The sequence below is a fragment of the Rhizobium sp. M1 genome (assembly GCF_002531805.1).
GTDB lineage: Bacteria > Pseudomonadota > Alphaproteobacteria > Rhizobiales > Rhizobiaceae > Rhizobium > Rhizobium etli_C.
In genome coordinates this window covers 1-113,704 of record NZ_NWSW01000002.1, presented here as the reverse complement: position 1 = coordinate 113,704, position 113,704 = coordinate 1, and the positions used below count along the sequence as shown (strand labels likewise).

The 113,704-nt window shown below is 62.9% G+C and carries 107 protein-coding genes, 1 tRNA gene and 1 pseudogene (1 of these 109 cut by a window edge); 44 read left to right on the top strand and 65 right to left on the bottom strand.

The window, feature by feature from the left end:
- A protein-coding gene (gene glyS, locus CO655_RS02700) for a glycine--tRNA ligase subunit beta (RefSeq protein WP_097663701.1) crosses the window boundary here: on the top strand, positions 1-452 show its 3' end. It extends 1,663 nt beyond the left edge of the window; the window shows 452 of its 2,115 coding nt (coding positions 1,664-2,115); the start codon falls outside the window, past its left edge; the stop codon is at positions 450-452.
- Positions 453-665: 213 nt separating this feature from the next.
- Positions 666-1,160, top strand: a complete 495-nt coding sequence (locus CO655_RS02695; RefSeq protein WP_097605488.1) for a DUF523 domain-containing protein — start codon at positions 666-668, stop codon at positions 1,158-1,160.
- Between the two features lie 173 nt (positions 1,161-1,333).
- Here the strand turns inward: CO655_RS02695 and CO655_RS02690 are convergent, their stop codons facing one another.
- The 11 genes from CO655_RS02690 to CO655_RS02640 all read right to left on the bottom strand — a co-directional run bounded on the left by CO655_RS02690 (position 1,334) and on the right by CO655_RS02640 (position 13,428).
- Positions 1,334-1,798: a plant virulence effector HPE1-like domain-containing protein gene (locus tag CO655_RS02690; protein ID WP_097605489.1), complete on the bottom strand. Its 465-nt coding sequence runs from the start codon at positions 1,796-1,798 to the stop codon at positions 1,334-1,336.
- Between the two features lie 104 nt (positions 1,799-1,902).
- Positions 1,903-3,174, bottom strand: a complete 1,272-nt coding sequence (purD, locus tag CO655_RS02685; protein WP_010028680.1) for a phosphoribosylamine--glycine ligase — start codon at positions 3,172-3,174, stop codon at positions 1,903-1,905.
- 65 nt (positions 3,175-3,239) lie between these two features.
- Positions 3,240-5,174, bottom strand: a complete 1,935-nt coding sequence (locus tag CO655_RS02680) for a DUF2207 domain-containing protein (RefSeq protein WP_097663700.1) — start codon at positions 5,172-5,174, stop codon at positions 3,240-3,242.
- A gap of 38 nt (positions 5,175-5,212) precedes the next feature.
- On the bottom strand, positions 5,213-6,475 hold the full coding sequence (locus CO655_RS02675) for a 3-phosphoshikimate 1-carboxyvinyltransferase (protein WP_010032415.1): 1,263 nt from the start codon (positions 6,473-6,475) through the stop codon (positions 5,213-5,215).
- A gap of 86 nt (positions 6,476-6,561) precedes the next feature.
- Positions 6,562-7,113 carry a LemA family protein gene (locus CO655_RS02670; protein ID WP_097605493.1) on the bottom strand — a complete coding sequence of 184 codons (552 nt, stop codon included), beginning with the start codon at positions 7,111-7,113 and terminating at the stop codon, positions 6,562-6,564.
- Positions 7,114-7,228: 115 nt separating this feature from the next.
- Entirely contained in the window at positions 7,229-8,977 is a 1,749-nt protein-coding gene (locus CO655_RS02665; protein ID WP_097663699.1) for a DUF2207 domain-containing protein, read from the bottom strand.
- A 226-nt stretch (positions 8,978-9,203) separates the two neighbouring features.
- A complete protein-coding gene (locus CO655_RS02660; RefSeq protein ID WP_010031208.1) occupies positions 9,204-9,755 on the bottom strand; it encodes an AAA family ATPase in 552 nt (183 codons plus the stop codon).
- Positions 9,752-10,708 carry a glycine--tRNA ligase subunit alpha gene (locus tag CO655_RS02655; RefSeq protein ID WP_010069596.1) on the bottom strand — a complete coding sequence of 319 codons (957 nt, stop codon included), beginning with the start codon at positions 10,706-10,708 and terminating at the stop codon, positions 9,752-9,754. The genes CO655_RS02660 and CO655_RS02655 overlap by 4 nt, the downstream gene beginning before the upstream one ends.
- 136 nt (positions 10,709-10,844) lie before the next feature.
- Positions 10,845-12,023 (bottom strand): integrase core domain-containing protein, encoded by a 1,179-nt coding sequence (locus CO655_RS02650; RefSeq protein ID WP_245423745.1) that lies wholly within the window; start codon positions 12,021-12,023, stop codon positions 10,845-10,847.
- Positions 12,024-12,357: 334 nt separating this feature from the next.
- Positions 12,358-12,549 (bottom strand): hypothetical protein, encoded by a 192-nt coding sequence (locus CO655_RS02645; RefSeq protein ID WP_097663697.1) that lies wholly within the window; start codon positions 12,547-12,549, stop codon positions 12,358-12,360.
- An 18-nt stretch (positions 12,550-12,567) separates the two neighbouring features.
- Complete coding sequence (locus tag CO655_RS02640; protein ID WP_097663696.1) at positions 12,568-13,428, bottom strand: S49 family peptidase; 861 nt, start codon at positions 13,426-13,428, stop codon at positions 12,568-12,570.
- Positions 13,429-13,611: 183 nt separating this feature from the next.
- Here CO655_RS02640 and CO655_RS02635 point away from each other — a divergent pair, with 183 nt between their 5' ends.
- On the top strand, positions 13,612-14,952 hold the full coding sequence (locus CO655_RS02635; RefSeq protein WP_097663695.1) for an Nramp family divalent metal transporter: 1,341 nt from the start codon (positions 13,612-13,614) through the stop codon (positions 14,950-14,952).
- 39 nt (positions 14,953-14,991) lie between these two features.
- Here CO655_RS02635 and CO655_RS02630 read toward each other — a convergent pair whose 3' ends face one another.
- Positions 14,992-15,789, bottom strand: a complete 798-nt coding sequence (locus tag CO655_RS02630) for a methyltransferase (protein WP_097663694.1) — start codon at positions 15,787-15,789, stop codon at positions 14,992-14,994.
- Positions 15,790-15,796: 7 nt separating this feature from the next.
- Entirely contained in the window at positions 15,797-16,024 is a 228-nt protein-coding gene (locus CO655_RS02625) for a DUF2007 domain-containing protein (protein WP_097663693.1), read from the bottom strand.
- Positions 16,025-16,132: 108 nt separating this feature from the next.
- Here CO655_RS02625 and CO655_RS02620 point away from each other — a divergent pair, with 108 nt between their 5' ends.
- The 4 genes from CO655_RS02620 to moaB all read left to right on the top strand — a co-directional run bounded on the left by CO655_RS02620 (position 16,133) and on the right by moaB (position 20,636).
- Entirely contained in the window at positions 16,133-17,149 is a 1,017-nt protein-coding gene (locus CO655_RS02620; protein ID WP_097605500.1) for a polyprenyl synthetase family protein, read from the top strand.
- Between the two features lie 131 nt (positions 17,150-17,280).
- Positions 17,281-19,116, top strand: coding sequence for a tetratricopeptide repeat protein (locus CO655_RS02615; protein WP_097663692.1), 1,836 nt, complete (start codon positions 17,281-17,283; stop codon positions 19,114-19,116).
- Positions 19,117-19,173: 57 nt separating this feature from the next.
- Positions 19,174-20,085, top strand: coding sequence for a 4-(cytidine 5'-diphospho)-2-C-methyl-D-erythritol kinase (locus CO655_RS02610; protein ID WP_097663691.1), 912 nt, complete (start codon positions 19,174-19,176; stop codon positions 20,083-20,085).
- Complete coding sequence (gene moaB / locus CO655_RS02605; protein ID WP_097605503.1) at positions 20,085-20,636, top strand: molybdenum cofactor biosynthesis protein B; 552 nt, start codon at positions 20,085-20,087, stop codon at positions 20,634-20,636. Before CO655_RS02610 ends, moaB begins: the two co-directional genes overlap by 1 nt.
- Positions 20,637-20,739: 103 nt before the next feature.
- Here the strand turns inward: moaB and CO655_RS02600 are convergent, their stop codons facing one another.
- The gene (locus CO655_RS02600) at positions 20,740-21,060 is read right to left on the bottom strand and encodes a hypothetical protein (protein ID WP_010030327.1); all 321 of its coding nucleotides are present in this window, start codon (positions 21,058-21,060) and stop codon (positions 20,740-20,742) included.
- A 440-nt stretch (positions 21,061-21,500) separates the two neighbouring features.
- Positions 21,501-22,019, bottom strand: a complete 519-nt coding sequence (locus CO655_RS02595) for a glycosyl transferase (protein ID WP_097663690.1) — start codon at positions 22,017-22,019, stop codon at positions 21,501-21,503.
- Positions 22,020-22,158: 139 nt separating this feature from the next.
- Here CO655_RS02595 and CO655_RS02590 point away from each other — a divergent pair, with 139 nt between their 5' ends.
- The gene (locus CO655_RS02590; protein ID WP_097663689.1) at positions 22,159-23,316 is read left to right on the top strand and encodes a PA0069 family radical SAM protein; all 1,158 of its coding nucleotides are present in this window, start codon (positions 22,159-22,161) and stop codon (positions 23,314-23,316) included.
- A gap of 165 nt (positions 23,317-23,481) precedes the next feature.
- Positions 23,482-24,171 (top strand): ribonuclease HII, encoded by a 690-nt coding sequence (locus tag CO655_RS02585; RefSeq protein WP_097605505.1) that lies wholly within the window; start codon positions 23,482-23,484, stop codon positions 24,169-24,171.
- Positions 24,172-24,450: 279 nt separating this feature from the next.
- On the opposite strand, the gene CO655_RS02580 is transcribed toward CO655_RS02585, so the two are convergent.
- The 9 genes from CO655_RS02580 to CO655_RS02535 all read right to left on the bottom strand — a co-directional run bounded on the left by CO655_RS02580 (position 24,451) and on the right by CO655_RS02535 (position 33,367).
- Positions 24,451-24,942, bottom strand: a complete 492-nt coding sequence (locus tag CO655_RS02580) for a F0F1 ATP synthase subunit B (RefSeq protein ID WP_097605506.1) — start codon at positions 24,940-24,942, stop codon at positions 24,451-24,453.
- A 3-nt stretch (positions 24,943-24,945) separates the two neighbouring features.
- Positions 24,946-25,569 carry a F0F1 ATP synthase subunit B gene (locus CO655_RS02575; RefSeq protein WP_064686135.1) on the bottom strand — a complete coding sequence of 208 codons (624 nt, stop codon included), beginning with the start codon at positions 25,567-25,569 and terminating at the stop codon, positions 24,946-24,948.
- 77 nt (positions 25,570-25,646) lie between these two features.
- On the bottom strand, positions 25,647-25,874 hold the full coding sequence (locus tag CO655_RS02570) for a F0F1 ATP synthase subunit C (protein WP_010026583.1): 228 nt from the start codon (positions 25,872-25,874) through the stop codon (positions 25,647-25,649).
- Between the two features lie 67 nt (positions 25,875-25,941).
- Entirely contained in the window at positions 25,942-26,694 is a 753-nt protein-coding gene (locus CO655_RS02565) for a F0F1 ATP synthase subunit A (protein ID WP_064686134.1), read from the bottom strand.
- Positions 26,695-26,756: 62 nt separating this feature from the next.
- A complete protein-coding gene (locus tag CO655_RS02560) occupies positions 26,757-27,095 on the bottom strand; it encodes an AtpZ/AtpI family protein (protein WP_097605507.1) in 339 nt (112 codons plus the stop codon).
- A 272-nt stretch (positions 27,096-27,367) separates the two neighbouring features.
- Entirely contained in the window at positions 27,368-28,597 is a 1,230-nt protein-coding gene (locus CO655_RS02555) for a cell wall hydrolase (protein WP_097605508.1), read from the bottom strand.
- Positions 28,598-28,860: 263 nt separating this feature from the next.
- A complete protein-coding gene (locus CO655_RS02550) occupies positions 28,861-30,759 on the bottom strand; it encodes a potassium transporter Kup (RefSeq protein WP_097663688.1) in 1,899 nt (632 codons plus the stop codon).
- 18 nt (positions 30,760-30,777) lie between these two features.
- On the bottom strand, positions 30,778-31,752 hold the full coding sequence (locus CO655_RS02545; protein ID WP_097605510.1) for a magnesium transporter CorA family protein: 975 nt from the start codon (positions 31,750-31,752) through the stop codon (positions 30,778-30,780).
- 430 nt (positions 31,753-32,182) lie between these two features.
- Complete coding sequence (locus CO655_RS02535; protein ID WP_097605511.1) at positions 32,183-33,367, bottom strand: Mrp/NBP35 family ATP-binding protein; 1,185 nt, start codon at positions 33,365-33,367, stop codon at positions 32,183-32,185.
- Positions 33,368-33,401: 34 nt separating this feature from the next.
- Between CO655_RS02535 and CO655_RS33260 the strand changes: the two genes are divergently transcribed.
- Positions 33,402-33,629 (top strand): hypothetical protein, encoded by a 228-nt coding sequence (locus tag CO655_RS33260; RefSeq protein ID WP_141514278.1) that lies wholly within the window; start codon positions 33,402-33,404, stop codon positions 33,627-33,629.
- A gap of 269 nt (positions 33,630-33,898) precedes the next feature.
- Here CO655_RS33260 and CO655_RS02530 read toward each other — a convergent pair whose 3' ends face one another.
- On the bottom strand, positions 33,899-34,630 hold the full coding sequence (locus CO655_RS02530) for an autoinducer binding domain-containing protein (RefSeq protein WP_097663687.1): 732 nt from the start codon (positions 34,628-34,630) through the stop codon (positions 33,899-33,901).
- 226 nt (positions 34,631-34,856) lie between these two features.
- Entirely contained in the window at positions 34,857-35,657 is an 801-nt protein-coding gene (locus CO655_RS02525) for an IclR family transcriptional regulator (RefSeq protein WP_097605731.1), read from the bottom strand.
- A gap of 101 nt (positions 35,658-35,758) precedes the next feature.
- Between CO655_RS02525 and CO655_RS02520 the strand changes: the two genes are divergently transcribed.
- From CO655_RS02520 to CO655_RS02500, 5 genes are all read left to right on the top strand, one after another.
- Positions 35,759-36,529 carry an SDR family oxidoreductase gene (locus tag CO655_RS02520; protein WP_097663686.1) on the top strand — a complete coding sequence of 257 codons (771 nt, stop codon included), beginning with the start codon at positions 35,759-35,761 and terminating at the stop codon, positions 36,527-36,529.
- Positions 36,529-37,443, top strand: a complete 915-nt coding sequence (locus tag CO655_RS02515; RefSeq protein WP_097663684.1) for a 2-dehydro-3-deoxygalactonokinase — start codon at positions 36,529-36,531, stop codon at positions 37,441-37,443. Before CO655_RS02520 ends, CO655_RS02515 begins: the two co-directional genes overlap by 1 nt.
- 13 nt (positions 37,444-37,456) lie before the next feature.
- The gene (locus CO655_RS02510; protein WP_097605514.1) at positions 37,457-38,089 is read left to right on the top strand and encodes a 2-dehydro-3-deoxy-6-phosphogalactonate aldolase; all 633 of its coding nucleotides are present in this window, start codon (positions 37,457-37,459) and stop codon (positions 38,087-38,089) included.
- Positions 38,090-38,093: 4 nt separating this feature from the next.
- Positions 38,094-38,981 carry an SMP-30/gluconolactonase/LRE family protein gene (locus tag CO655_RS02505; protein ID WP_097605515.1) on the top strand — a complete coding sequence of 296 codons (888 nt, stop codon included), beginning with the start codon at positions 38,094-38,096 and terminating at the stop codon, positions 38,979-38,981.
- 221 nt (positions 38,982-39,202) lie between these two features.
- Complete coding sequence (locus CO655_RS02500) at positions 39,203-39,811, top strand: PRC-barrel domain-containing protein (RefSeq protein WP_010033432.1); 609 nt, start codon at positions 39,203-39,205, stop codon at positions 39,809-39,811.
- 93 nt (positions 39,812-39,904) lie between these two features.
- Here the strand turns inward: CO655_RS02500 and CO655_RS02495 are convergent, their stop codons facing one another.
- Complete coding sequence (locus CO655_RS02495; RefSeq protein ID WP_097663683.1) at positions 39,905-41,269, bottom strand: EAL domain-containing protein; 1,365 nt, start codon at positions 41,267-41,269, stop codon at positions 39,905-39,907.
- A 167-nt stretch (positions 41,270-41,436) separates the two neighbouring features.
- A complete protein-coding gene (locus CO655_RS02490; RefSeq protein WP_097663682.1) occupies positions 41,437-43,167 on the bottom strand; it encodes a response regulator in 1,731 nt (576 codons plus the stop codon).
- A 183-nt stretch (positions 43,168-43,350) separates the two neighbouring features.
- On the opposite strand from CO655_RS02490, the gene mutL reads away from it, so the two are divergent.
- From mutL to CO655_RS02475, 3 genes are all read left to right on the top strand, one after another.
- Positions 43,351-45,168 (top strand): DNA mismatch repair endonuclease MutL, encoded by a 1,818-nt coding sequence (gene mutL, locus CO655_RS02485; protein WP_097663681.1) that lies wholly within the window; start codon positions 43,351-43,353, stop codon positions 45,166-45,168.
- Between the two features lie 67 nt (positions 45,169-45,235).
- A complete protein-coding gene (locus CO655_RS02480; protein WP_003588271.1) occupies positions 45,236-45,466 on the top strand; it encodes a DUF2093 domain-containing protein in 231 nt (76 codons plus the stop codon).
- A 141-nt stretch (positions 45,467-45,607) separates the two neighbouring features.
- Positions 45,608-46,489, top strand: a complete 882-nt coding sequence (locus CO655_RS02475; protein WP_097663853.1) for an AraC family transcriptional regulator — start codon at positions 45,608-45,610, stop codon at positions 46,487-46,489.
- A gap of 174 nt (positions 46,490-46,663) precedes the next feature.
- Here the strand turns inward: CO655_RS02475 and lpxK are convergent, their stop codons facing one another.
- The 6 genes from lpxK to CO655_RS02445 all read right to left on the bottom strand — a co-directional run bounded on the left by lpxK (position 46,664) and on the right by CO655_RS02445 (position 52,558).
- Positions 46,664-47,710 (bottom strand): tetraacyldisaccharide 4'-kinase, encoded by a 1,047-nt coding sequence (gene lpxK, locus CO655_RS02470; RefSeq protein WP_097663680.1) that lies wholly within the window; start codon positions 47,708-47,710, stop codon positions 46,664-46,666.
- Between the two features lie 115 nt (positions 47,711-47,825).
- Positions 47,826-48,548, bottom strand: coding sequence for an HAD family hydrolase (locus CO655_RS02465; protein WP_097605520.1), 723 nt, complete (start codon positions 48,546-48,548; stop codon positions 47,826-47,828).
- Positions 48,549-48,557: 9 nt separating this feature from the next.
- A complete protein-coding gene (gene waaA / locus CO655_RS02460; RefSeq protein ID WP_097605521.1) occupies positions 48,558-49,877 on the bottom strand; it encodes a lipid IV(A) 3-deoxy-D-manno-octulosonic acid transferase in 1,320 nt (439 codons plus the stop codon).
- A gap of 183 nt (positions 49,878-50,060) precedes the next feature.
- Positions 50,061-50,309 carry a DUF4170 domain-containing protein gene (locus tag CO655_RS02455; protein WP_010031177.1) on the bottom strand — a complete coding sequence of 83 codons (249 nt, stop codon included), beginning with the start codon at positions 50,307-50,309 and terminating at the stop codon, positions 50,061-50,063.
- Between the two features lie 63 nt (positions 50,310-50,372).
- A complete protein-coding gene (locus tag CO655_RS02450; RefSeq protein ID WP_097663679.1) occupies positions 50,373-51,182 on the bottom strand; it encodes a 3'(2'),5'-bisphosphate nucleotidase CysQ in 810 nt (269 codons plus the stop codon).
- 29 nt (positions 51,183-51,211) lie between these two features.
- Complete coding sequence (locus tag CO655_RS02445; protein WP_097663678.1) at positions 51,212-52,558, bottom strand: TldD/PmbA family protein; 1,347 nt, start codon at positions 52,556-52,558, stop codon at positions 51,212-51,214.
- Positions 52,559-52,677: 119 nt separating this feature from the next.
- Here CO655_RS02445 and CO655_RS02440 point away from each other — a divergent pair, with 119 nt between their 5' ends.
- From CO655_RS02440 to CO655_RS02425, 4 genes are all read left to right on the top strand, one after another.
- Positions 52,678-54,492, top strand: coding sequence for a monovalent cation:proton antiporter-2 (CPA2) family protein (locus tag CO655_RS02440; protein WP_097663677.1), 1,815 nt, complete (start codon positions 52,678-52,680; stop codon positions 54,490-54,492).
- Positions 54,493-54,583: 91 nt separating this feature from the next.
- Complete coding sequence (locus tag CO655_RS02435) at positions 54,584-54,991, top strand: DUF2946 family protein (RefSeq protein ID WP_097663676.1); 408 nt, start codon at positions 54,584-54,586, stop codon at positions 54,989-54,991.
- 88 nt (positions 54,992-55,079) lie between these two features.
- Positions 55,080-56,453, top strand: a complete 1,374-nt coding sequence (locus CO655_RS02430) for a PepSY domain-containing protein (protein ID WP_097663675.1) — start codon at positions 55,080-55,082, stop codon at positions 56,451-56,453.
- Positions 56,454-56,466: 13 nt separating this feature from the next.
- Positions 56,467-56,907, top strand: coding sequence for a copper uptake system-associated protein (locus tag CO655_RS02425; protein ID WP_245423744.1), 441 nt, complete (start codon positions 56,467-56,469; stop codon positions 56,905-56,907).
- Positions 56,908-56,927: 20 nt separating this feature from the next.
- On the opposite strand, the gene CO655_RS02420 is transcribed toward CO655_RS02425, so the two are convergent.
- Genes CO655_RS02420 through CO655_RS02410 form a run of 3 tightly spaced genes read right to left on the bottom strand, consistent with a single transcriptional unit; the run spans position 56,928 to position 60,402 of the window.
- A complete protein-coding gene (locus tag CO655_RS02420; RefSeq protein ID WP_097605528.1) occupies positions 56,928-57,809 on the bottom strand; it encodes a patatin-like phospholipase family protein in 882 nt (293 codons plus the stop codon).
- Between the two features lie 12 nt (positions 57,810-57,821).
- Entirely contained in the window at positions 57,822-58,382 is a 561-nt protein-coding gene (gene rsmD, locus CO655_RS02415; protein WP_064686105.1) for a 16S rRNA (guanine(966)-N(2))-methyltransferase RsmD, read from the bottom strand.
- A complete protein-coding gene (locus tag CO655_RS02410; RefSeq protein ID WP_097663674.1) occupies positions 58,363-60,402 on the bottom strand; it encodes a pseudouridine synthase in 2,040 nt (679 codons plus the stop codon). The genes rsmD and CO655_RS02410 overlap by 20 nt, the downstream gene beginning before the upstream one ends.
- A 90-nt stretch (positions 60,403-60,492) precedes the next feature.
- Between CO655_RS02410 and CO655_RS02405 the strand changes: the two genes are divergently transcribed.
- On the top strand, positions 60,493-60,930 hold the full coding sequence (locus CO655_RS02405) for a nucleoside deaminase (protein WP_064686103.1): 438 nt from the start codon (positions 60,493-60,495) through the stop codon (positions 60,928-60,930).
- Positions 60,931-61,087: 157 nt separating this feature from the next.
- Here the strand turns inward: CO655_RS02405 and CO655_RS02400 are convergent, their stop codons facing one another.
- From CO655_RS02400 to CO655_RS02380, 4 genes are all read right to left on the bottom strand, one after another.
- Positions 61,088-61,717 carry a hypothetical protein gene (locus tag CO655_RS02400; RefSeq protein WP_097663673.1) on the bottom strand — a complete coding sequence of 210 codons (630 nt, stop codon included), beginning with the start codon at positions 61,715-61,717 and terminating at the stop codon, positions 61,088-61,090.
- A gap of 131 nt (positions 61,718-61,848) precedes the next feature.
- Entirely contained in the window at positions 61,849-64,794 is a 2,946-nt protein-coding gene (gene ileS / locus CO655_RS02395) for an isoleucine--tRNA ligase (RefSeq protein WP_097663672.1), read from the bottom strand.
- A gap of 282 nt (positions 64,795-65,076) precedes the next feature.
- Positions 65,077-66,060, bottom strand: coding sequence for a bifunctional riboflavin kinase/FAD synthetase (locus tag CO655_RS02385; RefSeq protein WP_010030873.1), 984 nt, complete (start codon positions 66,058-66,060; stop codon positions 65,077-65,079).
- Between the two features lie 14 nt (positions 66,061-66,074).
- Positions 66,075-66,923 (bottom strand): TIGR01459 family HAD-type hydrolase, encoded by an 849-nt coding sequence (locus tag CO655_RS02380; protein ID WP_010030871.1) that lies wholly within the window; start codon positions 66,921-66,923, stop codon positions 66,075-66,077.
- A gap of 317 nt (positions 66,924-67,240) precedes the next feature.
- Here CO655_RS02380 and groES point away from each other — a divergent pair, with 317 nt between their 5' ends.
- The 3 genes from groES to CO655_RS02365 all read left to right on the top strand — a co-directional run bounded on the left by groES (position 67,241) and on the right by CO655_RS02365 (position 70,396).
- Positions 67,241-67,537: a co-chaperone GroES gene (groES, locus tag CO655_RS02375; RefSeq protein WP_004675403.1), complete on the top strand. Its 297-nt coding sequence runs from the start codon at positions 67,241-67,243 to the stop codon at positions 67,535-67,537.
- A gap of 71 nt (positions 67,538-67,608) precedes the next feature.
- Positions 67,609-69,246, top strand: a complete 1,638-nt coding sequence (gene groL / locus CO655_RS02370; RefSeq protein WP_038687103.1) for a chaperonin GroEL — start codon at positions 67,609-67,611, stop codon at positions 69,244-69,246.
- Positions 69,247-69,949: 703 nt separating this feature from the next.
- A complete protein-coding gene (locus CO655_RS02365; RefSeq protein ID WP_097663671.1) occupies positions 69,950-70,396 on the top strand; it encodes a hypothetical protein in 447 nt (148 codons plus the stop codon).
- Positions 70,397-70,628: 232 nt separating this feature from the next.
- Here CO655_RS02365 and CO655_RS02360 read toward each other — a convergent pair whose 3' ends face one another.
- Entirely contained in the window at positions 70,629-71,339 is a 711-nt protein-coding gene (locus tag CO655_RS02360) for a glutathione binding-like protein (RefSeq protein WP_097663670.1), read from the bottom strand.
- 201 nt (positions 71,340-71,540) lie between these two features.
- On the opposite strand from CO655_RS02360, the gene CO655_RS02355 reads away from it, so the two are divergent.
- Complete coding sequence (locus tag CO655_RS02355; RefSeq protein WP_064686098.1) at positions 71,541-71,954, top strand: DoxX family protein; 414 nt, start codon at positions 71,541-71,543, stop codon at positions 71,952-71,954.
- Positions 71,955-72,035: 81 nt separating this feature from the next.
- Here CO655_RS02355 and hisG read toward each other — a convergent pair whose 3' ends face one another.
- The 3 genes from hisG to hisS all read right to left on the bottom strand — a co-directional run bounded on the left by hisG (position 72,036) and on the right by hisS (position 75,547).
- Complete coding sequence (gene hisG / locus CO655_RS02350; protein ID WP_097663669.1) at positions 72,036-72,731, bottom strand: ATP phosphoribosyltransferase; 696 nt, start codon at positions 72,729-72,731, stop codon at positions 72,036-72,038.
- A complete protein-coding gene (locus CO655_RS02345; protein WP_097663668.1) occupies positions 72,728-73,849 on the bottom strand; it encodes an ATP phosphoribosyltransferase regulatory subunit in 1,122 nt (373 codons plus the stop codon). The genes hisG and CO655_RS02345 overlap by 4 nt, the downstream gene beginning before the upstream one ends.
- Before the next feature lie 174 nt (positions 73,850-74,023).
- Positions 74,024-75,547: a histidine--tRNA ligase gene (hisS, locus tag CO655_RS02340; protein ID WP_097663667.1), complete on the bottom strand. Its 1,524-nt coding sequence runs from the start codon at positions 75,545-75,547 to the stop codon at positions 74,024-74,026.
- Between the two features lie 240 nt (positions 75,548-75,787).
- Here hisS and CO655_RS02335 point away from each other — a divergent pair, with 240 nt between their 5' ends.
- From CO655_RS02335 to CO655_RS02325, 3 genes are all read left to right on the top strand, one after another.
- A complete protein-coding gene (locus CO655_RS02335) occupies positions 75,788-76,537 on the top strand; it encodes a hypothetical protein (protein WP_097663666.1) in 750 nt (249 codons plus the stop codon).
- A 78-nt stretch (positions 76,538-76,615) separates the two neighbouring features.
- On the top strand, positions 76,616-76,999 hold the full coding sequence (locus CO655_RS02330) for a hypothetical protein (RefSeq protein ID WP_097663665.1): 384 nt from the start codon (positions 76,616-76,618) through the stop codon (positions 76,997-76,999).
- A gap of 76 nt (positions 77,000-77,075) precedes the next feature.
- Complete coding sequence (locus tag CO655_RS02325; RefSeq protein ID WP_097663664.1) at positions 77,076-77,435, top strand: DUF305 domain-containing protein; 360 nt, start codon at positions 77,076-77,078, stop codon at positions 77,433-77,435.
- Positions 77,436-77,649: 214 nt separating this feature from the next.
- Here the strand turns inward: CO655_RS02325 and CO655_RS02320 are convergent, their stop codons facing one another.
- A complete protein-coding gene (locus CO655_RS02320) occupies positions 77,650-78,699 on the bottom strand; it encodes an aldo/keto reductase (protein ID WP_097663852.1) in 1,050 nt (349 codons plus the stop codon).
- Positions 78,700-78,937: 238 nt separating this feature from the next.
- On the opposite strand from CO655_RS02320, the gene CO655_RS02315 reads away from it, so the two are divergent.
- On the top strand, positions 78,938-79,642 hold the full coding sequence (locus tag CO655_RS02315; RefSeq protein ID WP_064681010.1) for an HAD family hydrolase: 705 nt from the start codon (positions 78,938-78,940) through the stop codon (positions 79,640-79,642).
- A gap of 126 nt (positions 79,643-79,768) precedes the next feature.
- On the opposite strand, the gene CO655_RS02310 is transcribed toward CO655_RS02315, so the two are convergent.
- Both CO655_RS02310 and CO655_RS02305 read right to left on the bottom strand, forming a co-directional pair.
- Complete coding sequence (locus CO655_RS02310) at positions 79,769-80,275, bottom strand: hypothetical protein (protein WP_010031408.1); 507 nt, start codon at positions 80,273-80,275, stop codon at positions 79,769-79,771.
- Positions 80,272-80,901, bottom strand: coding sequence for a DNA-3-methyladenine glycosylase I (locus tag CO655_RS02305; protein ID WP_097663663.1), 630 nt, complete (start codon positions 80,899-80,901; stop codon positions 80,272-80,274). Before CO655_RS02305 ends, CO655_RS02310 begins: the two co-directional genes overlap by 4 nt.
- A 227-nt stretch (positions 80,902-81,128) precedes the next feature.
- Between CO655_RS02305 and CO655_RS02300 the strand changes: the two genes are divergently transcribed.
- From CO655_RS02300 to CO655_RS02290, 3 genes are all read left to right on the top strand, one after another.
- Positions 81,129-81,875 carry a L,D-transpeptidase gene (locus CO655_RS02300; protein WP_097663662.1) on the top strand — a complete coding sequence of 249 codons (747 nt, stop codon included), beginning with the start codon at positions 81,129-81,131 and terminating at the stop codon, positions 81,873-81,875.
- 135 nt (positions 81,876-82,010) lie between these two features.
- Positions 82,011-82,697 carry a L,D-transpeptidase gene (locus CO655_RS02295; protein WP_097605546.1) on the top strand — a complete coding sequence of 229 codons (687 nt, stop codon included), beginning with the start codon at positions 82,011-82,013 and terminating at the stop codon, positions 82,695-82,697.
- Positions 82,698-82,820: 123 nt separating this feature from the next.
- Positions 82,821-83,495: an outer membrane beta-barrel protein gene (locus CO655_RS02290; protein ID WP_097663851.1), complete on the top strand. Its 675-nt coding sequence runs from the start codon at positions 82,821-82,823 to the stop codon at positions 83,493-83,495.
- A gap of 27 nt (positions 83,496-83,522) precedes the next feature.
- Here CO655_RS02290 and CO655_RS02285 read toward each other — a convergent pair whose 3' ends face one another.
- The 4 genes from CO655_RS02285 to CO655_RS02270 all read right to left on the bottom strand — a co-directional run bounded on the left by CO655_RS02285 (position 83,523) and on the right by CO655_RS02270 (position 88,215).
- A complete protein-coding gene (locus CO655_RS02285) occupies positions 83,523-83,963 on the bottom strand; it encodes a hypothetical protein (protein ID WP_097663661.1) in 441 nt (146 codons plus the stop codon).
- A gap of 46 nt (positions 83,964-84,009) precedes the next feature.
- Positions 84,010-85,320, bottom strand: a complete 1,311-nt coding sequence (glcF, locus tag CO655_RS02280; protein ID WP_097663660.1) for a glycolate oxidase subunit GlcF — start codon at positions 85,318-85,320, stop codon at positions 84,010-84,012.
- 259 nt (positions 85,321-85,579) lie between these two features.
- Positions 85,580-86,779 (bottom strand): FAD-binding protein, encoded by a 1,200-nt coding sequence (locus CO655_RS02275; protein WP_097605549.1) that lies wholly within the window; start codon positions 86,777-86,779, stop codon positions 85,580-85,582.
- The gene (locus CO655_RS02270; protein ID WP_097605550.1) at positions 86,776-88,215 is read right to left on the bottom strand and encodes an FAD-linked oxidase C-terminal domain-containing protein; all 1,440 of its coding nucleotides are present in this window, start codon (positions 88,213-88,215) and stop codon (positions 86,776-86,778) included. The genes CO655_RS02275 and CO655_RS02270 overlap by 4 nt, the downstream gene beginning before the upstream one ends.
- 160 nt (positions 88,216-88,375) lie before the next feature.
- Here CO655_RS02270 and CO655_RS02265 point away from each other — a divergent pair, with 160 nt between their 5' ends.
- From CO655_RS02265 to CO655_RS02245, 5 genes are all read left to right on the top strand, one after another.
- Positions 88,376-89,272, top strand: coding sequence for a LysR family transcriptional regulator (locus CO655_RS02265; RefSeq protein WP_097605551.1), 897 nt, complete (start codon positions 88,376-88,378; stop codon positions 89,270-89,272).
- Positions 89,273-89,647: 375 nt separating this feature from the next.
- Positions 89,648-90,178, top strand: a complete 531-nt coding sequence (locus CO655_RS02260; protein WP_097605552.1) for an NUDIX hydrolase — start codon at positions 89,648-89,650, stop codon at positions 90,176-90,178.
- Between the two features lie 174 nt (positions 90,179-90,352).
- On the top strand, positions 90,353-91,852 hold the full coding sequence (locus CO655_RS02255; RefSeq protein WP_097605553.1) for an inorganic phosphate transporter: 1,500 nt from the start codon (positions 90,353-90,355) through the stop codon (positions 91,850-91,852).
- A 120-nt stretch (positions 91,853-91,972) separates the two neighbouring features.
- Positions 91,973-92,710: a 16S rRNA (uracil(1498)-N(3))-methyltransferase gene (locus CO655_RS02250; protein ID WP_097605554.1), complete on the top strand. Its 738-nt coding sequence runs from the start codon at positions 91,973-91,975 to the stop codon at positions 92,708-92,710.
- Positions 92,711-92,857: 147 nt separating this feature from the next.
- Positions 92,858-94,231 carry a glutamate--cysteine ligase gene (locus CO655_RS02245; protein ID WP_097605555.1) on the top strand — a complete coding sequence of 458 codons (1,374 nt, stop codon included), beginning with the start codon at positions 92,858-92,860 and terminating at the stop codon, positions 94,229-94,231.
- Positions 94,232-94,235: 4 nt separating this feature from the next.
- On the opposite strand, the gene CO655_RS02240 is transcribed toward CO655_RS02245, so the two are convergent.
- The gene (locus CO655_RS02240) at positions 94,236-95,111 is read right to left on the bottom strand and encodes an arginase family protein (protein ID WP_097605556.1); all 876 of its coding nucleotides are present in this window, start codon (positions 95,109-95,111) and stop codon (positions 94,236-94,238) included.
- Between the two features lie 158 nt (positions 95,112-95,269).
- Here CO655_RS02240 and CO655_RS02235 point away from each other — a divergent pair, with 158 nt between their 5' ends.
- A complete protein-coding gene (locus CO655_RS02235) occupies positions 95,270-96,163 on the top strand; it encodes a DUF937 domain-containing protein (protein WP_097663659.1) in 894 nt (297 codons plus the stop codon).
- Positions 96,164-96,252: 89 nt separating this feature from the next.
- Here the strand turns inward: CO655_RS02235 and CO655_RS02230 are convergent, their stop codons facing one another.
- The gene (locus CO655_RS02230) at positions 96,253-96,552 is read right to left on the bottom strand and encodes a DUF1127 domain-containing protein (RefSeq protein WP_010032235.1); all 300 of its coding nucleotides are present in this window, start codon (positions 96,550-96,552) and stop codon (positions 96,253-96,255) included.
- Positions 96,553-96,754: 202 nt separating this feature from the next.
- Between CO655_RS02230 and CO655_RS02225 the strand changes: the two genes are divergently transcribed.
- Complete coding sequence (locus CO655_RS02225) at positions 96,755-97,711, top strand: LysR substrate-binding domain-containing protein (protein WP_012482798.1); 957 nt, start codon at positions 96,755-96,757, stop codon at positions 97,709-97,711.
- 6 nt (positions 97,712-97,717) lie between these two features.
- Here CO655_RS02225 and CO655_RS02220 read toward each other — a convergent pair whose 3' ends face one another.
- From CO655_RS02220 to CO655_RS02195, 6 genes are all read right to left on the bottom strand, one after another.
- Positions 97,718-98,359 carry a TetR family transcriptional regulator gene (locus CO655_RS02220; RefSeq protein ID WP_097663850.1) on the bottom strand — a complete coding sequence of 214 codons (642 nt, stop codon included), beginning with the start codon at positions 98,357-98,359 and terminating at the stop codon, positions 97,718-97,720.
- A gap of 259 nt (positions 98,360-98,618) precedes the next feature.
- A complete protein-coding gene (locus tag CO655_RS02215) occupies positions 98,619-101,717 on the bottom strand; it encodes an autotransporter domain-containing protein (protein ID WP_097663658.1) in 3,099 nt (1,032 codons plus the stop codon).
- A gap of 213 nt (positions 101,718-101,930) precedes the next feature.
- A complete protein-coding gene (locus CO655_RS02210) occupies positions 101,931-102,347 on the bottom strand; it encodes an MAPEG family protein (RefSeq protein ID WP_097605559.1) in 417 nt (138 codons plus the stop codon).
- Between the two features lie 86 nt (positions 102,348-102,433).
- Positions 102,434-102,988, bottom strand: coding sequence for a hypothetical protein (locus CO655_RS02205; RefSeq protein WP_097663657.1), 555 nt, complete (start codon positions 102,986-102,988; stop codon positions 102,434-102,436).
- Between the two features lie 2 nt (positions 102,989-102,990).
- The gene (gene guaB / locus CO655_RS02200; protein ID WP_097605561.1) at positions 102,991-104,475 is read right to left on the bottom strand and encodes an IMP dehydrogenase; all 1,485 of its coding nucleotides are present in this window, start codon (positions 104,473-104,475) and stop codon (positions 102,991-102,993) included.
- Positions 104,476-104,684: 209 nt separating this feature from the next.
- The gene (locus tag CO655_RS02195) at positions 104,685-105,677 is read right to left on the bottom strand and encodes an MBL fold metallo-hydrolase (RefSeq protein WP_097663656.1); all 993 of its coding nucleotides are present in this window, start codon (positions 105,675-105,677) and stop codon (positions 104,685-104,687) included.
- A gap of 243 nt (positions 105,678-105,920) precedes the next feature.
- On the opposite strand from CO655_RS02195, the gene CO655_RS02190 reads away from it, so the two are divergent.
- Entirely contained in the window at positions 105,921-107,342 is a 1,422-nt protein-coding gene (locus CO655_RS02190; RefSeq protein ID WP_097663655.1) for a DHA2 family efflux MFS transporter permease subunit, read from the top strand.
- Between the two features lie 5 nt (positions 107,343-107,347).
- On the opposite strand, the gene CO655_RS02185 is transcribed toward CO655_RS02190, so the two are convergent.
- The 3 genes from CO655_RS02185 to CO655_RS02175 are packed head-to-tail and all read right to left on the bottom strand — an operon-like array spanning position 107,348 to position 110,049.
- On the bottom strand, positions 107,348-107,731 hold the full coding sequence (locus tag CO655_RS02185) for a VOC family protein (RefSeq protein WP_097663654.1): 384 nt from the start codon (positions 107,729-107,731) through the stop codon (positions 107,348-107,350).
- 34 nt (positions 107,732-107,765) lie between these two features.
- Positions 107,766-108,485 carry an RlmE family RNA methyltransferase gene (locus tag CO655_RS02180; RefSeq protein WP_097663653.1) on the bottom strand — a complete coding sequence of 240 codons (720 nt, stop codon included), beginning with the start codon at positions 108,483-108,485 and terminating at the stop codon, positions 107,766-107,768.
- 10 nt (positions 108,486-108,495) lie between these two features.
- Positions 108,496-110,049 (bottom strand): Ppx/GppA phosphatase family protein, encoded by a 1,554-nt coding sequence (locus CO655_RS02175; RefSeq protein ID WP_097663652.1) that lies wholly within the window; start codon positions 110,047-110,049, stop codon positions 108,496-108,498.
- A gap of 246 nt (positions 110,050-110,295) precedes the next feature.
- Here CO655_RS02175 and CO655_RS02170 point away from each other — a divergent pair.
- Positions 110,296-110,369, top strand: a tRNA-Gln gene (locus CO655_RS02170).
- 229 nt (positions 110,370-110,598) lie between these two features.
- On the opposite strand, the gene CO655_RS02165 is transcribed toward CO655_RS02170, so the two are convergent.
- Both CO655_RS02165 and gmd read right to left on the bottom strand, forming a co-directional pair.
- Positions 110,599-111,552 carry a GDP-L-fucose synthase gene (locus CO655_RS02165; protein WP_097663651.1) on the bottom strand — a complete coding sequence of 318 codons (954 nt, stop codon included), beginning with the start codon at positions 111,550-111,552 and terminating at the stop codon, positions 110,599-110,601.
- The gene (gmd, locus tag CO655_RS02160) at positions 111,553-112,614 is read right to left on the bottom strand and encodes a GDP-mannose 4,6-dehydratase (protein WP_097663650.1); all 1,062 of its coding nucleotides are present in this window, start codon (positions 112,612-112,614) and stop codon (positions 111,553-111,555) included.
- A 567-nt stretch (positions 112,615-113,181) separates the two neighbouring features.
- Between gmd and CO655_RS02155 the strand changes: the two are divergent.
- A pseudogene (locus tag CO655_RS02155) lies at positions 113,182-113,704 on the top strand (glutamine--fructose-6-phosphate aminotransferase); the annotation flags it as partial.

Sequence of the window (113,704 nt, the reverse complement as noted above, 5' to 3'; positions counted from 1 at the left end):
ATCTCATCGACGCCGTGCTGACGCCCGATGCCGACGACTTGCTGATGGTGGCGCGCCGCGTCGAAGCGCTGACGGCCTTCATCACCTCGGAAGACGGCAAGAACCTGCTTGCCGGCACCAAGCGCGCGACGCAGCTGCTCGCCGCCGAGGAAAAGAAGGGCACCGTCATTGCCGACGGCGTATCCCCGGCACTCCTGAAACTCGACGCCGAGAAGGAGCTGTTTGCCGCCATATCAGCTGCCTCGAAGGATGCGGCGGATGCCGTGGCCGGGGAAGATTTCCGTTCGGCGATGGAAGCTCTCTCCAAGCTGCGCGGCCCGGTCGACCGCTTCTTCGAAGAGGTGCTGGTCAACGACGAGGACGCCGCCATCCGCGCCAACCGCCTCGCCCTCTTGCGGCTGATCCGCGAAGCGACGGGAACGGTTGCGGATTTCTCGAAGATTTCGGGCTGAAAGCCGGGTTTCGGCTGGGCGTTTTAACTTAAACGCAATACATGCGGCCATGGGTCCTCGGGTCAAGCCCGAGGACGACGGAGGAGAGGTGTGCCGTCCTATCGTAAGTGCCAATCGAGGCGCAGGATCTTCGAGCCACCGCCGAGGAATGATCACGCAATACGAGGTCATCCAACACTGGCATTGTCGCCGCCGTGGCGCTATCAAACAGGCATGCAAGACAAGATTCTCGTCAGCGCCTGTCTTATGGGCTACGCCGTCCGCTATGACGGGCGGGCGAAGCCGTTGGTGCATCCGGCGATAGAGCGCTGGCGCGCCGAGGGGCGGCTGGTGACGATCTGTCCGGAAATGTCGGCGGGCATGCCGGTGCCGCGGCCGCCGGCGGAGATCGCCGGCGCGGCAACGGGCGAAGAGGTGCTGGGCGGCACGGCGCGGGTTGTCGAGATCACCGGTGGCGATGTGACGGAAGACTTCCTGCAGGCGGCGGAGAACGCCGTGGCGCTCGCAAGGCAGGCCGACTGCCGCTATGCGCTGCTCATCGACGGCAGCCCGTCCTGCGGCTCGGCTTTCATCTATGATGGCAGCTTTTCCGGCCGCAGGCAGGCCGGCAACGGCGTGACGGCGGCGGCGCTGAAAGCGGCCGGTATCGAAGTGTTTTCCGATCGCGAGATCGAGCGGCTGATCGAACGCGTGGCGCACGCGACGTGAAAGCGGCGTATCTGCCGGCGCTGTCTCTAGGTCAAAACAGAATGCACCCCCGCTTCTCTTCGAGGGTGCATCCGGTCCACCTGACGTGGAACCCCAACGATCGAAACCTTGATCGGGCAGGGGCAGGGAACTTTTTCTTCACGCAAATCAGGACGGAAGAAGCTGGAAAGTTTTTAGAACCGCAGCTTGAATTCGGACACGTTCAGCGGCGCCGGCTGTTCGGCCATGCCGGCGGCAACCGGCCGGGCATCGCTGCCGATGACGGCGGCGGTGGTGGCGTTCATATCGATGCCATCTGCGGCCGGGGCTGAAGGCGCGGCGGCAATCATCGCTTCCGGGGTCGCTTTGCTGACGAAGACCACGGGCGAACCGCCCATCCAGGCTTCGGTGCGATAGATCTTCTTTTCGCCGCCGACATCACGGACCTCGGTCGCCTGCACGGCGCCGGGCTTCAGTTCCGGCACCGTATAATCCTTCTTGGTGATCTCGGCCTGCAGCGGCGGGCAATCGGCGCAGCTTTCGGTGACGATGCTGCCCTCGGCAGCGCGCGGCGCGGCCTTGCCGATCACCTCGATCGAGGAGGCCATTGCCGAACCCGCCATCAGCAGGATTGCCGCACCGAGGAAAATCTGACGCATGAAGCCGCTCCGTCTCACTATGAGAGTGTTTTAACGCAGCTTTGTTTCCATCCCGTCAGGGGAAAGGGTAAAAATTTAACGAAGGCGCCGGTTTACACCTGATATCAGGCTTTTTCGCGCTCGATCGCCCGCCAGCCGATGTCGCGGCGGCAGAAGCCGTTATCCCAGCGGACCTTGTCGAGCAGGGCGTAGGCGCGGTCGCTCGCCTCGGCGACCGTGCCGCCGGTCGCGGTGACGTTCAGCACGCGGCCGCCGGTCGCAACCAGCGCGCCGTCCTTCAGACCCGTGCCGGCATGAAACACTTTCTCGCCGTCGCCCACCTCCGGCAGGGAGAGGATCGGCGTGTTCTTTTCATAGGCGCCGGGATAGCCCTTCGAGGCCATGACGACAGTCAGTGCCGGATCGTCGCTCCAGTCGGCGCTCACCTGATCGAGCGTGCCGTTGGCGGTAGCCAAAAGCAGCGGCAGCAGATCGCTCTTCAGCCGCATCAGCAGCACCTGGCATTCGGGATCGCCGAAGCGGACATTGTATTCGATGAGTTCCGGACCCTTCTCGGTGATCATCAATCCGGCAAAAAATACGCCGGAGAAGGGATGGCCGCTTTCGGCCATGCCGCGGATCGTCGGCTCGATGATCTCCTTCATGGTGCGCTCGACCATTTCGGCGGTCATCACGGGCGCCGGCGAATAGGCGCCCATGCCGCCGGTATTGACGCCGGTATCGCCCTCGCCCACCCGCTTGTGGTCTTGGGCGGTTGCCAGCGGCAGCGCATGTCTGCCATCGCAGAGGCAGAAGAAGCTCGCCTCCTCGCCATCGAGATAGGCTTCGACGACGACTTCGGCGCCGGCCGCGCCAAAGGCGCCCTCGAAGCAGTCGTCGACGGCGGCCAAGGCTTCATCCAGCGTCATCGCCACCGTCACGCCCTTGCCGGCGGCCAGGCCGTCGGCCTTGACGACGATCGGCGCGCCCTGAGCGCGAATATAGGCCTTGGCCTTCGGCGCGTTGTTGAAGCGCTGATAGGCGCCTGTGGGAATGCCGTAGCGGGCGCAGATATCCTTGGTGAAACCCTTGGAGCCCTCGAGCTGGGCGGCAGCGGCGGAGGGACCGAAGACGGCCAGGCCATCGGCGCGCAAGCGGTCGGCAAGGCCGGCAACGAGCGGCGCTTCCGGGCCGACGACGACGAAATCGATCGCCTTCTCCCGGCAGAAAGCGGCGACCGCTTCATGATCGTCGATATTCACGGGTATGAGGATGGCGTGTTCGGCAATGCCGGGATTGCCGGGTGCGGCATAGAATTCGCTCAGCAACGGCGATTGCGCCAGCTTCCAGGCGAGTGCGTGCTCGCGTCCGCCCGATCCGATCAACAGAACCTTCATGCGCCACCCTTTCCTTTTGTCCCTGGCGGTTAAGGGCCAAGCGCCGAAAGGTCAAGCGGGAAAGCTTACCAGCCCCCGCCTCCGCCACCGCCGCCGCCCCCACCGGAGGAGCCGCCGCCGGAAAAGCCGGATGACGAGCTCGACGGCGGTGGCGAAGGGATCGTCGAGGCGATGGTTGAGGCCATCGACGAGGAGAACCCGCCGACGCGGTCGGAAAAGCGGCCGCTGTCGAAATCGCCGGAATACCAGGAGGGGTCGTAGGCCACGGCCGTGCCGGCGGCGGCAGCCGCAAACCAGGTCTCGAAGGTGCGCGACCAGGGTTTTTCGACACCGAGCGCCACCGCATAAGGCAGCAGCGTCTCGAAATGCTGCGGCGACATTTCGGGCGCGCCGGCCATGTTCATGCGGTCCTTCTCGGCCAGCGTCAGATATTGCCGCAGGCCATCAACGCCGTCCATCATCCTGGCACCGAGCGGGGTCGGCGCGCCCATGATGAAGAAATAGAGGATGTTGAGCAGCACGATGCCGCCGATCGCAAAGAGCATCGGCGTCTCGTGCAGTTCCACGAGCGAAGAGGCGAAGGCCAGAACGCTGAGCAGAAGGATGCTCACCCCGACGAAAACAACGATTGATGTGACCACGAGTGCGATGATCTTGCCGAACAGCGATCTGCCGCGATAAAGCGGCCGGGTGAACCTGGCGACCAAGACGGCAATGAAGACCGAGATGGCGATCGGCATCAGCATCAGCACGACCGTATCGGGCTCGAGCGACCCGACAACGAACGGCGCCGCCAGGAAGACGGCACTGAGCGCGACGCCGCCTATGGTATAGCCGATATTGGAATTGTAATATTTGCCGCGGTGCTCCTTCTCGATCGCCGAGCGGAAGGCTTGACCCACCGATTTCACATGCTCGCCATTGGCTTTGTCGATCGTCAGCGTCCTGCCGGCGCCGCCGGCGGCTTTCAGGAGCTCGGTCTCGCCGGCCTGCAGTTTTTGCCTGTCGAGCGGCCTGCCGGTGCCGCGTATGGTGATCGAATTCTTGAGATCTTCGAGCTTGACGTAACCGCGGACGGCCAGATCGAGGGCGGTTGCGGCAAGCGCGGTCCAGCCACCGCCGGAGAAGCCCTTATTGTCGATATAGTTGACCAAAGCCGGCGAGATGCCCTCCGGCGCATCCCAGCGCGGCACGACGACACCGCGGGCGGGATCGCGGCCGACCTTCCACCAAGATCTCCCATAATAGGCGAACACCAGGATCAGGCCGCCGAAGCCGATGAAATAATCGCGGTTATCCTTCAGCCACCATGTGCTCTCCATATCCTTGCTCGGCGGGTCGATCGACCCTTTCGGCATGCGGATCGCGAAGGTCAGCCCATCCATGGGATTGAGCGGCGCGGTGGTGGAAAAGACGAGGCCGGCTGCGGTTTGGCTGACGCGGGCATTCTTCTCCGTCGCGCCCTTCGGGCCGGTGAAAAAGGTCGTCCCCGTGGCAGCGACACCGGGCGGCAGCTGCACCGTCGCGGTGGCCGAGCGGATCGGGAAGAGCCAGCCATTGCCGGTGGCGTTCCAGTAGAGTTCGTCATGATCGTCGAAATAGCGGATCTGGCGGTTGGTCCTGTAGGTGAAGACGTAGCGGTGACGGCCCGGCGCCACGGTCAGCTCGGCCAATCCCGTATAGATGCGGATGCCGCCTGATATCTGTTCCGTGTGCCAGGGCTCATCCTCGCCATCGCGCTTCACCGAGACGATGTCGAAGTCGACGCTGCGGCGACGGCCGCCGGCATCGGTGAAATAGAGCGGGAAGTCCCGGAAGATGCCGTGCTTGATCCGATCGCGCTCGGCATTGACGGTGACGGTTTCCGTCACCGTCATCGCACCGCTCTTTTCGAGCGCAATGTCGGAGACGAAACTGTCGATCAGCTCCGTGGCAAAGGCCGCCGGGGCGACCACCAACAAGATGAGCGCCAAGCAAAAACCGAAAAACCGACGCCCCATCCCTGTCTCCCCGCCGGCAGCCTCGACTGCGCTTTCCGTCAATCCTTGTCCCGATATGTCACGCCGAGTGCGGCGAGCGTGCGCCAGTAAGCCGGGAAGGTCTTGCCGACGCAATCGGGATCGAGAATGGTGATGCCGTCGATCTTCAGTCCGGCGAGCGCAAAGCTCATGGCGATACGGTGATCGGCGAAGGTGTCGATCGCGGCCGGCAGCGTCTGACCGGCGAGAGCAGGATCGGAATGGACGATCAGATCGTCACCCTCCTCGACGGCCAGGCCTTGGCGGATATTGTTGAGCCCGGTGGACAGGGCGCGGATACGGTCGCATTCCTTGACGCGCAGGTTGGCGATGCCGACGAAGCGGACCGGCGTCTCGTTGAAGGCGGCAAGCACGGCGATCGTCGGAACGGCATCCTGCATCTGCGAGCCATCGATTTCGGCCGGCAGATGCGGGAACTTGGCGATTATCTCGTAGGCCTTGGCATCCGGCTGGGTGAAGGCATCGTTCGGCACGCCGAGATCGATCTTGCCGTCGCTCAGCACCTCGGCCGCCCAGAGATAGGTGGCGGCGGACGCATCCGGCTCGATGACGAAATCGGCGGCGCGGTAGCCGGTCGGCTCGACGCGCCAGGTGACGGGGCTGGTCTTTTCGACCTTGGCGCCGAAGGCCTTCATCGCCGCCGTGGTGAGATCGATATAGCCGAGCGCGCCGATATCCTCGCCGACGAGTTCGATGTCAACAGGACGGTCGCCGCCGGCCGCCATCATCAGCAGCGCCGAGACATATTGGCTGGACAACCCGCCATCGATCAGGATCCGGTCGGCCTCGAAGCGGCCGGTACCCCTGACGGTGACCGGCGGGCAGCCGGTCTCGGCGCTCACGTCGATGCCGAGCGTGCGCATCGCCTCGACCAGCGGGCCGATCGGGCGCTTGCGCATGTGCTCGTCGCCGTCGACGATGACGGTGCCGTCGACGAGCGCGGCCGCCGCCGTCAGGAAGCGTGTGGCCGTACCGGCATTGCCGAGGAAGAGCGGCGCCTTCGGCGGCAGGAGCCGGCCGCTGCCTGTTACAACGAAGGTGGTCTCGTCGGGCTCGTCGATCGCAACGCCCATGGCGCGCAGCGCATCGGCCATATAACGCGTATCGTCGCTCTTCAGCGCGCCGGTCAGCCGGCTCGTGCCCTTGGCAAGGCCGGCGAGCAGCAGTGCCCGATTGGTGATCGACTTCGAACCCGGCGGCATGGCGCGGCCCGAAAGCGGCCCGGCAGGCGGGATGATCGTGAGTTTGGCTGTGCGTGTCATGTTGTTTCTTCCATGGAGCGACCATTGCCGGCCGCAATCTGCCCTTGCTCTTAATCGCTTTCTGGCAAAGGCAAAATGCCGGACCATCAGAATTTCACGCTGGGGACGGCACGATCGGCCTCATTGGTGATTTCGAAATATTCCCGCTTGGCAAAACCGAACTGGCCGGCGACGAGATTGGAGGGGAAGCTTTCGACCTTGACGTTGAGATCGCGGGCCGCACCATTGTAATAACGCCGCGACATCTGCAGCTCGCCCTCCATGGTTTCCAGCGAATCCTGCAGCTCGGCAAAATTCTGGTTGGCCTTGAGATCCGGATAGGCCTCGGCGAGCGCGATGACCCGCCCGAGCGCCTGGCCGAGCAGCCCTTCCACCTGCGCCCTGCCGGCGACATCGCCTGATGGCACGGCCTGCGCCTTGTTCCGGAGCGCAACCACCTCCTCGAGCGTCGACTTCTCATGGGCGGCATAACCCTTGACGGTCTCGATCAGGTTCGGGATCAGATCGGCGCGGCGCTTCAGCTGCACATCGATGCCCGACCAGGCCTCTTGCGCCATCTGCCGGGAGCGAACAAGGCCGTTATAGATGAAGACGATGTAAAGCGCGATGACAGCGACAATAGCGAGTATGACAAACATGCAGATGGGCTCCCCGATTCGATGATCGCACGTTAGTGATTCGGCCATGGAAAGTCATCGTGGCGAAACAATTCTTCAGCCGGTTTCGATGAGACTTTGATGGATACTCTGCTGACTAAGAGGTTATCAGCCAATCCGGAGCATAGGCATCCATCTTCTGGCTCTCTCGCCACAGATTGAAGCGTTCGGTCCAGCGCTGCTCGACGTTGAGCGCGACTGCGAATGGCAGATTGTGCTCGTAGCATTCGACCGACATTGTCGGGCCGTTTATCTCGCCGCTGATATAACGATTCAAATTGAGGATATTATTGCGGATCTGCCGCTGCTTCGGCGTTGGCATGCGCAGCATCGCGAAAACCGCGATAATGCCGGCGATGTGCAGCAAGATCGCCGTCAGATATGGCCACTGTTCGCTGATCACCTTGGTCGTGCCGATATAGGAAAGCGCAGCAATCACAATCGCCGGAAGCCCCACAAACAAAAAAGTCGCCTGTGCGAACTGCTCGGAGGTGCCGGTGGCCACGGGAAACCGCTCCGGATGGCGAAACATCGTTGCAACGATCAAAAGAACCAACAATATCCCGCAGATGGCCGCGGAAAAAATCAAAAGGCCCGAGAATGAGGCGACGACAATGCCAAGAACCAGAACGGTCGCAGCAGTCGCCAAGCTCCATCGATCTGTGCCTCTGATCTTCTGATATTCCTCGGTGACTGTTCTGTGCAATTCATCCCTCACATCAGGCCGGGCATTTTTAACTCTGCGCCGATCGCCGGCAGGCCGCTCTCCTTCAATTTGGCCGAATACCAAGCGCGTCGCAGCCGGAAGAGCATACCACCTGGAACGACCCGGTTTGCCCTTCTTGCGCTCTTGCTTTGTGATTAAGTTCGAAGCCTCCGCATCCTCATCCAGGCTGGAAATGCGAAGCATTCGCTTTACTGCGAGTTGGCAGACGGACGCCAGGAAGGCCGCTTTTGCCGCATCTGCCTTCCAATTCCGGAACAGATAGGCCGCAAGAGCGGGGGATATGTTTTGCGTTATTTTGGTGTCGACAGTTATCAATGGTGCAGGCACAAGCCAGGACGGTCGAAATTTGAGGATAGCGACCAGAGCGACGATCAGCGGCCCTAAAATGCTTATGAAGGGGAGAAAGTGATCGGAAAGCCACCACTGTATCCGCTTCCCGCTTGTTACAATCACAAAGGTCCCTGCGGGATATTCGATCTCGATATCAGGCAGGACTCTATCCCCCTTGCCTGCTGGAATCGACACCAAGAGCTCATTCGGCGCGCTGCGCGTGACGTCATAGGCCGCCGCCCGATCCTGTTGCGAAGGGCGTAACGTTCCGCCCGGCGGCAGCTTCAGGGTCAGCGTTTTTTTCGCTCCCTGGCCGTGCACGCGACCCATATAGGCTGGCAGGAAGAGAACCTCGCGGTTGCCTTCCTGACGAACCAGGCGTCCGAGCCAGTAAGCGATCTGGATCTTTGTAGGAACCTTGGGCAGATCTGCGGAGCAACTTTTGCAGTGCTCCATTCCTATATAAATCGAATAGCCCGGCACATTGTTTTCTATGGAAAAATATTCATCGAGTCCGCCGCGCCGAGCTGCGGCCAGTTGGAAATCGCGCCAGTGAACACCACCTGACGCATCCGTGAAACGTTGAGGGATATCAACGTAAACGCCGCCGTAATTTTCCGCCATTTTGACCTCGAGGTCGAAGAACTCCGACACAAAGGCAGTGCCGTCGGTGTAGACCTCAACCGTACTGTTTGCCGATTGGACGGTGAAATCTCGGTCGAAATTGCTGCACGAGGTCAGCGCGAGCAGCATGGCGCATAAGATCGGCCATGATAAAAGGCGCAACATACTGACGACGGAATTTTCATATGAAATTTTAAAGTAAAAAATATCGCTCTTCAAAAGAGATACCGAAGCTTACGTTGTCGCAACACCAGATGATAACGTAGCGATGGTTTGCGCAATACAAAAGAAGCCTGTCCCTGGAGCGCAGGACTTTTTTTGGATGTGCCTCGTCAGATTGACGCCGACGGCATCACGAAGACAATATGGAGTGCAGGATTCCCGGCTGTCGTCAAACACCGATATGCGCGAGAATCCGGCCCGCCGTCCCTTCCGGTGAAAGCTCCGTCGTATCAATTTCGACTGTGTGTTCAGCCAGCCCGCGCAACAGTTTATAGTTTGCCCGGAGCCGTTGCAGCTTCGCCGTATCCGTCAGCTTGAGCGCCTCGGACCGGCCCGGCGAGATGAGGCGCCTGGCATTCTCCTCCGGCGCGCAGTCGAGGAGAACCGCGACCAGATCCGCGCCTCTGGCGGCAGCCAGATCGAGATACCAGGAGAACATCGCACTATCATCCGCGTCGTCCGAAAGGGCATCGGTAAAGACGAAGCTTTCAGCCGGATCGGCGCGCGCAGCGTGGTCGAAAACCGCTCGGCGAATCTGCTCGCGCAGCGATGCATGCAGAGGGTTTCCGCGAGCGAAAAGAGCCTCTGCTGGATTGAGCAGCATGTGATTGTCGATGAGCCGCGCGCCAAGCCTTTTCGCCAGCAAGCGACCGACCGTCAGCTTGCCGGTGCCTGGCCAGCCGTTGATATGGACGATGCGGCTGGCAGGCTTTTGCGTCACGCCGCCTCTTTGCCCAGGTTGACGCCGCCGGCGTCGGTCAGCAGGAAGGCTTCGCCGCAAGCCTTGGCGAGCGTGCGCACCCGCAGGATATAGCTCTGGCGCTCGGTGACCGAGATGACGCCGCGAGCATCGAGCAGGTTGAAGACGTGGCTGGCCTTGATGCACTGGTCATAGGCCGGGAAGACGCATTTGTGCAGGCGCTGGTTGGCGTTGTCGCCGGGAGCGCCGGCATCGAGGAGGGCCCGGCATTCCTTCTCGGCATCGACGAAGTGACGATGCAGCATCTCGGTATTGGCGAATTCGAAATTGTGACGCGAATATTCCTGCTCGGCCTGCAGGAAGACGTCGCCATAGCTGATCTTCTCGTCGCCCTCGCGGCCGTTGAAGTTCAGGTCGTAGACATTGTCGACGCCCTGGACATACATGGCGAGTCGCTCGAGACCGTAGGTCAGTTCACCGGCGACGGGCGCGCATTCGATGCCGCAGACCTGCTGGAAATAGGTGAACTGCGAGACCTCCATGCCGTCGCACCAGCACTCCCAGCCGAGGCCCCAGGCGCCGAGCGTCGGGCTTTCCCAATCGTCCTCGACGAAGCGGATGTCGTGCAGCAGCGGATCGAGGCCGATCGCCGCCAGCGAGCCGAGGTAGAGTTCCTGCAGGTTCGGCGGGTTCGGCTTCAGGATGACCTGGTACTGGTAATAATGCTGCAGGCGGTTCGGGTTTTCGCCATAGCGGCCGTCCGACGGGCGGCGGGAGGGCTGGACGTAAGCCGCCTTCCAAGGTTTCGGCCCGAGGGCGCGCAGCGTGGTGGCCGGGTGGAAGGTGCCGGCGCCGACCTCCATGTCGTAAGGCTGCAGCACCGCGCAACCCTTGTCCGCCCAGTAGCTATGCAGGGTCAGGATCAGCGCCTGGAAGGAGCGCTTCGGGTTCATGTGGTCTGGGATAGCTGACATGGGATGGCACCGCTGGCTTGATAGATCGGCGCGACAGGTGCCATGGAGGGCGGCAGGGGTCAAGGGTTTTGCGGCATCGGATTGAACGACCGGGTTGATGGTCGACACTTTGGACCGGGATGATACCTGACAGTTTTCATTCTGTCGTGTGTGCTGCTTGGTGCCTCATCGGCCTGGGCGGGCGCGGCGGAGCGAAGCGACGGAAGCGGCCGTCCGGGCCGATGAGGCCGATGTCGCGGTTGCAGAAGCGCACGACGTGATCGCCGTTTTCCAGCTCGCTCAGTCCGACGAGTTCGCCGGCAAGGGCTTCGCTGACGAACAGCCGGCTTCCCTTCCATTTGATCTCGCCGTTGTCACGTACACGGCGCACCTGGTGGTCGGCATCATACCAGGGATCGTCGAGACGCTCAGGCATCGCACGCGGCTGGCAGGGCCGATAGAGGTCGGCGGGCGGGCGTTGGCCCAGCGCTTCATGCGGGCGCTCCTCGTTGTAGTGCTGGCGGAAGGCATCGAAACGGACCTGCTGCTGGCCGGCATTGTCGGCCGGCGGTTTGGATGTCTGGGCCTTCAGAGTGCGATGCATGCGTTCGTGCCTGCCGTTCTCCTGGGGCGATGCCGGCGCGATGAAGTGCGCCTCGATGCCGAGCTTGATCCACCAGGTCGACAATCGGGTCAGGCCGCCGGCTCCATGGCTGCCGAAGGGCGAACCATTGTCACAGCGGATCGCAACCGGCAGGCCATGGGTGCGGAAGGCCTCTTCGAACACCGGCCGCACGCCCTCGATGGTCTGCGGAGCAATGCGCACATCGATCAGAAACCGGCTGTAGCTGTCGCTGATCGTCAGCGGATCGATGCGCTGCTGGTCGCGGGTGCGGAACCAGCCCTTGAAGTCCACGCTCCATTCATCATTGGCTTGCCTTGCCTCGCTGAACGGGCGACCCTGATCCAGGGCCCTGCGCCGCCGCCTGGAAGCCTCCACAAGACCTGCTCGTTTGAGGATGTCGCCGATCGTCGAGGCTGCCGGCCAAGATGTCTGCGCCGATTGGCGCTGCAACAAAGCCAAAAGCTTGCGCGGCCCCATATGTGGAAACCGCTGACGCAGCGCAATCACCTGATCGACAAGGGCTGCCGGCGTGCGATGCGGGCACGAAACCGTACCGTGCGAGCGGTCGACAAACCAGTCTTCCGCACCGCTCATCTGCCGCTTGCGCCAGGCGTAAAATGTCTCCCGGCTCACACCGTAACGACGGCAAAGATCACTCACACTCCAATGCCCCGAAACATAGTCCGACAGCATCCGAACACGTTCTTCCATGCGACAAGTCTCCACAAATGGCATCGGAAGCCCTCCCTCCGACGCACTATGACTTGTCAACCATCAACCCGGTTCATTCTGTCAGGGGTCTGCCCGGGCTGTACCGATCCAAGACCCCTCCCCAACCCCTCCCCACATAGCGGGAGGGGCTAACGTGTCGCACCGCTTCACGTAGCCCTCTATGGTACCAATCCGCCAAACGTTAACAGCCAGCAAGACCTCTGCTTTTGGTCACCGCCATAGACCGGGCGTTAGTCCCTCCCCCTTGTGGGGAGGGGTTTTAGATGCTTGATGGGGAAGAGTGCCGACGCACCTTGAATTCCCGCTCTTAATTTTACTCTTCATCCCGCTTCAGCCGGTATTCCCCGGTCACGGGATCCTTGACCAGCGTGCCGATCGCGCCGGTCTGGCGCTCCTTCTCGGCGCGGCGTGACTTTTCAGTGAGCTTGCGGGCATCGGAGACGAAGCGGCGGTAGAGCCACCAGGCCGAAAAGACCAGGACCAGGATGGTGATAAGCTGTGCCATGCCCCTCTCTTGCTCCTCTCAAAGCCCGAAGCGGCTCCACAATGCTCTCTCTTCCGCGGCTTCGACAAGCCCCGTCGCGAGTCCCGATGCGGCGCCCTCGAGCGAGACCGGCGACACGCCGGGGATGCGGCGGCCGAACAGGCCGCGACCGGCGGTGACGAGCTCAAGCTTCGTCTTCTGGCCGTAGCGCCGCTTCAGCTCCTGGCGCATGTCGCCGAGGCCGTCGACGAGGCCGAGTTCGAGGCCGCGGGTGCCGCTCCAGAACAGGCCCGAGAAGACCGTTGTGTCGTCCTTCAGCTTGCCGGCGCGGCGCTCGCGCACCATCGATATGAAGACCTGGTGGATCTCGAGCTGCAGGCTCTTCAGATATTCGATGTCCTTTTCCTTTTCCGGCTGGAACGGATCGAGGATCACCTTGTTTTCGCCCGCCGTATAGACACGCCGCTCGACGCCGATCTTCTTCAGGAGTTCGGGAAAGCCGAAACCGCCGGAGACGACGCCGATCGAGCCGACGATCGAAGTGGCGTCGGCGATGATCTCATCACCGGCAAGCGCGATCATATAGCCGCCGGAGGCGGCGACGTCCTCGACGAAGACCAGAACCTTCTTCTGCTTCTCGCGGGCAAGCTCGCGGATGCGGGTGAAGATCAGCCGGGACTGGACGGGCGAGCCGCCCGGCGAGTTGATGGCGATCGCAACCGCCGGCGAGCCCTTCATGGCGAAGGCCTTTTCCAGGACCGGCGCGACATTGGCGAGATTGAGCGTCGGCCGGAATTGGCCGCCGCCGCTGATGATCGCGCCCTGCAATCTGACGACCGGGATGGTGACGCCCTCCTTGCGGAACCGTTTCGGCAGCAATTTTTTCCAGAATCCGGCCATTTCCCATCCTTCGCTTCGGGTCGCCCGATCGTCAATCTGCGATCGGCATCCATGTATGCGCTGGAACGACAAACGCAATGGCCGCGTTTGCAAAACATCGAGAATGGTCTTTCTTGTTGCGAATGACTTGCATTATCATTCTAACTCGTCATAGTGCGCTCACGATAAACAGGTGGAAATGGCATGGACGCCCTCAACCCCAAGGTAACAAGCGGCTGGCGGCACGAACGCGGCGAGGCGTCGCTGTCGGATGTCTACCGCACCGTCGGAACCGGGCGTCACAGCTCGCGGTGGCGCAGGGCGGCGGCCTTTGCCGGGCCGGGCTATATGGTCGCCGTCGGCTATATGGACCCCGGCAATTGGGCGACCTCGCTCGCCGGCGGCTCGAAATTCGGCTATGCGCTGCTCACCGTCGCACTGCTTTCCAACCTGATGGCGATCGTCCTGCAATCGCTCTGCGCCCGCTTGGCGATCGCCTCGGGTCGCGACCTTGCGCAGGCCTGCCGCGACGCCTATCCGAAATGGGTTTCGGTGCCGCTTTGGGCCTTTGCCGAAATTGCCATCATCGCCACCGACATCGCCGAGGTGATCGGCACGGCGATCGGCCTCAACCTGTTGATGGGCATTCCGCTCGAACTCGGCGTGCTGATCACCGCGCTCGACGTCTTCGTGATCCTCTTCCTGCAGAAACTCGGCTTCCGCTGGGTGGAAGCCTTCATCATCGCGCTGCTCGGCGTCATCGCGCTCTGCTTCGGCGTGCAGATCCTGCTTGCCGACCCGCAATGGGGCTCGGTCATCACCGGCTTCTTCCCGACCACCGAGATCGTCACCAATCCGGAGATGCTTTATCTCGCGCTCGGCATTCTCGGCGCGACCGTCATGCCGCACAATCTCTACCTCCACTCCGGCATCGTGCAGACGCGGGCGTACGGCCATACGGTTCCCGAAAAGAAGGAGGCGCTGACCTATGCGACGATCGACTCGACGGTCGCGCTCTGTTTCGCGCTGCTGATCAACGCCTCGATCCTGATCCTGGCCGCTGCCGCCTTCAATGCGCATGGCAGGACCGACATCGTCGAGCTCGGCGAGGCGCATTCGCTGCTGTCGCCGCTGCTCGGTCTCGCCATCGCGCCGACGCTGTTCGGCATCGCGCTGCTCTGCTGCGGCCTCAACTCGACGGTGACGGCGACGCTTGCCGGCCAGATTGTCATGGAAGGCTTCCTGAAGATCCGGCTGCAGCCGTGGATGCGCCGGCTGATCACCCGCGCCATCGCCATCGTGCCGGCGGCGATCGTCACCATCTGGTATGGCGACCAGGGCACGGCGGAGCTTTTGATCCTGACACAGGTGGTGCTCAGCCTGCAGCTTTCCTTCGCCGTCTTCCCGCTCGTGATGTTCACCGCCAGCAAGGCCAAGATGGGCGAACTTGTGGCGCCCCGCTGGCTGAGCGGCATCGCCTATGTGATCGCCGTCGTCATCGCCGGGCTGAACGTCAAGCTGCTCATTGACTTCGTCACCGGCTAGAACAGGATGTCGTCCGAAAACCGCTCACACTTTTCGGCATCATGCTCTGGCCGCTGAGGATCGAAGCCGGGCATAGGCCGCCCGGCCATTGTTGAAATCGTCGACGAGAGGGGAGAACTTGTGGCTCCCCTCTTCGTGCATGAAGAGCGGCGCGCGCAGCGACAGCCGCGCCCGCGATCCCTTGATCGCAGTCACCAGAATGCGCACGGCGTTTTCACGCTCGCGCGGATGGATGGCTGTCATTTCGATGCCGCCGAAGCGCCGGCCGCAGGCATCGATGATCTCGGCGATCGACTGGGGCCTGGCGATCAGCGACAATTGTCCGCCCGGGATCATGATGGCGCCGGCCGTGCGGATCCAGCTTTCGAACAGGCCGTCGGTCATCGCATGGGCTTCGGCCTTCAGCGCATCGGGCGTGCGCCGGTCGCCGGCATCGTTGAAGGGCGGGTTCATGATGACGTGGTGGAAGCTCTCATCGATGAGGCCGGCATCGTTGCGCGCCTTGGCGGTCAGCGCCACATCCGCCTCGACGACGCTGACGCGGCCGGCGAGATGGGCATTTTCGGGCAGGAGGATGCTGCGACGGGCATAATCGGCCATCTCGGCCGACCGCTCGAACAGCACCACGTGCGCATTGGTGAGGCGCGAGGCAACGGCAAGCCCGGCCGCACCGGCGCCGGCGCCGAGATCGGCCACCCTGACCGGGCGGTCGTCGGCAACGAGGGCGGCAAGCAGCATCGCATCCATGCCGGCGCGATGGCCCCTGCCCTTCGGCTGCACCAGATGAAAGGCGCCGCGATGGAAGGCATCGATGGTTTGGGCAGGCTCCCCGGTCATCCCACCCTCACCTCCTGTCGCGCAATTCGCCGCCGAGACCGGCGTCGATGAGGATGCGGCGGGCCTGGTCGGCCATCTCCTCGTCCACCAGCAGCCGGCGCGGCAGCATGCCGAGCGAGCCTTCCAGCACGCTCATGCCCTGATCGGCGATGAAGCAATGAATGCCCGCATCCTTCATCAGGCTCTCGGCATAGGAGAGCAGAACGGGGTCGTTGGCGCGGATAAGTTCATGCATTTGCCGTCATTTTCCTTCCAATTTCGCCGTGCGCGACAATTCACCTCTTGCCGCGTCCATCGCCCCTTTCTATTGTCAGCTGCAATGAATGAACAGGAGTCCGGGTCGTTGGGCGTGGTCATACCGCTTGAAGAAAGCAAAAACAAACTGGCATCCATAAAGCCGTTGGTCGATCTCACCAGGGCGGATATGGAGCGGGTGAACCAGCTCATTCTGTCCAAGGCCGGCTCCGACGTGCAGATGATCCCCGAAGTGGCGAACCATCTGATCTCGTCCGGCGGCAAGCGGCTGCGGCCGATGCTGACGCTGGCGGCCGCTTCGCTGTTCGATTACAGGGGCGAAAATCACGTCAAGCTCGCCACATCGGTCGAATTCATGCACACGGCGACGCTGCTGCATGACGACGTCGTCGACGAAAGCGACCTGCGCCGCGGCAAATCGACGGCGCGGATGATCTGGGGCAACCAGGCCAGCGTGCTGGTCGGCGACTTTCTGCTCGGCCAGGCCTTCCGCATGATGGTCGATGTCGGCTCGCTCGATGCGCTCGACGTTCTGTCTTCCGCCGCCTGCATCATCGCCGAAGGCGAGGTGCTGCAGCTTTCCGTCGCCAAGAACATGGAGACGACCGAGGATGATTACCTCGCCGTTATCCGCGCCAAGACGGCCGCTCTCTTTGCCGCCGCCGCCGAAGTCGGGCCGATCGTCGCCGAGGCCGGCCGGTCCGGCCGCAACGCGCTGAAATCCTACGGCATGAATCTGGGGCTCGCCTTCCAGCTCGTCGACGACGCGCTGGATTACGGCGGCAAGGCCGCCGATCTCGGCAAGAATGTCGGTGACGATTTCCGCGAAGGCAAGATCACGCTTCCCGTCATCCTCGCCTATCGCCGCGGCACGCAGGACGAACGCGCCTTCTGGCGCGATGCGATCGAGGCCGGCAACAGCAGCGACGCCAATCTGGAAAAGGCCCTCGGGCTGATCACCAAATACGGCACGCTCAGCGACACGATCGGCCGGGCGGTCCATTATGGCACGATCGCCCGCGACGCTCTGGCGCCGCTTCCCGATACGGTATGGAAATCCGCCCTGATGGAAGTGATCGATTTCTGCATCGAGCGCGTCAACTGACCAAACGTTCTCGATTGCAGGCTGATTTTCTTGCGGCGCCGCTTCAAAAAAGCCATCCTGTTATGAATCAGTGATCACAACTGATTTGCGACCGGCATCATGGCCGGGCGCTCTCGAAGAAAGGTTTCCTCATGCGGCAGAGAATTGCCATCCGTCTTCTTACGAGCGCAGCATTGGCGGCTGTTCTTTCGCTCGGCGTCGTCGCCGGCGTGAACGCCGAGGATGCGGCCAAGACGGCGGGCGATGCCGGCAAAACCGAGACCTTCGATGCCGATAGCGTCACCACCTTCTCCGGCGCCTTCCTCGCCGCACGCACGGCCGATGTCGATCATGATTATGAAACCGCGATCGCGCTCTACAAGAAGGCGCTGCTGATCGAGCCCGGCAATCCGGAGATCCGCCAGCGGCTGATGATTTCGCTGCTGCTCAACGGCGACATCAAAGAAGGCGTCAAATATGCCAACGACCTGAAGGGCGATCCCTCCGTCGAGCGCATCACCACGATCGTGCGCGGCATGGATGCCGTGCGCCGCGACGACTACAAGACCGCCGAATCCATCCTGAAGTACAAGGGCCCGAACGATCTCGACCGGATGATGAACGACCTGCTGCTTGCCTGGGCCCGCGTCGGCGCCGGCCGCGGCAAGGAAGCGCTTTCCATGGTTCAGAAGATGAAGGGACCGGACTGGTTCCGCATCTTCCAGAATTACAATGCCGGCGCGATCGCTGTCGTCACCGGCGACGTGAAATCCGCCCGCCAGCACCTGAACGACGCCGTGCTCGACAAGGAAGGCGGTGCGACGGCGCCCGACACCTTCATGCGCGCGGTGATGGCGCTTGCCCGCCTCGAAGCGACACAGGGCAACAAGCAGAAGGCGCTCGACGCCGTGTCGGTCGGCGACAACCTGCTGCCGAACTACGCGCCGCTGAACGCGCTGCGCGACAGCATCGAAAAGGGCGAGAAGCAGGAGCAGCAGGTCAAGACCGCTGAAGAAGGGGCTGCCGGCGTGCTGTTTTCGGTCGGCGGCGCGCTGAACCGCGACGGCGCCGAGGACATCGTCTCGCTCTACCTGCAGACGGCCAAAGCACTCGACCCGAACAGCGCCGATACGCTGGTGCTTCTCGGCGGCATCGCCGAGAAGCAGAACCAGATGGACCGCGCCATTGCGCTCTACAAGAAGGTGCCGGAAAATTCGCCGATGCGGCGCATCTCCGAGCTGCAGCTCGGCCTTGCCCTTGCCCAGGGCGGCAAGGTGGACGAAGCGCGCAAGCACCTGCAGGCGCTGATCGCCTCCGATCCGAAGGACATCCGCAGCTACCTCGCCTATGGCAGCGTGCTCTCCGATGCCAAGGACTATGAGGCGATGGCCGCCAATTACGACAAGGCGGTCGAAGCGATCGGCCCCATTGCCGGCCGCGCCAACTGGAGCGTCTTCTTCCAGCGCGGCATCGCCTATGAGCGGCTGAAGAAGTGGGACCAGGCCGAACCGAACTTCCGCAAGGCCCTGGAGCTTAATCCCGACCAGCCGCAGGTGCTGAACTATCTCGGCTATTCCTGGATCGACATGAACCGGAACCTCGACGAAGGCCTCGGCATGATCAAGAAGGCCGTCGAGCTTCGCCCTGACGACGGCTACATCATCGATTCGCTCGGCTGGGCCTATTTCCGCCTCAACCGCTTCGACGATGCCGTCGACGAACTGGAGCGGGCCGCACAAATCAAGGCCGGCGACGCGACGATCAACGACCATCTGGGCGACGCCTATTGGCGCGTCGGCCGCAAGCTCGAGGCCGTCTATCAGTGGAACCGGGCGCTCGCCTCCGAGCCGGAAGCCGCCGAAATTCCGAAGATCAAGGACAAGGTCGCCAACGGCCTGCCTCCTGCAAGCGACGATGCCAAGGCGGCCGACAAGAAGCAGCCGGATCCGGCGCCCGTCACCCCGCCGCCGGTCGACAAGAAATCCTGACGGGCGGCAAACATGCCTGAAGAGGGCCTGGCCGAGGGTGAATCAAAGAAATAGAGCATGATGTCGTCCGAAAACCGCTCACACTTTTCGGCATCATGCTCGGGCGTCACCGAAGAGGCGCGCGCGAAGATCAACCTCGCCTTGCATGTGACCGGCCAGCGGGCGGACGGCTACCATCTGCTCGACATGCTGGTGACCTTCGCCGATTGCGGCGACCGGCTGGGCTTTCTGCCTGCACAGGCCGACGCTTTCACGCTGTCTGGCCCTTTCGGCAAGACGCTTGCCGGCGACGGTGGCACCAACCTGGTGTTGCGGGCCCGCGATCTCCTGCGCGAACAGCTCGGCGCCCTCGCCTTCCCTGTGCATATCCACCTGCAAAAGAACCTGCCGATCGCCTCCGGCATCGGCGGCGGCTCGGCCGATGCGGCCGCGACACTGCGCGGACTGATGCGGCTCTGGGGCATGGACTTGCCGGTAGAGGCGCTTGCCGGCCTCGCGCTGAAGCTCGGCGCCGATGTGCCGATGTGCCTTGAAAGCCGGCCGCTGATTGCCCGCGGCATCGGCGAAAGGATCGAAGCCGTGCCTGAGCTGCCGGCCTTTGCCATGGTGCTCGCCAATCCGCTGAAGGGCGTTTCGACGCCCGAGGTCTTCCGCCGGCTGGCGGCAAAGGACAATTCGGCCCTCAGCCTTGCTGCCGGCCTGTCCGGGACTTCCGGCTGGCTGACGGCGATCGGCTCGGCCCGCAACGATCTGGAGGCGCCGGCGCGCGAGCTGGTGCCGGAGATTACAATGATCTCGCAGATGCTGCAGGCCCATGGCGCGCTCATCACCCGCATGTCCGGCTCCGGCGCCACCTGCTTCGGCATTTTTACGAGCATGGCGGCGGCGCGCGAGGCGGCGTCAGCTCTTCACGGCGAGCGGCCCGACTGGTATGTCCAGGCGACGGAAACGGTTTCGGGAGGCATGTAATGGCAGGTCTGGACGAAAAGCGGCCGTTTATCGCCGTCGGCATCGCTGTCCTCACCGTCTCGGATACCCGCACGCCGGAAACCGACAAATCCGGCGATACGCTGGCGGCGCGGATCACCGAAGCGGGTCACCGGCTGGTCGAGCGGGCGATCGTGCCTGACGACCGCGACAAAATCGCCGCGCAGGTCAAGGCCTGGACCGAGCGGGGCGACATCGATGTCGTCATCACGTCAGGCGGCACCGGCTTTACCGGCCGCGATGTGACGCCGGAAGCGCTGGAGCCCTTGTTCGAAAAGCGCATGGACGGCTTTTCCGCCGTCTTTCACCGCATCTCCTACGAGAAGATCGGCACGGCGACGATCCAGTCGCGCGCCACGGCAGGTGTCGCCAATGCCACCTTCATCTTCGCCCTGCCGGGCTCGCCCGGCGCCTGCCGGGATGCCTGGGACGGCATCCTGAAGGGGCAGCTCGACTACCGCAGCACGCCGTGCAACTTCGTCGAGATCATGCCGCGTCTCGACGAGCATCTGAAACGCGGCGCACAGAAATAGAATTTCGCGAGAAGCCAATCCGAACGATCGCGGCGCGCTTTAGCCCTTTGTTTTTATGCATGTCGTTGTCGCTGAACCGCTGCACACTTCCGGGCGACATGCATTAGTTAGAGGTCGTAAGGCCCGGCAGAGACGGCATCGTTTCCCAGCTGTCACCCGACAGCAGGATGCAGCTGATGCCGTGAACATCCGTGACGACGAGCGTCCAGGTGCCGCTTTCGGCGGCGTAGACCTCCAGCACGGCGTTCTGGTTGACCAGCCCGACCGCCGTCAGCTTCTCAGCGAAATTCTTGTCCAGGAATTTGACGACGTCGGACCGGCCTGCGCAACTGAGCATCGCCTGCGATGCTGCCGAATGCGGATGCGCGATCATCAACGTCGCCGATATGACGGCCACAAGACCGTAAAGCATATGGCGGATCATGACGCACCTCCTTTCGCCGGAACCCGGCAGAAGAGGAGATTTTCGCCGACCTGTTCTGCCGTCCACCGGCATTCATGGCCATCCGTTGCGAAGCGCGGCGCTTCGGCGGCGCCATGAGCGAATTATAGCGCGAAATCTGATTGGGCGCCATTTTTTGCGTGATCTGGGGATGCTTCTGCGAAGGCGCTCCGCCTCTTAGAGAAAACCCCTCCCCAACCCCTCCCCACAAGGGGGAGGGACTAAGCTGTAGCGCCCGACGGCAACCAAAAGGAGAAGTCTTGCTGGCTGTTACCGTTCGCCGGATGGTTACGATGGAGGGTAACGTGAAGCGGTGCGGCAGTTAGCCCCTCCCCCTTGTGGGGAGGGGTTGGGGAGGGGTTTAGGGCGGGTCCCAACCGGACAGTCATGAACCAAGCCCAGACATAGTGAAGCGTAGAACCCTACCGCGCCGAGCGCGCCACCCAGGAAGGAATCAATTCGCTTGCGAGTTTACGCAGCTTCCGGCCCTTGGCGAAATCGGCAAGGCGCATGCCGCTCCGGGCGGCGGCCAGCGCTTGGCTCTTCGGCATCAGCAGGCCAAGTTCCAGCGGCGGCGCAGCGCGGCCGATGCGCTCGAAAAACGGGCGCCGGTAGCCGCGCGAGGCGGTGAAGCGCGCCGGCAGTTTGTTGAGCGCGATATATTCGGCAATCTCGTCGATCCAGCCCGACTGCGGGCGTGCACCCGGCTCGACGAAAAGCAGCCAGTCGCCGCGGGCGGACGCGACGATGTCCTTGATATCCCAATGCGAATGAAACCGGCAGCCGGCCGCGTCGGCGACCCGCGAGGTGCCGTCGCGCGAGCCGTGATCGAGGACGACCACATCGCCGACGAGACCCTCCACTGCGCCTGCCACCAGGACCGATAGGGTCTGGGCCAGCTCGGATTCCTGATCCTGACATTCGAGAACAACCGTCAACATTGCCTAGTCATAATGCGCCGCACAAATTTTTGCCAGCGGCGTTTTCCGTATTTTGTTCTTGCATTGTTCTCATTTTGCCGATAGGAATTTAATCATCAAAACGGGCGGAGGCGATCGCCTCCCGCCGCGGGAGAATCCGATGAGAGAGCAGTCCCTGGCAGGGCAGGCCGCATTCGCGCCTGCCAATACGGCAGATATTGCCGATGCGATGATCGTCTCCTCCGGGCTGAGGGTCGAGGTCGACCGGCGGCGCGGGCGCGGCGCTGGACTGAACCCGACCGGCCGCTTCGAGGCGCTGCAGCGGGAGACCTTTGATGACGGCTGGCAGACGCTGGAAGAGCTTCCGCCGTTCAAGACCGAGGTGCAGATCGAAAAGCCGCGCACGGCCATCACCCGCAACGAATCGCCCGACATCGGCTTCGACCGCTCGATCAATCCCTATCGCGGCTGCGAGCATGGCTGCATTTATTGTTTCGCCCGGCCGACACACGCCTATATGGGGCTTTCGGCGGGGCTCGATTTCGAGACGAAGCTGTTCGCCAAGCCGGATGCGGCCAAGCTGCTGGAGCGGGAGCTCGCCAAGCCCGGCTACAAGGTGCGGGCGATCGCGATCGGCACCAATACCGACCCCTATCAGCCGGTCGAGAAGGAATGGCGCATCATGCGCGGCATTCTCGAGGTTTTGAACAAGGCGAACCATCCGGTCTCGATTGTCACCAAGTCGGCGATGATCCTGCGGGATCTCGACATTCTGCAGGAGATGGCGGTGAAGAACCTGGTGCGCGTCGGCATCTCGGTGACCACGCTCGACCGCAAGCTTGCCCGGACGATGGAGCCGCGCGCCGCCACGCCGCCGCGTCGGCTGGAGACCATTCACACGCTGTCGGAAGCAGGGATCCAAACGGCCGTGATGGCCGCGCCGCTGATCCCGGCGCTGAACGATCACGAGCTGGAGCGCATCCTCGAATCGGCCAAGGCGGCCGGCGCCGTCGAGGCGAGCTATGTCATCCTGCGGCTGCCGCTTGAGGTCAGCCCGCTCTTCCGCGACTGGCTGTTGCAGCATTATCCCGATCGTTACCGGCATGTGATGTCGCTGGTGCGCTCGATGCGCGGCGGCAAGGATTACGACGCTGAATTCGGCAAGCGCATGAAGGGCGCCGGTCCCTATGCGTGGCAGATCGCCCGGCGCTTCGAAATGGCGGCAAGGCGTTTCGGCCTGACGCGGCGCGGTCTGCCGCTGCGCGACGATCTGTTCGTGCCGCCTGATGGCAGCGGCGTCCAGCTGTCGCTGCTCTGATTTATAGAATTTGCGCATCGGCCGATCGAGAAACCGCCCTGTTTTCGAGCCCGAGCGCAATTCCCGCGGATGGCCCTGACCGCCACCATCCGCCGGACCGTCCCCGGCCGCCGCCCTGATCCGGGGACTTGCGGGAAATCGGGTTGGCGTGCGAGGTTCAGCCGCATGAAACCTCGCACGCCACCCGATTCTCCCCTGCTTTTCGACACGGCTCCGCTCGTGCCGGATTTCCGCCTGGAACTCAAAGCCCGCAAGGCCGGCCACTGGCCGGTCGCCGGCGCCGACGAGGCCGGCCGCGGGCCGCTCGCCGGGCCGGTCGTCGCCGCCGCCGTCATCCTCGACCCGAAGCGCATCCCCGAGGGCCTCAACGATTCCAAGCAGCTTTCGGCGCAGCGGCGCGAGGAGCTGTTCGTGCAGATTCTCGCGACCGCGACCGTCTCGATCGCCTCTTCCAGCTCGACGCGCATCGACGAGACGGATATCCGCAAGGCAAGCCTCGACGCCATGCGCCGCGCCATCTGCAGTCTTGCCGTCCCGGCAAGCTACGTCCTGACGGACGGGCTCGACGTGCCGCCCGGCCTCGATTGCCCCGGCCAGGCCGTGGTCAAGGGCGACGCCCGCTCGGTCTCGATCGCCGCGGCCTCGATCGTCGCCAAGGTGACGCGCGACCGGATGATGGCCCGCGCCCACAATGTCTTTCCGGATTACGGCTTTGCCGCGCATGCCGGCTACGGCACGGCACAGCACCGCGCCGGCATCGAGAAACACGGCCCCTGCTCCCTGCACCGGATGAGTTTTCGGCCGTTGCGCAAGGGCGAGGACGGGCCTGAGACGGATGAGTTGATACCGGAATAGGACTTGGCTTCAGACTGCCGAGGGCCTGCCCCTCATCCGCCTGCCGGCACCTTCTCCCCGCTCGCGGGGCGAAGGGACAAGCCGCGCCCGCTTCCTCAAACCTCAACGCCGCGTTTGGCACGTCCCCTCGCCCCGTTTACGGGGCGAGGGTTAGGGTGAGGGGCAGTCTTTGGCGCCAGGCCACAGCCGCTGCGCGCACACCTCGGACCAAATAAAACGACTACCAACAACAAAAAGGCCGGGACATGCCCGGCCTTTCTTCATTCCATTCGATACCGCTCAGTTGAGCCGTGTCTTGACCTGGCCGACGGCATTGCCGAAGAGTTCGGACTGGACCTTGCCATCCGCCTTCTTGGCGAGCACCGTTTCGGCGGCCGCGATCGCCAGATCGACGGCGGCGGAACGGACCGCCTTCATCGCTTCGGCCTCGGCCTGCAGGATCTTCTGCTCGGAGAGCGCCGTGCGATTGGCGACGAATTCTTCCGTCTTCTTCTTCGCTTCGGCAGTCAGCATCTCGGCTTCGCGCTCGGCGGCGGCAACGATGTGCGCCGCCTCGGCTTCCGCTTCCTTGCGCTTGCGCTGGTATTCGGCGAGCAGGTGCTGGGCCTCCTCGCGCAGGCGCTTGGCTTCGGCCAGCTCGTTGCGGATCTGGTCGGCGCGGTCGTCGAGCGACCGTGCCATCATGCCGGGGACCTTCAGGTAGACAACCAGCGCCAGGAAGAGAACGAGGCCGACAAAGGCGAAGAAAGTCGCGTCAAAAGCAAATTCCATCGATCAAGCCTCCTTCTTGGCGGCCGCGACGGCAGCGGCGACATCAGCCTGGGCGGCATTGCCGCCAATCAGCTGTTCGACGACGGCAGCCGCCGTTTCTTCGGCAATAGTGCCGACATCGGCGAAAGCCTTCGCCTTGATGTCGGCGATGCGGACTTCGGCAGCCTTGATCTTTTCCGACAGGCTCGTCTCGACGGCGCGACGTTCCTCTTCGGCCTTGGCCTTGGCGGCGTCGCGGGCGGCGGAGCCGATCGCATTCGACTTGGCGCGGGCAGCAGCCAGTTCGCCTTCATAGGTCTGGACGGCAGCGTCAGCTTCCGCCTTCAGGCGGCCTGCTTCTTCCAGGTCCTGGGAGATGCGCGTGTGGCGCTGATCGAGAATGGCCCCGATGCGCGGCGCGATGACCTTTTGCATAAGGAGGTAGAAGACGCCGAACGTAATCACCAGCCAGAGCAGCTGGGACGAGAAGGTCGTCGAATCGAAGGGCGGGAACGGGCCACGGGCGTGTTCGCCTTCGGCTACGCCGGTCTCGGTATGGACCTCGCCTGCGGCCGGAGCGCCATGCGCATCCGTGCCGGTCGCTGCCGCCGGTGCTTCCTCAGCGTAAGCCGGGGTCACAAAAAACATGCTCACCTCCAGGTGGACTGCAAATGCAAAGGATCACGGCTTGCGGTCGCAGGCCGTGATCCATCTATCCGCCGATATCAGACGGCGAAGAGGAGGAGGAGAGCGACGAGCAGCGAGAAGATGCCCAGAGCTTCCGTAACGGCGAAGCCGAATACCAGACGGCCGAACTGGCTGTCAGCGGCAGACGGATTGCGCAGAGCGCCGGAGAGGTAGTTGCCGAAGATGTTGCCGAGGCCGAGAGCCGTACCGGCCATACCAAAGCAAGCCAGACCTGCACCGATGAACTTTGCTGCTTCCGCTTCCATGTTGAACTCCTTTGAAATGGTTGTTGCGGCGAATGACTGACGCCCTTTGACGTCGATGTCGTTATCCTTAGTGCCCGCCCGGATGGATCGCGTCGTTGAGGTACATGCAAGTCAGCACCGCAAAGACGTAAGCCTGGAGGAAGGCAACGAGGAACTCGAGACCGGTCAGGGCGACGGTCATGATGAGGGGAAGAACGGCTCCGCCGATACCGACTGCACCGAGGGCTCCAAGCGAGGCAACGAAGCCTGCGAACACCTTCAGCGTGATGTGACCGGCGAGCATGTTTGCGAAAAGACGCACGGAGAGCGAAATCGGACGGGACAGGAAGGAAATGATTTCGATCAGGACGACCAGCGGCAGCAGAAGGCCCGGCACGCCCGAGGGCACGAAGACGTTCAGGAAGTGAAAGCCGTGCTTATAGAAGCCGTAGACCAGGACCGTGCCGATGACGAGGATCGCCAGCGCGAAGGTCACGATGATCTGGCTCGTCACCGTGAAGAAATAGGGGAACATGCCGAGCAGGTTCGCCGTCAGGACGAACATGAACAGCGAGAAGACCAGCGGGAAGAACTTCATTCCCTGCTTGCCCGCGCCTTCCTTCAGCATATTGGCGATGAATTCATAGGACATTTCCGCGACCGACTGCGAACGGCCCGGCACGATGGCGCGGTTCGAGGTCGCGAAATAGAGGAAGCCTGCGGCAACGGCAGCCGAAGCGGCCATGAACAGCGATGCATTGGTGAACGAAAAATCAATTCCGCCGATTTCGATCGGGACAATCTTCTGGATCAGGAACTGATGAGTCGGATCGTTAGACACCGCTTGTTCTCTCTCTTTGGCCCGCAGGACGCGGGGTCATTGCACTGGACCGGGACCGGTCCTTATTTCTTGTCGTCCTTGTCGTCCAGGGGATGGGCCACCACCCCCGCAGAACGCAACACGTTCAGAACGCCGGCACAGAATCCGAGAAGCAGAAGAACAATCAACCCCCAAGGCGCCGTGCCAACAAAACGGTCGAGGAGATAGCCAAGGACGGCACCGACGACGATGGCGGAAATGAACTCGCTGGAAAGCTTCATCGCCTGGGCATAACCTTTGCGGCTTACCTCGGCGCGGGCTTCGCTTGCCTCGTCCACTTTCGCCTCGACGCGCTTGGTCGCGAGTTCCGCTTCCAGCTGCGCACGGCGCTTATCAAGACTTTCCTCGCGGTCGTCCGCCATGGATCTCTCCTCGCCTGCCCGTCGCCCGCACTCCCGCTACCCCGGTCATTCGGACCCCGGACGCGAAGGTTGAGACCCTTCCGGCCCGTTCTGAAGTCGCGCGCAACATAGTTTTAGGGATTGGTATAGTCAAGGCGTAGACAGCTTCTGTCCAGCGAGAAAATAACCCCGTCGAATCAAAGGGATAAAGCGATCATGGGTCGATCGTGCAAATTCGACGGAAAGAATCCGCTTTTCGGGGCCGGAAATCGGCCGGACCCGGACGATTTATCTCAGCTCCAGCCGCCGCCATAGGTGCGGTAGAAGACGTGGAGACCGATGCGGCCGACCTTTTCCATGGTCTTTGCCCATTTCGGGCGGACGTAGACGGCGTGGTAGTGCGTCGCCGAGCCCACCTGCGGCAGCCAGATCTTGCCTGATGTCACCGCCATCGCCACGTCGCGGGCGACCCGCCAGTGATATTCCGAATTCACCCTGTCCTTGATGGCGTCGCAGGCGAAGGAAAACTGGCAGCGGTTGCGCCAATCCTCGTTCTGATAGACGACGCCGCAGATGCTCTTCGGATAGGCGGGATTGCGGACGCGGTTGAGGATGACCTGGGCGACAGCGGCCTGGCCCTTCGCCGATTCTCCGCGCGCCTCGAAATAGATGCCGGAGGCAAGACATTGCTGCTCGCGGGCGGAAAAGACGCTCGGCGGCAGCACGCTTGCGGCCCAGGCGTGATCACGCGGGCCGATCTCCGGGACGAAGCGGCCGCTGTCCGGTTCGGCCAGGATCGAATCGAACGGCGACTGGCGGAAATAGTCGGGTGCTGCCGGCGCGTAAGCCGTGGCCAGCACATCGGCCTTGTTGCTGGTGATCAGGCTTGCGAGCATCGCCGGCACGCCGCTCTCCTCGATCACCGGCTGCTTCTTATAGAAAGATGTGGCGATCTCGATTTCCTTGCCCCGGATCTTCGGCTTGACGAAGGCCGATCGGTCCTTGAGGTCGAAGCTCGGAGTGAAGAGCATCTTCGTGCGCTCGAGAATGGAGCCGGCGGAAAAATCCTTCGGCGGCTGCATCTTTTCCACCGCGACGATGCGGCCCTTCTTCATGCCGCGGTTGACGCGATCCTCATCCGGCGTGTCCTCGTGGCCCTTCTCCTTGGCGGTGCCCTTGTCCTTGGCGGTAAAAGCGACCTTGCGGCCATCGGGCAGCACCATGCCGGCACCCGACGCGATCGAACCCGTCACTTCAGGATCGGCAAAGGCGAGTTCGGCCTGATGAATGGAGCCGGCCGGAGAATTGGTCAGAACCATGCGCCAGCTCTCGCCCTCACGATCGAGACCGGCGAGCATGGTGGCGAGATCGGCGTGGGAGGCAACGCTCGGGAAGATCAGCCAGCCGGCGAGCCCGAAGATGACAGGTGACACCCAGTTCTCGGGAAGAAGACGCAGCTTGCTACGGGAAGGGCTCTTTCGACGCAACACGAACTCCGGGCATGGAACGCGGGAACATTCCATCGAAAATCCCTTATTAACCTTGACGTCCGGTTAACGGGGCGTGCCGGAATGTGACCATCGGCGGTTTTGGATATTCGAATGTGGCTGGGTTGACGGGACGCATCCCCCAATCTCCGTCATCCTCGGCCTTGAGCCGAGGATCCATGCCATGGCTGCTGGTGGACCCGGTGGATGCTCGGCTCAAGGCCGAGCATGACGGAGGATGAGGTGGCGGAAGTGCAAGACAGCGAGGAGACCCGCGTCAGGGCTGTCGCCCGTGCCCGTCAAATAATAACGTGCGACCCCAGCTCCACCACGCGGTTTGCCGGCAGGCGGAAGTAGTCCGAGGGATTGGTGGCGGCGTTGGCGAGCGCGATGTAGAGCCGGTCCTGCCAGTATGGCATGCCCGACTTGGCGTCCGGCACCAGCTTGCGGCGGCCGAGATAGAAGGAGGTCGACATGATGTCGAATTTCAGCCCGGTCTTGCGCAGCGTCGCGAGCGCCTGCGAAACGTTCTGCGATTCCATGAAGCCGAACAGCAGTTCGACGCGCGAGAAACGCTCGGAGATCGGTTCGACCTTGTAACGGTCGTGGCTCGGCACGCGCGGCTTGTTGACCGTGCGGATCGTCAGAATGACGTTGCGGTCATGCAGCACGTGATTGTGCTTGAGATTGTGCAAGAGAGCGGCGGGTGCGGATTCCGGATCGCTGGTCAGGAAGATCGCCGTGCCGGGAACCTGGGCCGGCGAATGCTCGCTCTTGCGCTCGATGGAACTGACGAAGGATGCGAGCGGAATATCGGTGTGGCGGGTCTTTTCCAGCAGGATCGCGGTGCCGCGGCGCCAGGTCCACATGACGACGGTAAAGGCGGTGGCGATCAGGATCGGGATATAACCGCCGTCGTGAATCTTCAACAGGTTGGCGCCAAGGAAGATCAATTCGAGCACGACCAGCGGCGCAAGCGCGATCACCGCGACCGGCAGCGACCAGTTCCAGCGGGCGCGGACGAATTCGAAGGCCATGATCGAGGTGACGACCATGGCGCCGGTGACCGAGATGCCGTAGGCGGTCGCCAGCGCCTCCGAGGTCTTGAAGCTCAATACCAGGAAGATGACACCGAAGAACAGCACGGCATTGACCGACGGCACGAAGATCTGCCCGGTATTGGTTTCCGAGGTGAAGAGAATTTCCATGCGCGGCAGGAAACCGAGATTGATGCCCTGACGCACCATCGAGAAAGCGCCGGTGATGACCGCCTGACTGGCGATGATCGTCGCGGCGGTCGCCAGGATGACGACCGGCAGCAGCGCCCATTTCGGATACATCAGATAGAAGGGATCGGACATCGTCATCGGATTGCCGAGAACGAGGGCGCCCTGGCCGAGATAGTTCAGCGTCAACGCCGGGAATACCAGCAGGAACCAGGCCCACTGGATCGGGCGGCGGCCGAAATGGCCGAGATCGGCATAAAGCGCCTCGGCGCCCGTCACCGTCAGGAAGACGGCGCCGAGCACGACGACGCCGTAAAAGCCCTCATGCAGCAGGAAGGCGACGGCATAATAGGGATTGAAGGCGGCGAGGATGCCGTAGTCATCGGAGATATGGGAAATGCCGGCGGCGGCCATGACCAGGAACCAGACGGCGGTGATCGGGCCGAAGAACCTGGCGACGGCGCCGGTGCCGCGCGATTGCACGACGAAGAGCAGCGCCAGGATCACCACTGAAATCGGCACGATATATTCCGACAGCCTTGGTGTGACGAGCTTCAGGCCTTCGACCGCCGACAGCACCGACAGCGCCGGCGTGATCATCGCATCGCCGAGGAAGAGGGCAGCCCCCATCAGGCCGAGCAGCATCAGTATGGCGGTATGGCCGTTGGCGGTCTTCATCAGAAGGGCAAGCAGCGACAGCGTGCCGCCCTCCCCTTCGTTATCGGCGCGCAGCAGGAAGAGCACATATTTGATGGTGACGATGATCGTCAGCGCCCAGATCATCAGCGAAATCAGGCTGATCACCTCGAAGCGGGTGACACCGTCATGGGCGACGGGCTTCAGCGCCTCGCGAAAAGCATAGAGCGGGCTGGTGCCGATATCGCCGTAGACGACGCCGACGGAACCGAGCGCGAGATAAAAAAGCTTGCGCGGCGTCATATGGCGGTCGTGCGGATGGCTCTCTTCGGACATGAAATTTCAACAGGCTCCTCAGAGCCAGCCTTTCCAGCGAAAAAAGAAAAAGGGGATGACGGCTGATATCACCATCAAAGCCAGCGAGAAGGGGTAACCCGCCGTCCAGGCCAGCTCCGGCATGACCTGAAAGTTCATGCCATAGATGGAGGCGACCAATGTCGGCGGCAGGAACACGACCGAGGCGATCGAGAAAATCTTGATGATCGAGTTCTGCTCGATGTTGATCAGGCCAAGCGAGGCGTCGAGCAGGAAGGTGATGTTGGCGGCGACAAAGGAGGCATGCTCCGACAGCGACTGGATATCGCGCGAGATGGTGCGGCAGAGCTCCTTCGCCTCATGGTCCTGCTGGATCGCCGGGATCGTGTGAAAGAAGGTCAGAAGCCGGGACAGCGAGCCGAGACTATCGCGCAGCTTGCTGATCATGCGGTGATGACCGGCTATGTCGCGCAATTTTTGCTCGAGGTAGTTCGACGGCTTGCGCACCCTTTTGGCCCGGCCGAAGACATGCGTCGACAAAATATCGATGCGCGAGACGGAGGTTTCGAGGATTTCGGCGGTGCGGTCGACGATCGTCTCCAAGAGCTTGGCGAGAAGGGCCGCGCCGCTGCGCCAGTTTTCCGGCAGCCGGTGAAGGGCGGCGATGAACAGCGCAAAGGATTTTGGATGGGCGTAACGGATGGTGACCAGACGGTTTCCGGTCAGAATGAAGGCGACATCGGTGAGCGTCGGCGCGTCGGTTTCCGCCTTCCAGACGAGAGAAGCGGTCATGAAGACGGCGTCGTTTTCGATGTAAAGGCGAGCCGAAGGTTCGATGTCCTTGAGATCCTCGCGGGTCGGAACCTCGATGCCGAGAACCTTCTCGACATAAAGCTCCTCCTCGCGGCTCGGCTCGACCATATCGATCCAGACGACATCCCCGGGAAAGGATGCGGGCTGCGAGAGATCGCGGATCTCGACCGATTTGCAATTGGAGCAGTAAGCGGTGATCACCGGCGGTGTCTCCGATGCTCACGACGCTTCGTGGCCATCGCCATTTTCATCGAAAGCCTTTCCATGCGGCCGCCATCGCGGCGCCGCGAAGGTCGCTCGTCCCAGGTCCAAACGGAAGCGGATCAAGAAAGTTCATAAAACTCCGGCTGCATCCGGCCTTCAAGGCCAGCATGCGCATTGTGCTCCACCGCATCGCAGTTACCAATCCTTCGATCTTGCAGGCGGGCCGGACCCTTCGAAACGAAGACGGCCGTCATTGAGCATCTGCAGCAACGCCATCATGGCGCCGCGGCATATGAAGCAAAGCCGTGAAATAATCAAGACATCTTCCGTGAAGCACGGCTTTTCACCACGTTTCCCCCACAATTGGGGTGATCGCGGCGGTGATTCGGCGCTTGACCTTCCTCTATGTCCCTGCGCCGGTTCCGCGCTATTCGAAGACGATCGCCGGCGCCGGGCGCCGGGACTGGCCGGCAAGCTGCTCCCAGACCTTGGCGGCGATGCCGCGATAGATGCCGGCGACGACGCCGTTCGGGTCGGAGGCGACGAGCGGGGTGCCGGCGTCGGAGGTTTCACGGATATTCATCGTCAGCGGCACTTCGCCAAGGAAGGGCACGCCGATGCGCTCGGCCTCCCTGCGGGCGCCGCCGTGACCGAAGATGTCGTACCGGGTGCCGGTGTCGGGCGCGATGAAATAGCTCATGTTCTCGACGATGCCGAGCACCGGCACCTCGACCTTGCGGAACATGTTGAGGCCCTTGCGGGCATCGATCAAAGCGAGATCCTGCGGCGTGGAGACGATGACGGCGCCAGCAAGCGGCACCTGTTGGGCCATGGTCAATTGCGCATCGCCAGTGCCGGGCGGCATGTCGACGACAAGGACGTCGAGCTCGCCCCAGGCGACTTCGCGCAGCATCTGCAGCAGCGCCGACTGAACCATCGGCCCGCGCCAGATCATCGCCGTCTCCTCGTCGACGAGGAAGCCCATCGACATGACCTTGAGGCCGTAATTCTCCATCGGGTTGATGATGCGGCCGTCGATCTGCGTCGGGCGGCCGGATATCTTCAGGAGCCGCGGCATCGAAGGCCCGTAGATATCGGCATCGAGAATGCCGACGCGAAGGCCGTTGGCGAGCAGGCCGAGCGCCAGATTGACGGCGGTGGTGGACTTGCCGACCCCGCCCTTGCCGGAGGCGACGGCGATGATGGCGCCGATGCCGGGAACACCGATCTTGCCGGCCCGCGGCGGCTGTTGCTGGGGCGCATGGGCGTGATGCTGGTGATCGTGGCCGCCATGATCATGACCGGCATGGCCGTGCGGCGGGTTCGGCGCGGGGCGGGCAGCAGGTGCTGCGGCCGCCGCCTTCCTGTCCGCCGTCAGCGTGACGAGCGCACCCTTGACGCCCGGCATTTCCTTGATGACGCGCTCGGCGGCGAGCCGCATCGGCTCCAGCTCCTTGGCGCGCTCGGCCGGGACGGTGATGGAGAAATAGACCTTGCCGTCGGAGATGAAAACATCGGAGACCATGCCGAGCGCGACGATATCGTGCTCGAGATCCGGTCCGCGCACGGTCTTCAGCGTTTCGAGAACCTGTTCCTTGGTGACGTCGGTCATTCCACCCTCACTGCTTCTTCTTGGATCACAGATAGTGGAGGCGCACGCCTTCGCCAAACAAAATCATCGGGAGGAAAATCGATTTGCCGGCTTTGAAAAACGCCGGCCGGGATTCGAAATCCGTTGCGGCCATCAAGTCCGCCGGGCTTTCGCCCTGATGGCCGCAACGGTCTCTCTCCCCGAGAACCGGCGCAATGCGGGGCGAACTAGCGCAAGCCGAAAAAAAGGCCAGAAAAAAGTGACCGGCAGCGGGAAATCGTGAACAGCTGCGCATGAAGCGGTGCCGAAAGGCAACAACCGCCGCCGACGCCGAGGGCCGGGAGAGAAGCGGCATCGGCGTCGGACGGTGGTGTGTCGGCCGCGCCATTTGCTGGCGCTGGTCATTAAAGTCCCCTCCGGACCTCTGGCAGAAGAGATGCAGAAAGCGTGCCAGATGGAAAAAGCGGGAAACGCGGTCGGAAACGCCGGGACGACGCCCCGATCTGCCTACGCGCTGGGCGCCCGGCCGGAGCGGATCGCCGTCTTTGCACCTTATTTGATCAGGCCGATCCGCAGCGCCTTGGCGACGGCCTGGGTGCGGTTGACGGTGTCGAGCTTCTTGGTGGCACGGTTGAGGTAATGATTGACCGTATGCTCGGACAGCGCCAGGATTTCGGCGATCTCGGCGCTGGTCTTGCCGGCCGCCGTCCAGTTCAGGCAATCGATCTCGCGGTCGGTCAGCGCATCGGTTATGCGGGTATCGAGGTTGCGGATCTCGGCAAGCCTGTCGAAGACATGGATGGCGATATAACAAAGCTCGCGCATCTCGGCCGGGCTGAAGGGTTCACGATCGCCGGCGAAGGAGACGGCGCCGCGCAGGCCGGAGGGCTCATGCGTCGGGAAATAGGCGCAACGCGTCATCCTGAAACGTTCGAACAGCCCGACGACGAGGGCGGACTTGCCGTCGTCGCGCGGCCAGTTCTGTCGCGACATGTCGTAAAAGAAGGGCCGCGCCGATGTTCGCAGCCGCCGCAGAACCGGGCTGTTCACCATCAACCCCTCCTGGTCGTAGAGCGCTAGAAGCTCGGCCGGCCAGCTGGTGATGACGGTGCTGCCCTGAAGATCGAGGGATGTGATCGGCGGCAGATTGAGAACCATGAAGGCGCGGCAGCGATAGGCTTCGGTCACGCGTTTCATGAACCGGAAAATGTCGAACTGGGTCTTCAGACCCGCAATTTCCTTGATGTAATCGTCTACCGTGGATGTTTGCGACAACGGTTCCATCACATTTCTTCATCTTCGGCGCCGCGGCCGTTCGCTTGCATCGGAGGATGACGATTGCTGCGGGTCATACAATCGGCCGCGGCGTTCAAGCATTCGGCCGATAAGTGTTGTCGATTTCGCGGACTATTTCCAGTTGTCGTGATTCGCCGGCAAATCTCAATTTTTTCCGTTTTAGTCTTTTGTCTTATACATGCGTTATCCCCGGACCGCTGCTCATCGCATCATGCTAGCGACGCGGGCCGAGGCGGATGCGCATGCCTTCCATGATCCTTCCGGCTGCGCGCTGAACCGGAACGACCCATTGGGCGAGAAGTTCCATCGACAGGCGGTAGGCCGGGCCGGTGATCGAGACACCGCCGAGAAAAGTCCGATCCTCCGACCAGATGGGTGCGGCGATGCAGCGGATGCCGGCCTCGTGCTCCTCACGATCGAAAGCATAGCCCTGATCGGCGATCTCACGGATTTCGGCGAGCAGACTTGCTGGCGAAGCGTGGGTGGCGGCGGTAAAGCGGGTGAAATTGACGCCGGCGAGGAGATCGGCCAGGCTTTCGGCCGGAAGCAGCGATAGCGCCGCCTTGCCGACGCCGGTGCAGTAACAGGGCGAGGCATTGCCGATCTGCGAATACATGCGCACCGGCTGGCGGCCCTCGACCTTGTCGAGGTAGATGATCGACTGGCCTCTCAGAACGCCGAGATGCACGGTCTCGCCGGTCGCCTGCTGCAGATCGACAAGATGCGGTTCGGCGATCAGGCGGAATTCGTTGCGCGCCCAGCTGCGGGCGGCGAAATCGAGCAGGCGCAGGCCCGGCGCATAGCGGCCGTCGCCATCGAGTTCGAGCAACCCCTCCTCGACTAGGTGGCTGAGCTGGCGATGCAGGGTGCCGCGCGGCTGGCCGGCAAGCGACAGGATATCGGTAAAACGCAGCGGCGCATCGGCATGGGTGACGAGATCGAGCAGCACCATCAGCTTGCCGAGTGTGCCGGTCTCGCGGGCTTGCTGCGCCATGCCGTCGCCGTTTGCATTCATCGTCTCATCCGCCCTTGACAGAAAGGGCAGCATAATTCGATAATTCCATATAGTCAAATTCAGTTCCGAATAATGGAACAATATCTCTTCGGGAGAAGACGATGACCGCGACGTCAGCCCAGTTTCCGGAGTTCAAAGACCGAACCGTGCTCGTGACCGGCGGCGGATCGGGCATCGGTGCGGCGATCGTCGAAGGTTTTGCGCGCCAGGGCGCCAAGGTGTCCTTCATCGACATCGCCGAGGCGGCCGGCCGCGCACTTGCCGAGAGGCTGTCTCGGGAGACGGCGCATCCGGTTTCCTTTTATCATGCCGACTTGCGCGACATCGAGGCGATCCGGCGCACCGTCGATACCGTCGTTGCCGCTTCAGGGCCGATCCGGGTGCTCGTCAACAATGCCGCCTGGGACGACCGCCACGAATTCGACGCGGTCACCGAGGCCTATTGGGACAACAACCAGGCGGTCAACCTGCGGCATGTGTTCTTCGCCTCGCAGGCTGTGGCGCCATCGATGCGGGCCGCCGGCGGCGGCGCGATCATCAATATGTCGTCGATCGCCTTCAAGCTCAACATGGGCGGTTTTCCCGCCTATGCGGCGGCGAAGGCTGCGGTCGTCGGATTGACGAAGAGCATGGCCGGCAGGCTCGGGCCGGAGAATATCCGGGTCAACTGCATCCTGCCCGGCATGGTCGTCACCGAACGGCAGATGCAGCTGTGGCTGACCGAAGAGAGCATCGCCCGCTCGGTCGAGCAGCAATGCCTGAAGGTCGCGCTCAAAGCCGATGCGATCGTCGGTCCCTGCCTGTTTCTTGCATCCGACTGCGCGGCTGGAATGACCGCCCAGTCCCTGATTGTCGATGGAGGCATTCTGTAATGACGAATCCCGCTTATGTCGCGGTGGACTGGGGCACCAGCAGCTTCCGGCTGTGGCTGATCGGCCGGGACGGCAGCGTCCTTGCCGAGCGCCGCAGCGGCGAAGGCATGACGAGCGCCGCAAAAACCGGCTTTTCCGCCGTGCTTGCCAGCCATCTCGCCGCCGTCGCGGCACCGGAAAACCTGCCGGTGATCGTCTGCGGCATGGCCGGCGCCAGGCAGGGCTGGATCGAGGCCGGTTATATCGACGTGCCCACGCCGCTTGCCGCCATCCTCACCGGCGCGGTTTCCGTGCCCGGCGAAAGCCGCGATATCCGCATTCTGCCGGGCCTTGCCCAGCGCCAGGCGGCGACACCCGACGTCATGCGCGGCGAGGAAACCCAGCTTCTCGGCGCACTCGGCAGCACGAGTGCCGGCGCCCAGGCGGTCTGCATGCCCGGCACCCATTCGAAATGGGTGCATGTCAGCGACGGCAAGGTCAGCGGCTTTTCCACCTTCATGACCGGCGAGCTCTTCGACGCGGTCAGCAAACACACGATCCTTGCGCATGCCGTTGCCGGGGCCGAGGCGCAGCCGGCCGATGCGGCGGCCTTCGAGGCGGCGGTCTCGGCCGCCTTCGCCAAGCCGGCCCTGGCGACCAACCTGCTCTTTACCGCCCGCTCCGGCCAGCTGCTGCACGGGATCACCGCCGCAGCCGCGCAAGCCCGGCTCTCCGGCACGCTGATCGGCCTCGAAATCGCCGGTGCGCTGCAGGATGCCGCCAACTCAGGCATCACCCTCGTCGCCTCCGGACGCCTGCAGGCGCTCTACGAACAGGCCTTCAAAACCCTCTCCCTCGCCTTCACCGCCATCGATGCGGACGCCGCCGTGCGCCGCGGGCTGTCGGCCGCCGCCGACGCCATCTGGCCGAATTGAGAAAGCTGACACGATGAACCGTATCCCCTTCCCCGACATGAAGCGCCCGCTGATCGCCATCCTGCGCGGCATCCGGCCGGACGAGACCGAAAGCGTCGTCGGCGCGCTGATCGACAACGGCCTGACGGCGATCGAGATTCCGCTCAACTCGCCGGAGCCGTTCAAATCGATCGAGATCGCCGCCAAAATGGCGCCGCCCGAGGTGCTGATCGGCGCCGGCACGGTGCTGACGGTCGAGGCGGTCGACAGCCTGAATGCGGCCGGCGGCAAGCTGCTGGTGACGCCGAATGTCGAGCCCGAGGTGATCATCCGGGCGCGCCAATACGGCATGGTGACGATGCCCGGCGTCTTCACGCCGACCGAGGCGCTGGCCGCGGCGCGGGCCGGCGCCACCGGGCTCAAATTCTTTCCGGCGAGCGTGCTCGGTCCTTCCGGGATCACGGCGATCCGCGCGATCCTGCCGCCGGAACTGACGATTGCCGCCGTCGGCGGCGTATCAGACAAGAATTTCGCCGATTACACCAAGGCCGGCATCTTCGCCTTCGGCCTCGGCACCAGCCTCTACAAGCCGGGAATGACCGCGGCAGAGGTTGCCGAGCGTGCCAAGACGACCATTTACGCCTATGATGCAGCCATGGGAGCGTGAGCGTATGACCGAGATTTACGAGTTCGAAGGCAAGACCCTTTGCAACACCAATTCCGTCCTCGGCGAAGGGCCGACCTATGATCCGGACAGCAATACGGTCTGGTGGTTCAACATCCTCGGCAAGGAGTTGCACGAACTCAGACTGGCGACGGGCGAGAAAAAGGTGCACCCGCTGCCGGTGATGGCAAGCGTGCTGGCCCGCATCGACGCCGGACGGCAGCTGATCGCGACGGAAGAAGGGCTTTTCGTGCGCGATCTCGCAAGCGGCAACCTCACCTTCTACGCCGCGCTCGAAAACGACAGGCCGGAAAACCGCTCGAACGACGGCCGCACCCACCCTTGCGGTGCGCTCTGGATCGGCACGATGAGCAAGCGGGCGGAAAACCAGGCCGGCGCCATCTATCATGTCGCGAGCGGCAAGGTGACGAAGATCTTCAACGGTATCAGCATTCCGAATTCGATCTGCTTCTCGCCCGACGGCACGATCGGCTATTATACGGATTCCCGCATCAACCGGCTGATGCGCGTCATGGTCGACCCGCATACCGGCCTGCCGGCGGGCGAGCCGATCGTGCTCGTCGACAGCATGAACGAGCCAGGCGACATCGACGGCTCGGTGGTCGATGCCGACGGCTATATCTGGAACGCCCGCTGGGGCGCCGGCGTTGTCGATCGTTACAATCCCGACGGTCTGCGCATCTCGCGCTACAAGGTCCCCGCCGTCCAGCCATCCTGCCCCGCCTTCATCGGCGTCAATGGCGACCGGCTGGCGGTGACGACAGCCTGGGAAGGGCTCGACGAGGACGCCCGTTCGGCCCAGCCCTCGGCCGGCGCGCTGCTCGAACTCGGCATCGGGGTCAAGGGTGTGTTCGATCCCGTCTATGTCATCTGAGGACGGCGTCTGACAACGGCCATTCAAGGCGCTCCCGAGTGGGGGCGCTTTTTCGTTTCGGCGGCCATGCCGCGATAAAAGTTCCGTGAGAATCGAGAAATTTTCCGTGTTTTCAACCGGAACCAATCCGCGCACCGCTCATTTTCCCTACGAACCGGCGCGGCAAGGAATACCCATTGCCGGGTCAGCGATCACTCTAGGGAACTGAAAGTAGGTTCGAAATGACACGCAAACTTTTGACGACCGTTGCCGCTGGCGCGCTGTTTGCCACGGCTTTCGCACCGGCGGCCTTCTCGCAGACCGCGCCGCAGCCTGCGGATCCCGCCGCTCCGACCCAGACAGCGCCGGCTGATCCGGCTGCCCCCAAGCCGGTAACCCCTGACGTCACCAAACCCGCAGGCGATGCCGCACAGGCCCCGGCCACCACAGCACCGAGCACGGATATGGCTCAGGGCAGCTATCTGACGGAGCAGGCTGCGGATCAGATCAGCGCCAACACCTATATCGGCCAGTCGGTCTATAACCCCAACAATGAAAGCATCGGCAGCATCAACGACCTCATCCTCAAGAAGGACGGCGGCATCGTTGCTGCGATCGTCGGCGTCGGCGGCTTCCTGGGCATCGGCGAAAAGAACGTCGCGGTGCCGATGGATAAGATTGCCATCGCTCAGAACACCCAGGACGGCAGCCTCAAGCTGACGACCACCGAGACGGCTGAATCGCTGAAGGCAGCGCCTGAGTTCAAGACGCTGGCAATGCAGTCCGCAGAAAAGGCCCCGGCCGCACCTGGTACCGATACAACGGCAACCGGCTCGACCACGCCTAAGTAAACCGCGCGCGGTAGTATAGCGTAGGCGATGGCGCTCCTAGGGGCGCCATTGCTTTGTTGGCGGTATCATTGAACGGAATGGCAAGCGGAATGCTTATGCGCTGACGCGCTCGGTCATCGCCGTGTCGTAGTAGTTCTCGTGCAGGAAACGCAGCGTGGCGATGCCATCGGCCGGGCGGCCGAAATGATAGCCCTGGCCCATGCCGCAGCCAAGCGTGCGCAGCTTCACCGCCTCGGCGTAGTCCTCGATCCCCTCGGCCACGACTTCCAGTTCCAGGCCGTCGCACATGGCAAGGATCGCCTTGATGATGTGTTCGGAGGCGCGGTCGGAATTGATGCGCGAGACGAAGGCACGGTCGATCTTGATCTTGTCGAAGATGAAGTCGCGCAGACGCCCGAGGCTCGACTGGCCGGTGCCGAAATCGTCGAGCGAGATGCGCACGCCGGCGGCGCGCAGATCGGCGATGATGCGGTGGGCGGTGTCGGCCGACCCCATCACCGCCGTCTCGGTGATCTCCAGTTCCAGACGATGCGGATCGAAACCGACCCGGCCGAGGATCGACAGGATGCTGCCGCTCGTGCCGGGATCCATCAGCTGCGCCGAAGAAAGATTGAACGACAGGAAGAGTTCGCGCGGCCAGGAAAGTGCTGCTTCCGCGGCCTTGCGCAGCAGCGTTTCCGACAGAGCGTCAATGAAACCGCGCTCTTCGGCGAGCGGCACGAAGACGCCGGGCGAAACGAAGCCGAGATCGGGATCGTTCCAGCGCGCCAGCGCCTCGAAGCCGACGACCTGATTGTTTGATAACGAGACGATCGGCTGGAAATGCACGTCGATCGCGTCCGATATGATGGCGTTTCTCAGCGCCTGCTCCAGCTGCGTGGCGCGCTTCATCTCCTGAGCGATCTCACGCGAATAGACGGTGATCTGGCCGCGGCCGCGGCGCTTGGACCGATAGAGAGCCGTTTCGGCGCTCTTCAACAGCTCCTCGCAGTCCTCTCCGGCAAAGGGGTAGATGGCAAAGCCGAAGGAGGCGGAGAGACGGACGTTGCGGTCGCCGAGATCATAGGGCGCCGACAGCACCTCGCGGATCATCTGGCCGAATTTCTCCGCGCTCGCCCGCTCGAAAATCAGCGGCAGCACGAAGGCGAATTCGTCGCCGTCGTGACGGGTGACCAGCGCGCCGTCCGGAATGCAGGCCTTGAGGCGATGGGCGACCTGGCAGAGGATTTCATCGCCGGCCGAGGAGCCGAAAAGATCGTTGATCGGCTTGAAGCTGTCGAGATTGGCAATGCCGATGGTGAAGGGAGCCGGATCGCTGGCGCGCTCGGCGGAAATCTGCTGGACCTTCTCGCGCATGCGATTGCGGTTTCCCAATCCGGTCAGCGGATCGGTATAGGCCATCGCCTGAAGCTCATTGTGACTCACGGTCAAGGAAGCCATGTCCGCCGATTTCATCATCCAAACCCGAGCTTTCCTCCGCAGCCGAGCAAAGAATGACCGGCATTTCTTAACAATTCGCTAGTAAATCAGTCGCCCTGACAGCCCGATTCGCCCCAAATTTAAGGGATTGACGCTATCGGCGAGAGCAGGATGCCTTCACCAGAAGGCGGCCATATTTTTCAGTATCACGCGCTCGTTCGAACCCGAACGCCCTCTTCCACCAAATATTTCTGAAATATCGCCTCGAGCATGTCGGGGCTGACGGGTTTCATGATGACGTCGTCCATGCCCGATTTGGCGCATTCGGCTCGATCGCGCTCGAAGGCCTGGGTGAGCACGCCGATGATCGGAGTGCGGGCTGCGCCCCCTGCTTCCTCCATCTGCCGGATCAGGCGCGCGGCTTCGAAGCCGTTGAAGCCCGGCAGGGAAATATCCATCAGCACCACCTGCGGCCTGTGTTCGGCCCAGAGGCGCACGACCTCGTCGCCGGTCGCAGCGATCATATGGCGATAACCGAGGCCCTCGAGGATCTGTGTGAAGACGATCTGGTTGATATCATTGTCTTCGGCGACGAGAACCTGCAGGCCGACCGCGTCGTCGGAGATGCTGATTTCCCAATCGGCATCCGTGCCGGCGCCGTTGTTGCGGCTGTTGCGATTGAAATGGCGAGCGATCTGGAAGGTGAGCTCGTTGGCGATCTGGAAGCCGTCCATGACGAGCGCCGGGATGCCGTATTGCTCGGCAAGCTCGAGGCAGCGCATGCCCATCTGGTTGTCGATGATCAAGAGATCGAGCGAGATGCCGGAGGAGGTGGCGATTTCCAGGAAGCGCTCCTCCTCGTCCTCGCCGCGCACCGAACAGGATTCGAAACCGTATTTCGACAGCGTGCGCAAAGCCGCGACCTCGGCGGCGAGGTCGGCGGTGACGACGAGGATCTTGCGGCCGGAAAAATTCTCCGGAACGATCGCTTCCATCGCCGCCGGCTCGCGGCGCTCCACCGCGCTCGGCACCGGCACATAGGCGCGGCGATAGCTCTGGTTGGCGGAGGTGGTGATCGCCGAGGCGCGGTCGAACTCCTCGAGATCGGCGCCGTCGCGCGGCAGGTCCTGCGTCGTCGACACCAGGAAATAGCGACCGGGCTTGCCGATACGGTGCTTGCGGCTAACGATGTCGCGCTCGATGCCGTCACGGGAGATCTGCCGCTGGCGGGAGACCGACATTTCGCCGGTCTCCAGCACGTGACGGTCGCTCTCTTCGAAGCGTTTGGCGATCTCGGGGGAAAAAAGGTCGCCACTCTTGCGCCCGAGCACCTCGTCGGCGGTGGTCTGGTATTTCTCGCAGAAGGCGAGATTGACCGCGACATAGGTAAGGTTGTGGTCCTTGACGAAAAGCGGAAACGGCAGATTGTCGAGAATGTCCTCGGTGAGCTGCACCCGTTCCAGATCCGAGCGCCACTGCTCCTCGCGCTTCTTGTCCTCGGAAATGTCGGAGACGATGGTGACGCCGTAACCGCCCGGCAGCCTGCGCTTGACGAAGCGGACCCAGCTGTCGGCGCCATGGCGCTCGACGGCGTCGAAGCGCTCGCGCCAATGCGAGGCGATCTTCTGCGACAGCCAGTCCTCGCGGCTGAGCGAGCCGCCCTGCCTGACGTCATATTGCTGGCGAACGCCGGTATCGTAAATCGCGCCCAGGAAATCGCGCAGCCGCGTGCCCGGCTTCAGCATCTCGGCCGGCAGCGGGAAGAATTCGAGGATCTGGCGGCTCGCGAAGATCAGGTGATCGTTCTTGTCGTAGATGATGAACGCTGCCGAAAGACCATCGCACACGACATCGAAAAGCGCCGTCTGCAGATCGGCCTCGGCGGGAGTCCCGTCGATTTCCGATGACGTGTCCGCCTTTTCGAAGCCGGCACTCATTCTATTGCGTCCCACATCTGTTCGATTTTCGCAGCTTCCGGAGGTATATGAATAAAAATGCCATTTTTCTGTTAAAACCGGCTTAACACTGCCGATCGTCGAAACTGGGGAGCCGCAGATCACGCTTCTGTAAAGCCTATGAAATCCCCTTCCCTCCAGCCCGCGAATCCCCGAAAATAGCCCATGGCCATCAGACAGCTTTCCGAAACGCTCATCAACCAGATTGCCGCCGGCGAGGTCATCGAACGGCCGGCGAGCGCCGCCAAGGAACTGATCGAAAATGCGCTCGACGCCGGGGCGACGCGCATCGAGATTGCCACGGCGGGCGGCGGCAAGGCGCTGCTGCGGGTCAGCGACAACGGCTCCGGCATGGAGGCGGCCGATCTGGAACTGGCGGTCCGGCGCCACTGCACCTCGAAGATATCCGAGACGCTCGAGGATATCCGCACGCTCGGCTTTCGCGGCGAGGCTCTGCCGTCAATCGGTTCCGTCGCCAGGCTCAGCATCGCCAGCCGCAGGCGCGACAGCGCCGGCGGCCACGAGATCACTGTTGCCGGCGGCAAGATCGTGCATCTCCGGCCGGCCGCCGCCAATCCCGGCACCATCGTCGAAGTGCGCGACCTGTTCTTCGCCACGCCGGCGCGGCTGAAATTCCTGAAGAGCGAAAAGGCCGAGGCCGGCGCCATTACCGAGATCGTCAAGCGCATGGCGATCGCTTTTCCCGCCGTGCGCTTCGTGCTGTCGGGTTCGGACCGCACGACGCTGGAATTTCCGGCGACCGGCGAAGATCATCTGGCGCGCATGGCGCAGGTGCTCGGCAAGGAATTCCGCGACAACGCCATTCTCCTCGACGCCGTGCGCGAGGATATCGCGCTGACCGGCTTTGCCGGCGTGCCGACCTTCAACCGCGGCAACTCCGCTCATCAATATGCCTTCGTCAACGGCCGGCCGGTGCAGGACAAGCTGATCCTCTCGGCGATCCGCGGCGCCTATGCCGAGACGATCCCTTCAGGACGCTATCCGGTGGCGGTGCTGTCGATCACGCTTGATCCGGCTCTCGTCGACGTCAACGTGCATCCGGCAAAATCCGACGTGCGCTTCCGCGACCCGGGCCTGGTGCGCGGCCTGATCGTCGGCGCCATCCGCGAGGCGCTCGCGCGCGACGGCGGCCGGGCGGCGACAACAGGAGCGAGCGACATGCTGCGCGCCTTCCGCCCCGGCTTCCAATCCTATGCGCAGCGGCCGCAGGCGCCATGGTCGGCCGAAACCTCGCCCTTCCGGCCCTACCAGCCGGCAAGCGGTCTCAGTGAACGGCCTCAGGCGTCCTTCGACGGGCTATCAATGCCGACGGCGCGGGCCGAGCCGCCGGCTTCGGCCCAGCCGGCCGCTTCCGAACCGGCCTCTCCCGAAGCAACCGGGCGCTATCCGCTCGGCGCCGCGCGAGCCCAGATCCACGCCAACTACATCGTCGCCCAGACCGAGGACGGGCTCGTCATCGTCGACCAGCATGCGGCACATGAGCGGCTGGTGTTCGAGGCGATGCGCAAAGCGCTGCATTCGAAGCGGCTGGCCTCGCAGGTGCTGCTCATCCCTGAGATCATCGACCTTCCTGAGGAGGATTGCGACCGGCTGATGCAGCATGCGGCCGAGCTTTCGGAACTGGGACTGGCGATCGAACGCTTCGGCCCCGGGGCGATTGCCGTGCGCGAAACGCCGGCGATGCTCGGCGAGGTCGACGCCCACGGCCTCATCCGCCAGCTTGCCGACGAGATCGCTGAATGGGACACGGCGTCCGGCCTGTCGGCCAAGCTCGAATATGTGGCGGCGACCATGGCCTGCCATGGATCGGTTCGCTCCGGACGACGGCTGCGGCCGGAGGAAATGAACGCGCTGCTGAGAGAAATGGAAGTGACGCCCGGCTCCGGCCAGTGCAATCACGGCCGGCCGACCTATATCGAATTGAAGCTCAGCGATATCGAGCGGCTTTTCGGCAGAAGCTAAAAAAGCTGGCAAAGCCGCTGTTGCGGGAGTATGGCAGACGCATGACAGGCAGCAGGGAACGGAGCGCATGAATTTGTTCGAAGGGCACGGAAACCGCGAGGCGAAGATCCGCTATCTCGACGGCGATTTCCAGATTCTCTCGCCCGGCTCCTACGTCGTCTGCGCGATGACCGGAAAACAAATCCCGCTCGACGAGCTGCGCTACTGGAGCGTCGCCCGCCAGGAGCCCTATGCCGACGTGATCTCGGCGATCGAAGCCGACAAACGTGCCGGCGTGCTGCCGAACCAGCGGCGTTAGAGCATTCTCGCCGTTCCTCCTGTAATTGGCGTGACCGCAAACGGCCTTTGGCCGTTCTGCGACCCGTGACAAAACCGCAAGATCGGTCGAGCGCGTCATGTCCGCCAAGGTTTAGCTGGTGCCGCCACGGAGGACGGGATGATGAAGGCGGCGCTTCAAAACTACCATGCCCGCATGCAGCGGGTGCTGGATCACATAGACCGGCATCTGGACGATGATCTGGACCTGGATGCGCTGAGCAATGTCGCAGCCTACTCGAAATATCATTTCCATCGGCAGTTCACGGCGACCTTTGGTCTATCCGTGCATCGCTATATCCAGCTCGCCAGGATGAAGCGCGCTTCATACCAGCTAGCCTACAGGGATGCCCAAAGCGTCACCGATATAGCGATGGAAGCCGGCTACGACGGCCCTGATGGCTTCGCCCGCGCCTTTCGGCAACGGTTCGGCCAATCGCCTTCGTCTTTCCGGAAGTCTCCCGACTGGGAGCCGTGGCTTGTGGCCTTCGGGCCTCTCAACAACGCCAGGAGCAAGCTCATGCAGAAGACTTTTACCATTGACGACGTGACGATCCGCGATGTGCCTCCCACGCCGGTGGCGATCATGGAGCATCGGGGCGATCCCGCAACGCTCGGCGCCACCATCCAGCGCTTCATCGCCTGGCGCCAGGGCGCCGGCCTGCACCCCAAGACAAATCCGACCTTCAATATCTGGCGCTCCGAGCGGCGTCCCGCGTCGCCCGCCGATTATAGCGTGGACCTTTGTGTCGGGCTGGACAAACCAATCGAGGCGGACGGCGGTGAGATCAAGGCCGGCGAGATTCCCGGCGGACGCTGCGCGGTGCTGCGCGTCGTCGGCAACACCGACAACCTGGAGCCCGCCGCGCTCTACCTTTATCGCGACTGGCTGCCGGCCAGCGGCGAAGAAGCGCGCGACTTTCCGATCTATTGCCAGCGGTTGCGCTTCTTCCCTGAAGTGGCGGAGCATGAGGCGGTCGCGGAGCTGTTTTTGCCGCTGAAATAGCGCCCTTCGACGGCGGCCTGCCGATTCCGCGCGCAGGAGACGGACAGGCCGCTATCCGTCCAATCCCGGTTTAATGCATGTCGCCCGGAAGTGTGCAGCGGTTCCGGGATAACGACATGCATCAAAACAAAGGGCTAAAGCGCGTCGCATGAATCATATTTGACGCGACGCGCTTTACGGGTTTCCGGCCTTCATCTCCCGCAGGCGCCGCTCGCGGCAGGCGACAATTGCCCGGTCGATGATCAGCCCGGGGGCGAGGTGATCGTCGAAGACCATGTCGACCTCGATCACCCGGCACTTTTGCGCCAACTCCGCCGCCTTGCCGTGATGGCCGGCGAGGCGGACGAAATCCTTCGAGGTAGTCACGATCAGAAGATCCTGGCGCTCGGCGGTCGTCAGGATGTCGCCGATCTCCTCCTCGGTCAGGTGCTCGTGGTCACCGAAGGTCTTGGCGACTGTGATTTCGGCGCCGCGCGATTCGACGGTACGGAAGAATTTGCCGGGATCGGCGATGCCGGCAAAGGCCAGCACCCTGATGCCGGCGAGCCGATCGTCGCCGCGCACCTTGAGCGATGCGGTGAAATAAGGTTTTGCCGCGCGCGCCGCCATGCGGACGATCCTGTCGGCGGCATGGCCGCCGCCGACCTTCAGCAAAGCCGTCGCCGAGCGCAGCTGCTGGCGGATCGGCGCGCGCACCGGGCCGGCCGGCACGATATGGCCGTTGCCGAGGCCGCGCGTCGCGTCGATGACGAGCAGGGCATAGTCGATCGCCAGCCGGGCGCTCTGGAAACCGTCATCCATGATGATGAGGTCGGCGCCTTCCGCGACCAGGCGCCGAGCCCCCTCGATGCGCCGCCGGGAAATCACCGTCAGCGCCTCCTGGGCAAGCAGCAGCGGCTCGTCGCCGACGGCGACGGCCCGATGATGCTGCGGATCGACCACCGTCGTCACGTCGAGGGAGCCGCCGTAGCCGCGGCTGAGAAAGCCGGGTTTGAGGCCTTTCGCCTTGGCGGCGCGGGCGATCGTCAGCGCCGTCGGCGTCTTGCCGGCGCCGCCGACGGTGAAATTGCCGACGCAGATGACGGGAACGGAAACAGAGGCGCGGCGCGCATGGGCCATGCGGTAGCCGGCGACGCGGCCGTAGAGAAAGGAAAGCGGCGCCAGCATCCAGGCCCGCCAATCGGCTTTCCTCCACCAGAACGGCGGCGCTTCGGATATCATCTTGCCGTCCCGCTCCCCTGCCCGGCTTCAGAACCGGCCCCTTGCTTTTCGACCGGCCGGATTGAGAAGCCAAAACCGGTGAAAATGCAAGTCCTTGCCAAGACCGCGACGCGGTTTAGGCGGGCTGCAGGTCCGGCAGCAATGTCTCGATGGCGGTGATATCGTCGAGCACATGATCGGCAGCGGCGGCAAGCGAAGCCCGCGAGCCGGTGCCGGTCAGCACCGCGATCCTCAGCCCCGTCCCGGCATTCAGGCCCATGTGCAGATCATGATTGTTGTCGCCGACGATCGCGACCTCTTCCGGCAAAAGTCCGGTCGCGGCGCAGAAGCCGAGCACCATGCCGGGTTCCGGCTTGACGCCGAAGCCGCTGTCGTAGCCGGCGATGTAATCGACATATCGGGCAAAACCGAAGCGTTCGGCCGTCTGGCGGATCGAGCGTTCATTGTCGCTGGAGGCGACGCCGAGCTTGAAGCCGCGCTGGTGCAGCCTGGCGAAGAAGCCGGCGAGGTCGGTCACCGGCACGGAAAACTCGGCAGCGCCGGAAAAGAGATCGTCGAGGCGGACAGTCAATTCGCCGACATCGACCATCGAGCCGGCGGCGACGAGCCCCTCGGCAATCTGGCGGGTATTGCCGGCAGCAAGCAGGCTGTCGGGAACGATATGGCCGGTCTGAGGATCCATGCCGCAAGCCAAGAGCAACCGGTCTGCGAGAAGCGGATCGCCCTCGGCGGCGATGCGGGCAAGCTCGCGATTGACCGGCAACCAGCTCTCGTCATAATCGAGCAGCGTGCCGTCCTTGTCGAAGAGGATGCCTTTGATACGCGCCGGGCCCGACATCGCGCCTCCTCAGAGCTGGGCGACGGCTTTGGGCAACAGGCGCGCCTTGACCGTCAGCGGATTGATATAGGGTTCCAGCCCCTTCACCGTCGCCGTGAGCGCGCCGCGCATCTCGTGCACGGTGGCGATGCCGGCTTCGATCATCTTGCGGCGGGCGTCGTCGTTGATCAAAAGGTAATGCACGCCCTTGGCCAGCATTTCGGTATCGCGCACCATGCGGGCGCTGCCGCTGCGGGCGAGCTTCTGATAGGCCTCGCGGAAATTCTGCACATTGCCGCCGGAGAGGATGGCGCAGCCAAGCATGGCCGGCTCCAGCGGGTTCTGTCCGCCTTCGGCAAACAGCGAACGGCCGACGAAGGCGATCTCCGTCAGGCGAAGATAAAGGCCCATTTCACCGATCGTATCGCCGAGGAATATATCGACATCCGCCGACAGGACGTCGTCGCGGGTGCGGCGGGCGACCTTGAGGCCCTGCTTGACCAGAGCCGCCTCGATCTCGTCGCTGCGTTCGGGATGGCGCGGCACGATGATCGTCAACTGGCGATCGCGTTCCTTCAAGGCGCGATGGACGATGCCGGCGGCATTCTCCTCGCCGTCGAAGGTCGAAATCGCCGCCCAGGTCTTACGATCGCCGATCTGCTTCTTGTAGCGGGCGAGGACGGCGCTGTCATAGGGCGGAGCGTCGGTATCGACCTTGAGATTGCCCGAGGTGATGACGGGAACGGCGCCGAGATCACGGAAACGTTCGGCATCGATATCCGACTGGGCGATGACGAGGGCGAGATTTTCGAACAGGGCTTCGGCAATCGATGGGCGGCGGCGCCAGCGGGCAAAGGAGCGGTCCGACATGCGGGCATTGATCAGGATCTGCGGAATGCGGCGGCGGCCGAGCTCCAGCACGGTTGCCGGCCAGATCTCGGATTCGGCGATGATGGCGCAATCGGGCTGCCAATAATCGAGAAAGCGGCTGACCGACGGCTTCAGATCGAGCGGCACATATTGATGGATCGCTTCATCGCCGAGGCGCTCGGCGGCGAGTCTCGCCGAGGTGATGGTGCCGGTCGTCAGGATGACGTGGATATCGCGGCGGCGGATTTCGCGGATCAGCGGAATGACGGCATTGGTTTCGCCCACACTTGCGGCATGAAACCAGACGAGCGGGCCTTGCGGCCGGTTGGCGCTCGGATAGCCGAAGCGTTCCAGGCGGCGCGCGCGGTCTTCCTTGCCCTTGGCCGTGCGGTAGGTGATATAAAGGCCGACGACAGGAGAGGCTACGGTTCCCGCCAGACGATATGCGCTCAGACCGAACCGCGCCATCCGGGAGCTCATTGCGCCAGCCTCCGATCCAAGACGATCGACATCAAACCCATTCCCTGATTATCGTTGCGGCCGAGATGGCCGATTAGTTTGTTCAGAATGCGTCAAACGATCCGGATCGACGGACGGCCGATGCACGAAGCCCGGCGCGACGAACGGCAGGCCGCCGACACAAGCCGCGGCCGATCGCCGGGGTCAGTGACCCCCGGCCTTTTCCTGCGGATCGAGCAAACGATGCATGTGGACGATAAAGTAGCGCATATGCGCATTGTCGACCGTCTGCTGCGCCTTTGCCTTCCAGGCCGTCAGCGCCGTGGCATAATCGGGAAAGATGCCGACGATATCGAGACCCTTCAGATCACGGAACTGGACGTCATCGAGACTTTCCAGTTCGCCGCCAAAAACGAGATGCAAAAGCTGCTTCTTGTCACCGGAGTCAGTCATTTTCTTGTTCTCTTTCTGCCCATTCTCCTCCGCCACCCCATCTGCGGGATTTTGACGGAAACGTCAACTGTCTCGTCGCCCGGCAAAGGCCGCGAGGAACTCATCGATGTGCGGCGCTGGCGCCGCACACAGCACCTTGTGGGTGACTTCGGCGCGATTGTAGACGATCGGATTTCCGTCGAGGTCGACGAGGCGGCCGCCGGCGCAAGCCAGGATCAGATCGGCGGCGGCAAGGTCCCAATCATGCGAATTGCCCTTGACGAACGTGCCGTCGAGCCGTCCGTCCGCCACCATGGCAATACGATAGGCAAGCGAGGGAATGTATTTCTCGCGCCTCACCTGTTCGCGAAACGCCGGTGGAAAGGTCTTCAGCAGATCTTCGCCGATCGCCAGCCGGCGCATCTCCTCCGACAAGGCGGCCGAAACGGTGAGCGGCTCGCCGTTCTTCAGCGCCGGGCCGCCCTCGACGGCTTCGTAAAGCTCTTCGAGTGCCGGGGCGTAGAGCACGCCGGCGACCGGGCGGCCGCGATGGACGACCGCGACGCTGACGCACCAGACCTTCTGCCCGCCGAGGAAGGCGCGTGTGCCGTCGATCGGATCGATGATGAACAGCGTCTCGCGCGAGAGGCGCTCGGCATCGTCGTCGGTTTCTTCAGACAGCCAGCCATAATCCGGCCGCGCCTTGCGCAGGATCGATTCCAGCGTCTTGTTGGCGGCGAAATCGGCGGCGCTGACGGGAGAGCGATCGTCATTCTTCCACCAGACCTCGGGAGACTGGTTGAAGAAGCCGAAGGCGACCGCGCCGGCCTCCCTCGCAGCCTCGGCGATCAAGGCGAGATCGCCCTGCCAGCGGAGCTTTTCCCTATCGCTCATCGCGTTATTCGTTTCCTTCTGCCCCTTTTTCACTGTCCTGCGAGCGTCATGCCTTCAATGGCGAAGGTGGGTGCGGCGACGCCGAACTTGCGGTCGATGTCGTTGGCCGGCGTCAGGCGCATGAACATGTCCTTGAGGTTCGAGGCGATCGTCACCTCGGACACCGGGAAGGTGAGCTCGCCGTTCTCGATCCAGAAGCCGGTGGCGCCGCGGCTGTATTCGCCGGTGATCATGTTGACGCCGTGGCCGATCAATTCGGTGACGTAGAAGCCGTTGCCGACGCTGCGGATCAGGTCCTCCGGCGAGATGTCGCCGGGTTCCAGCGCAAGGTTGGTGGAGGACGGCGAAACGGCGGTGCCGCCGCGCACGCCGCGGCCATTGGTTTGAAGTCCGAGCTCGCGGCCGGTCGAGGTCGAAAGGAACCAGTGCTTCAGAACACCGTCCTCGATCATCACCAGCCGCTCGCCGGACACACCCTCGCCGTCGAAGGGTCGCGAGGCGGGGCCGCGCACGATCAGCGGATCGTCGGTGATCGACAGGCCCGACTTCAGCACCTGCTGACCCATCCTGTCGCGCAGGAAGCTGGTCTTGCGGGCGACGGCGGCGCCATTGATCGCGCCGGCGATATGGCCGACGAAGCCGCGGGCGATACGCGGGTCGAAGATGACGGTGACGTTCTTGCCGGTCGGCACCTGGCGCGGATTGATACGCTTCACCACCCGTTCGCCGGCACGGCGGCCGATGTCGGCGGGGTCGTCGAGCTCGGCATAATAGAGCCGGGTGTCGAAATCATAATCGCGTTCCATGCCGGTGCCTTCGCCGGCGATGACGCTGACGGAATGGCCGAAACGGGAGCCCATATAGCTGCCCGCAAAACCGTGCGAGGTGGCGAGGACAAGGCCGCCCATGCCGGCGGATGCGCCGGCGCCGGAGGAATTGGTCACACCCTTGACCGCAAGAGCCGCCGCCTCGGCGGCGAGAGCTGCCTCGCGCAGCATCTCGGAGGACACCTCGGTGGCATCGAACAATTGCAGGTCGGGATAGGATTTCGCAAGGTTCGCCTCATCGGCGAGGCAGGCGAAGGGATCCTCCGGGGAAACCCTGGCCATGGCGACGGCGCGTTCGGCAAGCGCCTGCAGATCGAAGCCCGGATTGGCCGAAACGCTGGCGACGCGTTTGCCGATGAAGACGCGCAGGGAAAAATCGTCGCTTTCGGAGGATTCCGTTCCCTCGACCTTGCCAAGACGAACGCTGACCGATTGCGACCGCGAGCGAACGACGACGGCGTCGGCGGCGTCGGCCCCTGCCTTCCTTGCCAGATCGATCAATTGACTTGCGCGGGAAAGAAGTGTCGAGGAATCGATTTCAGAGGACATGATTTGGCCTTTCCTTCGGCTTCCATTTATTGTGCACTCTCCCAAGCATCAAGGCCGCCGCCGCCGATTCTTTATCGGGACTGCCTGCATGCTTCCGCCACCTGAAAGAAATTGCCAGCATGTCAGCACCCAATGACCTTTTTTCCGAAACGATCCTGCTGCTCGGCGGCGCGGTGGTCGCCGCTCCGATCTTCAAGAAGCTCGGGCTCGGCACCGTCCTCGGCTATCTCGCTGCCGGCATCGTCATCGGTCCTGTTTTCCACGGCATCACCGACGGCGAACAGATCCTCGGCGTCGCCGAGCTCGGCGTCGTCTTCCTGCTGTTCATCATCGGGCTGGAATTGAAGCCCAGCCGCCTGTGGCAGATGCGGCGCGACATTTTCGGCCTCGGCACGGCGCAGGTGGTGGTGACGGGGCTGGTGCTGACCGCGCTCGCCTGGTTTTCTGAAGTGCTCGACTGGCGCGGCAGCATCGTCGCCGGCTTCGGCCTGGCGCTGTCTTCGACCGCCTTCGCCATGCAGATCCTGGAGGGCGACGGCGACGTCAATACGAGATACGGGCAGCGTTCGTTCTCGATGCTCTTGTTCCAGGACCTGGCGATCGTGCCGCTCTTAGCGCTGATCACCGTCCTCGACGGCAGCGACAAAGGCAGCAGCGCGCCGCTGACCGATTTCGCGGTGGCCGTCGGCGCGGTCGCGGCGATGGTCGTCGCCGGGCGCTACCTGTTGACGCCGCTCTTCCAGGTCATCGCCCGCACCGGCGCGCGCGAGGCAATGATCGCCGCCGCCCTCTTCGTCGTCATGGGATCGGCAAGCCTGATGCAACTTGCCGGACTTTCAATGGCGATGGGCGCCTTTCTCTCCGGCGTGATGCTGGCCGAATCCTCCTATAGGCACGAGCTGGAGGCCGATATCGAGCCGTTCCGCGGCGTACTGCTCGCCATCTTCTTCATCGCCGTCGGTCTGTCGCTGGAGCTCGAAGTTCTCTTCGACAACGCACTCTTCGTCATCGTCGCCGTGCCGATCGTCATGGCCGTCAAAGCGACCATCATCTATGGACTTTGCCGGATCTCCGGCTCGCCGCACGATGATGCGATCCGCATCGCCTTCCTGCTGCCGCAGGGCGGCGAATTCGGCTTCGTGCTGTTCACAACGGCGGGTGCGGCCGGGCTGATGTCGACGAGCACGGCATCGCTGCTGGTGGCGATCGTCACACTCTCCATGGCGCTGACGCCGATCGGAGCGGCACTTTCGAAGCGGCTGCTCAGCGGCGACGCACAGGAGGAGCTGGACGAGGATTTCGAGGGTGCGGGCGCCGACGTGCTGATGGTCGGCTTCTCGCGTTTCGGCCAGATCGCCGCCCAGATCCTGCTTGCCGGCGGGCGCAGCGTCACCGTCATCGATTTTTCGGCCGACCGCATCCGCCAGGCCTCCTCCTTCGGCTTCCGCATCTATTTCGGCGACGGCATGCGCAAGGACGTGCTGCGCTCGGCCGGCATCGACCGGGCAAAGATCGTGCTCGTCTGCACGCAGAAGAAGGAGATCACCGACAAGGTGGTGGAACTGGTGCAGGCCGACTATCCGCACACAAGGCTCTATGTGCGCTCCTACGACCGCATCCATTCGATCGAGCTGCGCAACAAGGGCGTCGATTACGAGCTGCGCGAAACGCTGGAATCGGGCCTGCTGTTCGGACGGCGGACGCTGGAGGCGCTCGGCGTCGCCGAGGTCGACGCCTACGAGATCGGCGAGGATATCCGCAAGCGCGACGAGGCGCGGCTTGCCCTGCAGGTCTCCGAAGGGCTGCAGGCCGGGCGCGACATGCTGTTTTCCCACCCGGTGCGCCCCGAACCGCTGGTCAAACCGAAACGCGCCGCCGATCCTTTCGAGGACGATCCGCTGGCGGGCACCGCGGATGCGACAGCCGAGGCCTGAACGCCCCTGTCCGGCTTGTTAAATTGACGCATTGAATATGCACTCGTCGGCGTCTATCAACCGGGCGATCGGAGCGATCCAAGAGGCAAACTTGATCAGACGGGCGAGACAGATCGAACAATGGGCACTGCGCATCCTGTGCGCCGTCGCACTGGTGTTCGTCGGGCTCGCCCATCAGGCTCCCATCGCAGCCGCCGGCGACGCCGGTCCCGCTGAACTCGCCCAATATGTGCTGCCCGATGGAACGCTGCCGACGCTTTGCGTTACCGTCACCGACGCGCCCGACCAGGGCCAGCACGACAAAACCCATTCGCACGGTTGCGAGGCCTGCCGGATCGGCGCGTCGATCCTGCTGCCAGCGCCGGCCGATGTCGCCGGTGCTCCGATACCCTTTGCGGTCGCGGTCGAACTGCCGATCCGGGCAGAAAGCTTCCCCCGCCGGCTTTTCCCGCCCAATAGCGGTCCGCGCGCGCCCCCTTCCGATCCGATCCTCGCCTGAACCTCGTGTTGCGGCAGGCGCCGTGACGCCTTTCAACGCCGGCCGAGCTGCGCTCCCGCAGTCGCCCGTGTGATACGGATCCATTCTCATGTCGACCATTACTGCCGCCGAACCGGCGCAGCACGCCGCCAGCGGCGTTTCGCTCTACCGCGCCATCTGGCGCTGGCATTTCTTTGCCGGGCTTCTCGTCATTCCCTTCATGCTCAATCTGGCCGTGACCGGCTCGCTTTATCTCTTCAAGGACGAGATCGACAGCACCGTCTTCGCCCACCGCTACATTGTCCAGCCGGCCGGCCAGGCGCTGCCGGCGGAGCGGGTTGCTGAGATCGCCGCCGCCGCCGTGCCGGGTTCGACGGCGACCTCCTACAAGGACCCGGCCGGACCCGAACGATCGGCCATCGTCACCGTCTCCGGCGATGCCGGCGCGATGCTGGTCTTCGTCAATCCCTATGACGGCAAGGTGCTCGATGTGGTCGGATCGACCGACGAGTTCAATTATGTCGTCAAGCGCATCCACAGCCTCGCTTTTTTCGGCAAGGCGGCGAACCGGCTGATCGAGATTGCCGGCGGCTTTGCCATGGTGCTGGTCGCGACCGGCATCTATCTCTGGTGGCCGCGCCGCCAGACGGGCGGTGTCGTCAGCGTCCGGGGAACGCCGGGCCGCCGGGTTTTCTGGCGTGACCTGCATGCGGTGACAGGGGCTTTTGCCGGCTTGCTGATCTTCTTCCTGGCGATCACAGGCATGCCGTGGTCGGGCTATTGGGGCGCGAATGCCAATGCCTGGCTGACCGAACAGGGCCTCGGCTATCCCGTCCAGCTCTGGGACGACGTGCCGAAGTCGCAGAAAGTCACCGAGGACATCCTGCCGAAGAGCGGCTGGATCGTCGAGAACGCGCCGGTTCCGCTTTCCGATATTGCTAGAGCGCAATCGGCCAAGCCGATCGGCCTCGACAGGGCCGTGGAGATCGCCAAGCGGCTGGGCATGGCACCTGGTTTCGACATGGCGATCCCCTCCGACGAGACCGGCGTCTATACCGCCTCGCTCTATCCCGACGACCTCGCCGATGAACGCACCATCCATATCGACCAGTATTCCGGCAAACCGCTGATCGATATCGGCTTCAACCAATATCCATTCCTCGGCAAGGCGATCGAATGGGGTATCAATGTCCACCAGGGACAGGAATGGGGGCGTTTCAACCAGTTGCTGATGCTCGCAACTTGCCTCGCCATTGTGCTCAGCTGCGTGACAGCAGTCGTCATGTGGTGGAAACGGCGCCCGGCGGGCCGGCTCGGCGTGCCACCCATGCCGCCAAGGCGCTCGGTCTACTACGGCCTGTGGGTGATTACCGCAATCTTCGCCGTCGCCTTCCCGATGAGCGGGCTTGCCATTGTCGTCATGATCGCCTTCGACCAGATCGTCGTGCGCTTCGTGCCCGTGTTGAAACGCGTTCTCGCCTGAAGGAGACCAAGAGATGAAGACGATCATTGCTCTTCTTGCCTGCGTGCTCTTCGCATCCATGGCATCCGCGGACGACGATCCGCAGCAGGTCATCCCGGCAAGGCTGAAGCTGATGTTCGAAACGGCGGACAAGCCCCTGGAGCTCACGCCGGTCGTCGCCGTTCAGGCCGATTGGGCGATCGTCGGCTGGCGGCAGGACGGACGTGGCGGCCGCGCCCTGTTGAAAAAGACGCATCACGGCTGGAGCATCTATCTCTGCAGCGGCGACAGCCTGAAGGATGCCGGTACGCTGCAGAAGATCGGGCTCCCGGCGAATGACGCGGCCGCGCTGGCTGCAAAACTGCGCGATGCCGAGGCGAACATCGATTCCCCCACGCTTGCACTGCTCTCAAGCTTCGAGGGCACGGTCATGATGATGAACCGAAGCATCGGATGGCGCGGGCGGCGGCCATGAAGGCCACGCCCAATAATGCCTCAGCGCTTCAGCCGCGCTTCGATTTCCCGGTCGAGGGCGAATTTCAGCTCGTCCTTGACGCCGACCGACATGGCCAGCACGTCGCGGGCCTTGAGGAAATCCATCACGCCGGTGCGGCCGACCGCCGGACGCAGGAAGATGTGCGGCTGGCAGAGCTTCAGCTTCAGCGAGATCGCCGTCTGCATCATCAGCTGGCCGGAACCGAAGATGCTCTCCATGCGGTTCGGGATATGGGTGCCGTCGCCTTCCGGCGCGCCGACGACATCGATGCCGACGACGATATCGGCAAGATCCATCAGGGGTTCATAGGGCACCGGATTGCTGATGCCGCCGTCGATCATCACCCGGCCGCGCAGGCGCACCGGCATGAAGACGGCGGGGATGGCGGATGAGGCGGCGAGCGCCGGAAACAGCTCGCCGTCTTCGATGATGACCTCGTTCTGCCCGTAATAATCCGTGGTGATGACCTTCATCGGCACCAGCAGATCCTCGAAGCGGGCCGGCAGTTCGGCCGGCAGAAAGGCCTTGAGGATCCGCTCCAGATTGAACTGGCCGATGCGGATGCCCTTGGCCACCGCATCGCGCACCGTCGCCGGCCTCAGGCCCCAGATGCGGGCGACGACCGCCGTCTTGTTGCCGACGGTCGTCAGCGCATGTTCGCGGATTTCGGCGCCCGACATGCCGGCGGCCATGCCGGCCCCCATGATCGCCCCCATCGACGAGCCCGATATCGCCACCGGGCGGATGCCGAGTTCGTCGAGCGTCTCGATGATATGGATGTGGGCAAGTCCACGCGCACCGCCGCCGCCGAAAGCGACCGCGACCGTCGGAAGGTCGCTGATCGCAGGCAGTTTCGGGCTGATGAATTCTGCCTGCTGCACGCCCGCCCCCGCTTATTGCGGCTGATACCGGAAGAAATGCACCCTCGTATCGCCAAAGATGCGGTCTTCGAGGAAAACATAGGAAGGATGCACGGAAACGACAATATCGGCGCGTTCTTCGAGCACCGCAATCGCGCCTGGCCTGAGCCAGCCGCCCTGGGCCGCCGCCGCCATCGCCTTTTCACCAAGCCCCTTGCCATAGGGCGGATCGGCAAACAGCACGTCGAAGGCTTCGAGATTGCCGACGCTGCCGAGATCGGTCGCATCGCGACGCAGGATGCGCGTGCGGCCGTGCAGGCCGAGTGCGTCGATGTTTTCCCAGAGCAGCGCCCTGCCCTCGACGCTGTTTTCGACGAAGAGCGCATGCCGACAGCCGCGCGACACGGCTTCGAGGCCGACGGCGCCGGTTCCGGCAAAAAGATCGAGGATCCGGGTGCCGTCGACGCATTCCGGATAGGCATGGCTCAATATATTGAACAGGCTCTCGCGCGTCCGGTCGGCAGTCGGCCGGATATCGTTGGATTTTGGCACGGCGAGAGGCCGTCCGCGAAACTCACCGCCGACGATCCGCACCGCGCGTCATTCCCTTTCCTCTAGCACCACCTCTGGACGGGCCGCCCGCAGGCCTGTCACCGCCCGGCCTGTCACCTCCGGGCTTAGCGCCCTTCGGTTTGCCGGAAAAATTCTTCGACCCGCCGGGCTTGGCACCGAAGCCCTTGCCGCGCGGTTTATCGCCCGAAGGCCTGCCGCCTGGGGACTTGTCGCCGAAGGATTTTTCGCCACGCGGACGCTCGGAGCGGCCCTCGCCGGCAAAACTCCTGGCTGCACGCGGGCGCTCATCACCATCCTCGCGCGGCCGGCGATCACCACGCGGCTTGTCGCCGAAGGGCCGATCGCCACGTGAAGGACGGTCACCGAAAGGCCGGTCGCCGCGCGGACGCTCCGAACGGGCCTCGCCGGTGGAGGCTCTGGCGGTACGCGGACGCTCGTCACCATCCGCACGCGGCTTGCGGTCACCGCGCGGCTTGTCGCCGAAGGGCCGGTCGCCACGCGAAGGACGATCACCGAAAGGCCGGTCGCCGCGCGGACGCTCCGGACGGCCTTCGCCGGCAGAGCTTCTGGCACGCGGGCGTTCGTCGCCCGCTTCGCGCGGACGGCGTTCGCCGCGCGCCGGGCGGTCGCCATAACCGCGGTCTTCGCGGGCCGGGCGATCCCCGAACGAGCGCTTGCGGCCGCGGCCTTCGCCCTCATCCTTGCGGTGGGGCTCCTCGCTCGAGCGGATCCATTCCCCGTCCTCCTCGCGCACGCGATTGATCTGCGTGCGCGGGCGATCCTCGATATGGTGGAAACCGGCGCCTTTTGCCGGCGTCTCCTCGCCGCGCCGGCGCGCGGTCTGAGCGTTCTTGGCAGCCTTGGCTGCCGCCTTTTCGCCGAGCGGCCGGGCCCCCGGCGCCATCCAGACATTGGCGCTGCGGCGCTGACCGAGCGGCTGAGGCCGCTTCGGCTTCTCGTCGTCGAAGCGGCCACCATCGCGGCGGTCGTCATCCTTGCGCCCGCCACCGCGGCGATCGTCGCGCTTGGTGTCGAGCCGGCTCAGCGCCCGTTCGCGCTTGTCCTCGTCGCGGCGCGGACGCTCGCGCTTTTCCGCTACTGGGGCTTCCGCCTCTTCCTCGGCGGCAACGGCCGGGGCGTTATAGATCGGCGCGTCGAAATTCGCCTTGGCTTCCTCGATCAGGCGCGGGCCGAGCTGGTCGCGCAGCGTGCGGCCGCGCACTTCGATGACATGGCCTTCCGGCAGGTCACCGAGCTGGAACGGGCCGTAGGAAATGCGGATCAGGCGGTTGACGTCGAGACCGAGGGCGCCGAGCACGTTCTTGATTTCGCGGTTCTTGCCCTCGCGAAGGCCCATGGTGATCCAGACATTCGAGCCTTGCGTGCGGTCGAGCGTCGCCTCGATCGAACCGTAAAGCACGCCGTCGACGGCGATACCGTCCTTCAGCTTGTCGAGCGCTTCCTGATCGATCTCGCCATGGGCGCGCACGCGGTAACGCCTTAACCAGCCGGTCGCCGGCAGTTCGAGCGCCCGGGCAAGACCGCCGTCATTGGTCAGCAGCAGCAGGCCTTCGGTGTTGATGTCGAGACGGCCGATCGACATGACGCGCGGCAGTTCTTCCGGCAGGTTGTCGAAGACGGTCGGGCGGCCCTCCGGATCGGCATTGGTGGTCACGAGACCGGCCGGCTTGTGATAGAGCCACAGCCTGGTGCGCTCGATGCCGCGGATCGGCACGCCGTCGACCTCGATCCGGTCGGCAAGCGTGACATTGACGACGGGGGTGTCGAGAACCCTGCCGTTCAGCGTCACCCGGCCTTCCATGATCATGCGTTCGATGTCGCGGCGGGAGGCAACGCCGGCGCGCGCCATCACCTTGGAAATGCGTTCGGCTTTGGCCTCGCCGTCGGTTTCGGCCGCAGCCGGGCGCGCGGCCGCAGCCTTTGCCGGCTTCGCGCCGCCCGCTTTCGGGCCGGCCTTGGCCCCGGCGTCGCGTGAAAAGGGCTTTGCGCCCGGGCGTTTTGGCTTGTCTTTGGGTGTCATTTGTTGTTTGCCTGCCTTTTGGGCCTGTCTATCAGGTCACGCATCTGCGGTTAAGTGGAAATTCTTGCGATCGTGAAGACAAATCGTTTCATGGAGATGGCGCTCGAAGAGGCGCGCGCTGCCGGCGAACGCGGCGAAGTGCCGATCGGCGCGGTCGTCGTCATCGACGATATTGCGGTTTCACGCTCGGGAAACCGCACGCGCGAGCTCAATGACGTGACCGCTCATGCCGAAATCGCCGCGATCCGGCTCGCCTGCGAAGCGCTCGGACAGGAGCGCCTTGCCGGCGCCGATCTCTATGTGACGCTGGAGCCTTGCACCATGTGCGCGGCAGCCATCTCGTTTGCGCGTGTCCGCAGGCTCTATTACGGCGCCGAGGACCCGAAGGGCGGCGCCGTCGACAATGGCGTGCGATTCTACGCGCAGCCGACCTGCCACCACGCCCCGGAGGTCTATTCCGGCTTCAACGAGGTTCAGTCGGCCGAGATTTTACGGACGTTCTTTTCGCAAAAGAGAGAGGCGCCGTAATCCGCGGCACGCGTCATCTTCGGCTTTCGTTAGTGCGGGGACCGAGAGGTTGCGGCATATTCCCTTCGCCCCGCAAGCGGGGAGAAGGTGGCGGCAGCCGGATGAGGGGCTGCCCTCGCCGATCTCCTGGGACGGCGCTAAGCCCTGGCACAAACTGCTATTGCAGGAAGTTCCACCACTGCTTGCCGCTGTTGGCGATCGCCGCGTCCTTCTTGCGCTTCTTCTGCTTCTTGAGCTCGGGCTCGCCGACATCTTCGAGCTTTGCCGGGTCGTCGACGGTGCGGTAACCGGGCGGCGGGTCGGAGATATAGCGGCGCTGATCGACGTAGGAACCCTTCTGCAGGGCGCGGGCCTCGCGATAGGCCTGGGTCTGGGCTTCCGTCGTGCGCCGGCCGCCTTCGATGGCGGAGCTGGCGAGCGGCGAGCGGTAGTTCGGATTGTCGGAGTTCGCGTCGGCCTCCGAAACGAGGCGGGCGCGGGTTTCCTCCGGCGATTCAAGCCATTGCGGATTGTCCTTGTTGGCAACCGTCTGCTGCGGTTGAACGAGGGTCCCCCTCTGCGCCTGGGCCGGCAGCACCAGCGTCGGGCGCGGCGTGTACTTGACGCCCTTGTTCTTCGGATCCGGCCCGGTCAGCGACACGGACTGGCCGAGGTCGTCGGTCAACTGCTCCATGGCGGTCTTGTCGGTGCCGTAGGTCGGGCTGCTGGCGCAACTGGAGACCAGGGAGCATCCCGCCACTACAACAGACAGGCAGGCGCCCATACGGAACCAATGCGTTGCGAACATGAAAACCCTTCCAGCCACCGGTGCAATCGTTGCCCAACCGGACAACCGTCCCCCTGACGCAAAAATCCGGCCATTTTCAGGCAGCTTTTACCGGATGAACGCCATAAAGGCAATTCACCCGGCAAATATCTTCAGGCGCGGATGCCGAGTTCGCGCAATGCCGCAGCGTCACGCGCCGAGACGTCGGGATAATCAGGATCGGAGCCGACATCGGTGGTGATGCGCCAGGAACGCGCGCATTTGACACCTTCGGCGAGCTTCGGCACGACCGCGACATCCGGCACTTCGGCCAGGCGGAAGGCTTCCGCCGGACCGGCGTCCGCCTTGATTGTGATGCCCGAGGTGATGCAGACTTCGCTGAAATCCTGACCCTCGAGCGCCTTGCGAAGCTCCCCATCGGCGATGTGGACGACGGGCGCTGCTTCCAGCGAGGAGCCGATGCGCTTGTCCTTGCGCTCGATTTCCAGGGCGCCTGTTACCACCGAACGCACGGCGCGGATCTTCTTCCACTTCTCGGCCAGGGCATCGTTGCGCCATTCCTTTGCAACAGCGGCGAACTGCTCCAGATGCACGGAAACGGCGGACGGGTTGCGCGACAGCCAGGCCTCCTCGGTGGTGAAGGGCAGCATCGGGGCTAGCCAGGTCACCATGCAATCGAAGATCTGGCGAATGACGTGCAGGCTGGCGCGCCGGCGCAGGCTCGACGGCGCGTCGCAATAGAGCGCATCCTTGCGGACATCGAAATAGAAGGCCGAAAGCTCGACATTGGCGAAATCGATCAACGCGCGGGCGATCTTCTTGAAATCGAACGCGTCGTAGTTTTCGCGCACCAGCTGATCGAGCTCGGCAAGCCGATGCAGCATCAGCTGCTCCAGCTCCGGCAGTTCGGCAAGCGCGATCTCCTCGCCCTTGTCGTGCGCCAGCGTGCCGAGCATCCAGCGGATCGTGTTGCGCAGCTTACGATAGGCATCGACATTGGTCTGGATGATCGTCTTGCCGACGCGCAGGTCGTCGGCATAGTCCGAGGTCATCACCCAGAGGCGCAGGATATCGGCGCCGGCATCCTTCATCACCTCCTGCGGGGCGGTGACGTTGCCCTTCGACTTCGACATCTTCTCGCCCTTCTCGTCCATGGTAAAGCCATGGGTGAGGACGGTGTCGTAAGGCGCGCGGCCGCGGGTGGCAGCCGATTCCAAAAGCGAGGAATGGAACCAGCCGCGATGCTGATCCGACCCTTCGAGATAGAGGTCGGCCGGCCAGTTCAGGTCCGGGCGGTCCTCCAGCGTGAAGGTGTGCGTCGAACCCGAATCGAACCAGACGTCGAGGATATCCATGACCTGCGACCACTTGGCCGGGTCATGCTCGTTACCGAGGAAGCGCTCCTTGGCGCCTTCGGCAAACCAGGCGTCGGCGCCTTCGGCGTCGAAAGCATCGAGGATGCGCCGGTTGACGGCCTCGTCCTGCAGCACGGCGCCGTGCTCATCGACGAAGACGCAGATCGGCACGCCCCAGGCGCGCTGACGGGACAGCACCCAGTCCGGGCGCTGTTCGATCATGGCGCGCAGGCGGTTCTGGCCGGCAGCCGGCACGAAGCGGGTATCGTCGATCGCCGTGAGCGCACGGCTGCGCAGCGTCGTTCCATCCGGCAGCGTCTTGTCCATATAGACGAACCACTGCGGCGTGTTGCGGAAGATGACCGGCTTCTTGGAGCGCCAGGAATGCGGATACTGGTGCTTCAGGCGGCCGCGGGCAAAGAGCGCGCTGCGCTCGATCAGCGCCTTGATGACGCGGTCGTTGGCATCGCCCTTCTTGCCGTTGTCGTCGATGACGCGTCCGCCTTCGAGGCCGGGGGCATCCGATGTGTAGAAGCCGCCGTCGTCGACCGGGAACGGGATCTTGGTGTCGATGCCGCGCGCGTCGATCTCGCGGGCATGCGCCATCCAGACATCGAAGTCTTCGCGGCCGTGGCTCGGCGCCGTATGAACGAAGCCCGTACCGGCATCGTCGGTGACGTGGTCGCCTTCGAGCAACGGCACGGCAAATTCATAGCCGCCTCCGAGACCCTTGAGCGGATGCGCGCAGGTGATGGCAGCGAGATCGGCAGCCGTAACGTCGGCGAGACGCTTGTACTGCAGCTTCGCCTTGGCAAAGGATTCCTCAGCCAGCTGATCGGCAAAGATCAGCTTCTCGCCCGGGCGCGGGCCAAAATCATTTTCGGCAGCCGTGACTTCGTAGAGGCCGTAGGCAACCCGCGAGGAATAGGCGATCGCCCGGTTGCCGGGGATCGTCCAGGGCGTCGTCGTCCAGATGACGACAGACGCGCCAACCAGTAGCTCACTATGTTTGAACTTCCCATCGACCACCTTCGCCGGCGCCACAAGCTGCTCGACCGGGAACTTCACCCAGATCGTGTCGCTCTCGTGGTCGTGGTATTCGACTTCGGCTTCCGCCAGCGCGGTGCGTTCGACCACCGACCACATGATCGGCTTGGAGCCGCGATAGAGCTGGCCGCTTGCGGCGATCTTCAACAGCTCGCCGGCGATGCGGCTCTCCGCGTGAAAATTCATCGTCAGATACGGGTTGTCGAAATCGCCGACGATGCCGAGACGCTGGAACTCGTCGCCCTGGACCTTGATCCATTTTTCGGCATAGGCGCGGCACTCGCGGCGGAACTCGATCATCGCCGCCGGCTCCTTGAGATCCGGCTTGGCCTTGCCCTTGGCGCGATAGTTCTCCTCCTCGATCTTCCATTCGATCGGCAGGCCGTGGCAATCCCAGCCGGGCACGTAGTTGGCGTCGTAACCGCGCATCTGGAACGAACGGTTGATGACGTCCTTGAGGATCTTGTTCAGCGCGTGGCCGATATGGATGTTGCCGTTGGCATAGGGCGGTCCGTCATGCAGGACGAATTTCTCGCGGCCGGCGGCAGAGGCGCGCAGTTTCTTGTAGAGATCCATCTCCTGCCAGCGCTTGACAAGCTCCGGCTCCTTCTGCGGCAGGCCGGCGCGCATCGGGAAATCGGTTTCGGGCAGATAGAGGGTCTTCGAGTAATCGATTTTTTCGGCTGTGTCGGTCATATCGGGACAATCGTTTCTGGCGGCCCAGAAAGGGGCGCAACGGGTATGAAAAAGCTGGTGACGGAAGCGCTTGTATCCAAGCGCCGAAAACCCGGACCTCCCGGCCGCTTAGCGCGCGCGGAAGGCCGGGCCGATAATTCGCATCGTGATCGCCAGCCGAAATTTTCTCATCGGGCCGGTTCATAGGCGTTTTTCGCCGGAAAAGGAAGAGAAGAATTCTGCGATGCGATCCCCGGGGCGCCGAGGTTTTTGCGCTCGAAGGACGTCGCGCTGACCATGACCTCAGGAAAAGCAAAGCTTCCGGTCGAGTTCGCCGAGTGGCTTGACACCCGCCAGCAGCGCCCGCGCCTCCTCCTCGTCGCGCTTGATCTGGGCGACGAGCGGATCGAGGCCGTCGAATTTCAGCTCCGGTCTAAGATAGCCGAAGAAGGAGACGGCGCAGAGCTGGCCGTAGAGATCGCCACTGAAATCGAAGACATAGGTTTCGAGCAGCGGCGCGCCGTTTTCCGTCACCGTCGGGCGGCGGCCGTAGCTTGCGACCGCGTCGTGGAGCGTTCCGTCCTGGCGGCGGAAGCGGACGGCGTAGATGCCGGCGGCAAGCTCGGCCTCCGGCGGCAGGCGCATGTTGGCGGTGGGAAAGCCAAGCTGCCGGCCGAGTTTTTCGCCGTCGATCACCTCGGCCTCCACCGTATAGCGATAGCCCAGCATGCCGGCGACTTCGCTGACCTCGCCCTCCTTCAACAGCGTGCGGATATGGCTCGACGAGACGACATCGGCATTTTCGTCGCGAAAGGCATCGATCAGGGTGACACCGAAGCCGTAGGTCTGGCCGGCATTCATCAGGAAGGCGGGACCGCCTTCGCGGTTGCGGCCGAAATGGAAATCGAAGCCGGTGACGACTTCGGAGGCGCCGAGCCAATCCTTCAGGATCGAATGGATGAAATCATCAGCCGAGCGCTGCGAGAATTCGTAATCGAAGGGATATTCGATGACGGCGTTGAACCCCAGCGTTTCCAGGATGCGGGCCTTGAGCGGCGCCGGTGTCAAGCGAAACACCGGCGTCTGCGGCCGGAAGACCGTGCGCGGATGCGGCTCGAAGGTCAGCACAAGAGCGGGAATGCCGCGCGCCCTTGCGATCTCAAGCGCGCGGTTCAGCACCGATTGATGACCGCGATGCACACCGTCGAAATTGCCGATGGCGATCACCCCGCCCTTGAGATGGGCGGGCAAGGGATCGCGGGTTTCATTGCGGTGGAAGACGGTCATCGGCTGGCTACTCTTTATGCAAGGCGCGGCATCCACCACTTCGGCGCGGCGTTTTCCCGTTCGAGATAGGCGTTGAGGATTGCCTCGTCGGTTTCGCCGTTCAAGGTGTATTCCTTGGCGTGGATCCCGCCGCTGATGTAGAGAAGGTCGAGGCCAAAATTCAAGGCGCCGCGGACATCGGTCGGCATGCCGTCGCCGATCGCCAGCACGCGCTCGGCGGAGAAATCGCCGCGAAGCTCGCGGGCGGCCGCAAGCGTCGCCTCGTAAATCGGCCGGTGCGGTTTGCCGGCGATGCGGGTCTTGCCGCCGAGCTGCTCGTAATAGGCGGCCATGGCGCCGGCACAGGGAATGATGCGGTGGCCGCGCTCGACGACGAGGTCTGGATTGGCGCAGATCATCGGCACCTCGCGCGCCTGAAAATCCAGAAGCATGTCGGTGTAATCTTCCGGCTTCTCGGTCTCATCGTCGAAAAAGCCGGTGCAGACGAGCGATTGCGCTTCGCCTGATGGCACCCGCTCGACGCCGATGCCTTCGAGAAGCGCCTTGTCGCGCTCGGGGCCGAGCAGAAAGACCGTCTTCGGTCCCTCGGAAATCAGCCCGCGCGTGACGTCGCCCGAGGTGACGATCCGGTCATAGGCGCTGTCGGGTACGCCGATATGACGCAGCTGCTCGACGACCTGCCAGGAAAGCCGCGGCGAGTTGGTGATGAGGACGACGGCGAGGCCGCTCTCGCGGGCGGCCTGAAGGGCCGCGGCAGCCTTGGGGAACGGATCGACGCCATTGTGAACGACGCCCCAGACATCACAGAGCACCACATCATAGCGATCCGTGATCTCAGAGAAGGTTTCTATCCGCTTGGCCATTCCAATATCCCGAGTTGCTGCAGTCACCGGTGACATTGCAAAGGCGCAGGAGGATGGCAAGGCATTTTCTTCGCCATCAGCCACCGCAAAGCCTTGTCGCGACAATCCGGCGGCCGCGACAGAGGGTTCGGCCGAAATCTCCGGCATTTCTCCGGTCTCTTCACAATTCCGGCACAAAAATTCGTGATTGCTCTCATTGACTCCTTTCGGAGCCATCCCTAAATGCACGTCGCTAGCACTCACCGCAAGGGAGTGCTAACACCTATCCATGTGGGCCGCTCCGGCCCGCGAATGTCATTCGATCGAGGGATTAGACAATGGCAAGCACCAATTTCCGTCCGCTTCACGACCGCGTCGTCGTTCGTCGCGTCGAGTCCGAAGAGAAGACCAAGGGCGGGATCATCATTCCCGACACCGCCAAGGAAAAGCCGCAGGAAGGCGAAATCGTCGCCGTCGGTTCCGGCGCTCGTGACGAGTCCGGCAAGGTCGTCGCACTCGACGTCAAGGCTGGCGACCGCGTGCTGTTCGGCAAGTGGTCCGGCACCGAAGTCAAGATCAACGGCGAAGACCTTCTGATCATGAAGGAAGCCGACATCATGGGCATCATCGGCTGATTGGCCGATCCGCTTTCCCGAAATGACTGACGGGTTTTTGCCCGAACAATTCGAATTCAGGAGTCACAAACATGGCAGCTAAAGAAATCAAGTTTGGCCGCACCGCGCGCGAAAAGATGCTGCGCGGCGTCGACATTCTCGCCGATGCAGTCAAGGTCACGCTCGGCCCGAAGGGTCGTAACGTCATCATCGACAAGTCCTTCGGCGCGCCGCGCATCACCAAGGACGGCGTTTCGGTCGCCAAGGAAATCGAACTCGAAGACAAGTTCGAAAACATGGGCGCCCAGATGGTCCGCGAAGTTGCTTCGAAGACCAACGACATCGCCGGCGACGGCACGACGACTGCAACCGTTCTGGCCCAGGCGATCGTTCGCGAAGGCGCCAAGGCCGTTGCCGCCGGCATGAACCCGATGGACCTGAAGCGCGGCATCGATCTCGCCGTCGCCGAAGTCGTCAAGGATCTCCAGGCCAAGGCCAAGAAGATCAACACCTCGGAAGAAGTCGCACAGGTCGGCACGATCTCGGCAAACGGCGAGCGCCAGGTTGGCCTCGACATTGCCGAAGCCATGCAGAAGGTCGGCAACGAAGGCGTCATCACGGTTGAAGAAGCCAAGACCGCCGAAACCGAACTCGAAGTCGTCGAAGGCATGCAGTTCGACCGCGGCTACCTCAGCCCCTACTTCGTCACCAACCCGGAAAAGATGGTTGCCGACCTCGAAGACGTCTTCATTCTCCTCCACGAGAAGAAGCTCTCGAACCTGCAGTCGATGCTCCCGGTTCTCGAAGCCGTCGTCCAGACCGGCAAGCCGCTCCTCATCATCGCTGAAGACGTCGAAGGCGAAGCCCTTGCTACGCTCGTCGTCAACAAGCTGCGCGGCGGCCTGAAGATCGCTGCCGTCAAGGCTCCTGGCTTCGGCGACCGCCGCAAGGCCATGCTCGAAGACATCGCCATCCTGACGGGCGGCACCGTGATCTCCGAAGACCTCGGCATCAAGCTCGAGAGCGTCACGCTCGACATGCTCGGCCGTGCCAAGAAGGTTTCGATCTCCAAGGAAAACACCACGATCGTCGACGGTTCGGGCGCCAAGTCCGACATCGAAGGCCGTGTTGCCCAGATCAAGGCCCAGATCGAAGAAACCACCTCCGACTACGACCGCGAGAAGCTGCAGGAACGCCTTGCCAAGCTCGCAGGCGGCGTTGCCGTCATCCGCGTCGGCGGCTCGACGGAAGTCGAAGTGAAGGAAAAGAAGGACCGCATCGACGACGCCCTCAACGCGACGCGCGCTGCCGTTCAGGAAGGCATCGTACCGGGCGGCGGCGTTGCCCTGCTGCGCTCCTCCGTCAAGATCACCTCCAAGGGTATCAACGACGACCAGGAAGCCGGCGTCAACATCGTTCGCCGCGCGCTGCAGGCTCCGGCCCGCCAGATCGCTGAGAACGCAGGCGACGAAGCCTCGATCGTTGTCGGCAAGATCCTCGACAAGGATCAGGACAACTGGGGTTACAACGCCCAGACCGGCGAATATGGCGACATGATCGGCATGGGCATCATCGACCCGGTCAAGGTCGTTCGCACCGCCCTGCAGGATGCCGCTTCCGTCGCATCGCTGCTGATCACCACCGAAGCCATGATCGCCGAGCTGCCCAAGAAGGACGCTCCGGCTATGCCGGGCGGCATGGGCGGCATGGGCGGAATGGACATGATGTGATAGGCCAACGGCCTTTCACAGCATCGTCCATGAGTCCGCCCATCATCTAAGATGGTTCAGCGCGGCAAGCGCGCTGAACTGGCGGAATGGACATGATGTGATAGGCGAAAGCCTGCACACATTCCGGCATCCGGAACAGGAAGGGCGGCCCTCGGGTCGCCCTTTTTCTTTGCCGCGAGCTTGCTCGAAACGATTCGATCCGTTGCGCGCGATTTTGTGCCGTGCATCGCATTTGCCGGCGGGCCAAGCTTTCGTGAGGCTTGCGCCGCTGCTTGTTTTTCTCTCCACGCAACCTGCGGGAGATCGTCGTCTTGCGGCGATGTAACTCCCGCCAAGTGGGACGAAACGGGGGAAAAGCGCTGAAAATTGGGCTCCATTCTCGCCAACAGCGCGGAGATCCGACATCTCCGGCCGAGGATCTCGATGCGAACACCCCTTAAAAAGCCGTTGCCGTTTGTGCAAAAGCCCCTATAAATCCGCGCTGCAATTGAAGCGCGCCCGGCGATCATTTTCGCTGTCAGACGAGCGCGGGAAGGCGATGCCAGAATAGTCGGCTGCGAAGAGGCTCCGGTTCGGAGGCTCGGATGGCCGCGGCAATGATCGCCGGTATGGGCGCGGGCATTATGCCCGATGCTGCATAAGCCTGTGTCTAGTGTTTGCCGAGCGTGCGGCGGAGGAGCCGCATGCGAACGAGGGAACGCCCGTGTTCAAGATTGCCAAAGCCAATGCAGCCGTGCCGTTGCTGCCCGGCTCGATGAACGACAACAATCAACAGCACGAGATGCTGGCGCAGTTTTCCGTTTCCGAAAGCTGGACCGGGGATCTGTCGAGCGGCGTGCTCCGTCTCGGCAAGTGGAGCGCCATGCTGCACGGCCTCTCCGCAGAGGAATGCGGACTGCTGAACCTGATACGATGCTACGATTCGGGAGATCGCAGTCACGTGCTGGAACTGTTCGAACAGGCGGCAACACATTGCTCCTCCTTCTGCTTTTCGACGACGATCATCATGCCGAACGGCTTGCGCCAGCCGCTGTTCTGCATGGGCGAGTCGAACGGGCTCGAAGAGAAATACAGCGGCAGCATGGCCGGCGTTTTCGTCTTTCCGCGCTTCAAGCTCGAAGGCGCAAGGCAGACTGCAAGCCGGCAATAGAGGCGGGCGGGCGAAATAACGGTCTCCGCTGAAAGCGGTCAGACTGCTGAAAAAGCCGGCCAACTTCTCTTTCGTCATACTCGGGCTTGTCCCGAGTATCTGGCTCGGGTCGATAGGGCAGCAGATCCTCGGCACAAGGCCGAGGATGACGTTGGCGGGGGGGGAAGCCGAGGGTTGTCATATATTGAGGGCCGCTCCCGAGAGCAGCCTTTGCGCTTTCCGGAACCGCCAACTACTCCGGCTTGACCGGAATATTGAGGCCCCTGGCGCTGGCCGGGCGGGCGATGCAGCGTTCCAGCCAATCGGAAACGGCGGGGAAACTCGCATAGTCCAGGACCTCGCGGCCGCCATAGAAGATATCGGCGCCGCGAACCCAGGTGAAGGTGGTGATGTCGGCGATCGTATACAGATCGCCCATGATCCACTGCCGACCTCTCAGCCTGCCTTCGAGGACGCCGAGCAGCCGTTTGGATTCATCGCGATAGCGCTCCACCGGATAGGAATTGTTGGCGACCTTGTCGGCGGCGGATTTGTAGAAATGGCCGAACTGACCGAACATCGGGCCGATGCCGGCCATCTGGAAAAACACCCACTGAATGCATTCATAGCGGCCGGCGGCATTCTCAGGAATGAGCCTGCCGGTCTTTTCCGCGAGATAAAGCAGGATTGCGCCGGATTCGAACAGCCCGATCGGTTTACCATCAGGCCCGTTCGGATCGATGATTGCCGGAATGCGGCCGTTGGGATTGAGAGACTGGAATTCGGGTGATTTCTGCTCGTTGGCGTCGAAGGAAATATAATGCGGCTCATAGGCGAGGCCGAGTTCCTCGAGGGCAACCGACACCTTCACCCCGTTCGGCGTCTGCAGCGAATAGAGCTGGATGATGTCGGGATTTTTCGCCGGCCATCGCCTCGTGATCGGAAAAGCGGAAAGATCTGCCATCGGAGTCTCCATGTTAGGCGCCGACCATAGGAGACGAGGCTGCGGAAACGCAAGCGAGGCATCGTTTCATATTATTGAACGAAGTGTCCCCTTCCGTCTACCTTTGCATAACGAAGGAAATAGGCGAGATAGGGATATCAGAGATCCACAGCGTGCCCGGGGCACCAAGATCTTGAGAAGCCATTCAACGGAGCAACATCCATGTCGAACGCCTTTATCCTGATTGCCCGCATTCTCCTGTCTTTCATGTTCGTCCTTTCCGGCTTCATGAAGCTAACCGATCCTGCCGGTACTGCGGGCATGATCGCCGGTGCTGGCCTGCCGGCAGCAACTCTGCTGGCCTATGTCGCAGGCCTTTTCGAACTGCTCGCCGGCCTTGCGGTTCTCACAGGCTTCCAGGTCCGCATCGCCGGCTGGCTGCTCGCGGGCTTCTGTGTCTTCACGGCCGTTGCCTTCCATCTGCCCTACGCAAGTGGCGCGGAACTCGTGAATATTCTCAACCAGATCATGGTCATGAAAAACATCACGCTTGCCGGCGCGTACATATTGCTCGCGACGGTCGGTGCCGGTGCCTATTCGATTGACGCCCGCCGCGGCGCCTATGCGGCTGCCTGATCCAGCAGACATCCTCCCAGACATGCAGAACCCGCCGTCATTGAATTGACGGCGGGTTTTCTTGTGTCTTGACCATTGCAATCAGAGCGCGGCGCGCACCGCCTCGATAATCGCCTGCACGACGGGTTCGTCGGCATGGCTTTCCTTGCGGGCGCGCACCAGGCTAGCCTGCGAATGGAGGATGACGCCGTCCTGAAGCACCTTCAGATGGTTGGCGCGCAACGTCGAGCCGGTGGAGGTGATATCGACGATGATATCGGCCGAGCCGGAGGCAGGAGCCCCCTCGGTGGCGCCGAGGCTTTCGACGATGCGGTACAGCTGGATACCGTGCTGGCTCGAAAAGAACTGCTGGGTCAGGCGCCAATATTTGGTGGCGATGGCGAGACGCCGGCCATGACGGGCGCGGAAATCGGCGGCGACGTCGCCGAGATCGGCCATGGTCTCGACATCCAGCCAGATCTCCGGCACCGCGACGACGACATCGGCCTGGCCGAAGCCGAGGCGGGCGCAGAATTCGACGCGCTTGTCGACCTCGGCAAAACCTTCCCGCATCAGGTCCTCACCGGTGACGCCGAAATCGACGGTGCCGTTGCCAAGCTCGCGGGAGATTTCGGAGGCCGAGAGGAAGGCGATTTCCACATCGTCCCAGCCTTCGACGCGGCCGCGATAGGAGCGGTCGTTGCCGACGGCCGTAATTGTCATGCCGGCCCGCTCGAAGATCGCCGAAGCATCGTCCTTCATCCGGCCCTTGGAGGGAAGCGCGATGGTGATGGTCATGCGGCTGCCCTTTCGGTTTCGATGCGGTCGAGCCAGAAGGAGAAGCCGACGGCCGGAATGCGGTCGGTTGCGCCGAGGAAGGTCAGGAGCTTATCGAAGCGGCCGCCGCCGGCCAGAACCGCGCTCGATCCCTCTACCGTCACCTCGAAGACGAGACCGGTGTAATAATCGAGCGGCCGTCCGAAGGCGGCGCGGTAGTCGAGGCAGGACAGATCGACGCCGGCATCGGCAAGGGCGCCGACGCGGCCGTTGAAGCGGGAGAGCGCATTGCCAAGCTTCAGGCCGGCGGCATCGGCAAAACCGGCCAGCGCCGCCGACGCATTGACGAGCGGGACGTCGAGCGACAAAAACTCTTCCAGCACGTGGAAGGCGGCATCGTCGAGGCGCGTCTCGGACAGAATGAGCTTTTCCTTGAGCCGCCGGGCAATCTCCAGCGGCGAGCGGCTGGCATTGGTCGAATAGCCCGTCGCCTGCATTTCCTGCTCGAGATGGGCGACCAGCGCCTGCTCGTCGCCTGAAGCGACAAGCTTTGCGATATCGTCGTCCAGCCCGGTGACGAATTGCGGGCTGACGAGACCGGCCAGCAGCGCTTCCAGCTGCGTCATGTTGCCGAAGGCGTGGATCAGCCGCTTCTGCCAGCCGAGCGGCAGGCCGAGCGCCTGGACGACCGCCTCGAACACCGCCTGGTCGCCGAGCGTCACCGACAGGCGCCGGCCCGGCAGCAGGCGGGCGAGAATGCCGGTGGCATCGCCGATGGCGCGGGCGTCAGCGCTCGGTATGTTGATATCGCCGAGATCCTCGATGCCGGCCTGGTAGAATTCATTGGCGCCGTCGCGGCGCTGGCGGAAGACCTCGCCGAGATAGGCGTAACGCTTCGGCGTGCCGGTCGCCGTTTCGATGTGGCGCAGACAGACCGGAATGGTGAATTCGGGGCGCAGGCAGAGGCTGGCGCCGGTTTCGCTCTCGGTCATGAAGATACGGCGGCGCAGATCCTCGCCGGCGATGTCGAGGAACGGCTCGGCCGGCTGGATGACCGGCGTATCGATGCGCTCGGCCTTGCGGGCGTCAAATTCGGCAAGCAGCTCGGCGGAGAATTCGGGGAGGTTGATCAGGGGCATGATGTCGCTCCTGGGAAAAGTCCCCTCCCCAACCCCTCCCCACAAGGGGGAGGGACTAACTCGCGGCGATCGTCGAACCAAATCGAGAGGACCTCCGATGAAGCAAATGTTGAGTTGGGCACAGCGGCGCCAAGTAAAGCCCCTCCCCCCTGTGGGGAGGGGTTGGGGAGGGGTTTATTGCGCATCGCCCGCCCTCTTCCGATCTTCCGCCTGCGCCGCAAGGATCTCCCTCACCTTGGCGACGAGGTCGGCCTCCGGCACCGTTTCCTGCGCCACGCGGGCTTCGCGCCAGCTGGCATTGTCCTCGATCTCGCCGGACAGCCGTTTGCCCTCGATCAGATCCTTGATTTGCACGACGCCGGTTGCGCGTTCGTCGCCGCCCTGGATGATGGCGACGGGGCAGCCGCGGCGATCGGCGTATTTCAGCTGGTTGCCGAATTTCTTCCAGTTGCCCTGGAACATCTCGGCGCGGATGCCGGCGGCGCGCAGCTCCTGCGTCATCTTCTGATAGCGGCCCATCGCCTCGACATCGCCGTCCATCACGGTCACCAGCACCGGCTCGATCACGTCGCTGGCGCCGAGCTTGCCGAGGTTCTTCAGAGCCGTCATCAACCTGGAGACACCGATCGAAAAGCCCGTCGCCGGAACCGGCTGGCCCATGAAACGCGAAACCAGGCCATCATAACGGCCGCCGCCGCCGACCGAACCGAAGACGACCTTCTCGCCCTTCTCGTTGGTGACGTCGAAGCTCAGCTCGGCCTCATAGACCGGGCCGGTATAATATTCGAGGCCGCGCACGACGGAGGGATCGATCTTGATGCGGTCGGACTGATAGCCGGCGCTCTTCACCAGCGCGCCGATGAAATTCAGTTCCTCGACGCCTTCGCCGCCCTTCGACGTTCCGGCAACGAGTTCGGCGAGTTGGGCAGCACTTTCGGCATAGTCCTTGATGCCGACGAAGAACAGCACCTTGTCGATCTGCGCCTGGTCGAGGCCGGCGCCCTTGGTGAAGTCACCGGATTCATCCTTGCGGCCGGCGCCGAGCAGCAGGGCCACACCTTCGGGGCCGAACTTGTCGAGTTTGTCGATGGCGCGCAGCACGTTGAGCCGCTGGCCGGCCTTGTCGTCGCCGCCGAGGCCGATCGCCTCGAGCACACCGTCGAGAACCTTGCGGTTGTTGACGCGGATGACGTAGTCGCCGCGCTTGATGCCGAGGGCTTCAAGCGTATCGGCCATCATCATGCACATTTCGGCATCGGCCTGGACGCCCGGCGCGCCGACGGTATCGGCATCGAACTGCATGAATTGGCGGAAGCGGCCGGGGCCCGGCTTCTCATTGCGGAAGACGTAACCGGCACGATAGGTGCGATAGGGAAGCTGGATCTCGTTGAAATTCTCGGCGACATGGCGGGCAAGCGGCGCCGTCAGGTCGTAACGCAGCGACATCCACTGCTCGTCGTCATCCTGCAGCGAGAAGACGCCCTCGTTCGGCCGGTCGCTGTCGGGCAGGAACTTGCCGAGCGCATCGGTATATTCGAACAGCGGCGTTTCCACGGGGTCGAAACCATAATGCTCGTAGACTTCCCGGATCTTTGCCGTCATCTCGTTGACGGCGCGGATATCGCCGGCCGTCCGGTCGACGAAGCCGCGCGGCAGGCGGGCCTTGAGCTTTTGCGGTTTCTTCTGCTTGTCGTTCATTTCCGGGAATTCCGCTGACTGTGACAGTGGCGGTGTCCTAGCGGATTGGGCGGGGAGCGGCAAGGGCGCAGGGGTCTTGATGTTTGCAGCGCCGCGCGTCTTTTCAGACGCGCAAAGGACGCTGCAGAACTTTGAACTACTACTGCATAATTCCTTAAATCGATTCCGATTTAAGGAATTATGCAGTAGGCCCAGAATCGATGGAACGAGGGTATCCATCCGAAACGCGGGATATGCATCATGATCGCTGAAGCGCTTCTCTATGCCGCGACATGGCCGCTGACCGGCAAGCCGCATCGAAAGTTCGTCCGCTATTCCGTCAATCTCTGGTCGCGGGCCGGGCGGTGTGCCGCCGAATGGGCCGAACATGAAGAGATGAGCCGGAATGCGATCCGTGCGGCGACGGCCGATCTCAGGCAGAAGCGGACCGCCGTCGTGCTCGGCTCCGGCCTGCTTCGTGACGTGCCGATCGAGGAACTGGCGCGAGCGTTCGACACCGTCGTTCTGGTCGATCTCGTCCACCTCGCCTCGGTGCGGCTATCGGCCAAGGCCCATCGCAATATCCGGCTGATCGAGCGCGATCTTTCCGGCTATGATGAGCTCGCGGCCGGCAGAGAGCCCGAACCGCTCAGCTTCCTGCGCTCGGTGCCCTATCTCGATTTCGTGGCTTCGGCCAATCTCCTGTCGCAGATCGGCCGGGGCGTGAAACGGCGCTACGAAGCCGAGGCCGCCGGAATGCCTGCCGACACGGTGGAAAGGCTGATCGGAGCGCATCTGGCCGGCCTCTCGGAACTCCCCTGCCGCCATTGCCTGGTGACCGACATCGCCTATGCCGTCATCGACCGCAACGGCAGGACGCATGAGGAGGCCGACCTGCTGCACGGCGTTTCGCCGCCGCCGGCCAAGGCCGCCTGGACATGGCCGGTCGCGCCGCTCGGCGAAGAGAGCCGGGATTACAGGATCGAGCACAAGGTGATTGCCGCCTGGTGAGAGGATGACGGTGCAGTCACCGAATGTTCACCGTCAGCCGGATTGGCTTACACCCGGCATTCACTTATATGAAACACCATGCGCACGCTCGCTCTCATCACGATGGTTCTCGGCTGGCTGGTCTACAGCGCCATGTCCGCATGGGCGGGCTGTCCGACATGTGCGTCGATGAATGCGCCGGTCGCCGCCGAGGCCGGCAGCATGCACCATCAGATGGGCGGCATGGAAATGTCCGACGGGGCCATCCCCGAGGGGGTAGCCAAAACTGCCCCCATGAAAGACCCCTGCTCTACCGGCAACGCCGCGCATATGCCGCTTTGCAGCGCTTGTCTGCTGCTGCCGCCGGCCATCATGGTCGTCGACAGCGCAAGATCTGCTTTCGCCTATCCGACCCCGGCGCTGGCCCGCGCCCTCGATGACGATCGCCCCACTCCGCAGGCTCCCCCTCCCCGACTGTCCTGACACTACGCTTACGCATTGAGAAGCGAGCGGCCTCCGTCGCCCGCAAAGCTATTGTCAGACAGAGGAAGGACCTCTCATGTCTCTGAAAATCATCACGCTTACCGCAATGCTGGCCGTCGTTGCAGCGCCGTCTTTTGCCGAAGACATGTCCATGGACATGAGCAAGCCGATGGGCAGCCACGATGCCGCAAGCCAGGCCTTGGGCGAGGCGAACGACAAGATGCACAAGGATATGATGATCGAGTATAGCGGCGATCCCGATGTGGATTTCGTCCGTGGCATGATCCCGCACCATCAAGGTGCGATCGATATGGCGAAGATCGAGCTGCAATACGGCAAGGATCCAGAAATCCGCAAACTCGCCGAAGCCGTGATCAAGGCGCAGGAAGCGGAGATCGCCGAGATGAACGCCTGGCTCAAGGCCCACGGCAAGTAGTCGATCACTCGCGAAAGAAGAACGCCGGAGATGACAGGCGTTCCCAGACTGCTGATAAACTCGGCCACTCCTCTTTCGTCATGCTCGGGCTTGTCCCGAGCATCTGCAACCGGTGCAGCAGATCCTCGGCACAAGGCCGAGGATGACGCCGAGGAAGGAGCAAAGTTTGCAAACAAACTGAGAACGCCGGGAATACCCGGCGTTCTGCAACAATTTAGCCCTTCGGCTCGAACTCCGCCGGGCGGCGACCGGCGCCCTGTCGCGACAGCATCCAGCCCGGATATTCGGGGGCAAGGGCGCTCACCTCGTCGAGCCGCTTCATATCCTCGTCGTCGAGCTTCAGCTTGACGGCGGCGAGGTTCTGGTCGAGCTGATCGACACGCTTGGCGCCGATGATCACTGTCGTGACGAAAGGCTTGGCGAGAATATAGGCGAGCGCGACGGTGGCGACGCTGGCGCCATGCTTTTCGGCGATCTCGCGCATGACGGCGACGCAGGCCCAGGCCCTGTCCCGGTCGACCGGTGGGAAATCGAAACTGGCGCGGCGACCCTCGCCGTTGCCGGGCGCGCCGGGGCCATATTTGCCGGACAAGAGGCCGCCGGCGAGCGGCGACCAGACCATCAGGCCGAGCTTTTCCTCCTGCATCATCGGCACGATGTCACGTTCGAGATCGCGGCCGGCGATGGAGTAATAGGCCTGCACCGTTTCGAAGCGGGCGAAGCCGCGCCGTTCGGAGAGACCGAGCGCCTTGGAAATACGCCAGGCCTGCCAATTGGAGACGCCGATATAGCGGACAAGGCCACGCGAAACGAGATCGTCGAGGGCACGCAGTGTCTCCTCGATCGGCGTGACCGTATCGGTCGCATGGATCTGATAGAGGTCGATGTGATCCGTCTGCAGCCGCTTGAGGCTCGCCTCGACGGAATCCATGATATGGCCGCGCGAGGCGCCGCGGTCGTTCGGCTTGTCGCCCATGACGCCATAGACCTTGGTGGCGATGACGACGTCCTTGCGCGGCACGTCGAGGTTCTTCAGCGCCTGGCCGAGCAGCCTTTCGGACTCGCCGGATGAATAGACGTCGGCCGTGTCGATGAAATTGACGCCCGCGGCGAGCGAACGCTCGACGATCCGGTCGGCGGCATTCTGGTCGACATCGGCGATGGCGCCCCACATGCTGCCCTGTTGGGCCTCGCCGAAGGTCATCGTGCCCAGGCAGATTTCCGAGACGAAAAGTCCCGTATTTCCGAGTTGATTGTAACGCATGATCGAAAAAATCCTTTGTGTCTGCCGCAAGAGGGACTTGCGAACTTCAGAACTTCATTTTTTGATTATTGGCCTGCGCGCGACAGGCACAGCCGTGGCTGGCTGCAGGGTGAGGCCAATTCGATGTAGTGCGACGGCGGCGCTTTTCAACGCCACAGCTTGCCGCACCGCAGGCCGACGCCCTTGTCTCGACACAGGCCGGCGATAAATTGCCGGCCATAGTTCAAGAGGTGCGCATGTGACGACGCGAGCACTGACGACGATCGGCTTCGATGCCGACGATACGCTTTGGCAGAACGAACAATATTACCGACTGACGGAAGCGCATTTTACCAAGCTTCTTGCCGATTTCGCCGAGGGACCGAAGATTTCCGACCGGCTGCTGGAAGCCGAGAAACGCAACCTTCGCCACTACGGATTCGGCATCAAGGGCTTCACGCTGTCGATGATCGAGACGGCGATCGAGATTACCGAAGGCAAGGTGCCGGCCAGCGTCATCGCCAAGATCCTCGATACCGGCCGCGATCTGTTGTCCCACCCGGTCGAGACCATGCCGCATGCGCGCGACACGCTGGAGGCGCTTGCCGGCAAATATCTGCTCGTCATGATCACCAAGGGCGATCTTTTCGACCAGGAGCGCAAGCTTGCCCAATCCGGCCTCGGCGACTTCTTCGATGCGGTCGAGATCGTTTCCGACAAGACCGCCGTCACCTATCGCCGCATCTTCGCCAAGGTCGGTGACGGACCGGAGCGGGCGATGATGGTCGGCAATTCACTGAAATCAGATATCGTGCCGGCGATTGCGGCCGGCAGCTACGGCGTCTTCGTGCCGCACGAACTCACCTGGGTGCTGGAACATGTGGACGAACCGACGGAAGCGCCGCGTTTCCGCAAGATCGGCCATCTCGGCGAATTGCGCGAGCTGATCGACCGGCTGGCATAGGCGGGCGGCCGATCGATGCCGGCCGTTCGGCCCTGCCCTAAAGCGTGTCGCGATCTTTCAGATTCGCTTGGCACGCTTACACATGTCTTCATCGCAAAACCGCTGCACAGTTTTGCGAGACATGCTCTATTGCGGCTTGGGCGGCGCCTTCGGAAACAGCGACGGCTGCTCCGGCTCGGCCGGCGGTTTTGGCTGCGGAGGGGCGGCCGTCAGCGGTTCTATGAGGATGCTGAACGGTGCGCCGAGGCCGCGGCGCGGCGAGACCTTGGAATAATAGGGGCGCAGCAGCCAGGTGGTGCTTTCCTTCGCCGTCGTCTGAAAATTCGTGCCGTCCTCATCGGTGCCGAAGAAAGCTTCGTCATCGGGCTTCGACAGGTCGAAAATCGCCAGGAAGGCGAACTTGCTCTTGGTGGCAAAGCTGATCTTGATGTGCTGGCCGGCGCGCACCGGCAGTGTGTAGACATGGCTGTTGCCGAATTTCGTCCAGCCCTTGAGCTGCATGGTGACAGCGGGGAATTGCAGCTTCTCCAGCTTCTCGCCGGGATCGAGCTGCGGCGCCTGTGCCACGGCTGAGATCGGCAGGAAGAACAGGGCAAGGGCAGCAATCGATGTTTTCACGGACAGATCTTTCATGGTCGAACCAGGACGGCGCGCATCGCCTCTACCTCGGGCCGGCAGAAGCAGCCCTCCAGATGATCGTTGACGAGGCCCATCGCCTGCATGAAAGCATAAACTGTGGTCGGGCCGACAAAGGTCCAGCCGCGCTTCTTTAGATCCTTCGAAATGACCACCGAGGTCGGCGTCGTCGGATTGGCGAGGATATGGTCGCGATCGACCACGGCCGGCCGCTCGTTGTGGCCGGGTTCGTAACCCCAGAAATAATGGGCGAGCGAGCCGAATTCGTCCCGGAGCGCAATGGCGCGCCTGGCATTATTGATGGTCGAGACGATCTTGCCGCGATGGCGGATGATGCCGGCATCGCCAAGGCAGCGATCGATATCCGCTTCGCCGAAATGCGCCACCTTGTCGAAATCGAAGCCGGCAAAGGCGGCGCGGAAATTCTCCCGCTTGCGCAGGATGGTCAGCCAGGACAGGCCGGATTGGAAGCCTTCGAGACAGATCTTTTCGAAGAGGCGGATGTCGTTGGTAACGGGGCGGCCCCATTCCTCGTCATGATATTTGAGATAATCGGGCAGATTGGCGTGCCAGTGGCAACGGCTCCTGCCGTCCTCGCCGATGATGATGCCTGTCTCGCTCATGATCCTTCATTCTGCCGGGGTCCGTTTCGTTTTCCGGTCATGATTCCGGCTTTACCATTTGCAAACCGTCTTTCCAAACCGAACGGTAACCCTGACGAAAAGTTTATCCGATCGGTCGGCCTTTCAGAAATCGATCTTTACCATTCGCTGGCGGATCAGGTGGCAGCGTCCTTGCGAGCGGACCTGTCGCGCCCGCGCATTTCGGCCATTTGTAGAGAGTTCGTCCGATGATGAAACAGCTTGTTCTTGCCGCAGCCCTCTTCGGCGCCTTCTCCACGGCCGCCCTTGCCGACGACCGCTACGCCACCCGCCCGCCTGTCGTGCTCAGCCCCGATCTGACGGCGCCATGGATCAACCAGCTCGGCGGCAAGGTCCGCCCCGTGGTCTACCAGCGGCCGGTCGTCCAGCCGCAGCAGCGCGGCCTTTTCCAGCGCCGCGTCGTCCGCCAGGCGCCGCGGCCGGCACCGCAGACCGTCTCGGTGATCAATCCGGGTATTCCGGCGATCCGCCATCCGATCGAGCCGCAATTCCTGCCGCAGATGGTCGACTACGACACCCAGGAAAAGCCTGGCACGATCGTCATCGATACCAACAATCGCTTTCTCTACCTGGTGATGGAGGGCGGCAAGGCGCGGCGCTACGGCGTCGGCGTCGGCAAGCCCGGCTTCGAATGGGCCGGCGCCCACAAGATCACCCGCAAGCAGGAATGGCCGGACTGGACGCCGCCTTCCGAGATGATCAGCCGCGAAGCCGCCAAGGGCCATTACCTGCCGGCGCGCATGGATGGCGGCCCGGAAAATCCGCTCGGCGCCCGCGCCATGTATCTCGGCTCGACGCTCTACCGCATCCACGGCACCAACGCACCCTGGTCGATCGGCAGCGCCGTCTCCTCCGGCTGCATCCGGTTGCGCAACGAAGACGTCGTCGACCTCTATGACCGCGTCAGTGTCGGAACCCGCGTCATCGTCATGTAACGGCACATACATTATCTTGGAAGCCGCAAGAACAGGCGGTTTCCTTTGCCGAAATTGCTTTATCCGGCCGGGCCGATCTTGAATCGGGCAGAAGTTCATGTAGCTTCAGGCAAATTTGCTTGAGGGGAATCGATCATGATCAAATTGATGCCAGGTCTGGCTGCGGCCGGACTTGTTCTGTCCTTGATGTCCACGTCCGTCTTTGCAGCGCCGGCCGGCTCCGACAACACGCAGCGCCCGGCTCAGGTCGTGCGCGTGGCGCAGATGCCGAAATATGTGAAGCCGCAGTTCAAGCGCAAGAAAGTGCGCCTCGTGACGACGGAAGCGGCCGGCACCGTCATCATCGATACCAACAACAAGTATCTCTATCTCGTCGAAGGCAACAACCGCGCAACCCGCTACGGCATCGGCGTCGGCCGTGACGGCTTCGGCTGGTCGGGCATCGTCAAGATCGGCCGCAAGGCCGAATGGCCGAGCTGGACGCCGCCGGCCGAAATGCGCCGCCGCGAAGCCGCCAAAGGCCACATCATTCCCGCTTTCCAGGAAGGCGGCGAGGACAATCCGCTCGGCGCCCGCGCCATGTATCTCTACCAGGGCGGCCGCGATACCATCTTCCGTATCCACGGCACCAATCAGCCTTGGACGATCGGCCTCAACATGTCTTCCGGCTGCATCCGCATGATGAACCAGGACGTGATGCATCTTTACGATCGCGCCGCCGTCGGCACCAAGGTGATCGTCATCGGCCCCGGCAATAAGCAGGGCAAGGTGGCGTTCGAGGACAGGGGTATCGACGTGCTGCGCACCATGTTCGGCGGCTGAGCAACACTTGCGAAAAAATCGAAAGGCGCATTTTGACGCGCCTTTTCTTTTCCTTAGACTTTATGGCGGAAAGCTGGCACTGGTGCCTAAGAGTCGACATATTTGCAATATCGGGGCTATTCAATGACATATGCGCTGCGTTCCTCCGCTTCCCTGCTTGCGGGCATCGCGCTTTTCACCATCTGTTCGGCAGCCTCCGCCTCGGCGGAAGACCTGGAATTTTCCATTTACGGCGGCTACCAGACGGCGCCGCACAGCGGCGTCGACGTCTCCGACGGCACGAGTTTCACCGCTGGCTGGGAGGGCAAGTCCTTCGGCGCGCCGCCCTATTACGGCGCTCGCGTCACCTGGTGGCTCGAGGATTTCAACAAGCCGAACTGGGGTGTCTCGCTCGACTTCACCCATGACAAGGTCTATGCCGACGACGACACGCTCGCCAAGGCCGGCTGGTCGCATTTCGAATTCACCGACGGCCTGAACCTGCTCACTGTGAACGGTCTCTATCGCTTCCAGGATCCGGCTCGCCGCTGGACGCCCTATCTCGGCGCCGGTATCGGCGTGAACATTCCGCATGTCGAAGTGATTCGCCCCGAAGGCAAGACCTGGGCTTATGAATTCGGCGGCGTGACGCTGCAGGCCCAGGCCGGCGTCGACTTCAAGGTGACCGAGCGCTGGTCGACCTTCGTCGAATACAAGGGCACCTATTCGCGCGTCGACGTTCCGATCGACAGCGGCGACCGGCTGAAGACCAACATCTTCACGAACGCCGTCAATGTCGGCGTCTCGTTCCACTGGTAATGAATTGAATTTCGGCTGCGGCGCTCGCTATTTCGTGCCGCAGCTGACCCTGCCCTCGGCGGCGTAAGGTTTGCTGCCGCCCTCTATCGTCAGGGAATAGGTGCCGCTGAAATTTGCCGAAGGCTTGCCGCGCACGCCGGCGACCACCACCAGATCGAGCGTTGCCCCTTCGGTATCGTCACCGCCGCCATCAAAGACTTCCAGGAGCAGCTCGCCATCGCGCGCCCAGTGGTTGCTCAGATGCTGCGATTCGAACACGCGTTTTGCGAAGGCCGGCGCTTGCGCGGAATCCTTGACAATAAGCGCGCCGCGGAAATGGTTGAGCCTGTGGCCGGCATCGCTCGCGAAACCGCTTTCGAGGGTAAAACGCGCTTGCGCGTCATCGGCGGAACAGAATAAGCGGCTGTCGGCATGGGCCGCGCCTGCCCCCGCGAGCAGTCCCGCAAGTATAATCATTCCCCGCCACATCGCCCGACCTCCCGAGAGCGGCCCGAATGGGCCGGCTGCATTCTCTTCAGCCTAATGGCAAACCTGTTAATTTTTCCGGCATAACGCCGCCATAGGCCCAATCGAGCAACTCGACCGTATGCAGGATCGGAATAGCGGTGCCGGTGGCGATCTGGGTGATGCAGCCTATATTGCCGGTGGCGATGATATCGGCCTTGGTCGCTTCGATATTCCTGACCTTGCGTGCCTTCAGCGCCGCCGAGATCTCCGGCTGCATGATGTTGTAGGTGCCGGCCGAGCCGCAGCAGAGATGACCTTCGGCCGGATCGCGCACTGCAAAGCCCGCCGCTTTCAGCAAGGATTTCGGCGCAAGGGTGATGCGCTGGCCGTGCTGCATCGAACAGGCGGAATGATAGGCAACCGTAATGCCCCTCGGCATATGGGCCGGCAGCTCGAGGGTCGCCAGATATTCGGTGATATCTTTTGCCAGTGCCGAGACCCTGGCCGCCTTTGCCGCATAGGCGGGGTCGAGGCGCAGCATGTGGCCGTAATCCTTGATCGTCGTGCCGCAGCCCGAAGCGGTGATGATGATCGCATCGAGCCCCTGCGTCTCGATTTCGCGCGTCCATATGTCGACGTTGATCCGCGCACTTTCGAGCGCCTGTTCGGCGCGGCCCATGTGGTGAACCAGCGAGCCGCAGCAGACCTCGCCTTCCGGCGCCACGACCTCGATACCGAGCCGCGTCAGGAGCCGGATCGCCGCCGCGTTGATGCCGGGATCAAGCACCGGCTGGGCGCAGCCGGAAAGGATCGCCACTCGGCCACGCCGCTCCGCCTCGGGCGGGTAGCTGCCGGGTTTTGCAAAGTCCGACGCGGCCGGCAGGCGCCGCGGCGCCAGCGCCAGCATGGCGGCAAAGGGTTTGAGTGCCGCCCCGCGCATCAGGCCGGCGAAGGGGCGGCCAAGACGGGCGAGACGGAGCGCCAGGCGGAAACGGCCGGGATAGGGCAGCACGGCCGCCAGGAGGGCGCGCGTCAGCCGGTTCATCAGCGGGCGCCTGTAGGTCTTTTCGATATGGGCGCGGGCGTGATCGACCAGATGCATATAGTCGACACCCGAGGGACAGGTGGTGACGCAGGCAAGGCAGGAGAGACAGCGGTCGATATGTGTGACGACCTCGGCATCGGCGGGCCGGCCGTTTTCCAGCATGTCCTTGATCAGATAGATGCGGCCGCGCGGACTGTCGAGCTCGTTGCCGAGCGTCACATAGGTGGGACAGGTGGCGGTACAGAAGCCGCAATGGACGCATTTGCGCAGGATCTGCTCGGATTCGGCGACATGGGGGTCGAGGAGCTGGGCGGGGGTGAAGTTGGTTTGCATTTACGCGGCCTCCGGTGCCCCCTTCGCCCCAGCGGGGGTCCGAAGGACGGGTCGAGACCCGTGGCTCGACCCGGGTGGGTGCCCGAAGGGCGGATGAGGGGGCCGCACCCGGGACAAAAGCGAGAAGACGACAGACTGCATGCCGTGTGGCCCCCTCATCTGACCCTTCGGGCCACCTTCTCCCCGCTGGGGCGAAGGGGGAGCAAGAGGCACCCTTGTGCAATCCATCGAGCGTGGACAGTCGGCAACAAGCATCTGCTCACCCCATTTTCCCCGGATTCAATATCCCCGCCGGATCGAACTTCTCCTTCACCCGCCGCGACAGCATCGCCACCGCCTCGGGCTCCGGATGAAAGGCGGCGGTCGCCGCCCTTGCCGCAGCGGAGGCGCGGATCAGTGTAGCATGGCCGCCGCCCAGCACCTTGATGAAGCGGCGGACCATCTCAGCCTCCGGCTCCGCCTCCATGCGCATCCAGACGAGGCCGCCTTGCCAATCATAAAAGGCATCGACGCCGGCTTCGAGACGGAGCGCTGCGACGAGCTGATGGCCGGTGCCGGGGGCGACCGAGACGCGCCAGACCGGCCGCGCCGTGCCGTCGGCATAAGGCAGCACATCGCGGATTTCCCGCCAAAGCCTCTGGCTTTCCCTCCCATCCAGCTGCGTGACCGTGGCGAAGGCGGACATTGCCGCCGCAAGTTTTTCGACGCGCACGTCGACAGAGCCAGCCAAGCCCTCGATGCGCAGAACTGTGGCCTCGCCCTCGGGCAGTTTGCCGGCGAGGAATTTCCACGTCACCGTCAAAGGCAGATGGGCCGCACCCGAGACTTCGACCGGCAGCGCCATCGCCGTCGCCATGGCGCTGGCCGCTTCGGCATCGTTGAGGCCCGAGAGAACCACCGTGCGTTCCGTCTTCGGGCGCGGCGGCACGCGGAAGGTGACTTCGGTCAGAAAACCCAGCGTGCCGTGCGAACCGGCGATCAGCTTGACGAGATCGAGGCCGGTGACATTCTTCATCACCCGACCGCCGGCCTTGATGATCTCGCCGCTGCCGTTGACGAAGCGCACGCCGAGCAAACTGTCGCGGGCAGCGCCCGCAATGAGGCGGCGCGGGCCAGAGACATTGGCGGCAAAGACGCCGCCGATGGTCGGCTCGCCAGACCTGACCATAACGGGGCGATGATCCATCGGCTCGAAGGCAAGCATCTGGCTATTTTCGGACAGCGCCGCCTCGACCTCGGCAAGCGGCGTACCCGAACGGGCTGTCATGACCATCTCGCCGGGATTGTAGGCGATGATGCCGGAAAGCCTGGTCGATCGCAGCCGGTCTTCGGCTGCAACGGCATTGCCGAAACCCGAGCGCGTATCGCCGCCGCAGATCGCGAGTGGCCGGTTCATCTCCCGATGTGCGCGGACGATCGCCGCCGCCTGTTCCTCGCTCGTCGGCATCAGATCGATCATGCGGCGGGGCGTCCTTCCAGCGGAAAGACCTTCGACGGGTTGAGCAGCCAGCCCGGATCGAAGGCAGCGCGCACCGCCATCTGCTGGGCGAGATCGGCCTCCGAATACTGGTGCCGCATCAGGTCACGCTTTTCGATGCCGACACCATGCTCGCCGGTCAGGCAGCCGCCGGCATCGACGCAGAGCCTGAGGATATCGTTGCCGGCGGCTTCGGCACGGGCGGCATCCTGCGGATCGTTGGCGTTGAAGAGGATCAGCGGATGCATGTTGCCATCACCGGCATGGAAGACATTGGCGACACGCAGGCCGTAATGATCGACGATCTCGGCGGTCTTCTTCAAGACGTGCGACAGCTGGCTGAGCGGCACGGTGCCGTCCATGCAGATATAATCGGCGATGCGGCCGGTGGCGCCGAAGGCGGATTTGCGGCCTTTCCAGATCAACGCCGCTTCGGTGGCCGACTGGCATTCGCGCACGGTCTTGACGCCGTGCCTGCGGGCGATGTCGACCACGTCCTTCAGCATGGCGTCCATCTCCGCCTCCGATCCCTCGACCTCGACGATCAGCAGCGCGCCGACATCGAGGGGATAGCCGGCATGGGCGAAGGCCTCGCAGATCTCGATCGCCGGCTTGTCCATGAATTCGATCGCAACGGGGATGATGCCGGCGGCAATGACATCAGCGACACAGGCGCCGGCCTCTTCCGAACTCTCGAAGCCGAAGAGCACCGGGCGCGCGCCTTCGGGCTTGGCGATCAGCCGCACGGTCGCCTCGGTGACGATGCCGAGCTGGCCTTCATGGCCGCAGACGAGACCGAGCAGATCATAACCGGGCGCATCCAGCGCCTTGCCGCCGAGCTCGATCACCGTGCCGTCGACCAGCACCATCCTGACGCCGAGCAGATTGTTGGTGGTGACCCCGTATTTCAGACAGTGGGCGCCGCCGGAATTCATGCCGATATTGCCGCCGATGGTGCAAGCAAGCTGCGAACTCGGATCGGGCGCATAGAAAAACCCGTCGGCTGCGACAGCGTCGGAAATATTAAGATTGGTCACGCCCGCCTGCACCACGGCGACGCGGTTCGGCAGATCGATCTCGAGGATGCGGTTCATCTTCGACAGGCCGAGCACGACGGCATCCTCCTGCGGAATGGCGCCGCCGGAAAGCGAGGTGCCGGCGCCGCGCGGCACGACGGGGACGCCATAGCGGTGGCAATAACGCATGACGGCCGCAACCTCGGCGGTGGTGCGCGGCAGGGCGACGGCGAGCGGCAGGCGGCGATAGGATACGAAGGCATCGGTCTCGAAGGGAACCAGTTCGCGCGCCTCATGAACCAGGCATTCCGGGGCCAACAGATCGGTGAGATCGGCGACGATCTGAGAGCGCCGGGCCAGGACATCGGCGCGGGGCGCAAGAAACGGAATGGCGTCGGACATGGCCTTCTCCCTGGCCTCCCGGAAAGATGACGACGGGAGGACGACGGCGGGAACGGGTGTCGGATCTTGCCTGCCGCCGTGAGATCGGCTTAGCACTTTCCCAATAGGCGCGCAAATGCTAAGCACTTATGCCAAAAGGGGAAAAAGTCAAAAAAAGCTTATGACCAATCTGGGCGATCTCGAAATCTTTGCCAAGGTCGTTTCGACGGGAAGCATGTCGCTTGCCGGGCGCATGCTCGGCTTTTCCCCCGCCGTCGTTTCCAAGCGGATCAAGCGGCTGGAGGACCGGCTCGGCACCCGGCTTTTACAGCGCACGACGCGGCAGATCTCGCTGACGGAAGCCGGCCAGGGTTTCTACGACCGCGTTCTCGGCATCCTTGCCGGGCTGGAAGAGGCGGAATTTTATATTTCCGGCCGCGCGGCGCAGATGCACGGGACGCTGAAGATCTCGGCGCCGACCTCCTTCGGCCGCATGCATATCGCGCCGCACCTGAAAGCCTTCATGCAGGCGCATCCGGAGCTGGCGATCAACCTGGTGCTGACCGACGAATTCAGCGACATTGTCGGCGACGGCTTCGATCTGGCGATCCGTATCGCGGAACTCACCGATTCCAGCCTCGTCGCCCGGCGGCTGGCGCCGGTGCGCCGGCTGCTCTGCGCCTCGCCGGATTATCTCTCGGCACATGGCGCGCCGCGTGACATCGACGATTTGAAACACCATCGCTGCCTGCCGGCACACAATGGCGACAGCTGGCGGCTGAACGGGCCGAATGGGGCGCTCAGCCTGCGGCCGGAAGGCATGCTGGTCACCAATTCCAGCGAAGTGATCCGCGAGGCCGTCATATCAGGCCTCGGGATCGCGCTGCGCTCCACCTGGGATATCGGCGAAGAACTCAAAGCCGGCCGTCTGGTGCAGGTGCTGCCGGCCTATGAGGGCTCGCACAATGTCACGCTGTCGGCCGTCTATCCCAGCCGGCAGTTCCTGCCGGCCAAAGTGCGGCTGTTCATCGACTATCTCACCGAACTTTACGGGCCGGTTCCCTATTGGGAGCGCTGACACTTCAGCACGGCAATCGCCACCATGCCCACGCACGAGACCACGTTCAGCTCTTCGGCGGCTTTGCTGCGATGACGGCCTGAAAGGCACGGACGGCATTGAGAGGCATAGTTACCACATTTGCAAAAATCCTAGTGGAACAATTGATCCCGCCATTGATTAGGAGTCGGGACGAAGCCATATTGTACACCTGTGCAACGTGACGCATTCGAGACAGGACGTGACGGATTTCTGAGCCTGCCCCAGCTCGATTTCCCCTATGAACAGCGATCGAATCGCGTTTCGGATCGTCCTGCAGCTTTTGGATTGCGTAAGCTTTCCGTGATACATGTATATGAGTGATTCCTAACAACCACTGCAAAGGTGACCCGACAATTGACTCTACTCGCCCGATTGGCATCCGATGTGCAACTGATGTTTCGGCGGCCGCCGCGACAGCAATATGGTGCGATCTGTTACCGGGTGAAAAAGAAGAGCGGTGAGGTCGAGGTGCTCTTGATGACGAGCCGCGACACCGGCCGCTGGGTCATCCCCAAGGGCTGGCCGATGAGCGGAAAAAGCGCTCATGAGGTCGCCGCGCAAGAAGCCTTCGAGGAAGCCGGTGTCCGCGGCGTCGCCGAAACGGAGACGCTCGGCGCCTACACCTATTCGAAGGTGCTGCGCGACGGGGTGCAAGTGGTCTGCAAGGTGCAGGTCTATGCGCTCGAAGCCGCCAACATGGCGAAGAACTTCAAGGAAAAAGGCGAGCGCCGCATCGAATGGGTCTCGCTCGACGAAGCGGCCGCGCGCGTGCGCGAGCCGGAGCTGCGCGGCCTTTTCCTCGCCTTCAAGCGGAAGATGACCGACAGGCTCTCGCCCAAAGCGGCAAAGCAGGCTCCAGCGGCGAAACAAATTCCGGCGGAATGAATCCTGCCATCTTGCGCTGCTAGAACAGGATGAATTTAGGCCGGTCGGCCTAAAATATGAATCCTGTTCTACATTAAAGAGTTAGAGCATGATGTCGTCCGAAAATCGCTCACACTTTTCGGCATCATGCTCTAGGAAAGCAGCCCAGACGCAGCTTTGTCCCTGGAAACACGCATGCCGCCACGCCCCGCCGTCCTCACCAAACGCACGCTCGACAAGGACCTCGACAAGATCACCCATGCCGAGGATGCGGCAAAGCACGTCTTGCGGCGGCTGGTGGCGCCTGGCCTCGGACTGATCTTCGTCGGCCTGACGATGATCTTTGCCGGTGTCTATGTGTTCGACCGCCCGGGAGCGATGCTCGTCGTGGCGGCGGCGGCCCTTGCCGGCTACATGGCGATGAATATCGGCGCCAACGACGTGACCAACAATGTCGGTGCCGCCGTCGGTGCGCGCGCCATGACGATGGGCCAGGCACTCATCATCGCCGCGATTTTCGAGGTCCTCGGCGCCACGATCGCCGGCGGCGAGGTCGTCAAGACGATTTCCTCCAACATCGTCGACGCCGTGCAGGTGCCGCAGGCGATACTTGGCTGGATCATGATGGCGGCGCTGATGGCGGCGGCCCTCTGGATCAACCTCGCCACCTGGATGAACGCGCCGGTTTCCACCACCCATGCGATCGTCGGCGCCGTGATCGGCGCCGGCATCTCGGCCGTCGGGACGGAGCCGGTGAACTGGCGGGTCATGCTGGAGATCACCTCGAGCTGGATCACCTCGCCGCTGATCGGCGGGCTAATCGCGGCCGGCCTGCTCTACCTCGTCAAGACCCTCATCATCTATCGCGACGACAAGATCGCGGCGGCTCAGCGCTGGGTGCCGGTGCTGGTCGCGGTGATGGCCGGCGGCTTCATGGCCTATATGGTGCTGCAGCTGTCGCCGCCCGGCCGGTTTCCGTCCTTCACCGTCATCCTGATCGGCATCGGCATCGGGCTGGTCAGCTGGCTTGCCGCCCGGCCGCTCGTCCTCGCCCAGGCGCGGGATCTCGAAAATCGCAACAGCTCGCTGCGGGTGCTGTTCCGGCTGCCGCTGATCGGCTCGGCGGCGCTGCTTTCCTTCGCGCATGGCGCAAACGACGTTTCGAACGCTATCGGGCCGCTTTCGGCGATCGTCCATTCGGTCGGCATCGGCGGCGTCGACGGCGTCGGGCATCCGCCGCTCTGGGTGATGCTGATCGGCGCCTTCGGCATCTCCGTCGGCCTGCTGCTGTTCGGGCCGCGGCTGATCCGGCTGGTCGGCGAGGAGATCACCAAGCTCAATCCAATGCGGGCCTATTGCGTCGCGCTGTCGACCGCGTTCACCGTCATCGTCGCCTCCTGGCTCGGCCTGCCGGTCAGCACCACGCATATCGCCGTCGGCGCCGTCTTCGGCGTCGGCTTCTTCCGCGAATGGTATACGCGCCATTCGAAGCGCCGCATCGCTTATATCCGGCGCAAGGCCGAGAGCTTCGATATCGACGAGCCGGAGGAGCCGAACATCCATGAGCAACGCCGGCGCTATCTCGTGCGCCGCTCGCATTTCATGACGATCGTCGCCGCCTGGATCGTCACCGTGCCGGTCTCGGCAGCGCTTGCCGCCGTGATTTATTGGGCTATGTTCGCGCTCTTCGTCTAAAGCGCGTCGCGATCTTTCAGATTCGCGTGCCGCGCTTTAGGTCTTTGTTTTCCGCATGTCTTTAACGCAAAATCGCTGCACACTTTTGCGAGACATGCTTCGAGACCCTGAGTTTTTCGAATGCGCGCCAATTTTCGCATGCAACGGCTTTTCGTCGACGCGCCGCTTTCTGCCGGCGCCGCCCTCGAGGCGAATGCCGATCAGTTCAACTATCTCGCCAATGTGCTGAGGATGGAGGACGGGGCGGAAATCCTGCTCTTCAACGGCCGCGACGGCGAATGGAAGGCGAGCCTCTCCTTCCCCACGCGCAAACGCATTCAACTGATGGCAATCGAAGAGACGCGGCCGCAGCCGGCACCTTGCGACCTGCATTATCTCTTTGCGCCGCTCAAGGTCGGTCGCATGGATTATCTGGTGCAGAAGGCGGTCGAAATGGGCGCCGGCCTGCTGCAGCCTGTTATGACCCAGCACGTGCAGGGCAAGATCACCAATCTCGACAAGCTGCGCGCCAATGTCGTCGAGGCGGCCGAGCAATGCGGCGTTCTCGGCATTCCCGAGGTGGCCGAACCAGTGAAGCTCTCCGACCTGCTCGACCGTTGGCCGAAGGAGCGCCGCATCATCTATTGCGACGAGGGCGAGGCCGGGCAGAACCCGCTGCCGGTGCTGTCGGCGATCCGGGAAAAGCATCTCGCGCTGCTCGTCGGGCCGGAAGGCGGCTTTTCGGAAGAGGAACGGGGCCGGCTTCGAAGCCTCGATTTCGTCACCGCCATTCCGCTCGGACCACGCATCCTGCGGGCCGATACGGCAGCGGTTGCGGCGCTCGCCGTGGTGCAGGCGGCGATCGGCGACTGGGCCTGACGGCGAAAACGGGTGGACATGGAAATTGCTGCTATTTTTTTGATGCACCGTTGAAAGAATTTCACTTGCAACATACGTGGCTTGGGTCCTAATCACCCTTCCAGCTGCCCGGCCCCCTGGGCGCCTTTTTCAATACAGGTACCCCGCATGGCCCGCGACACTACCGACCAGACGCCGCTCTCTTCGGTCCAGGATCTGACCGATTACATCGCCGCGGGCAACAAGCCGCGGGAGCGCTTCCGGATCGGCACCGAACACGAGAAATTCGCCTTCTTCCGCGCCGACAACAGCCCGGTTCCCTATTTCGGCGATGCCAGCATTTCGGCCCTGCTCACCGGCCTGCAGGAAAAGAGCGGCTGGGAGCCGATCATGGACGGCGGCAACATCATTGGCCTGGCCGAACAGAGCGGCATGGGCGCCATCTCGATCGAGCCCGGCGGCCAGTTCGAACTCTCCGGCGCGCCGCTGGAGACGCTCCACGAAACCTGCAGGGAATCGAACCAGCACCTGGCGACGCTGCGCGAAATCGCCGAACCGATGGGCATCCGCTTCCTCGGCATCGGCGGCAGCCCGAAATGGACCTATGCGCAAACGCCGCAAATGCCGAAATCGCGCTACGAGATCATGACCCGCTACATGCCGAAAGTCGGCAGCAAGGGTCTCGACATGATGTACCGCACCTGCACGATCCAGGTGAACCTCGATTTCTCCTCGGAAGCCGATATGCGCCAGAAGATGCGCGTCTCGATGAAGCTGCAATCCTTGGCGACCGCGCTCTTTGCATCCTCGCCCTTCACCGAGGGCAAGCCGAACGGGCTGCTCTCCTGGCGCGGCGATATCTGGCGCGATACCGACAACCGGCGCTCGGGCCTGCTCGATTTCACCTTCCGCGACGATTTCGGCTTCCGCGACTATGCCGAGTGGGCGCTCGACGTGCCGATGTATTTCATCGTCCGCGACGGCCGCTATCACGATTGCACCCATGTCACCTTCCGCCAGTTCATGAACGGCGCGCTGAAGGGCGAGGTCGCCGACCCGGCGCCGACGATGGGCGACTGGACGAACCATCTTTCGACGCTCTTTCCCGACGTCAGGCTGAAGCGTTTCCTCGAAATGCGCGGCGCCGACGGCGGCCCGTGGCGGCGCATCTGTGCCTTGCCGGCCTTCTGGGTCGGCCTGCTCTACGATGATGCGGCCCTTCAGGCTGCCGACGAACTGACCAAGGATTGGAGCTTTGCCGAGATCGCTGCCCTGCGCGACGCCGTCCCCGCCGAAGGGCTGAAGGCTCAGTTTCGCGGGCATGCGCTGCTCGACGTGGCGCGCGAGGTGGTCGGCATATCGAGAACCGGCCTCAAGACGCGCGGCAAGCTTAACCGCGAAGGCCAGGACGAAAGCATCTTCCTGGCGCCGCTCGACGAGGTGCTCGCCAAGAAGGCGACGCTCGCCGAGGATCTGCTGTCGCTCTATCACGGCCGCTGGAACGGCTCCGTCGAACCGGTCTTCGAGGACTATCAGTACTGAGTCGCTATTTTCGACCGTCTCCGAGCAGCGGAAGCTGTCGCAGCATATCCCTGATGATCAGCGCGTCCCAGGGCAGATGTTCGGTGATCCCCAGCCCCACGACCTCGACCTGAGCGGCGACATCGTTCAGCAGGCGGATGACGTGCGGGATCGTCATTCGTCCGCGCGCCACCCCTGAAAAAGCGTCCGGAGCGATATTGGGCATGGTGAAGTTGAGCGAGCGAAACTGCGACGGGTCTATGACATCAAGGTCGAAATGGATTGCGACGTGCCTGGCGCCAGTTGATCGCAGCCAATCGAGCACGGGTTCGCTGTCTTCGGCCAGTTGAGACGGCGTTGCCATGCGAAGCCCGAGCCTCTGGACGATCTGCCATTCCACCGGCGACATGTCGTAGAGGCCGGCATACATGACATTTTGAGGCTTGATCGGCCGGCCCACCCTGTCGGCAAAATCGGGATCACCCTCGCCCATGAGATTTCCAAGCACCATCGCATGGGCATGCGCGGCGTGCTCGGGCGTGACAACGTCGGGATGGGCGTCCACCCAGAGAACGGCCAGATCGCCCCCATAGCGTTGGTTGAGATAGGCAAACGGGGCGAGATCGACCAGGCAATCGCCGCCGAGCACCACGACCTTATCAGGCGCGTGCCTCTTCAGGATTTGCTCGGCAGAATCGATCTGCCGCAACAGCGTGCTGCGCGCAACGATGCCGTTCTCCAGAGGAAGCGCGCCGCCATCGGGTTCGGCAACCTCGACCGTGGCAATCGGGCCGCTGGCGGAAGGTGCCAGCATGGCCAGCAATTGCGAGCCGAAGTGATAGGCTTCGATATTTCCACCCTGCCATTGGGGAAAGTGCAGCCGTAAGGTCTTGCCGCTCATGTCTTGCTCCATGTCCCTCCACGACCTGCCGCTGAGGCCTCGGCCGCATGCTCTCGCGAAATTCCTCCCTAAGTTCTTATAGCAAAAAGCCGTTTGCACATTACCTTTTCCGGATATATTGGCGTTACACGCGTCACGACTCGGGGAAAGGGACCTCCATGCTGCCACTCTTCGACATGATGATGCAGGCACAGAACGGTGCGGCGATGGAAGCGGTCGCGCGGCAGTTCAACCTGGCGCAGGAACAGGCGACCAAGGCGATGGCGGCGCTGATGCCGGCCTTTTCCGCCGGCCTGAAGCGCAGCACCAGCAATCCTTACGATTTCGTCGGGCTGATGCAGGCCGTCGCCTCCGGCAATTACGCGCGCTATTTCGAGGATATGAACCGGGCCTTCACGCCGGAGGGCATTTCCGACGGCAACAACATCCTTGCCCAGCTCTTCGGCTCGAAAGAGGTTTCGCGGGCGGTCGCCGCCCAGGCGGCGCAGATGACCGGCATCGGCCAGGATATCTACAAGCAGATGCTGCCGGTTTTGGCCGATACGCTGATGGGCGGGCTCTTCAAGCAGACGACCGGCCAGATGGCCTCGCCGGTCAACCCCTTCGTCAACACGGCGATGGGCGAGACCATTCAGAAATGGCTCGAGAGCACCGGCTTTGCGCCGAAACCGAAGGCCCCGGAACCCAACATCTTCGACAATCCCTTCACGCAAGCGATGCAGCTGATGTTCTCGATGCCGAAACAGGAACCGGCGCCTCAGCCGAACCCTTTCCTCGACAATCCCTTCGCCAAGGCCTTTCAGGAAATGATGACCGGGCTCGGCCAGCAGCCGCCGGCCAAACAAGCGCCAGCTAAACAACCGGCGGGCAAACAACCAGCGGCCAAGACGCCGGAGGCGCCGAAGGAAGAGGCGAAGGCCGCTGCCGAGAGCTATACCGACATGCTGAACGCCATGTTCGACAGCGGGCTTGAGGTGCAGAAGAGTTACCAGAGGAACCTGGAAGCGATTTTCGAAACCTATCGGCCGAAGCCCCCCGAAACCAAGGCATAAAAAAACCCGGCGATGGCTTGGGAAAAGCCGATCGCCGGGTCAAGCGGCAGGGCTATTGGCTATCACCCTGCGGGGAAAACTCGACACTCCTACTCCTCGTGGGAGCGGAAGAGCTGCAGGCGCCAGCGATTGCGCGCCGAGCGCGTCAGATGTTCCGACGGGTCCTCGAAAAAGGTCGAGGCCAGGAAGGCGGAGGTCAGGTCGGCCCTTGTGAGGCCGATATCCCTCAGCTGACTGTCATTCAGATCATGCAGCCCGTTGACCTCCATTCGATTGCGAAACCCGCGAAAGAGGGAGACCAGCGGAGCGAGGCCTGCCACCAGACGCTGGAAAAGCGTCGGGGTCAGCTTGCTGCAGTCGAGTTCTAGTGTTCGGTCTGTCGTGTGCATCGAACTCTCCTTTCTCGGGCACGCAACAACCCACCCCTCCCGCGAGGTCGTGCAGGAGGGGATAAGGCTGAATTCTGCTTGGACAGGCAGGGTGTCTGTCCTTCACTTTGCTTGATTTGCATCCCGAAGATGCCAAAGACCTATTGATCAGTCCAACGAATGTTTCTAATGATTATCATCAGCTATCTTTATGGGTGACACCATGTCCGCGCCTCTTGATCTCGACCAGTTGCAGACTTTCATCGCCATCGTCGATTCCGGCAGCTTCACCAAGGCGGCCGACAAGGTCTACAAGACTCAATCGGCTGTCTCCATGCAGATGCGCCGCCTCGAAGAGCGCATCGGCAAGCAGCTCTTCATCAAGGATGGCCGCGGCAACCGGCTGACGGTCGAGGGCGAGAAGCTGCTCAATTACGCCCGGCGCATCATCCGCCTCAACAATGAAGCGATCGCCGCTTTTGACGACAACAGGCTGGAGGGTATGCTGCGCATCGGCACGCCGGACGACTATGCCGACCGCTACATGCCCGAGATCATCGGCCGCTTTGCCAAGACGCATCCGAACGTCGAGCTCTACATCGTCTGCGAGCCGTCGATGGACCTTGCCGAGCGCATGCACAAGGGCGAGCTCGATATCGCGCTTGTCACCCACAATCCGCGCGAGCGCATGTCCGACGTGGTGCGAACCGAACCGCTCTGCTGGGTCGGCTCGGCCAACCATCCGATCCGCGACGACGCGCCGGTGCCGCTTGCCGTCGGCCGCCGCGACTGCCAGTGGCGCCAGCTCGCCTGCTCGGCGCTCGATGCCGTGGGCCGCGAACACCAGATCCTGTTCACCAGCTGGTCCTGCACCGTCGTCGCCGCGGCCGTGCTTGCCGGCATGGCTGTCTCGGTGATGCCGGAATCGGCGCTGCGGACCGGCATGAAAGTGCTGAGCCAGGCGGACGGCTTTCCGGCGCTGCCGCCGGTGCAGATCGGCATCATGAAACGGCCGGGCGTTTCGATCTCGCTGATGAACGCGATCACCGCGCATATCACGGCCTGCCTCGACAACATCACACCTGCTGTCATCGACGACGGCCTGGATGCGGACGTCAAATCCGCGCAGGCGCGCCTTTATCCGCGGCTGAAGGCCGCCAATATGGTGCCGAGCTGGTAGCCGCTCTCAGGCCGCGCGCGGCGCGGCCTCGGTGAAAAGGGAGGCGCGGATGACGCGTTTCCACTCGCCGAGCATGCGCCGCGCTATAGTCTCTTCGCTGATGGCGGCAAGCCGGATGACGGCGCCGATCAGATGGCTGAAAAGGTAAGTGCGGGCGAACATTTCTTCGTCGCAAAGATCCGGAGCCAGCCTGCGCACGGCGTCATGAAAGATGCCGGCGACACGGCCGCTATGCTCTATATTCAGCCGCAGCAGATCCTGATCGGTCTCCGTCCCCATCCAGACGCCGAGATAGACGGGATCGTCATGGTAGGAATCATAGTACCAATCGATGATATCGCAGAGGAGATCGAGCGCCTGCTCGAGCGACTGCACGTCGGAGAACATCGCCGCCGTCTTCGTCTGGATCGCCGAAGCGTGCTGATCGAACAGGGCTTTGACGATCGCCGCTTTCTCCGGGAAATACTGGTAAACCGAGCCGATCGGCACTTTGGCCGCGATCGCGAGCTCGGTCATCCGCATGGCGCTGACGCCCTTCTCGGCGATGATCCTGGCAGCGGCGGCAAGAATAAGATCCAGCCTCTGAATGCTGCGCTCCTGCTTCGGCTTCCTTCGCAAGCCGATGCGATCCATGCTTTCCGCGCCCATGTCGTTCCCATTCTTATTGTTGCGCGCAGAGGCTTCTGCCACCAGCGCGTCGAGCGGATATGACATGCAGGTCTTCATCAGGCGTAAACGGAAAAGCTCGCATTTTAACGACCGGCAAACGCGTATGAAAATCGGGAGTTCAGCTGTTCCCGCCGGTTGCGCCAGGCTAGAGAATCCTTGAAATAGTTGCGAAATTCTCTTCAACGGGAAAAGGCTGATGGCGCCACTCTTCGTTGCGGGGAATGGCCGTCCAGAAGTTTTAGAACTTCACTGACAGCGTCGCCTTAACCCCATGCTGCTGCGCCTCTTTCGCGATCTGGCCGGAATAGACGATCCCGAGCGCAGCACCTTCGTTCAGGGCGACGTCAAGGCCGGCGTCGAGGACGAAGGCGTTCTGCGCCAGCGGCACGCCGGCGACGGTGAAGGCATCGCCTGCTGCAAAAGCCTGCGTCGACAAGGGGACGATGTCGCCGGCGGCATGGCGCCAGCCTGACATGCCGTGCAGGGTGGCACTCGTCCCGCCGAGGCGAACCTCCATTTCGGCACGCAGGCCGAGCGTGGTGATGGTGGTGTTGGTCGTGCGGCCGGAGACGTCGAGTGCGGCCGCTCCGCCCTCTTCGGAAAAGCCCGCCGTTCGAATGCCCACATGGGCGAGATTGACGAAGGGCTCGAAAGAGGCCGCCGCCCTCTCGAACCGGTAGCCGAGCTCCGCAAAGCCCTGCAGCGTGCCGCCCCCATAGTTCGCGTCCAGCCTGTCCTCGAAGCTGCCGATCGCGACACGGCGGCTGGTTTCGATGTCATGCCACGTATAGGCGAGGCCGGAGCGGAAGGCGAGACCGCCCCAGTGCGTGCCGGCATAGAGGCCGATATGATAATCGTCGCTCGAGCCCGACGAAGCACGGTGACGGGGATCGAACCGGGAATTGCTGTAGCCGGCCATCACGCCGAACCGGACTTCGTCGAAATTGCTGTCGACACCGGCGAGAAACCCACCCGTCTGATGGCGGAACGTGGCGGCATTGCCATCCGTGAATGCCTCGCTCAGACCGCCAAAGGCCGTGCTCCAGAAAACCGGCCCGTCCGCAGTTTCGGCGGCGGTCACTTCCGGAGCGCCGGGCCAGAAGGCTTGTATCGGAACCGCGCTGGCGACGGGATCGCCGAAAGCGGAGCGCAGACGTTCGTTGGCGGCCTCGCGAACAAACAGGCTCTGGGTGATCAGCGCCGTCTTGATCGACGCATGGATTTCGCCGGAAAGCGCATCGAAGCTCGCTTGGACCTCGGACTCGTCGTCGGGCAAGGTGACGATGGCATCGTAGATGTCGTTGCCGACACCGAGAGTCTCGGCTGCGTCGGCCGCGGCAATCTGGTTGCGCGTCCGAGCCATATCGCTGAAACTTACGTCATTCCGCTCGATCGCCAGATAGACATTGTTCAGATCATAGGAGAGGTCGGCGGCCAGGAAGGCGTAGTTGGAGGTGACGGCGCCGAATGTTCCGTTGATGCCGCCGGCAGCAGTGAGGATCGTATAGGTGGCGAACGGCTTATAGTGGCCATTCATCCCGACATGGGTAACGCTGGCGCCATTGAGGAACGCGATCCCGCCGACCGAGATCAAGTCGCTGGCGGTGCCGCCCGGATCGACCTCGACCTCATAGGTAGCGCCCGGATCGAACATCAGATCGCCGCCGACGGTCAAGGTTCCGATCGAATTGCCCGGCGCGATGGTGACGCCTGCCCCGGCGGTCAGCGCGCCGATATCACCCGAGCCGCCCAGTCTGCCGCCCGTCATCGTCAGGATGCCGCCAAGGCTGCCATTAACGATCAGGCGGCCGTCCGAAACCGTGGTCGTCCCGGTAAAGGCCGAACTGTCGCCGGTTAGGCGCAGGGTGCCGCTGCCGGCCATCGTGAAGTCGCCGCTGCCGGAGAGTACGCCGCCATAGGTGCTCTCAATCGCCTGATCGAGCGTGAGATCGGCGCTGCCGAGCGCGATCTCGCCGCCGCTTCCCGAAAGCTCACCCATGGTCAGGTCGAAACCGCCGAGATCGAGTATGCCGCCATTGATGGCGTAAGCGCCGTTCTGCACGAAGGCGCCGGCGCTGCCCGCCAGCAAGGTGCCGGCCTCGACCGTCGTCACCCCGGTATAGATGTTGGTGCCGGAGAGCGTCAGCGTGCCGGTGCCCTGCTTGGTCAGACCGCCGACGCCTTGCAGATCCGTGGTTATGCCGACAGCAAAGCCGTTGGTGTCGATAAAGGCGCCGCCCGAATTGGTCGTCACTTCGCCGACGCTGAAGCCGCGCAGGAAATTCGCCTCATTGCCCGTTGCCCGCAGAATACCGCCATCGAAGACGAGACTTGCACTGCCGCCGCCTCTCTCGACATAGCCGGTCTCTAGGACACCACGCCCGCTTCCGGCGCTTCCGGCAATTTCGACGGTACCCGTCGCACCTGAATCATCGGCGATAACGACCTCGGACGCCGATACCAGGCCGGCATCGTCGATGGTCACGCTGCCTGAGCCGAATTCGCCGACGAAGAGCGCGCCGCTACTGATCCAGCTCGAGCCTGCGCCGGTCACGCTGACCACACCGCTGCCGTTCGAACTGAAGCCGACATAACCGAAGCTGCCGGTGACAGAGCCACCGTTCGAAATGGTCAGCGTTCCCGCGCCGGCCGCGCCGACCGAGACCTCGATGGAATTGCTCCACAGCGAGTTTGCGCCTGTAACGATGACCTCGCCAATGGCGCCGGAATCATTGCTGATATAGCCGGATGCACTGTTGACCGTTCCGCCATTCGAAATGATCAAAGTGCCGGTGCCGCTGTCGCCGATGGTGAGATCCTGGAAGTTCGTCCAGGCCGAACCTGTGCCGGTGACCGTTACCGTGCCGCTGGCGCCGGAGAAATAACCGATATAGCCGAACTGGTTGTCGACCACAGCGCCGTCTTCGATGGTCAGCGCGCCGGTGCCCTGATGGCCGACATAAAGGTCGTCGGAATTGCTCCAGCTCGAGCCTGAGCCGGTGACCGTCACCGTACCGCCGGCGCCGGGATCGACGCCCAGCACGCCGGTATCATTGCTGACTGCGCCGCCGTTGCGGATGATGAGGGTCGCATCGTCGCCATTCTGATCGCCGATGACGAGATCGGTATTGATGGTCCAGGGACTCGGCTGCGTGCCCGGGCCGGTGCCGCCCGGATCGTTGCCGTCGACGATCTCCGTGTCGTTGCCGGTAATGACCTGCTGCGCCCATCCCGGCTCCGCCGCCAGCATCAGCGTCAGCGCCGCAGTGCTCGCCGAGCCCGCAAGCCGCAGCATGGCCATGCGATGGATCGCCGCCCCGCCTGTCTTCTCGTCCATCTTCGCTCGCAAATCGTCCCCGCCATCATTCGCTCGCGCAGAAATAGACGAATCAATTTAAATATTAGTAACCATGTTCCTGAGATTATTCTTCGACGACAGCGCCCGTGTCTTTCCAGACGCGCGAGGGATGCTGCAACATTTTGAATTTATGCATAATTTTGCTCTTGAATCGATTCCGATTCAGGAAGTTATGCCGTTGGTCGCGGCGCGTTATCCGATTGCCATCCACCCGGCCAGCCAGACCCACATGGCGGCGAGCACGAGGTAACCGGCGGCGAAGATCGGGCTGCGGTAGCGCAGATCATTGCTCGTGACGTGGATGGCGGCATGGGCGTAACGCAGGGCGACGAAGACCCAGGCGAGCGCAACGGCGACAAGATTATCGGCCTCGGTGACATAGAGAAGAATGCAGCAGGCATAGAAGAGCACAGGCAGTTCGAACTGGTTGGCGAGACAGTTCTTGACGGCGAGGCTTTCGGCCGGCTCGTCACGATTTTCGCGATAATCCGATTTCGCGATCTTGCCGGCGCGGACCATTTTTGCGCGTCGCTGCCCAAGAAGCGCATAAAGACCATAGACCAGGGCCACATGGGCAAGCAGTGGCCAAAAGATTTGATAGCCGGTCATATGCTCCCTCAAGTCCTTTCCGTTTCCGCATTCGTTGCGAGGAGTAGCCGAAAGGGGAGCAGGATGCCAGCGGCTGAGGCCGCGTCTCAGTCCTGGCGCGGCGACAGCCAGCGGACGATGGCAAGCCGGGCGAGGAGGATGAAGCAGATGGCGAGGCTTGCGAATTTCAGCCGTGTCATCCACGGCAGCAGATGCGCGGCAAGACCTGCGGGTCCGCCATCGCCGAAGGCGATCAGACTTGAGATATTCTCGCCGTAGTCGGCGATGCCATAAAGGAACGGCAGCAGGTAGACCGCCTTGGCGATGAGCGGGTGTGGCGATCGGCCGAACCACGCGCCGACAGGCTCAAGCCTGAGGAAGGATAGAAACAAGAGCGCCGTCAGCAATGCCGGAAAGATCAGTTCCGGCCCGAAATACATGGCGCTGAGCAGCCTTGCCGCCGTCTCGTTGTCATCGAGCAGCGTCTGCATATGAAAGACGGCGGACTCGTCGTAACCGGCGAAATAGGTGTCGAGCACCGCCTGGCCGGTTTCGTGCTTGAAGGGAACGACGAAGCCGAAGGTCGTCCAGGCGAGCACGGCAAGGCAAAGAGCGGCGAGCAGCGCGATGATCCAGAGCGGAATCCCGCTGCCCGCCTTCATGATCAGAGACCGGCGCCCGGATAGTTCGGGCTTTCCCGGGTGATCGTCACGTCATGTGCATGGCTTTCGCGAAGACCGGCGCCGGAGATGCGAACGAAGGTGGCCCGCTCCTGGAAATCCTTCAGATCCTTGCCGCCGACATAGCCCATAGCCGCCTTGAGACCGCCGGCGAGCTGGTGGACGACGGCCGAGACCGGCCCCTTGTACGGCACCTGGCCCTCGATGCCCTCAGGCACGAGCTTCAGCGTGTCGCGCACCTCCGCCTGGAAATAGCGGTCGGCCGAGCCGCGGGCCATGGCCCCGACGGAGCCCATGCCGCGATAGGCCTTGAAGGAACGGCCCTGGTAGAGATAGACCTCGCCCGGGCTCTCATCGGTGCCGGCGAGCAGCGAGCCGATCATGACGGCGGAAGCGCCGGCGGCGATCGCCTTGGCCAGATCGCCGGAAAATTTGATGCCGCCATCGGCGATGACGGGCACATCCTGATCCTGGGCGGCCTGAACGGCCGACATGATGGCGGCAAGCTGCGGAACGCCGACGCCGGCGACGATGCGCGTGGTGCAGATCGAACCCGGGCCGATACCGACCTTGACGGCATCCGCACCCGCATCGATCAGCGCTCTTGTGCCGTCATAGGTGGCGACATTGCCGGCCATGATCCTGATCGAGTTGGAGAGCTTCTTGACCCGGGTGACGGCATCCAGCACGCGCTGCGAATGGCCGTGGGCGGTATCGACGACCAAGAGGTCGACGCCGGCCTCGATCAGCCGCTCGGCGCGCTCGAAGCCGTCATCGCCGACGCTGATGGCGGCGGCGGCGCGAAGCCTGCCCTGCGCATCCTTGGAGGCGTTCGGATTCAGTTGCGACTTCTCGATATCCTTGACGGTGATGAGGCCGACGCAGCGGCCTTCGGTGTCGACGACCAGCAGCTTCTCGATGCGATGCGAATGCAGGAGGCGCTTGGCTTCCTGCTGATCGACGTTCTCCTTGACGGTGACCAGATTGTCTTTGGTCATCAGCTCGTGGATCTTCTGCTCCGGATCGGAGGCGAAGCGGACGTCGCGATTGGTCAGGATGCCGACGAGGCGGCCGGACTTCTCGACGACCGGGATGCCGGAGATGCCGTGCGACTTCATCAGGCCAAGCGCCTCGGCAAGCTTTGCCTCCGGGCCGATGGTGACGGGATTGACGACCATGCCGCTTTCGAACTTCTTCACTTGGCGGACTTCTTCGGCCTGCTCGACCGGCGTCAGGTTGCGGTGGATGACGCCAAGGCCGCCGGCCTGGGCCATGGCGATCGCCAGACGGCTCTCGGTGACCGTGTCCATGGCCGAAGAGAGGATCGGGATGTTGAGGTCGAAGTCGCGGGCGATGCGGGTCGCGATGTTCGTCTGCCCCGGCATGACTTCGGAGTGGCCGGGCTGCAGCAGCACGTCGTCGAAGGTGAGCGCGTCCGCGCCGGTTGCCGTTTCTATGATGCGGGCCATGGCCAAATTCCTTCAGTTAAGAAAAATGCAACCCGCCCCGGAAACGAATCGTCCGCCCCGGCGGTGTGCATGAGTTGCTTGGAAGTTGGCGAGGGCTGGTAACACGTCTATGACAGGAAGGAAATAGCAAAAAGCCCGGCGTGCCCGCCGGGCTCGTCATGGGTGCCATGCACGAAGAGCAATTCCGGGAAAAACGGAACCGCTTGCGATCAGATATCGAACTGATAGGTCTTCGGCACGAAGCGATAGCCGCCGTCCTGCCTCTCGGCAAAACCGACCGCCGGGAACGGCATGTGATAGCCGAGGAAGGCGATCTTGTCGGCCGCGATCATGTCGAAAACCTTGCGGCGGGCGGCGGCCGCCTGCGCCTTGTCCATATCGAAGCGCACCTCCCAATCCGGCCGCAGCAGCGACAGGATATAGTGGTTGGCCGTATCGCCGGTCAGTACCAGGCGCTTTCCTTCCGATTCGACGTGGAACACCATGTGCCCAGGGCTGTGACCGGCTGCCAGCATCGCGGTCATGCCCGGCGCGACGCTGGCGCCGTCCTTGATGAAGGTGGCTTTTTCGACGAGCGGCTTCACATTGGCGAGCACTGCCTTGTGGCCGCCCTCGGCCGGTGTGCCCTCGCGCGCGGTGTTCGACCAGAAATCATATTCGGCCTCACCGATGAAATAACGCGCATTCTTGAAGGCCGGCGCGCCGTCTTCCATCAGCCCGCCGATGTGATCGCCGTGCAGATGGGTCAGAGCCACCAGGGTCACGTCCTCGGGCGAATATCCCGCCACTTTCAGGCCTTCGGCGAGCTTTCCGAGCCCGCGGGCGCGGCCGCCCGCGCCAAAGCCGGTGTCGACGAGAATGAGATCGGAACCGGTGTCGATAAGAACAGGCGCATAGCCGTTCAGCAGCTTGTCGGCCGGCAGGAAGTTGGCGGCCAGCAACGCCTGGACGGTTTCGGGATCCTGATTGGTGCCGTAGGTCTCATAAGGTTTTTCGGAAATGTTGATACCGTCCCTGACGACGGTGAACTTATAGGAACCGAGCTTGAACTGATTGATTTCGGGTAAAGGCGCTATATCCATACGTCTGCTTGCTCCAGTGGCGGCCGCTTCGGCCTTCTCTCTCAATATTGCCGGCGCCGCCAGCAGGCCGAGGCTTGCGGCAAAAAGCGTGCGCCGTGTCATTCGCGTTGAAATTGCCATATATCCATTCCCCCATGACGCGTGCTTTGTCGCTGCGCGGCCGATGATACCCGCCGGATTTCTTGCCCCGGCGCAGTAAAACATATGTCAATCTTGGTAGCGGACCGTGACGGACAAGCCGTCTCACGCAGACGTGAAGCAAACATCGCATCGAACCGGATTTGAGCATTGGCAGCTCCCGGAACTCGGACTAAACAGCACGGACCTCCCAGCTTCCATCCGCGCCCATCAAGGCTCCCGCCTATGAACCGCATCGTCCCGCTGATCCTCGCCGTCGCTCTCTTCATGGAACAGATGGACTCCACCGTGATCTCGACGGCGCTGCCGGCGATCGCCGCAGACCTCCATGTCGGGCCGATCACGCTGAAGCTGGCGCTGACCTCCTACATGGTGGCGCTTGCGGTGTTCATTCCGGTCAGCGGCTGGATGGCCGACAGGTTCGGCGCCAAGAAAATCTTTCGCCTCGCCATCTCCGTCTTCGTCATCGGCTCGATCTTCTGCGCCATCTCCTCCAACCTCGTCGAATTCGTCTTTGCCCGCTTCCTGCAGGGCATGGGCGGCGCGATGATGACGCCGGTCGGCCGTCTCGTGCTGGTGCGCACGACACAGCGAAGCGATCTGGTCTCGGCCATGGCGCTGCTCACCATCCCGGCCCTTGTCGGCCCGCTCACCGGCCCGCCGCTCGGCGGCTTCATCACCACCTATTTCAGCTGGCACTGGATCTTCCTGATCAACGTGCCGGTCGGCATCATCGGCATCTGGCTGGCGACGATCTTCCTGCCGGAGGTGGAGGCGACAGCCCCGCCGAAGCTCGATTTTACCGGTTTCGTGCTGACCTCGCTTTCGGCCGCGGGCGTCGTCTTCGGCCTGTCGGTGGTCAGCCTGCCGGCCCTGCCGCCGATCATCGGCGTTGCCGCCACCGGCATCGGTCTCCTCTGCGGCTTCCTCTATATCAGCCATGCGAAGCGCCACCCGGCGCCGATCCTTAACCTCGGCCTGTTCAAGAACCCGACATTCCGGGTTTCGACCACGGGGGGCAACCTCTTTCGCATCTGCGTCGGCGCCATGCCGTTCCTGACGCCGCTGATGCTGCAGCTCGGTTTCGGTCTGACGCCGTTCCAATCCGGCCTCATCACCTTTGCCGGCGCGATCGGCGCGATCACCACCAAATTCATGGCAAAGCGCGTCTTCGCAGCCATCGGCTTCCGCACCACGCTGATCGGCGCCGCCATGGTGACGACCGTCGTCACCGTCATTACCGGCCTGTTCACGCCGGCAACACCGCATCTCGTCATTATCGGCGTGCTGCTCATCGGCGGCTTCTCGCGCTCCTTCATGTTCACCGGCGTCAATGCGCTGGCCTTTGCCGATATCGACGATGCGCAAGCGAGCCAAGCGACCTCGATGAGCTCGGTGATGCAGCAGATCAGCCTGGCGCTCGGCGTCGCGGTCGCGGCCGCGATCCTGGAAAGCTCGATTTATATCAGGGGCGAAGCGCTTGATGTGGCCGATTTCCACCTTGCCTTCTACATCATCGCTGGATTGACGGTGATTGCGACCATTCCCTTCATCAGGATGGACCGCAACGCCGGCGCGCTGGTTTCCGGCCACCGCGCAAGGCGCCTGACGGGAGCGATCGAGGCCGAGCAGCAGGCCGTGAAATAAGCTTTCTATTCAAGGCTCTCGCAGACGGCAGAGAGCTTGTTGCCGTCGAGATCGCGGACATAGGCGGCATAAAAATGGGCATGGTAGGAGCGCAGGCCCGGCCCGCCTTCATCGGCGGCGCCTGCCGCGATCGCCGCCGCATGGAAGGCATCGACGGCCGCCCGCGTTTCGGCCGTGAATGCGACCATGGCGCCGTTGCCCGCGCTCGCCCGGCGGCGATTGAAGGGCGTTACCACCCAGAAGCGGCAGCGCGTATCGCCCACGGCGGAATAGCCGATCTCCTCCTGCGAATAATGCTGGCGGCGATAGCCGAGCACGGGCAGAACGGCATCGTAAAAATGCCCTGCGCGGTCAAGGTCGTTGGTTCCGAGCGTGACGTAAAGAAGCATGGGATCGTCATCATCGGCCGGGATCGGCCCGAGATCAAGCTTGCTCTGCGTCAGCTTCCGCCTTGCGGCCCTTGAAGCCCTTGGCGAGCAGGAACATCTCGACCGATTCGGCGCGCGACGAGTTCGGCTTGACGTGGACGACCTGACGGAAATTCTGCTTCAACATGGCGAGCAGATCACGCTCGGTGCCGCCCTGGAAGGTCTTGGTGAGGAAATGCCCGCCCTCCCCCAGCACCTCGATGGCGAAATGGGCCGCGACTTCGCACAGATGCATGGTGCGCAGGTGGTCGGTGCGGTGGTGGCCGGTGGTTGGTGCTGCCATATCGGAGATGACGAGATCGGGTGTGCCGCCGACGGCCTCCATCAGCTTTTCCGGCGCGCTCGGATCAAGGAAGTCGAGCTGCAGGATCTTGACGCCGGGAAGCTGGGCCATTTCCAGGAAATCGATGGCGGCGACACGGATATCCTCATCGGTCGAGCCGGTGACCTTGGCGGCGATCTGCGACCAGCTGCCGGGTGCCGCACCCAGATCGATGATCCGCCTGGCGCCGCGCAGGATGTGGTATTTCTCGTCGATCTCGAGCAGCTTGAAGGCGGCGCGGGCGCGATAGCCCTCGAGCTGGGCGCGCTGCACATAGGGATCGTTGATGTGGCGCTGCAGCCACTGGCGGGAGGAGGCCTTCATCTTCTTGTTCTTGACGCGCTGGCCGAGCTTGCGGCCGGTGCGATTTCCCGCGATCGGTGCCTTGGTCATGCCGTTCCCCTCATTTCGCGCGCTGGCCGCGGCGATTGCGATTGCGCCGCCACACACCGTCATCAGCCATCATGTCGGTGAGCAGGCCTTCCCTCAAGCCGCGATCGGCAACGCGCATGCGCGGGCTCGGCCAGCGGCGGCGGATCGCCTCGAGAATGGCGCAGCCGGCGAGCACCAGATCGGCCCGGTCCGGTCCGATGCAGGGATTGGCCGCACGGCTGTCGAAATCCCAGGAGAGAAGCTTTGCCTGCATGGCGGAGACCTCGTCATCCGACAGCCAGATGCCATCGACCTTGCGCCGGTCATAGCGCGGCAGGTCGAGATGGACGCCGGCAAGCGTCGTCACCGTGCCCGACGTGCCGATCAGGTGGAAATCGCCGGTCTGGACAATTTCGATCTCGGGGCAATCGAAGCGCCCGAGCATGCCTTCGACCTCGCGCACCATGCCTTCGAAAAGCTCCGGCGTGACATCGCGCCCGCCGTGACGCTCCGACAGCGTCACGACGCCGACCGGCAGGGACGTCCAATGGGTGATGTGATTGGCGAGCCGGCTGAAACGATTGTCGCCGATGCGGATGACGGCGATCTCCGACGAACCGCCGCCGATATCGAAGAGCACGACGGAGCGTGTCTCGCGGCCGACCAGCGACGAGCAGCCGGAGACGGCAAGCCGCGCCTCGGTCTCCCGATCGATGATTTCAAGCTCAAGGCCAGTTTCGGCAACGACGCGGCCAAGGAATTCCTCGCCATTGACCGCCTGGCGGCAGGCTTCAGTGGCGATCAGCCGCATGCGGCGGATCTCCCGGCTCCGGAGCTTGGAGGCGCAGACCCTCAGCGCCTCGATCGCCCTTTCCATCGCCTCATCGGACAGACGGCCGCTCGCCGCAAGGCCTTCGCCGAGGCGGACGATGCGGGAAAAGGCATCGACGACGCGGAACTGGCCCGGACGGGTCGGCTGGGCAATGAGCAGACGGCAATTGTTGGTGCCGAGATCGAGGGCGGCATAGAGCTCTTCCGGCCAAGCATGCTCGCCGGCCTGGCGGTCCCCCTGGTGCGCGTGGCTCTCCGGGCGGCCCTTGCGGCCGGCGCCGGCGCCGTTCTGCATCTCGCGCGGCACGGCGGCACGCGCCGTCTCTTCCGCCCGGTTTTCCTGCGGCCGGATATGGGAAGGCTTTGCCGATGTCAGCGGCCGCCCCTGCAGGCCGCGCTTGCCGCGATGCTTGCGGCGGTTGCGCCGGCTCGACGGCGAATCGCCGTCCCGGGCGGGATTGGCTGCGACGCCCGTCTGTTCCATCGGCTGGGGTTGAAGCGAGCCCTCCTGCGAAGCGCCATGGCCGCCGCGACGGCGCCGCTTTCGCTTGCGGGCCGGATGTCCGGCGGCATCTTCCATTGGGCGCGCTGGCTGCCCGGCATTGCCGGAGAGCTCATGCGAAGCGGGATGAGCGGCGCTGCGGGTTTGCCCGCCGCGCTTGCCCTTGCGACGCCTGGACTTCTTGCCGTCCTTGCGCCCTGCCGCCGACGCCCCGTCAAATTGCGGCTTCACGCCGCCTTCGGGGTCTTCCACGTTGTTTTTCCACCGCGCCGCGCAACTCCCTGAGGTATGCAGCAGGCGCTCATTCGATTTTTGCGTTGCCGCAAGAATATCAGCGCCCGCCGAAATCGCCAAATTCTTTTTTGGCAGAGGGATTTGCGGAATAGTTTCAGCCCTGGCCGCGAAGGCCGATTTTTTTCAAAACAGGTATTTGCAATCGGCGGGCTTTTGTTTATAAGCGCCGCACACCAGCCGAACCGCCCGCCGGTTCGCTTATGCTGGGGAATAGTTCAATGGTAGAACAGCGGACTCTGACTCCGTCGATCTTGGTTCGAATCCAGGTTCCCCAGCCAAATCTTCCTCATTGAAAAGACAGCAGTCGTTGATGCGGATGCCTCATCGTCGGCTTGTCGAAGCAGCTGAATGATTGGCGTGAGGCAGGGCGTCATCGCGTCCTTCGATCAACAGCGCCGCTTAGGGCGAGACATCAAACCAACGCCGCGCCCCATGCTGACGGCACGCGGATTGCCGCGCCGACGGATCGGCGACGTCATCATCGACGCGATTCAAAACGGCTCGACGCTACTGTCGCACCGCACCGGCGTTGCCTTCGAACTGCAGAAACCAGTCATACACGGCGCGGATGCCGTCCTCCAGCGAGATGCGGGGCTTCCAGCCCATGCTCTTCAGCTTGTCTGTGCTCATGAGCTTGCGCGGCGTACCGTCCGGCTTGGAGAGGTCGTGGGCGATTGTTCCTTCATAACCGACCACGCGGCAAACCAAGCGCGCCAGTTCGACGATTTCGATATCCTCTCCCGAACCGACATTGACGTGTTGCGCGTCGGAATAATTTCTCAACAGGAAAACGAGCGCATCGGCACAATCGTCGACGTGAAGAAATTCCCGTCGCGGCGTTCCAGTTCCCCAGATGGTAATTTCGGGTGCCCCTGTCGCCTTTGCGACGTGGGCTTTGCGAATGAGCGCGGGCAGGACGTGACTGGATTGCAGATCGAAATTATCGCCCGGACCATAAAGATTGGTGGGCATGGCAGAAATATAATCGCGCCCGTGCTGCTTGCGATAGGCTTCCGCCAGCTTGATGCCGGCAATCTTAGCGACGGCATACCATTCGTTGGTCGGCTCGAGCGGGCCGGTCAGAAGCGCATCTTCCGAAATCGGCTGCGGCGCAAATTTGGGATAAATGCAACTCGACCCCAGAAAGAGAAGCCTGTCGACGCCACTGCGGTGCGCGGCCTCGAAGATATTGGCCTCGATGATCAGATTGTCGTAGAGAAAATCAGCCGGAAAGGTGTCGTTCGCCAGAATCCCGCCAACCTTCGCAGCCGCGAGGATGATCGCATCCGGTCTGTTGGTCTGGACGAATCTTTCGACTTCGTCCTGCCGCTTCAGATCAAGCTCCTGCCGTGTTGCCGTGACGACAGTGCAATTTTCTGAGTGAAGCCTGCGCACAAGGGCGCTGCCCACCATGCCCCGATGACCGGCCACCCAGATTTTCTTGTTCGACAAGTCGGACACTCAGCTCTCTTTCCTGAAGTTTTGAGTCTTCCAGTGCTTGATATCTTCACGCACCATTTCGGCAGCGAGTTCGCGAACCGGCGTCTTGTGATGCCAGCCCAAATTCTGACGTGCTTTGGTCGGATCGCCAAGCAAAAGGTCGACTTCCGTCGGGCGAAAATACCTAGGATCTATTTCGACGAGGCATCGGCCGGAGGCAGCATCATAGCCCTTCTCATCGACACCGGACCCCTTCCATTCCAAAGTAATGCCCACGTCGGCAAAGGCCCACTGGACGAACTGGCGCACGCTGGTCGTCTCGCCCGTCGCCAAAACGTAGTCCTCCGGCTTGTCCTGCTGCAGCATCAGCCACATGCCTTCGACATATTCGCGCGCGTGACCCCAGTCGCGCTTGGCGTCTAGATTGCCGAGGAAGAGCTTATCCTGGAGGCCGAGATGGATGGCAGCCACCGCCATTGTGATCTTGCGGGTGACGAAGGTTTCGCCGCGAAGCGGGCTTTCGTGATTGAATAGAATGCCATTCGACGCATGCATGCCGTAGGCCTCGCGATAATTCACGACGATCCAATAGGCATAGAGCTTGGCGGCGGCATAGGGAGAGCGCGGATAAAACGGTGTCTTCTCGTTCTGCGGCACTTGCTGCACAAGGCCGTAAAGCTCCGATGTCGATGCCTGATAGAACCGGGTCCTTTTCTCAAGACCCAGGATACGGATCGCCTCAAGCAGCCTCAGCGTCCCAATGCCATCGGCATCCGCCGTATATTCAGGCGTTTCGAAACTGACGCCAACATGGCTTTGTGCGGCAAGGTTGTAAATTTCGTCGGGCTGCGTCTGCTGCACGATCCGCAGGAGATTGGTCGAGTCGATCATATCGCCATAATGGAGGATGAAGCGCGGATGGGCTTCATGCGGATCCTGATAGATGTGTTCGATACGGCCGGTGTTGAAAGACGAGGACCGACGCTTGACGCCATGGACCGTGTAGCCTTTGCTCAAAAGCAATTCGGCCAGATAGGCACCATCCTGACCAGTCACCCCAGTGATAAGCGCGGTCTTTGCCATATTAAAGGTCATCTTTCGATAAAAGCGTCGGGTCGAATTTATGGAAGCGGCCGAACTCGCGCAATCCCCATGACCGACAGCCAAGCCAGCGAAATGGACAGATCGCTCTCTCTGGTTGACGTGATACCGCTGCAATTGGACGAGACGTTTCAGATTGTCAGATTTCCATAGCGAAGACTACCCGAAAAGGCAGGGGAACGGAAAGCCCATTCCGAAGCGAAATATAGCGGACTTTACACTCTGCGGCACTAGGTGCGAATACGCATCATCCGCAGGCGAATTGATGAACCACGTAAAGGAACGCTTTGTCGTGTGCGATGTCATGGATGCCGCTGCGTCCGGTCTTGCAGGTTGCTAAACAAGATTCCGCGGAACCTGTCGCAAAACGCCGCCCATGACCGGGCCGAAGCACGTGAATGCGCGCTCACCATCAAGGCGGCGAAGAAGGCCAAGGCCTGAGCGGCTTTCCGTAACCGGCGGAAATTGAAAGTGACCGCCGAGGCCATTGAGAAATAAGCAGGAATCGTTAGGACTGGCCTCGCTATCGAAGCCTTGTGGGGATGTTATATGTGCGGAATTGTGGGGATCGTCGGAACTCAGCCTGTCGCCGGGCGCCTGGTCGATGCGCTGAAGCGCCTCGAATATCGCGGTTATGATTCCGCCGGCGTCGCCACCATCCATGAGGGCGTGATGGATCGCCGCCGCGCCGAGGGCAAGCTCTTCAATCTGGAAAAGCGCCTCGACGTCGAACCGCTGCCGGGTCTGGTCGGCATCGCCCATACGCGCTGGGCGACGCACGGGGTGCCGAACGAAACCAATGCCCATCCGCATTTCGTCGAAGGAGTCGCCGTCGTCCATAACGGCATCATCGAGAATTTCTCCGAGCTGCGCGACGAACTGACTGAAGAGGGCTCGGTCTTCGAAACCCAGACCGACACCGAAGTCGTCGCCCAGCTGATGGCGAAATATCTGCGCGAGGGCTTCGATCCGCGCGCCGCCATGCTGAAGATGCTGAACCGGGTGACCGGCGCCTATGCACTGGCCGTCATGCTTAAGGCCGATCCCGGCACGATCATGGCCGCCCGTTCCG

Excerpts from the sequence above, each read along its gene's own strand:
- CO655_RS02595 (WP_097663690.1), bottom strand. The coding sequence starts at position 22,019 with ATGTTGACGGTTGTTCTCGAATGTCAGGATCAGGAATCCGAGCTGGCC.
- CO655_RS02695 (WP_097605488.1), top strand. The coding sequence starts at position 666 with ATGCAAGACAAGATTCTCGTCAGCGCCTGTCTTATGGGCTACGCCGTC.
- CO655_RS02530 (WP_097663687.1), bottom strand. The coding sequence starts at position 34,630 with ATGGAACCGTTGTCGCAAACATCCACGGTAGACGATTACATCAAGGAA.
- CO655_RS02535 (WP_097605511.1), bottom strand. The coding sequence starts at position 33,367 with ATGACCGACGTCACCAAGGAACAGGTTCTCGAAACGCTGAAGACCGTG.
- CO655_RS02430 (WP_097663675.1), top strand. The coding sequence starts at position 55,080 with ATGTCGACCATTACTGCCGCCGAACCGGCGCAGCACGCCGCCAGCGGC.
- purD (WP_010028680.1), bottom strand. The coding sequence starts at position 3,174 with ATGAAGGTTCTGTTGATCGGATCGGGCGGACGCGAGCACGCACTCGCC.
- CO655_RS02550 (WP_097663688.1), bottom strand. The coding sequence starts at position 30,759 with ATGTCCGAAGAGAGCCATCCGCACGACCGCCATATGACGCCGCGCAAG.
- moaB (WP_097605503.1), top strand. The coding sequence starts at position 20,085 with ATGGCAGGTCTGGACGAAAAGCGGCCGTTTATCGCCGTCGGCATCGCT.
- CO655_RS02230 (WP_010032235.1), bottom strand. The coding sequence starts at position 96,552 with ATGCACACGACAGACCGAACACTAGAACTCGACTGCAGCAAGCTGACC.
- CO655_RS02515 (WP_097663684.1), top strand. The coding sequence starts at position 36,529 with ATGACGAATCCCGCTTATGTCGCGGTGGACTGGGGCACCAGCAGCTTC.
- CO655_RS02235 (WP_097663659.1), top strand. The coding sequence starts at position 95,270 with ATGCTGCCACTCTTCGACATGATGATGCAGGCACAGAACGGTGCGGCG.
- CO655_RS02640 (WP_097663696.1), bottom strand. The coding sequence starts at position 13,428 with ATGGCCGGATTCTGGAAAAAATTGCTGCCGAAACGGTTCCGCAAGGAG.
- glcF (WP_097663660.1), bottom strand. The coding sequence starts at position 85,320 with ATGCAAACCAACTTCACCCCCGCCCAGCTCCTCGACCCCCATGTCGCC.
- CO655_RS02440 (WP_097663677.1), top strand. The coding sequence starts at position 52,678 with ATGTCAGCACCCAATGACCTTTTTTCCGAAACGATCCTGCTGCTCGGC.
- CO655_RS02385 (WP_010030873.1), bottom strand. The coding sequence starts at position 66,060 with ATGACCGTCTTCCACCGCAATGAAACCCGCGATCCCTTGCCCGCCCAT.
- CO655_RS02180 (WP_097663653.1), bottom strand. The coding sequence starts at position 108,485 with ATGACCAAGGCACCGATCGCGGGAAATCGCACCGGCCGCAAGCTCGGC.
- CO655_RS02495 (WP_097663683.1), bottom strand. The coding sequence starts at position 41,269 with ATGATGAAATCGGCGGACATGGCTTCCTTGACCGTGAGTCACAATGAG.
- CO655_RS02630 (WP_097663694.1), bottom strand. The coding sequence starts at position 15,789 with ATGACCGGGGAGCCTGCCCAAACCATCGATGCCTTCCATCGCGGCGCC.
- CO655_RS02525 (WP_097605731.1), bottom strand. The coding sequence starts at position 35,657 with ATGAATGCAAACGGCGACGGCATGGCGCAGCAAGCCCGCGAGACCGGC.
- CO655_RS02320 (WP_097663852.1), bottom strand. The coding sequence starts at position 78,699 with ATGCGTTACAATCAACTCGGAAATACGGGACTTTTCGTCTCGGAAATC.
- CO655_RS02645 (WP_097663697.1), bottom strand. The coding sequence starts at position 12,549 with ATGGCACAGCTTATCACCATCCTGGTCCTGGTCTTTTCGGCCTGGTGG.
- CO655_RS02670 (WP_097605493.1), bottom strand. The coding sequence starts at position 7,113 with ATGTTTGTCATACTCGCTATTGTCGCTGTCATCGCGCTTTACATCGTC.
- CO655_RS02600 (WP_010030327.1), bottom strand. The coding sequence starts at position 21,060 with ATGATCCGCCATATGCTTTACGGTCTTGTGGCCGTCATATCGGCGACG.
- gmd (WP_097663650.1), bottom strand. The coding sequence starts at position 112,614 with ATGGCAAAGACCGCGCTTATCACTGGGGTGACTGGTCAGGATGGTGCC.
- CO655_RS02305 (WP_097663663.1), bottom strand. The coding sequence starts at position 80,901 with ATGAGCGAGACAGGCATCATCATCGGCGAGGACGGCAGGAGCCGTTGC.
- CO655_RS02510 (WP_097605514.1), top strand. The coding sequence starts at position 37,457 with ATGAACCGTATCCCCTTCCCCGACATGAAGCGCCCGCTGATCGCCATC.
- CO655_RS02675 (WP_010032415.1), bottom strand. The coding sequence starts at position 6,475 with ATGACACGCACAGCCAAACTCACGATCATCCCGCCTGCCGGGCCGCTT.
- CO655_RS02325 (WP_097663664.1), top strand. The coding sequence starts at position 77,076 with ATGTCTCTGAAAATCATCACGCTTACCGCAATGCTGGCCGTCGTTGCA.
- CO655_RS02410 (WP_097663674.1), bottom strand. The coding sequence starts at position 60,402 with ATGACACCCAAAGACAAGCCAAAACGCCCGGGCGCAAAGCCCTTTTCA.
- waaA (WP_097605521.1), bottom strand. The coding sequence starts at position 49,877 with ATGAGCTCCCGGATGGCGCGGTTCGGTCTGAGCGCATATCGTCTGGCG.
- CO655_RS02585 (WP_097605505.1), top strand. The coding sequence starts at position 23,482 with ATGAAACCTCGCACGCCACCCGATTCTCCCCTGCTTTTCGACACGGCT.
- CO655_RS02295 (WP_097605546.1), top strand. The coding sequence starts at position 82,011 with ATGATCAAATTGATGCCAGGTCTGGCTGCGGCCGGACTTGTTCTGTCC.
- CO655_RS02330 (WP_097663665.1), top strand. The coding sequence starts at position 76,616 with ATGCGCACGCTCGCTCTCATCACGATGGTTCTCGGCTGGCTGGTCTAC.
- CO655_RS02195 (WP_097663656.1), bottom strand. The coding sequence starts at position 105,677 with ATGGCAATTTCAACGCGAATGACACGGCGCACGCTTTTTGCCGCAAGC.
- CO655_RS02690 (WP_097605489.1), bottom strand. The coding sequence starts at position 1,798 with ATGCGTCAGATTTTCCTCGGTGCGGCAATCCTGCTGATGGCGGGTTCG.
- CO655_RS02380 (WP_010030871.1), bottom strand. The coding sequence starts at position 66,923 with ATGGCCAAGCGGATAGAAACCTTCTCTGAGATCACGGATCGCTATGAT.
- CO655_RS02405 (WP_064686103.1), top strand. The coding sequence starts at position 60,493 with ATGGAGATGGCGCTCGAAGAGGCGCGCGCTGCCGGCGAACGCGGCGAA.
- CO655_RS02570 (WP_010026583.1), bottom strand. The coding sequence starts at position 25,874 with ATGGAAGCGGAAGCAGCAAAGTTCATCGGTGCAGGTCTGGCTTGCTTT.
- CO655_RS02220 (WP_097663850.1), bottom strand. The coding sequence starts at position 98,359 with ATGGGCGCGGAAAGCATGGATCGCATCGGCTTGCGAAGGAAGCCGAAG.
- CO655_RS02590 (WP_097663689.1), top strand. The coding sequence starts at position 22,159 with ATGAGAGAGCAGTCCCTGGCAGGGCAGGCCGCATTCGCGCCTGCCAAT.
- CO655_RS02505 (WP_097605515.1), top strand. The coding sequence starts at position 38,094 with ATGACCGAGATTTACGAGTTCGAAGGCAAGACCCTTTGCAACACCAAT.
- CO655_RS02580 (WP_097605506.1), bottom strand. The coding sequence starts at position 24,942 with ATGGAATTTGCTTTTGACGCGACTTTCTTCGCCTTTGTCGGCCTCGTT.
- CO655_RS02265 (WP_097605551.1), top strand. The coding sequence starts at position 88,376 with ATGACCAATCTGGGCGATCTCGAAATCTTTGCCAAGGTCGTTTCGACG.
- CO655_RS02520 (WP_097663686.1), top strand. The coding sequence starts at position 35,759 with ATGACCGCGACGTCAGCCCAGTTTCCGGAGTTCAAAGACCGAACCGTG.
- guaB (WP_097605561.1), bottom strand. The coding sequence starts at position 104,475 with ATGGCCCGCATCATAGAAACGGCAACCGGCGCGGACGCGCTCACCTTC.
- CO655_RS02275 (WP_097605549.1), bottom strand. The coding sequence starts at position 86,779 with ATGATCGATCTGATGCCGACGAGCGAGGAACAGGCGGCGGCGATCGTC.
- CO655_RS02190 (WP_097663655.1), top strand. The coding sequence starts at position 105,921 with ATGAACCGCATCGTCCCGCTGATCCTCGCCGTCGCTCTCTTCATGGAA.
- CO655_RS02335 (WP_097663666.1), top strand. The coding sequence starts at position 75,788 with ATGATCGCTGAAGCGCTTCTCTATGCCGCGACATGGCCGCTGACCGGC.
- CO655_RS02615 (WP_097663692.1), top strand. The coding sequence starts at position 17,281 with ATGCGGCAGAGAATTGCCATCCGTCTTCTTACGAGCGCAGCATTGGCG.
- mutL (WP_097663681.1), top strand. The coding sequence starts at position 43,351 with ATGGCCATCAGACAGCTTTCCGAAACGCTCATCAACCAGATTGCCGCC.
- CO655_RS02210 (WP_097605559.1), bottom strand. The coding sequence starts at position 102,347 with ATGACCGGCTATCAAATCTTTTGGCCACTGCTTGCCCATGTGGCCCTG.
- CO655_RS02655 (WP_010069596.1), bottom strand. The coding sequence starts at position 10,708 with ATGTCAGCTATCCCAGACCACATGAACCCGAAGCGCTCCTTCCAGGCG.
- CO655_RS02425 (WP_245423744.1), top strand. The coding sequence starts at position 56,467 with ATGAAGACGATCATTGCTCTTCTTGCCTGCGTGCTCTTCGCATCCATG.
- CO655_RS02480 (WP_003588271.1), top strand. The coding sequence starts at position 45,236 with ATGAATTTGTTCGAAGGGCACGGAAACCGCGAGGCGAAGATCCGCTAT.
- CO655_RS02215 (WP_097663658.1), bottom strand. The coding sequence starts at position 101,717 with ATGGACGAGAAGACAGGCGGGGCGGCGATCCATCGCATGGCCATGCTG.
- CO655_RS02205 (WP_097663657.1), bottom strand. The coding sequence starts at position 102,988 with ATGAAGGCGGGCAGCGGGATTCCGCTCTGGATCATCGCGCTGCTCGCC.
- CO655_RS02650 (WP_245423745.1), bottom strand. The coding sequence starts at position 12,023 with ATGGAAGAACGTGTTCGGATGCTGTCGGACTATGTTTCGGGGCATTGG.
- CO655_RS02445 (WP_097663678.1), bottom strand. The coding sequence starts at position 52,558 with ATGTCCTCTGAAATCGATTCCTCGACACTTCTTTCCCGCGCAAGTCAA.
- CO655_RS02575 (WP_064686135.1), bottom strand. The coding sequence starts at position 25,569 with ATGTTTTTTGTGACCCCGGCTTACGCTGAGGAAGCACCGGCGGCAGCG.
- CO655_RS02240 (WP_097605556.1), bottom strand. The coding sequence starts at position 95,111 with ATGAGCGGCAAGACCTTACGGCTGCACTTTCCCCAATGGCAGGGTGGA.
- CO655_RS02625 (WP_097663693.1), bottom strand. The coding sequence starts at position 16,024 with ATGCATGAACTTATCCGCGCCAACGACCCCGTTCTGCTCTCCTATGCC.
- groES (WP_004675403.1), top strand. The coding sequence starts at position 67,241 with ATGGCAAGCACCAATTTCCGTCCGCTTCACGACCGCGTCGTCGTTCGT.
- CO655_RS02560 (WP_097605507.1), bottom strand. The coding sequence starts at position 27,095 with ATGGCGGACGACCGCGAGGAAAGTCTTGATAAGCGCCGTGCGCAGCTG.
- CO655_RS02355 (WP_064686098.1), top strand. The coding sequence starts at position 71,541 with ATGTCGAACGCCTTTATCCTGATTGCCCGCATTCTCCTGTCTTTCATG.
- CO655_RS02680 (WP_097663700.1), bottom strand. The coding sequence starts at position 5,174 with ATGGGGCGTCGGTTTTTCGGTTTTTGCTTGGCGCTCATCTTGTTGGTG.
- CO655_RS02185 (WP_097663654.1), bottom strand. The coding sequence starts at position 107,731 with ATGCTTCTTTACGTCACGCTCGGAACCAACGACCTTGACCGCGCAGGG.
- CO655_RS02345 (WP_097663668.1), bottom strand. The coding sequence starts at position 73,849 with ATGCCCCTGATCAACCTCCCCGAATTCTCCGCCGAGCTGCTTGCCGAA.
- lpxK (WP_097663680.1), bottom strand. The coding sequence starts at position 47,710 with ATGATATCCGAAGCGCCGCCGTTCTGGTGGAGGAAAGCCGATTGGCGG.
- CO655_RS02250 (WP_097605554.1), top strand. The coding sequence starts at position 91,973 with ATGCGCGCCAATTTTCGCATGCAACGGCTTTTCGTCGACGCGCCGCTT.
- CO655_RS02225 (WP_012482798.1), top strand. The coding sequence starts at position 96,755 with ATGTCCGCGCCTCTTGATCTCGACCAGTTGCAGACTTTCATCGCCATC.
- ileS (WP_097663672.1), bottom strand. The coding sequence starts at position 64,794 with ATGACCGACACAGCCGAAAAAATCGATTACTCGAAGACCCTCTATCTG.
- CO655_RS02245 (WP_097605555.1), top strand. The coding sequence starts at position 92,858 with ATGGCCCGCGACACTACCGACCAGACGCCGCTCTCTTCGGTCCAGGAT.
- CO655_RS02300 (WP_097663662.1), top strand. The coding sequence starts at position 81,129 with ATGATGAAACAGCTTGTTCTTGCCGCAGCCCTCTTCGGCGCCTTCTCC.
- CO655_RS02610 (WP_097663691.1), top strand. The coding sequence starts at position 19,174 with ATGATGTCGTCCGAAAACCGCTCACACTTTTCGGCATCATGCTCGGGC.
- CO655_RS02285 (WP_097663661.1), bottom strand. The coding sequence starts at position 83,963 with ATGTGGCGGGGAATGATTATACTTGCGGGACTGCTCGCGGGGGCAGGC.
- CO655_RS02450 (WP_097663679.1), bottom strand. The coding sequence starts at position 51,182 with ATGAGCGATAGGGAAAAGCTCCGCTGGCAGGGCGATCTCGCCTTGATC.
- CO655_RS02310 (WP_010031408.1), bottom strand. The coding sequence starts at position 80,275 with ATGAAAGATCTGTCCGTGAAAACATCGATTGCTGCCCTTGCCCTGTTC.
- groL (WP_038687103.1), top strand. The coding sequence starts at position 67,609 with ATGGCAGCTAAAGAAATCAAGTTTGGCCGCACCGCGCGCGAAAAGATG.
- CO655_RS02665 (WP_097663699.1), bottom strand. The coding sequence starts at position 8,977 with ATGTTGCGCCTTTTATCATGGCCGATCTTATGCGCCATGCTGCTCGCG.
- CO655_RS02290 (WP_097663851.1), top strand. The coding sequence starts at position 82,821 with ATGACATATGCGCTGCGTTCCTCCGCTTCCCTGCTTGCGGGCATCGCG.
- CO655_RS02360 (WP_097663670.1), bottom strand. The coding sequence starts at position 71,339 with ATGGCAGATCTTTCCGCTTTTCCGATCACGAGGCGATGGCCGGCGAAA.
- hisS (WP_097663667.1), bottom strand. The coding sequence starts at position 75,547 with ATGAACGACAAGCAGAAGAAACCGCAAAAGCTCAAGGCCCGCCTGCCG.
- CO655_RS02455 (WP_010031177.1), bottom strand. The coding sequence starts at position 50,309 with ATGACTGACTCCGGTGACAAGAAGCAGCTTTTGCATCTCGTTTTTGGC.
- CO655_RS02555 (WP_097605508.1), bottom strand. The coding sequence starts at position 28,597 with ATGGAATGTTCCCGCGTTCCATGCCCGGAGTTCGTGTTGCGTCGAAAG.
- CO655_RS02635 (WP_097663695.1), top strand. The coding sequence starts at position 13,612 with ATGGACGCCCTCAACCCCAAGGTAACAAGCGGCTGGCGGCACGAACGC.
- CO655_RS02400 (WP_097663673.1), bottom strand. The coding sequence starts at position 61,717 with ATGTTCGCAACGCATTGGTTCCGTATGGGCGCCTGCCTGTCTGTTGTA.
- CO655_RS02475 (WP_097663853.1), top strand. The coding sequence starts at position 45,608 with ATGAAGGCGGCGCTTCAAAACTACCATGCCCGCATGCAGCGGGTGCTG.
- hisG (WP_097663669.1), bottom strand. The coding sequence starts at position 72,731 with ATGACCATCACCATCGCGCTTCCCTCCAAGGGCCGGATGAAGGACGAT.
- CO655_RS02490 (WP_097663682.1), bottom strand. The coding sequence starts at position 43,167 with ATGAGTGCCGGCTTCGAAAAGGCGGACACGTCATCGGAAATCGACGGG.
- CO655_RS02500 (WP_010033432.1), top strand. The coding sequence starts at position 39,203 with ATGACACGCAAACTTTTGACGACCGTTGCCGCTGGCGCGCTGTTTGCC.
- CO655_RS02270 (WP_097605550.1), bottom strand. The coding sequence starts at position 88,215 with ATGTCCGACGCCATTCCGTTTCTTGCGCCCCGCGCCGATGTCCTGGCC.
- CO655_RS02465 (WP_097605520.1), bottom strand. The coding sequence starts at position 48,548 with ATGTCGGGCCCGGCGCGTATCAAAGGCATCCTCTTCGACAAGGACGGC.
- CO655_RS02255 (WP_097605553.1), top strand. The coding sequence starts at position 90,353 with ATGCCGCCACGCCCCGCCGTCCTCACCAAACGCACGCTCGACAAGGAC.